The organism is Nonomuraea sp. GTA35, assembly GCF_041950525.1.
In the GTDB taxonomy this organism is placed as follows: Bacteria; Actinomycetota; Actinomycetes; order Streptosporangiales; family Streptosporangiaceae; genus Nonomuraea.
The window spans coordinates 114,990-224,398 of record NZ_JBGNUV010000017.1; the positions used below are offsets into that span (position 1 = coordinate 114,990).

Consider the following 109,409-nt stretch of genomic DNA (forward strand, 5'->3'; position numbering starts at 1 on the left):
TTCCGCCGAGCCCGCGCCGCCCAGGCGGAGCTGGAGGCCCTGTGGCAGCGCATGGAGCCGGCGGCCCCCGACCACGTGGCCCTGAGCAGGGGCAGGCCGCCCACGAGGGCCCAGCTCGACGCCCTCGTCAGCGTCCCCGACCACGAGGCGGGGGCGAGGGCGCTGCTCGGGTTCCACCTGGGCGAGGGCACCGTGACGGTCCTGGCCCACCGCACCGGCTGGCCCGAGCCCCGCGCCTTCCCCACCACGGTCGGCCACGACCTGCTGACCGGCTTCCGCCGCACCGTCAACGGCCGCCGGCCCGGCCTCCTCGACATCGAGGCCCGCCGCCACCGCGCGGACCTCTGGCGCCGCCTGGCCGACCTGCTGCTCGCCGACGCGCTCGACGCCCTCGGCACCGGCATCGACCTGCTCCACCTGATCCCGCACCCCGCGCTCCGCCAGATCCCCCTGCACGCCCTGTCACCGTCGGGCCGCCTGCTCATCGAGCGTTTCCCCGTGGCCTACGCCCCCTCCGCCGCCGCGCTGACCCGCCTGGAGCGCCGCCCCCGTACCCCGGCCGCCGGCTCGCTGGTGCTCGGCTTCAGCACCGATCAGGCCGCCCGCCCCGCCGTCGAGGCAGAGGCGGGGGAGGCGGCCACCCTGCTCGGCGCCGAGCCCCACCTGGCCCGCGAAGCCACCTCGCGCCTCCTCCCGGGCTCCTGGGACGTGCTCCACCTGGCCTGCCCGGCCGTCTACGACCACGCCGACCCGTTCAGCTCGGGCATCCGCCTGGCCGACGGCCTTCTCACGGCCCGCCGCCTCATGTCCATGAACGTGACCGCGGACGTGGCCCTCATCACCGGCCACGAGCATCCGCTCCCGCCCGGCCCCGAAGCCCCGCCCGCCCCCGGCGCTTCGCCCGTTCCCGACACGTCGGCCGCGAGCACCGGCGCCCCGCCGGTCCCGGGCGCGTCGGCCGCGCCCGCTGGGGACGGCATGGCCGCGCTCTCCTCCGCGCTGCTGCACGCGGGCGTCCGCTCCGCGCTGCTCACGCTCTGGCCGGTCTCACCCGAGATCACCGGCGTCCTGGCCCGGGACATCCACACCCGCCTCAGAGCAGGCGCCACCTCGGCGACCGCCTTCCGCGCCGCCGTGCTGGCCCTGCGCGACCTCTACGGCTCCACCGAGCCGGACCTCTGGGCCTCGTACGCGCCGGTCGGCCTCTTGACCGACTCGCCGGCCCACGGAGAGTCGGGCACCAGCGTCACCAGCACCAGATAGCCGAAGAACCCCACGGCCAGCCCCACGGCATACCCGCCGAACACCTCGGGCAGCTCCAGCAGCGCCGTCACCAGCCCGCCGCCGACCGCGGCCAGCACGGCCGCCAGCTCCGTCAGCCCGGCGCCCGACCGCCGGTGCCGCAGTGTCCCGTACGTGATCCAGCCGATCACCAGCCCGAAGCAGATCGCGCCGATCACCGCCATCGCCAGAACCTCCAAGCTCATCGGGCCACCCGCTCGCCGGCCGGCGGAAGGATCGCCGTTCACGATCGCACGCGGGAGCCCCGGCTGGCTAGAACCCGGCGCGATGCGGGGCTAGAGGTAGGACTTGGTCGCGCTCACCAGCTCGGCCGCCGCGTCCCGCGTGTCCACGTAGAGGGCCGTGTCGGGGGTGCGCTCGCGTACGTCCTGGTCGCGGATGGCGAACACGGCGGGCGCCGCCCCCACGTCGCCGTAGCGGCCCGTCAGGGCGGCCCCGATCGCGCGGCGCACGTCGCCGACCACCCCGCGGGTGGTGTGCCCGGCGCCGGAGGCGGCGAGGTAGCCGAGCATCCCGGCGAAGCGCAGCTCGCCCTCGGCCGCGGGGCGCTGCTCGGGCAGCACGGGCCGGTCCAGCCAGAACACCTTGCCCGCCAGGAAGGCCTCGTAGCCGGCGCCCTCGCGGCCGAGCACGCGGGCCGTCTCGGTGAGCAGCTCCCCGAACTCGGCCAGCTCCGCCTCCGGCGGCAGGTCCGTGGTGACGAACAAGGGCACGATCAGCGAGTCGAGCATGGTGACTATCCCTCCGTGAGGAGCCTCATCGTAGGGTGCCGCACCGACAAACTCCCGTGACGCCGCTGAGATCGTGCGCAGGAAGCTCCGCCGATCACCGGCGCCGCGGGCGCTGGGCTAGCGTTCGGTCCACTCGTCCTCGATCGCGGAGTGCACGATCGAGTCCCGCCAGCCGTTCGGCGTGTGCAGGTGGTGCCGGATGCGGCCCTCCTCGACCATCCCCGCGGTCAGCATCGCGAGCTGGGCGGGCAGGTTGGCGGGTGAGCGGGCGCCCCAGATGCGGTGCAGCCCGAGCTGCTTGAACCCGAAGGACAGCAGCAGCCGTACGAGATCCGTGCCGATGCCCCGCCCCCACTGATCGGGGTGCAGCCCGAACCCGATCTCCGCGCTGTGCGGCAGCTCGGCCTCGATCCGCAGCCTGGCCACGCCGATCACGTCGCGGCGGTCGGCGTCGACCACGGCCAGGACGTACAGGCGGCGCGGCTCGGCGGAGGCCGCCTCCATGGCCTCCTCGACGAGCCCGGCGACCTCCTGCGGGCTGCGCGGGGCGAAGGGGGCGTGCTGGACGGCGGCGGGGTGGCTGTAGACGGTGTGCAGGGCGCCCGCGTCGGCCTCCGTGACGTCACGGAGGCCGAGTCGCTCGCCATTGCAGAGCACACGGCGCATGCGGAGAAGGTAACGCGAGTCCTGTGATCTTTACAAGCCCTTGTCAAGTGGCGAGTTGACTCCCGTAAGCTCGCGCGACAAGTTCGGCGACGGCGCTGTGCGAGCCGAGCGGCGCCGCGTGGCCGGCGTCGATCGACGCGGCGGCCTGCTCGACGATGCCGGCGGAGGCCTCGTGGCCGATCAGGCAGGGCGCGATGGCCAGCCGCTCGGCGCCCGCGGCGCGCAGCCGCTGGGCGGCGACGTCGACGCCGGGCTCGCTGTCCAGCGAGGCGGCGACCACCGGCAGCGTGAGCCGCGAGGCCAGGAGCACCGCGGTGGCCTGTACGGCGTGCACCGCGCGGCCCCCGCCCACCGTGGCGAGGATGACGGCGTCGACGGGGCTGGAGACGTTCAGCAGGCGGACGCGGTCGGCCCTGGCCAGGCCGCGCTCGGCCAGCCGGATGTGCAGGGCCTCGGCCAGCAGCGGGTGCGGCCCGAGCGCCTCGGTCACCACGGCGCCGGAGCCGCTGGCCGCCACGGCCTTGCCGATCTCCGCCATGATGACGGGATCGTCCCACGTGAGCAGGGGCACGACGACGGCGTCACGGCCTGCGGGCAGGGAGTCTGCCAGGTCGGTGACGCTCGTCAGGCGCACCTCGATCTGGGGGTTGTCGACGCGTACCACGGACGCGATCTCCTCGGCCACGCCGGCGGTCCCACCAGGGGTGGCGAGCACGAGCACGGGGGCGTCGGACGGCAAGGACGTGGGCACGGGACGGCGGTGGCGACCGCCGCCCGGCCGAGGGGAACGTTCTCGTACAGGCAGGCTCACAGGCGCGCAGTTTATGCCGTTTCGCGGCTGCTTGTTCTGGGAATCGATGGCGATTCCGTCACAACACCTACCTGGAAGGAATGACGACCGACTGTGGGTTGCCGGGCGCGTACACCGTGATGCCCTGGGGCAGTGACCTGAGCTTCTCGATCTCGGCGCAGGCGGGGCACTTGTCGTAGCCGTCCTGCCTGGCCCGGTTCGCCTCCGCCTCGGCCTTGGCCTGGGCGACCTTCGCCTCGGCCTCGGAGACGGCGGCGGAGGCCGACAGCGACCTGTCCACGGCCTTCTGCACGTCGGCGGGCAGCGTCACCCTCGCCAGCGTGAACCGCAGCCCGGTGAGGAAGTTCCCGCCGAGCGTGACGGGCAGGTCGCGGGCCAGCGAGGCGTTGACCGCGTTCTGGACCTTGGTGATGGTGGCGTTGCTGTCCTGCGGCTGCAGCGCGGAGCTCTTCAGCAGGGAGCACGAGGGCACCAGCTCGGCGCAGCGCATGGCGCCGATCTGGCCGCGCAGCGCGTTGTCGATCACGGGCCGGACTGCCTGGCCGAAGAACGCGGCCCAGCCGTCGTCGCCGTCCCAGGGGTGCAGCGAGGTGTCGCCCTGGGTGCGGAAGGTCCGGGTGCCGTACTTGTCGTCGAACGTCTTCAGCGTCTCGTGGTCCAGGTTGAGCGTGAAGTAGAGGGTGCCCTCGATGCCCAGGTTCACGCCGTCGCTGCTGGGCACCGTCACCACGTCCACGCCGAGCGTGGTGGCCCGCTTGGCGTCGGCGGTGATCGTGTAGAAGCGCTGCTGCGCCGGATACAGGTGGACGGAGGACCACATGCCGGTCCAGGTCAGGCCCGAGCCGGGGTCGATGACCTGGCGGACCTGGTTGTCGTCGAGCGGGCCGCCGTCACGGACGACGGCCACCTCGCCGCCGCCGGTGCTCTCCAGACCCCCCAGGCCCCCGATGAGCAGGGGAATCGCGAGGAGCGCGGCGGCGATGGCCAGAGCTGTTCTCATGCGGACCCTTTCCGCGCGGGCGGCGTCGGCAGCCGCCGCCCGCGCCTTTCGCGGCGATCCGAGGTCAGGCGTACGGCCCCACCTGAGGGGTCCTGGCCTTGGGCGGCTCGGCCAGGTCGAGGTCGCGGGTCTCGGGCGCGATGGCCAGGCCCAGGGCCGTGACGGCCAGGGCGATGACCACGTAGATCGAGACCGCGATCGTGGACTGGTAGGCATGGAAGAGCTGCAGCGCGATGATCGGGGCCAGCGCGCCGCCGACGATGCCGGCGACCTGGTACCCCATGGACGCGCCGCTGTAGCGCAGCCGCGTGCTGAACAGCTCGGCGATGAACGCGGCCTGCGGGCCGTACATGGCGGCGTGGGTGACCAGCGCCACCACGGCGGCCAGCGCGATGAGCGGGAACGACTTGGTGTCCAGCAGCGGGAAGAACGCGAACACCCACACCGCCGCCGCGACCACCCCGGCGAAGTAGACCGGGCGGCGGCCGTACCGGTCGGACAGCGCACCGGCCAGCGGGATCAGCGCGAGTTGCAGCGCCGAGCCGATGAGCACGGCGTTCAGCGCGTACGAGCGCGGCAGGCCCAGCTCGCCGGTGATGTACACGATGATGTAGGCGGTGAAGGTGTAGAAGGCCACGTCCACCCCGATCCGCGCGGTGAAGGCCGACAGCAGCGCGCGCGGATGCGTGCGCAGCACCTCCACCAGCGGCATCCTCGCCTTGGCGCCGCGCTGCTCGACCTCGGCGAACAGCGGCGACTCGGTGATCCTCAGCCGCACCCACAGGCCCACGAACACCAGCGCCCCGGACAGCAGGAACGGCACCCGCCATCCCCACGACAGGAACGCCGCGTCCGACAGCGTGAAGGACAGGATCGTCAGCAGGCCGGTGGCCAGCACGTAGCCGGCGGGCACGCCGACCTGCGGCCAGCTCGCGTTGAAGCCGCGCCGGCGGCCGTCGCCGTGCTCCAGCGACATGATCACCGCGCCGCCCCACTCGCCGCCGAGCCCCAGCCCCTGGACGAACCGCAGCAAGGCGAGCAGGATCGGGGCCATGACGCCCACCGCGGCGTAGCCGGGCAGCACCCCGATGAGGAACGTCGAGATGCCCATCACCAGCAGCGTCACGACCAGCACGGTCTTGCGGCCCACCCGGTCGCCGAAGTGCCCGAACACCACGCCGCCGAGCGGCCTGGCCACGAACGCCACGGCGTTGGTGGTCAGCGACGCCAGGGTCGCGTTGAACGGGTCGAGCGACGGGAAGAACAGCGCGGGGAAGACCAGGGTCGCCGCGGTGGTGTACAGGAAGAAGTCGTACCACTCCAGCGAAGTGCCGATCAGGCTGGCGAGGATCACCCGCCGGGTCTGTTGGGGGGAGCCTGACATCCGATCGCTCCTTGAGTCGAGGGGGGATACATCTCAACGTATGGATCGTTGAACAATTCGACAAGAGTTTTGCTCCATGATTTCCTGTGGAATGTGGACAACGTGGTCGCTGGTCTCTCCCAGGACCGCCCCCGGCTGGGTCGCAGCAGCACGGCGGAGCGGGTGGCCGACATCCTGCGCGACCGCATCAGCGAGGGGTTCTTCCAGCCCGGCCAGCGGCTGTCGGAGGAGTCGATCTCGGAAGGGCTCGGCGTGTCGCGCAACACGCTGCGCGAGGCGTTCCGGCTGCTCGGCCACGAGGGCCTGCTCGACCACCGGCTCAACAGGGGCGTGTTCGTCCGCCTGCCGTCCGTCGAGGACGTGCTCGACCTCTACCGCGTACGCCGCGTGCTGGAGGGTGCGGCCGTGCGGCGCAAGCCGTCCGAGGAGGCGCTGGCCGTGATCAAGGAGGCGGTGGCCGACGCCCGGCGGGCCGCCGCCAAGGACGACTGGCAGGGCGTCGGCACCGCCAACATCCGCTTCCACCAGGCGCTCGTCTCGCTGAACGAGAGCCCGAGGATCGACGAGGCCATGCGCCAGCTCCTGGCCGAGCTGCGCCTGGTCTTCCACGTCATGGAGAACCCGCGGGCCTTCCACGAGCCGTTCGTCGAGCGCAACCTCACGCTGGTCGGGCTGATCGAGTCGGGGCGGATCGAGGAGGCCGCCGCCTATCTCGACGACTACCTCGACCATGCCGAGCGGCTGCTCATCCACGCCTACGAGCCGAACCGCTAACGTGGCCCCATGGAGCGGATCTTCACCCTCGACGAGGCCCGCGCGCTGCTCCCCGCCGTCATCAGGGAGGCCGCGGAGCTGATCGCGGCCCGTGCCGACCTGGCCGAGATCGACTTCCAGCGGCGCGCCGGCGGCCGGTCCGAGCTGGGCGGCCTGCCCGAGCTGAAGGGGCTGCAGGCCAGGATCGAGGAGATCCTGAGCGGGTGGAGCGAGCAGGGCATCGAGGTCAAGGGCATCGCCCCGGTGCTCGTCGACTTCCCGTCGCTGCTCGACGGGGCCTCCGTGCGCTTGTGCTGGATCGAGGGGGAGCGCGAGCTGGGCTGGTATCACCGTACGGAGCTGGGCTTCGCCGGCCGCCGCCCGCTCTGAACCACCGCCGTGTCCCGGCCGCGACGCCGTCATCCGCGCCGGCGGTCCGCCGCCCTGCTCCTGTGATCGACCGGCCACCAGGACGCCCCTGCCACGTTCGTCGTCACGGCCCGCGGCGGCCGGACGGCTTCGGCATACGCTGCATGGGTGAAGGTGCACTCGACGAAGGCGATGGCCGTGCGGGCCGTGGAGCTGTGCGTGGAGTTGCTGTACGAGCGGCCGTCCGCCGCGTCGGTGACGAGGGTCCTGCGCGCGCACGGCGAGACTGACGAGCTGGACCTGGGCGAGGACGACGTGACCGCGATGCGCGCCGCGGCGTCGCGCCTGTGCGAGGTGCTGGGCGCGGCCACCACCGGCGAGGCGGCGGCGCTGCTCAACCGGCTCCTCGCGGAGTCCGCCCGGGCTCCCCGGCTGACCAGCCATGAGGGGACGTCGAGCTGGCACCTGCACGTCGACAGCGGGGACGACGCTCCGTGGGGGGAGTGGTTCCTGACGTCGTCGGCGATGGCGCTGGCGGTGCTGCTCGCCGATCACCAGCGGGTTCCCGGCGGGTTGTGCGCGTCCGGGAGCTGCGGGCGTCCGTACCTGGACGTGGGCGGTGGCAGCCCGCGCCGCTACTGCAGCAGCCGCTGCGCCACCAGGGAACGCGTCGCCGCCCACCGCTCCCGCACCTCGCCCGCCGCAGGTGGCCGGCCGCCGGTGTGACGTGCGGCTCATCCGTCGCTGGAGGGCCGCCGCCTGACGATGCTGGAGGGCCTCGCCTGACGTCGCCGGAGGCCCGGCGCGTGACGACGCTGGAGGGTCACCGCCTGACGAGGAGCACCGCGACGGCCACCGCCTGCAGCGCCGCGCCGGCCAACAGAGCGAGGCTCACCGCGTACGCGGCCAGCGGCCCGGCCACCGCGGACCCGATCGCGAACGAGGTGATCTTCAAGCTGGCACCCGTGGTGAACACCTGGCCGCGCAGCCGGGCGGGCGCTTCGCGATGGCGTACCGCGAAGAGCGCGGTGAGCTGCGGCCCCTCGCCCGCCCCCGCCACGGCGGCCCCCACCACGGCCATCCAGTACGTCTGCGAGCAGGCCATCACCACCACCCCGGCCCCCAGCACCGCCGTCCCGACCGCCTGCACCGCCGTCCCGGCCACCGGCATCGCCGTTCCGGCCGTCTGTGCCCCCGCCCATCGCGAGGTGCCGCTCAGGGCCGCGTTGGCCACCAGCCCGCCGGCGGCGACGACGGCCAGCAGCAACGCGCCATGCCCGCTCTCCCCGCTCAGCCGGGCACCGAGCACCGGGGCCGACACGACCACCATGGCCAGCCCGCAACACGACACCATGGACGCCACGGTCGCCCGCCGCAGCACCCCGTTCGACACGATCGCCCGGAACCCCGCCCGCACCTCCTCCCGGACGGCCCGCCACCCGGGCGCCCCGCCTTCCTCACCACCCGCCGGACGAGGGCCGGCCGGGGGCAGCCCACGGGCGGCGGGCAGCGCGGCGACCAGCATCCCGACGCTCACCAGCACCGCCATGACGCCACCACCCGCCGACGCGACCACCCCGACGAGCGCGGGCCCCGCCAGCCCCGCCACGTTGTAACTCATCGAGTCGAACGCCGTCGCCCTCGCCAACCTCCCGGGCCCGGCCACCAAGGGGAGCTGCGCCGTCCATCCACCCGTGAGCGCCGGCCCCAGCAGCCCCGTCACCACCGCGACGGCCACCAGAACGGCCCCGGGCACCTGCCCCGCCATCCCGCCGGCCACCATCAGGAGCCCGCCCGCGTACCCGGCGAGGCACCACCCCAGCACCCTGCCCGGCCGCCGCGCCCGATCGAGCAGCACCCCCAGCAGCGGCCCTCCGACGGCGGCCGAGACGGTCAGCCCCGCCAGCACCGACGAGGCCAGCAGGGGGGACCCGGTGACGGCCAGCCCCGTGACGAGCAGGGCGGGCCCGGACATCTCATCACCGGTGCGGGCCATCACGGCGCCCGCCATGTAACGGGTTAACACACTTGAGACGTTACACGAGCGTACGCCGCCGCGTACGTTAGGCCGGCGTCCCGGAGGGAATGAGTATCCGGAACCAGGCCCCTGAGCTGGGGATTCGCCCATGCTGGGGAGGGTCGGCCTGCACGAACTGCGTGCGTGCAGGCCGACCGCCGGCCCCGCACCCGAGGCCGGGACGGGCCGCCCCGACCTCAAGCGGACCGGCCATCACCGCCCACCCGCCTGAGCGGTGATGGGCCGGTGACCAGTGACCATGGCTCAGGCGGAGCTGGTGATCACCGCGAACCGTGCGCCGAAGGGATCGTCGAGGAAGGCCAGCCGCCCGACCCCCTCGGTGGTCATCACCGGAGCCCGCGTCGTCGCGCCGAGCTGCTGCCCCAGAGCCACCGTGGCATCGCAGTCGGGCACCTCGAAGTACGGCAGCCAGTGCGGCCGATCACCGGCCTGGAGCTGGGCGATGCCGGCCACCGCCGAGGACTCGTCGCCCTCCGCGGGCGAGATCACGGGATACGACGTCTCGCCCATCGGCAGGTCCTCGACACGCCAGCCGAACACCGACTGGTAGAAGGCGCGGATGCCGACGGGATCGGGTGTGTGCAGCTCGGCCCACCCCAGCGAGCCCGCGTCCGTCACCAGCCCGAGCCCCTTGGTCGCGCCGGGCTGCCAGACGGCGAACGACGCCCCGGCCGGATCGGCGAACATCGCCATCCGCCCCTGCCCCTCGATGTCGAACGGCGCGGCCAGGACCGTGCCGCCCGCCTGCTCGATCGTCTTCGCGATGGTGTCGGCGTCAGGCGCCTGGAAGTAGATCAGCCATGCCGCGCCCCCTCTCGCCGGGGCGTCAGGGCTGATACCGGCGACCGTCCGGCCGCCGACCTGGCAGAAGCGGTACTGCCTGTGCTCGGGCCCCAGCGAGATGGAATCCCAGCCGAACAGCCGGGTGTAGAACGAGATCGACGTCTCCACGTCGGGGCTGCTGACGTCGACCCAGCAGGGGGATCCGGGGAGGTAGTGCGTGGTGAGCATGGCCTGCTCCTTCGCGTGACGAAGCGATGGGTGGCCTCTGCACCTCCGGTGCGGGCCGAGGGGCGACGCCACTCATATCCGGTGCCCACCAGCGTCGCACGACCTGTCGATCGAATAGGCCGCTTCCCTGAAATCGAATGAGTGTTTGAAGTATGGCATAGACTCGGCACCATGACAGCCGCGTTCCAAGCATCTTTGCTCGCTCTCGACGAGGAGCTCGGCATCGGGCCTCTCGGCGACACCGTCCGCCGCACTCACCTCGACCGCGGCGCCTGGATCGACCTGCGCCCCGGCTGGCTGACGGGCGCCGACACGCTCTTCGAGCGCCTCGCGGAGAACGTGCCGTGGCGGGCCGAACGGCGGCGCATGTACGACAGGGTCGTGGACGTCCCGCGGCTGCTGAAGTTCTACGACGAGGACGAGCGCCTGCCCGACCCGCTCCTCGACGACGCCAGACGCGCCCTCGACGGTCACTACGGCAAGGAACTGGGCGAGCCGTTCCGCACGGCGGGTCTGTGCTACTACCGCGACGGCCGCGACAGCGTGGCCTGGCACGGCGACACGATCGGGCGCGGCAGCACGGAGGACACCATGGTCGCCATCATCTCGGTCGGCAGCCCGCGCTCCCTGCTGCTCCGCCCGCGGGGCGGCGGGCCCTCGATCCGTCACGACCTGGGGCACGGGGATCTGATCGTGATGGGCGGAAGCTGCCAGCGCACCTGGGAACACGCCATCCCGAAGACCACCCGCCCCTCGGGCCCGCGCATCAGCATCCAATTCCGCCCCATCGGCGTCCGCTGACCCCCCGCCCCACCACGGCGTCCCCGCGCCGCGCACGTCCCCGCGCCGTGCCGTGCCGGGCGGCGGATCCGGCTTCGGGCAGGGAGCGCGTGCGGCCGGCGCGGGTCGGTTACTTGAGGGTGAGCCTGGCGAGGCGGCCCTGCTCGCCCGAAGCCCAGCACGAGCGGTCCCGGGTGCAGGCGACCGTGTCGAAGGACCCGCTGTCGAAGGTCTGCCACGTCCGGCCGCCCGAGTACGTCACATCGCTGCCCGACGGCCCCACGGCGACAGCCGCGAAGGGAAGGTGGGGAAGCCAGGCGACACCTGACCGGTAGGCGGGCGGGGGAGCCGAGGAGGGGCGCCAGGACGCGCCGCCGTCGCGGCTGGTCGCGCTCGCGCTGGGGGACTGCTGCTCGGGACGGTAGTCGCCGCCGACCGCGATTCCCCGGTGACGGTCGCGGAAGGCGAGGCCGAAGACGCCGCGGGCCGGGTCGCCGCCCGGGATCGGCGCGTCGGCGACCGTCCAGGTGCGGCCGCGGTCGCGGGAGTGGAACACCCGGGCCCGCTCGGCCCCGCCGCTGGCCAGCCAGACGTCCCGGCCGCCCGACGCGGCCAGGCACTGCCCGCTCGCCGCGAACCCCGCCTCGCCCGGCAGCGCCTCGGGCATCCCGTCCGGCGGCAGCACCTGCCAGCTCCGCCCGCCGTCCTCCGTGGCCAGGATCCGGAAGCGGCCGTTCACCGGGTCGCTCATGGCCAGCCCGTGGTGCCGGTCGAAGAAGGCCATGCAGTCGTAGAACGCCTGCGGCTCGTCGTTCCTGAACGTCTCCGCCCAGGTACGGCCGCCGTCCTCCGTGCGGTAGACGCGCGAGTCCGTGCCCGCTCCGATGGACAACGCCACGGCCCGGTACGCGTCGAACGCCTCGATGTCGCGGAACTGGAGCGCGGCCGTGTCGGGCGGGGAGACGTTCTGCCATGTCCGTCCCCCGTCGACGGTCCGCAGCACGGTCCCGCCCGAGCCCGAGGCCCACACCACGTGCCGGCTGACGGGTGACAGGCCGCGCAGGCGCGCGGTCACCCCCGTCTCCTTGAGCTCCCATCCGAGCTGGGGCGTGGTGGCGGCCTGGGCGGGGAGCGGGGCGGCGAGCACGAGGGCCGCTGACAGCGCACCTAACGCGATTCGAAGCTTCATGTCGGGCAAACTAGCCCAAGAGATCAACGCGGTCCATGGCCGCCGCTCCACGGCAGCCGCCGCCGATCCTGCGGGAGCCTCCGGCGATCCGGCGATCCGGCGATCCGGCGATTCGGTGGTCCGGTGGTCCGGTGGTCCGGCGATCCGGCGGGGTGCGGCGGGGCCCGGTGGTCCGGCGTCCAGCGGTCCAGTCGTCCGATCGCCCGGCCGTCCGATGGACTGGCGGTCAGGCGGTCAGGCGGTCAGGCGGACTGGCGGGCGGAGCCCCAGGAGAGCAGCGCCTCGGCGGTGCTGAAGCGGCGGCTGGAGACCGACTCGTCCAGCAGGACGCCGACCAGCACGCGCCCGTCCGACTCGCCCGCGAACGCCAGGCAGTACCCGGCGGCCCGCGTGAAGCCCGTCTTCAGCCCGATCGCGCCCGGCGTGCCGAGCAGGCGGTTGGTGTTGCGCCAGCTGTAGGAGCGGTGCTCGCCGGTGGCGTCGAGGTCGTGCCAGCGGGTGCCGGCCACTTCCTTGATGAGCGGCACCCGCAGGGCGTGGGCCGCCAGCACGGCCTGGTCCCTGGCGGTGGAGTAGCCGTCGCCGTCCGGGGTGGGCAGGCCGTCGGCGTTGACGTACCGGGTGTCGTTCATGCCGAGCGAGCGCGCCGTGGCGTTCATCCTGGCCACGAAGCCCTCGACGCCGGGCCCGTACGTGCGGGCCAGCGCGTGGGCGGCGTCGGCGCCGGAGGGCAGCATGAGGCCGTACAGCAGCTCGCCCACCGTGAGGCGGTCGCCGGCGCGGAGGTCGGCGGTGGTGCCGCCGCCGTCCTCGGCGTACGCGACGTCCTCCCGCTTGATCCGCACCACGTCGGTGGGCTTGGCGACCTGCAGCACCAGGTACGCGGTCATGGTCTTGGTCAGGCTGGCGACCGGCAGACGTTCGCCGCCGTCCTTGTCGAACAGGACCTCGCCGGAGGAAGCGTCCATCAAATAGGCGGCGCGGCCGTACACGGCGGGCGCGTCGCGTTCCACGGAAACGACGGCCGGAGTGGTGGTCACGCTGGCATGCGCGGGCGCGGTCAGCCCTGTGACCAGGGCAAGAGCGCCTGCCATGGCGGCCAGAAACGCCTTCCGATTACGCATACGGCACAGAATGCCGCCCGCCTTGGGGTGCCCTTGACGAAAAGAGCGAAATATCGTGACTAAGCTGTTCGAAAGCCCTTATGTGGCAGGGAAGGCGGGAAAGGTAAATCTTTTTCTGGACATGGCACCAAAGCGGCGAGGGGTGTGTGGTCGGCGGCCGTGCCAGAAGTGGTCGGTGACGCGCTCGCCCGCCGCCAGCTCCGAGAACAGGTCCTCCCACAACGGCATCACCTGCTCGGGCCCGTAGGCCTGCGACGTCCTGCGCGCCGCCCGCCCCATCCGCAGCCGCAGGTCCCGGTCGGCGATGACCCGGTTGAGCGCGGCGGCCGGCGCGTCCACGTCCCTCGGCGGCACCAGCAGCCCGTCCACCCCGTCGGTCAGCACGTCCTTCGGCCCGGTCGGGCAGTCGAAGGCGACCACGGGCAGCGTGCGTCATGGCCTCGATCATCACCATGGGCAGGCCCTCGAACCGGGAGCTCAGCGCGTACACGGAGGCGTCGGTCAGCTCCCGCTCCAGCCGGTCGGTACGCCCGGGCAACGCCACGTGCCCGCCCAGCCCGAGCTGCTCGACCAGCCCGGCGAGCCGCCCCTTGCGCGGCTCGGTGCCGAAGATGCGCAGCCGCCACTCCGGATGCTCCGGCACCACCTGCGCGAACGCCTTGATCAGCAGGTCGAACCCCTTCTGCGGCACCAGCCGCCCGGCCGCGATCACGACGGGGGCGACCTGCCGGGAACGTTCCTGCTCGACCTTGTGCACCGCGTTCGGGATCTGCACGACCGGGGTGCCGGGCAGCAGCCGCTGGTACTCCAGGCGGTTCGTGCGGGTCAGCACGGTGATCGCGTCGAAGCGGTCGTAGTAGCGGGCGATTCCCTGGGAGAGGCCATCCCGGCCGGTGCGCCGCCGAGCCGTGAAACCGGGATCTCGCCGCCCCGCCACGGCGGTCCGGGAGACCGGCGCGCCGATCCGGCCCGCCCGCCGGGCCGGTGATCAACTAGCCTGGCTGGTGACGAGGCGAGCGCGAGGCGAGGGGTTGGGCATGGACGGCGTACGGCCGGCGGACGAGGCGGTTCTGGGCATGGTCGCCGAGCACCTGAGCGCGGCCACGGAGCAGCCCTGGGAGGTCCGCGACGGCATGGCGAAGGGCCCGGGCACGCTGGCCGTGCGGCTCGGCGCCGACCACACCGGCAGCCCCGCCCACCTCGACCTCGACTTCGTGCTCAACGTCGAGCGCCCGCAGGACACCACGGTCTCCGACTGCGTGACCGGGTACGGCGCCACCGTCGAGGAGTCCGTGGACCGCGCGATCCAGATGTGGCTCGGCACGACCGGCGGCGCCCTGCTCGAGCTCCTCGTCCAGGACGGTTCCCGCGCCGCCCACTTCGCCCCGGACGACCCCGACGGCTTCCCCGGCTGGCACGCCATCCACGGCGGCATCGTCGGCTGGGGCACGGGCGGCGAGCACGACGCCGTCCAGCGGTGGGCGGTCCAGCACGTCCTGCTGCCGCACCTGGCCCCGGCGCTCAAGGGCACGCTCGAACGGGGGCACCTGGTGGGGGTCAGGGCGTTCTTCGGCGGCGGTGACGGCACGGAGACCGCCGAGGTCCGGGTCAACGGCGCCCGGCACGAGGCGGGCTCGCGGGCACTGGCGGAGCTCGACTGGCCGCGCCCGGCCGGCGGGGTCTCCTACGCGCGCACCTTCGTGCTGCTCGTCCACCAGGAGTGACCCCGCGGCCGGCGAGCGCACCAGGAGTGACCCGCGGCCGGGGCGACTCAGCGGCGCGGCTCAGCGGGGCGGCTCAGCGGGGCGGCTCAGCGGGGCGGCCGGACCTCGCGCCGCCTGACGGCCCCGGCTCCGCCCAGCTCGTCGAGCAGCTCGGCGAGCAGCGCCCGGCACTCCTCGACCCGCTCCGGCCCCACCCGCTCCGCCAGCCGATTCTCCTGTGCCGCCCGTGCCCGCCGCGCCGCCGCCACGGCCGCGCGCCCGCGCCCCGTCAGCCGTACCCTCCTGATGCGGGCGTCACGCGGATCGGGCACCCGCTCGACGTAGCCGAGCCCTTCCAGCTCGGCCACCACCTTGGACGCCGCCTGCTGCGTGACCTCCATCCGCACGGCCAGCTCCCCGATCGTCCTGGCCTCCTCGACGAGGTGCTGGAAGACGTACCCGTGTGAGACCCGCAGCCCGGTGAACCCCTGAGCCGCCATCTCCTCCTGCACGGCAGAGGCGGCGGCCGAGCCGACGAAGAGGGCGAGGGTGCCGAGGTCGAGGTCGCGCGGATCCACGGGCATGCCCCCATCCTGCCCTTGACAACCACGGTTGTACAACTACGGTTGCATACATGCACCCCCACATCGACCTCGCCATCCGCTACCACCAGGCGGTCTCCGACGGCGCGAGCACCGAGCCGTACCTCCACCCCGACGTGGTCCACCACGAGCTGCCCAACCTGCTCTTCCCCGACGGTGTCGTCCGCGACCTCGACGGCCTGCGCGCGGCGGCGGAGCGCGGCGCCAAGACGATCAGCGAGCAGCGTTTCGAGGTGCTCAACGCGATCGCGTCAGGCGACCGGGCCGCCCTGGAGGTCCTGTGGACCGGCACCCTCGCCGTCCCCCTGGGCGACCTCCCCGCGGGCCACGTGCTCCGCGCCCACCTCGGGGTCTTCCTGGAGTTCCGCGACGGCCGCATCGTGGCCCAGCGCAACTACGACTGCTACGAACGCCTGACTCCCGCACGATGACGACCCTCACCCGGGACGGCCTGGCCACGCGCCCCCGAGGCGGTCGCCGCCGCATGCCGCGGCCTCGCCGGCGACGACCTCCCCGCGGAAGCCACCAGGCCTCACTGACCGGCCAGCCCGGTGTGCGCCACCCCCTTGACGATCTGCCGCTGGAACATCACGAACACGACCAGCAGCGGCAGCCCGGCCAGCACCACCGACGCCATGATCTGCGCGTACCGCAGCCCGAACGTCCCCTGCACCACGTTCGCCAGCCCCACGGGCAGCGTCATCGTGTTCGGGTCGGTGGAGACCAGGAACGGCCACAGGAAGTTGTTCCAGGTGTTGATGAACGTGAAGATCGACACGGCGGCGAGCACCGGCCGCGACAGCGGCAGCACGATGGTGAAGAAGACCCGCCACCGCCCGGCCCCGTCCACGAAGGCGGCCTGCTCCAGCTCCGCCGGCACGTCCTGGAAGAACTTGACCAGGATGTAGACGATCAGCGGGGCCGCCACCTGCGGCAGGATGATGGCCCACCAGGTGTCCACCAGCCCGAGCGTGACCATCTCGGCGAACAGCGGCGCGATCAGCACCTGCGGCGGCACCATGATCCCGGCCAGGATCAGCGCCAGCAGCACCCGCTGGCCCCTGAACTGGGTGCGGGCGAACCCGTACGCCGCCATCGCCGAGAACAGCACGGTCAGGAACGTGACGATCACGGCGGTGACGGTCGAGTTGATCGCCCACTTGACGATGCCGCCGGTGCCCAGGACCAGCGCGTACGAGTCGAATGTGATCTCGCTGCCGAACCACTCCAGCGGCAGCTTGGTGGTCTCGTCCTCGGGCTTGAGCGAGGTGGCCACCGCCCACAGGACGGGGGCGAGCCAGACGGCCGCCAGTACCAGGGCGATGACGAGCAGGATGAGCTGGCTCCAGCCGAACCGCTTGGTCACGACGCGACCTCCTCGCGCTTGCGGAACAGCCGGAGCTGCGCCAGGGAGACGATGACGATCAGGGCGAACAGGATGTACGACACGGCCGAGGCGTAGCCGGTGCGGTAACCGGTGAAGCCGACGTCGTAGGCGTACTCGATGATCGGCCTGGTGGAGTCCTGCGGGCCGCCGCCGGTCATCAGGTAGATCTGGTCGAACACCTTCAGCGAGGCCACCAGTTGCAGCACCACGATCAGCGCGGTGGTCCGGCCGAGCAGCGGCAGGGTGATGGAGCGCAGCTTGTCCCAGGCGGAGGCGCCGTCGATGGCGGCGGCCTCGTACAGGTGCTGCGGGATGGACTGCAGGGCGGCCAGGTAGAGCAGGAAGTTGAAGCCGACCGTCCACCAGACGGTGGTCAGCACGACCGACCACATGGCCATGGACGGGTCGCCCAGCCACAGCACGTCGATGCCGAGCGTGCCGTTGATCAGGCCGTAGTCGGGCGGGTAGATCATCTGCAGCCACAGGATCGACACGACCGCCGACGGCAGCAGGAACGGCCCGAAGAACGACAGCCGCCACAGCCACTGCATGAAGCGCAGGTTGTGCACCAGCAGCGCGAACACCAGCCCGAGGAACACCAGCGGGATCGTGCTGAGCACGGTGAAGACCACCGTGTTCCACAGCGAGCGCCACATGCGCGGGTCGCCGAACGCCTCAAGGTAGTTGTCGAGGCCGACGAAGTTGTTGTTGCGGCCGGCGATGTTCACGCTCGACAGGCTCATCTGGAAGCCGAGCAGGGTCGGCCAGACGAGGAAGGCCACGTAGACCAGCAGGAACGGCGTCACGAACACCATCCCGTGCTGGGTCCAGCCGCGCCGGACCTTGGGCGTGGCGACGGGGGCGGCGGTCGGCGGAGCCGCGACGGTCGTGGTCATGAGCCCTCCTTCGTCGGTCTCATGACCGAGGTGCTGTGTTCATCGACGACCTCGACAAGCTCGGTCATGGGCGCTCCTCGTCGGGGAAGGGGTTCGGGGCGGCCATCAGCCGGGCCAGCGCGGCCTTGGCGGCGGCCAGGCCCTCCTCCGGCGTGCGCGTGCCGCCGATGACGGGGGAGAACGCCTCGCCGAACTCGATCCACATCCGCGAGGCGGACCCGGCGAACCACACCTGCGGGTCGAGCGCGACCTCGGTGATGACGGAGCGGTACTCCGACTGCGGCTGCAGCGCGAGGTATTCGGGCTCCTCCAGCGCGGGCAGGTACGCGGGCACGTGCCCGGCCACCGCCCAGTCGGCGCTGTTCTTGACGAGGTAGGCGATGAACCGGTACGTGGCCCGCTCCACCTCGGGGTCCCGGTTGCGCTGGTGGGGCAGCACGAACGCGTGGCAGTCGGCCTGCGCGGAGCCGGTGCCGAAGACGGCGGGGAAGCGCGTCATGCTGAACGGCGTCTTGCGTTCCTTGAGCCCGGTGGTCTCCCAGTCGCCGTTCCACAGGAACGCGGCCTCGCCGTTGGTGAACTTGGCGACGGAGGCGCCGTAGTCCGTACGCCAGTCGCACAGCCCTTCCTTGCCGAGCCGCTGCATGAGCCGCAGCGCCTCCAGGGCCTTGGCGTCGTCGATGGTGATCTTCGTGCCGTCGTCCGACAGCAGGGTGCCGCCGCTCTGCGGGTAGAGCGACCACCACACCCGCCACGGGCCCACGGTGCCGAGGCCGAGCGCGTCGAAGGCCAGCGGCGGCTTGCCGCCCATCACCTCCTTGGCCTTGGTGAGCTGGGCGATGAGCTCGTCCACGCCCTTGGTGGGCAACAGCTTGCCGTCGGGGCCGAGCAGCCCGGCCTTCCCGCAGATGTCGGTGTTGTAGTACTGCACCATCGGGTGGGCGTCGAACGGGATCGCGTACAGCACGCCGTCGAGATGGGCACGCTCCCAGATGGGCGGGCTGAAATCGGCGGCCCGCAGGCCGACCTCCTCCAGTAGCTTGACGTCGAACGGGTCGAGCAGGGCGCCCGCGCCGATGCCCGCCAGCCGGGCCAGGTGGAACGTGGCCAGATCGGGCGAGCGCCCGCCCGAGCCGGCCATCGCGATCTTGGTGTAGTACGGCTCGCCCCAGGCGAGCACGTTCTCCTCGACGAAGACGTCGGGGGTGGCCTTGGCGAACGCCTGGACCATCTGGTTCATGATGATGCCGTCGCTGGCGCCGAGGAAGTGCCAGTACTGCACGCGGGTCTGGGACGAGCCGAGCCCCACGGGGATCGCGCATCCCGTGGCGGCGGCGCCGAGCAGTGCGAGGCTGCCGCCGAGAAGGTGCCGGCGGGTGATATCGGGGGGACCGTGCACTGGGGCCTCTTCCTTCACCGAGCCATCGCCCGGCCATGTTCTCGCTAACATTCAGGAGGTCAGGGCAGCCGTGGACAGGCCTCTCGCGCTGGGCGCGAAGGCGGTGGGGCGAGCCGTCCGGGTCGCGGAGGCTGCCGCGCGGACCCCGTTGTTCCGGCGGGGTTACCCGAGTGTTAGCGGTAACAAGCAGCGTGTCAAGGGCCCGCCCGCAACCGGTTGCGGCGGCACTCACCCTCTTGACCCGGCTCAGTGATAACGCTAACAATCGGGACCACGTAACGCCCGAGAAACAGGGAGCCCCCTCCGTGCATCAGGCCAAACTCACCCTGGATCCCGCCTTCAAGGTCGCCCCGGTGCGCCGGCGCACCTTCGGCACGTTCGTGGAGCACCTCGGGCGCTGCGTCTACACCGGCATCTACGAGCCCGGCCACCCCACGGCCGACGAGGACGGCTTCCGCCGCGACGTGCTCGACCTGACCAGGGAGCTGGGCGTGTCCACCGTCCGCTACCCCGGCGGCAACTTCGTCTCCGGCTACCGCTGGGAGGACGGCATCGGCCCGGTCGACCGGCGCCCGCGCCGGCTCGACCTGGCCTGGCACAGCACCGAGACGAACGAGGTCGGCGTCGACGAGTTCGTCCGCTGGTGCCGCAAGGCGGGCGTGGAGCCCATGATGGCCGTCAACCTCGGCACCCGCGGCATCGCCGAGGCCCTCGACCTGCTCGAGTACGCCAACCACCCGTCGGGCACCACGCTGTCCGACCTGCGCATCGCCAACGGCGCCAAGGAGCCGCACGACATCAGGATGTGGTGCCTGGGCAACGAGATGGACGGCCCCTGGCAGACCGGCCACAAGACGGCCCGCGAGTACGGCCGGCTGGCCGCCGAGACCGCCCGCGCCATGCGCATGGTGGACCCGAAGCTGGAGCTGGTCGCGTGCGGCAGCTCCAGCTCCAGCATGCCGACGTTCGGCTCGTGGGAGGCCGAGGTGCTGGAGGAGACCTACGACCTGGTCGACTACATCTCCTGCCACGCCTACTACGAGGAGCGGGACGGCGACCTCGGCAGCTTCCTGGCCAGCTCGACCGACATGGAGTACTTCATCTCCTCCGTCGTGGCCACCGCCGACCACGTCGGGGCGCGGCTCAAGTCCCGCAAGAAGATCAACATCTCCTTCGACGAGTGGAACGTCTGGTACCTCTCCCGCTTCCACGACGCCGGCGCCCCGCAGGACTGGCCGGTCGCCCCGCCCCTGCTGGAGGACCACTACAACCTCGCCGACGCGGTGACGTTCGGCGGGCTGCTGATCACGCTGCTGCGCAACAGCGATCGCGTCACCGCCGCATCCCTGGCCCAGCTCGTGAACGTGATCGCGCCCATCATGACCGAGCCCGGCGGGCGGGCCTGGCGGCAGACCACGTTCCACCCCTTCGCGCAGGCCTCCCGCCACGCTGCCGGGGACGTGCTGCGCGTGGAGCCGGACTCGCCGTCGTACGAGACGAAGGCGCACGGCGAGGTGCCGCTGCTGCACGCGGTGGCCACCCACTCCTCCTCGGAGGGCACGACGCTGTTCGCCGTCAACCGGTCGACGGACGGGCCGCTGTCGCTGGAGATCGACGCCCGGGCGCTCGGCGGCGTCCGCATCGTCGAGGCCACCACGCTGACCGACCCGGACGTCTACGCCCGTAACACGGCCGACGACCCCACGCGGATCACGCCCCGCCCGAACCCGGACGTCGAGCCCGACCCGCTGCGGGTCCTGCTGCCCCCGGTGTCGTGGAACGTGATCCGGCTGGCTTAGCGCGCGGACGGCCGGCTTGGCGCGCGGACGGCCGGCTTGGCGCGCGGGCGGCCGGTTCAGCGCGCGGGCGCGGCGCCGGTGCTCTCGCGGACGACGAGCTCGGGCTCGACCAGCCGCCGCGCCTCCGGCTCGGCCCCCGCCATCCGGTCCAGCAGCATGTGGAACGCGTGCCGCCCGACCTCGCCGAAGTCCTGCCGCACGGTCGTCAGCGGCGGCCAGAAGTACGCGGACTCCGGGATGTCGTCGAACCCCGCCACGCTCACGTCCTCGGGCACCCGCCGCCCCGCCTCGCGCAGCGCGCGCAGCACGCCGAGCGCCATCTGGTCGTTGGCCACGAACACGGCGCTGACCTCGGGGTCGGCGGCGAGGCGGCGGCCGAGCTGGTAGCCGGAGCGGGCGCTCCAGTCGCCGCGCAGCACCTCGGGCACCGGCCGGCCCGCCGACTCCAGCACGCCGCGCCAGCCCTCGATGCGGCCGTTGGCGTCGAGCCAGTCGGCGGGCCCCGCCACGTGCCACACGCTGCGGTGGCCGAGGCTGAGCAGGTGGCGCGTGACGCGGGCGGCGCCGGCCTGCTGGTCCACCTTGGCCACGGGCACCGGGATGTCGTCGCCGGCGTCCACCGCGACCACCGGCATCTCCGGCGGCAGGTGGCGCAGCCCGTCGGCGGCCGACTCGTGCGGCGCGACGATGATCACCCCGTCCACGGACTGGGTGCGCAGCCGCTGCACGCCCTCCTCCATCGACCTGCGGTTGAGCGAGCTGAGGCTGGCGATGCTGACGTTGTAGCCGGCGTGCCTGGCGGCCTGCTCGATGCAGTAGAGCGTGGAGGCCGGGCCGTACAGGGTGGTGTCGATGCTGACCACGCCGAGCACGCCGGAGCGGCCGGTGACGAGCTGGCGGGCGGCCTGGTTGGGCCGGTAGTCCAGCTCGCGCACGGCGGCCAGCACGCGGGCCCTGGTCTCGGCGCGTACGAGATCGGGCGTGTTCAGCACGCGCGAGACGGTCATGGTGGAGACTCCGGCGAGCACGGCGACGTCCATGAGCACCGCAGGCCTGCCCGGTTTGGCTTTCACCGCGGCTCACCCCCTCAGCGGTAACGCTAACAGGCGGAAGGGGCGAACGCGCGATCATATGGGGCGGGTCGCCGGCCGGCGCGGACCGGGGTGTTCGGCGGGTTGCCGGCCGGCGTGGATCGGGGGTGTTCGGCGGGTTGCGGGCAGGCGCGGACCGAGGTGTGGGGCAGGTTGTCAGGCGGGCCGGATGGACCACTGCTGGCAGGCGTTGTTCAGCCAGCTCCACTGCCGTACGTCGGTGCCGTCCGCCGTGCCGCAGTCGGCCACGTCGGCGACCTTGCCGGTGGCGGCGTTGACGATCCGCACCCAGCCGCCCGAGGCCGTGTAGACGAGGCGGAAGCGCTGGCAGGTGTTGTCGAGCCAGCTCCACTGCCGGATGTCGGTGCCGTCGGCGGCGGCGCAGTCGGCGACGTCGGCGACCTTGCCGGTGGCCACGTTCACCAGGCGGCTGGTGTCGTCGGCCTGGTCCTCGATGCGCCAGCGCTGGTTGCCGCCGCCGTTGCAGGCCCACTGCTGGATGTTCGCGCCGTCCGCGCCGGAGCCGCCGGAGACCTCCAGGCACTTGCCGCTGTTGCGGTTGACCAGCGTGTACGCCGCCGGCGTGGCCGCGGTCTCCCCGGCGGGCGCGGGCAGCGAGACGCCGGTGGCGACCGGGGTGCCGAAGTTCGGCGTGCCGTCGGAGTTCCAGGTGAATCTCTGCGCGCGGGTGGTGCGGTTGTTGTCGCAGCCGCCGCCGCTGGAGCTGTTGGCGTGGTAGACGATCCAGCTCTCGGTGCCGTCGGGCGAGGTGAAGAAGCCGTTGTGGCCGGGGCCGTACACGTTGCCCGAGCGCTGGAACACCGGCGTCGACCTCTTCACCCAGCTCGACGCGCTGAGCGGGTTGCCGCCGTTGTAGGTGAGCTGCCCGAGCTTGTAGTCGGGCCCCCAGCAGGCGCTGGCCGAGTAGATCACGAACGTCTGCCCGCCGCGCTGCAGCGCCTCCGGCCCCTCGTTCACCGTCCCGCCCTGCGTCTCCCAGCTGTGGGTGGGGCTGGAGATCCGGCTGAAGGTGCTGGAGCTCAGCGTGTACGGGTTGCTCATCGGCGCGATCACCAGGCTCTGCTGGCTGCCGGCGATGAAGCCGCTGCCGAGCAGGTACAGGGAGCCGTTCAGGCTCATCGGGCTGGCGTCGATCAGCCAGCCGCCCGGGGTGAGGTTGGCGCCGCTCAGCATGCTCCGGTACGTGTACGGCCCGAGGGGGTCGCTGCCCGCGCTCTCCAGCACGTGGGTGCGCTGGCTGTCGCAGCAGGCCGTGCCAACCGCGCCGGCCGAGTAGTAGATGTACCAGCGGCCGTTGAACTGGTGCAGCTCGGGGGCCCAGAAGTTGGTGCCGCGGGAGGACGTGGTGTCCTGCCAGACCTGGATGCCGGGGGCGGTGTTCAGGCCGCCGAGGGTGGGGGAGCGGCGGACGACCAGCGTGTTCGTGAAGCTGGTGGTGATCAGGTAGTAGTTGCCGTCGTACCACGTCAGCCAGGGGTCGGCGCCCTTCTGCGACTTGACGGGGTTGGTGTAGGAGGTGGCCGCCTGGGCCGGGCCGGGGCCGGGGACCACCAGGGCTAACAGGAGGAGCGACAGGGCCGCCAGGATTCTGCGGAGCATCGGGGGACTCCTTGGTAGCGCTAACATTTTGCGGCGATTTTGCGGAGGTGCCGTGATTGTTAGCGCTCACGTCCAGGGTGTCAACGGGCGACTGAAACTTTCAACCCTGGGGGAAACTCGGCCGAACCGGGGTTCACGGCTGCTGCTTCTGCCGATGAGACGTGCGCCTGCGGCTCCCCGGGCGCGGCCTCCAGGAACTGCCCCCATGTCTTCCCCGGCAGGCGCCGGGACACAACGCCGCAAGGGACAGGCAACAGCAGAAAGCCCCAGCGCGCGCGCTGGGGCTTCTACCGGATGGTGGACGATACTGGGATTGAACCAGTGACCTCTTCCGTGTCAGGGAAGCGCTCTCCCGCTGAGCTAATCGTCCTTGGAGGTGGCGACGGGATTTGAACCCGTGTGGACGGCTTTGCAGGCCGCTGCCTCGCCTCTCGGCCACGCCACCGAGTCAAACCCTCTCCGAGCGGAAGACGGGATTCGAACCCGCGACCCTCACCTTGGCAAGGTGATGCTCTACCACTGAGCCACTTCCGCGCCGCATTCAGTTGCTGCGTGGTTAACAATAGCGCGTTTCTCGACCGGATGCTTACTCGTGCGCCCCGCCCGGTGCCTGCCGGCCCTCCTTGCGCAGCTGGCGTGCCACGCTGCGCTCGGTGGCGGGGAGGCTGAGGAAGATCTCCAGAATCCTCGTGAGGCGGTGGACCTCGATGCGGTGGAAGGCGGGGCCCTCCGAGCGGGCCAGCAGGAGCGACAGGGCCAGCGGCGGGAGCGGGGCGTGGATGAGGTGAAGGCCGCCGTCCCGGGTCAGGGCCGTGGGACGGGACGGCACCTCCTCCGGGACGACCAGGCCCTGAGGGGCGCGCCAGCTCGCGTAGACGACGCGGCGCTCGGCCGCGATGGCGGCCCAGTCGGCGCTGAACAGGACGGGCAGGGAGTCGATGAGCGTGGTCAGCGCCCGGTCGCCCGCGGTGGTGATGTACTTGAGGATCTCCAGCTCGGGGTAGGTGCCCGGCGCCTCGCGCGTGGTCCAGATGCCTTCGACCGTCACGCCTTCCACGCTCTGCAGGCTCTTGAGCAGGGCCTGCCTCGGCGTGCTGTCGGGGCAGAAGACGGTGATGTCGTCGACGGCCCGGCCCGCGCCCCGGTCGAGCACGGTCACCTGCGTGATGTCGGCGCCCGCCACGCCCAGGACCTTGGTGACCTGGGCCAGGGAGCCCGGTCTGTCGGGCAGCGCCAACCGCACTCGAAGAAGCATCCATCCCCCTCAACCCGAAGATGCCGATCAACAGACTATCCGCGAATACCGGTTGCGGCTTGACCTGCGCTACAACTGTTCGAGTGAAGATTGGGCCGATTGAGGCGTGGCCGCCCGTGGTGCTCGCGCCGATGGCGGGCATCACGAACGCGCCGTTCCGGGTGCTCTGCCGCGAGCAGGGCGCGGGGCTGTTCGTCTGCGAGATGATCACGACCAGGGGTCTCGTCGAGCGCAATCCCAAGACGATGCGGATGATCAGGTTCGAGGAGTCGGAGCGGCCCAGGAGCATCCAGCTCTACGGGGTGGACCCCGTGATCGTGGGCAGGGCGGTGCGGATGATCGCCGAGGAGGACCTCGCTGATCACGTCGATCTCAACTTCGGCTGCCCCGTGCCCAAGGTGACCAGGCGTGGGGGCGGGTCGGCGCTGCCGTACAAGCGGAACCTGCTGCGCCGCATCCTGCGCGAGGCGGTGGCGAACGCCGGGCCGCTGCCCGTGACGATGAAGATGCGCAAGGGCATCGACGACGACCACCTGACCTACCTCGACGCCGGCCGGATCGCCGCCGAGGAGGGCGTCGCCGCGATCGCGCTGCACGCCCGCACCGCCAAGCAGCACTACGGCGGCGTCGCCGACTGGGAGGCCGTCGCCAGGCTCAAGGAGGCCGTGCCCGAGATCCCCGTGCTGGGCAACGGCGACATCTGGTGCGCCGACGACGCGCTCAGGATGGTGGCGCGCACCGGCTGCGACGGGGTCGTCGTCGGGCGCGGGTGCCTGGGCCGGCCGTGGTTGTTCAAGGACCTGGAGAACGCGTTCAACGGCAGCCCCGAGCGGGCCCGGCCGACCCTCGGCGAGGTCGCCGAGGTGATGGCCAGGCACGCCGAGGGGCTGACCCGGTGCTTCGACATCGAGCGGTACGCCGTGGCCGACTTCCGCAAGCACGTCGGCTGGTACCTGAAGGGGTTCACGGTCGGCAGCGAGCTGCGGCGCGAGCTGGCCACGGCCGAGTCGCTCGACGGGCTGCGGGCGGGCCTGGCCAAGCTGGAGCACGACCAGCCGTGGCCGCCGAACACCGACACGCCGCGGGGCAAGTCGGGGGAGCGGTCCAAGGTGCTCCTGCCTGACGGGTGGCTGGACGACCCCTGGGACTGCCCCGTCCCCGACGGCGACGCCGAGTCGGACATCTCCGGGGGCTAGTGCGGGCCGCTGGTGATCTCCGTGCCGCAGGGGCCGCCGCCGACCGCCGGTTCGAGGCGTACGGGCTCGCCTGACATGGTGAGCGTCGGGTAGTACTCCGCGATCCGCTCCGCCGAGCGGCCCACGTAGTGGCAGATGAAGCTGCGGCGGAAGCGGTCATCGGTGCTGTTCGGCTCCGAGCCGTGCACGAGGCTGCCGTTGAAGAAGAGCACGTCGCCGGGGTTCATGTCCACGGGGACCTTCTCCAGGCCGGGCGGCGGCGGCACGTACTCGCGGGTGAACGAGACGCCCTCGTCGGCCTCCTCCGGGCAGAACAGGTCCATGAGGTGGGTGCCGGGCACGACCTCGAGGCCGCCGTTGGCCCGGTCCACCCGGTCGAGCGCCACCCAGGCGGCCACGCAGGTGCCCGGCTCGACCCGGAGGTAGAAGTTGTCCTGGTGCAGCGCCTGGCCCCTGGCCCCCGGCGGCTTGAAGTAGAACATGCTCTGGGCTGCTATCGGCTCCTCGCCCAGCAGGTCGCGCAGTATCGCGCCGATGCGCCTGTCGAGCAGGTAGCGCAGGGCCACGTCGTTCACCTGGTGGGGGTGCATGATCCGGGGGTAGTCGCGCAGGATGTCGTACGGCTGCCCCGGCACCTGCGGCTGCGGCGCGAAGTGGCCGGGGATCGGCCCCCGGGCGTGCAGCGCCATGAACTCGTCGCGCAGCTCGGCCACCTCTTCCGGCGCGAGGAGACCGGGCACCAGCGTGTACCCCTGATCGTGGAAGTCGTTGAGCCTCATGACTCTCACGCTAGGCAGCGCCGTCGTGCAACGGTATGCCCATGACCGCTGAGGACCTGTCTGTTCCTGCTGCCGAGCTGATGATCTTGGGCCACTACGACAAGGGGGCCGGGTATGCCACGCGCCGCCCGGGCGGGTCGCCGAGCTGGCTGCTGTTGTGGACGGAGTCGGGAGCCGGGCTCGTCGAGCAGGGTGGGGTGTCGTTCCACGTGGAGGCGGGGGACCTGGCCGTGCTGGGGTCGGGGGTGGCCCAGCACTACCGGGTGCGGCCGGGGGCGGCGCGGTGGCGGTTCTGGTGGGTGCACTTCCAGCCGCGTGCCGCCTGGGCGGCCTGGCTGGGGCCCCATGCCGTGGGTGGCGGCTGCCATGTGGTGGCGGGGGTGCCGGAAGGGGTGCACGAGCGGATCGGGCTGGCATTTCTGAGGGCGCGTCAGGACGCCCGCTGGACGCCCGACGCGCCGCTCCCGGTGATGCCCTGGGCTCCGCAGGGAGCGGCGGGCGGTGGCCGGCCGGCCGGAGGCCGCGAAGGACGGGGCGGCGGTGAGGCGGTCGGAGGTCGCGACGGACGGGGCGGCGAGGCGCGGGTGCCGGCCGTCGTGTCCGGCGGGGCGGCGCGGGAGCTGGTGATGGGGGCCGTGGAGGAGGTGCTGGTACTGGCCACCGCGACAGTGCGGCCCGGCGGGCGGCCCGAGGGCAGGGGCGAGGAGGGGGACGAGCGGGTCCGCCGCGCTCTGGCGATCATCGCGGCCGAGCCGGGCGCGCCGCACTCGGTCGCCTCGCTCGCCCGCGCGGTCGCGCTCTCGCCCTCCCGCTTCGCCCACCTGTTCGCCGACGTGACGGGCCAGCCGCCGATGCAGGCCGTCCGCAGGGCCCGGGTACGGCACGCGGCGAGCCTGCTGGAGGTGACCGACATGGACATCGGGCAGGTGGCGGCGGCCTCGGGCTTCGTCAGCCCGTTCCACTTCAGCCGGGCCTTCAGGAAGGAGTACGGCCTGCCGCCCCGCGACTACCGCGCCCGCCTGCGCCCGGTCACCGGGTGACCGGCAGCGGGCCGGAAGGGGGCGCCCCTCCCGCTGCCGCTCGCCACCGGCTTCACGGGCTTCCTGGGCTCGGGACGAAGCTTCACCTGCTGTTCAACGAGCCGTATCGCCGCGCACTCTCTCCGCAGGAAGCCGCAGGCCAGGCTGTCGCCGAAGGCAACGCCACCGTCACGTAAGGACCCCCATGATCACCCGGCGTTCACTTCTCGCCGGGGGCCTCGGCCTGGGCCTGTCCGCGGCACCGGGGGTCTCCCCGGTGCGCGCGGCCGCCCGGCGCGCCCCTCTGTCCGACCCCTTCCAGCTCGGCGTCGCCTCGGGCGAGCCCACGCATGACGGTGTGGTGCTCTGGACCCGCCTGGCCATGGACCCGATCGCGCTCGACGGCCTCGGCGGCATGCCGGACCGCGCGATCTCCGTCCACTGGCAGCTCGCCAAAGACGAAAATTTCCGACATGTCGTACGTCGCGGCTCAGAGGTCGCCCGCCGCGACGAGGCCCACAGCGTGCACGTCGAGCTCGACGGGCTGGACCCCGGCGCCGAGTACTTCTACCGCTTCAAGGCCGGCGGCGAGCTCAGCCCCACCGGCCGTACCCTCACCGCGCCCGCCCCCGGCACCCGCGGCAGGCCGCTGAACCTGTCGTTCGCCTCCTGCGCCGACTACCAGTCCGGCTGGTTCACCCCGTACCGCAGGATGGCCGAGGACCAGCCCGACCTGATCGCCTTCCTCGGCGACTACGTCTACGAGTACGGCGACTACAAGTACCCCGTACGCGACCAGGCCGGCGGCGAATGCCTCGACCTCGCCGGATACCGGCTGCGCCACGCCCAGCACAAGGCCGACCCGGAGTCACAGCTCGCGCACGCCGTCGCCCCCTGGGTCGTGGTCTGGGACGACCACGACGTCGACAACGCCTGGGCCGGTGACGTGCCCGAGCAGCCCGGCCCGCCCTTTCTCCAGCGCCGGGCCGCGGCCTTCCAGACCTACTACGAGAACATGCCGCTGCGCCGCGCCCAGAGACCGGACGGGGCGGCGCTCAAGCTGTACCGCAGCATCCGCTGGGGCGCGGTCGCCAACCTGCACCTGCTCGACACCCGCCAGTACCGCGACCTGTACGCCTGCACCGGCAGCAGCGGCACGGTCGGCCCCGGCTGCGCGCAGCGCTTCGAGCCCGGCCGCACCATGCTCGGCCGGGAGCAGGAGGCCTGGCTGGACGACCGGCTCAAGCGCTCGCACGCCACCTGGGACCTGCTCGGCCAGCAGGTCTTCCTCATGGAGATGGACTGGGCCAACGGCGAGGGCAAGGGCTACTCCAACGAGGGCTGGGACGGCTACGTCGCCTCCCGCGACCGGCTGACCGCCGCCATCGACGCGTACCGGCGCAACGCGGTCGTGCTCACCGGCGACGTGCACTCCCACTGGGCGGGCGAGGTCAAGCGCGACCACCGCGACCCCGGGTCGAAGTCCGTGGCCGTCGAGCTGGTCACCACCTCGGTCACCAGCGCGGGCAACGGACTGGACGAGTACCCCGACACGCGGATCCTGCTGGCGGAGAACCCGCACGTGAAGTTCTTCAACGGCCGCCGCGGCTACGTGCGCACCCGGATCACCGAGCGGGAGATGCAGGTCGACTTCCGCTCGGTGGCCCGCGTCACCGAGCCCCACGCCCCCGCCTACACCTCCGGCTCGTTCGTCATCGAGCCGGGCCGCCCCACCCTGAACCCCGCCTGACAGGACCCAGTGGCGGACCGGCCTCGACGCCTGACCCAACGACCTCCGCTGGATCCCGCTAGATCTCCACGGGCCCGCCGCTGCGCCAGTAGACGTTGCCCTCCCGCGACAGCAGTTCCTCGTCCACCAGGTAGCGGCGCAGCGCCGCGTAGTCGTCGTGGAAGGCCCGCAGTGCCACGTTCACGTCCTTCTCCGGATAACGCACGCCGGGCTCGAAGACCCGCGCGATGTAGCGCAGCACGACGAGCCGCTTGTCGCGCTTCATCGCCGTCGTGGTCAGCCGCCCGTCCACCAGGAACGTGCGCAGCACCCGCTCCTCGGGGCTCAGCGCCTGCGGGGGCTCGGCGTGCGCCCGCAGCAGGTCGCGGAAGCGCTCGGGCGTGGCCCGCCACGCACCGCTCTCGTCGCGGGCCGCCAGACCGCCGTTCTCCAGTTTCCGCAGCGCCTTGGGGGACAGCTCGCCGGTGGCGCCGAGCACGAGGGAGGCGAAGGTCTGCAACGTGTCGTCCTGGTAGAGCAGGCCCAGGACGCGTCTGATCTCTTCGTCGTTCACTCATACCATTTTGACCCATGATCGCAGCACTGATGCTGGCGGCCACGGTCGCCATCCCGAACAACTTCCTCCTGTACGAGAAGGAAGCCGCCAAGAAGGACGACAACCCGGAGACGAGCTGGACGGCCACCGGCAAGAGGACCGCCCCGCTGGTCGTGAACCCGTGCCAGAAGGCCGCACTCGGCCGGACGGGGCGGGCCCAGGCCAGGACGCTGACGTACACGGCCGTGCCCGACTACTCCAAGTCGGAGCAGGTGGTGCTCTACTCCTCGCCGGCCGCCGCCGGGAAGGCGCTGCGGGACCTGGAGGCCGCCGTACGCGCCTGCGGCAGCGCCGCCTACCGCTACTCCGCCACCGCGATCGCCCTGGGTGACAAGGGGCTGATGGTGACCGGGCAGGCCTACCAGGGCGGGAAGCCGGCCGTCGGCGGCGAGCGGGCCATCGTCACCCGCCGCGCGAACGCCCTGATCCTCTACACCGTCGCGGGCGAGTGGGGCAAGCCCGCCAAGGCCGACTTCAAGCGCCAGACCAGTGACACCAAGCGCATGCTCGCCAAGATCTGCACCATCGCCGACTGCTGAACGCAAGGAATGTCTCGATCTTGGGACATTGTCATGACACGACCCCGACGTTTTCCGAAGGAAACTGAATCGACAGGCCTGTGCCGGGACGCCCTTGCCAGTCCGTTCCGGCACACGGCTTGTCGTTTCTCTACAGCCGGTTGAGCCCCTGCACGTGCAGGACGGCCCGGCCCTCCTCGTCGGAGGCGGCCAGATCCACCTGGGCGTCGATGCCCCAGTCACCGTCGCCGGCCGGATCCTTGATCGTCTGCCGCACCTTCCACAGGCCGCTCTCCTCCTCGATCCGCAGCAGCGCGGGGCCGCGCGCGTCGGCGTCGGTGAAGATCTCCTCGTGGTCGGCGTAGTACGCGTCGAGCGCCGCGCCCCAGTCGACGTCGGGAGCCAGCTCCTCCAGCTCCTCCTCCTTCTCCAGCGCGCACAGCTCCACCAGCCGGAACATCGCGTTGCGCACCAGCACGCGGAAGGCCCGCACGTTCGCGGTGACCGGGCGCACCTTGACGTCGAGCTGCTCCTGCTGCTCCAGCGCCGCCTCCGGGTTGGTGAGCTTCTCCCACTCGTCGATCAGCGAGGAGTCGACCTGGCGGACCAGCTCGCCCAGCCACTCGATGAGGTCGACCAGGTCGTCGGTCTTGAGGTGCTCGGGCACCGTACGCGACAGCGTGCGGTAGGCGTCGGCCAGGTACCGCAGCACCGTGCCCTCGGACCTGGCCAGCTCGTAGAACTGGATGTACTCGCTGAACGTCATCGCGCGCTCGAACATGTCGCGCACCACCGACTTCGGGCTGACCGTGTAGTCGCCCACCCACGGGTGCCCGCGCCGGTAGGTCTCGTACGCCCCGAGCAGCAGGTCCTCCAGCGGCATCGGGTACATGACCTCGGCGAGCTGCTCCATGCGCTCCTCGTACTCGACGCCGTCGGCCTTCATCTGCGCGACGGCCTCGCCCCTGGCCTTCTTGAGCTGGGCGGACAGGATCTGGCGCGGGTCGTCGAGGATGGACTCCACGATCGAGACCATGTCGAGCGCGTAGGCCGGCGACTCGCGGTCGAGCAGGTCGAAGGCGGCCAGCGCGAACGTGGACAGCGCCTGGTTGAGCGCGAAGTCCTCCTGCAGCTCGATCGTCAGCCGGGCCCGGCGGCCCTGCTCGTCGGGCTCGCGGAACTGCTCGACGATGCCGCCCGCCAGCAGCGACCGGTAGATGGCGATGGCCTGGCTGATGTGCCGGCGCTGCCACTTGCGGTCCTCGTGGTTGTCGGTCAGCAGGTGCTTCATCGCCTGGAAGCAGTCGCCAGGACGGTTGATCACCGCGAGCAGCATGGCGTTGCTGACCTTGAAACGGGAGTTCAGCGGCTCGGGCTCGGCCTCCTGGAGCTTGGTGAAGGTGTCCTCGCTCCAGCCGACGAAGCCCTCCGGCGGCTTCTTGCGGGCGTAGCCGCGGCGCCGCTTGGGGTCGTCGCCGATCTTGGCCAGGGCCTTGGCGTTCTCGATGTCGTGCTCGGGGGCCTGGCAGGCGACGTAGCCGATGGTGTCGAAGCCGGCGCGGCCCGCCCGGCCGGCGATCTGGTGGAACTCGCGGGCCCGCAGCCGCCGCACCTTGTTGCCGTCGTACTTCGACAGCGCCGTGAACAGCACCGTGCGGATCGGCACGTTGACGCCGACGCCCAGCGTGTCGGTGCCGCAGATGACCTTCAGCAGGCCCGCCTGGGCCAGCCGCTCCACCAGGCGGCGGTACTTCGGCAGCATGCCCGCGTGGTGCACGCCGATGCCGTGGCGGACCAGGCGCGACAGCGCCCGCCCGAACCGCGTGGTGAACCGGAACCCGCCGATCATGGTGGCGATGGCCTCCTTCTCGGCCTTGGTCGCCATGTTGATCGACATCAGCGCCTGCGCCCGCTCCATCGCCGCGGCCTGCGTGAAGTGCACGACGTAGACCGGCGCCTGGCCGGTGGAGAGCATCTCCTCCAGCGTCTCGTGCAGCGGGGTCATCCGGTAGGAGTACACCAGCGGCACCGGCCGCTCGGCGTGCTTGACCACCGCGGTCTCCCGGCCGGTGCGCCTGGTCAGGTCGTCCTTGAACATCGAGACGTCGCCGAGCGTCGCCGACATCAGGATGAACTGCACCTTCGGCAGCTCCAGCAGCGGCACCTGCCACGCCCAGCCGCGGTCGGGCTCGGCGTAGAAGTGGAACTCGTCCATGACGACCTGGCCGATGTCGGCCGCCGCGCCGTCGCGCAGCGCCACGTTGGCCAGGATCTCGGCCGTGCAGCAGATGATCGGCGCGCCGGGGTTGACGCTGGCGTCGCCCGTCATCATGCCGACGTTCTCCGTGCCGAAGACGGCGCACAGGTCGAAGAACTTCTCCGACACCAGCGCCTTGATCGGGGCGGTGTAGAACGTGCGCACGTCGCGGGTCAGCGCCGCGAAGTGGGCGCCCGCCGCCACCAGCGACTTGCCCGAGCCGGTGGGGGTGGCCAGGATCAGGTTGTTGCCGGAGACCACCTCGATGAGGGCCTCCTCCTGGGCGGGATAGAGAGTGAGCCCCCGCTCGGCGTTCCAGGCGACGAACGCGTCGAAGATGGCGTCGGGATCGGCGTCGATCTCTTCGGGCAGGCGGTCAACGAGTAGGCTCACACTCCTATCCTGCCGAAGTTTGCCGGATGGTCGAACCGGGGGCGGCCAACTCGGTCAAGAGCATCGGCTCGCGGCGGGTGCCGGGCGCCGCCCGCGGGCCGGTCAGCGCAGGTCGAGCTGCATCAGCACCGTGTCGATCCAGCGGCCGTGCTTGAAGCCGACCGACTTCAGCCGCCCCACCGTCTCGAAGCCGAACTTCTCGTGCAGCCGGGCCGAGGACGGGTCGCCCGAGTCGGCGATCACCGCGACGAGCTGGCGCGCCTCGGTCCGGCCGGCCGCCGCGACCAGCTCGCCCAGCAGCAGCCGCCCGAGCCCGCGCCCCGTACGCCCCGGCGCCAGGTAGATCGTGTCCTCCAGCGTGTGCCGGTAGGCGGGCTTGGGGCGGTACTGGGCCACGTAGGCGTACCCCGCGACCTCCCCGTCCACCTCCGCCACCAGGAACGGCAGCCCCGCCCCCGTGATGCCGCCGGCCTTGGCGCGCCAGTCGTCCGCCGTGAGCGGCGTCTCGTCGAACGTGGCCACCGTGGTGGTCACGTAATGGGCGTAGATGCCGGCGACGGCGGGCAGGTCGGTCTCGGTCAGGGCACGCACCTTCGTCATGAACACATTCTGCTCACGGGCGGATGACGGCGGTGTTTCCGGATCCTCACGCCACCCGACGGGCCGGCCCGTGCTCACGAGCTACACGCGGGCCCGGGGCGCCGTCAGCAGCAGCCCGCCGAGCAGCGCGAGCACCGCCAGGAACGGCCCGACCCCGGGCGCGAACCCGCCGACCGTCAGCGTCAGCACGCCGCCGCCGACCAGCCCGGCCGCCGCGAGCATGCCGCGCCAGCCCGCCGTCCCGTACGGCAGCGACGGCGGCGTCTCGAACCGGGCGAACCCCTTCAGCAGCGGCCACATGACCAGGCACAGCAGCCCGAACCAGACCGGCCAGCCGGCGAACCACAGGATGCTGCCGGGCCGCGGCGTGTCCACGCCCAGCAGGACCACGACCACCCCGGTCACCGCGAACAGGGCCGGCATGTGCCACAGGTACATGGTCATGATCCGCGGCCCCGCCCAGGCCAGCAGGCGGCGCGTGGGCAGCCGCACCAGCGCGGGGCGCAGCGCCACGGCCAGGCCGACCTGGCCCAGGCCGACGGCGAGCATGGCCAGCGTGGGCGGGGCCATGTTGGACATCTCCGCGCCCGGCAGGCCGATCATGCTGCCCGGGTAGGGGCCGTAGGCCACCAGCAGCGCCGCCGCGCCGAACCCGCCGATCGCCAGCGCCCAGGCCGCCCGCAGCCTGCCCTCGGCGTAGAAGAGGCCGAGCTGGTGCACGGCCATCCAGACGAACACCACGTTCAGGTAGCCCATGGCGTCCAGGCCGGTCGAGAACCTGGCCACGTCCGTCAGCACCGCCCCGGCCGCCAGCGCCACGGGGACCCGCCAGCCGTACCGCTCGTGCAGGCGCAGCGCGTACGGGGTGGCCGTGACGGCGATCAGGTACACGGCCAGGAACCACAACAGCTGGCCCGTCAGCTTCGCCCCCACCTCCAGCGGCTGCGCCGGCACGCCCAGGGACAGCAGGATGTGCGGCAGCGGGATCCACACCGCGGCCAGCGGCAGCAGCGGCCAGGCCAGCCGCCGCAGCCGCACGGCCAGCCACGACGGCGCGGGCTCCGCCGAGCGGCGGAAGCTGATCGCGTTGGCCGCGCCGCCCGCGAAGAACACCAGCGGCATCACCTGGCTCAGCCACGTCACCACCCACACGCCGGGCGTGGACAGCGCGTTGCCCGTCGTCAGCCGGTCGCCGTCGTAGCCGAGCACCGGGATCGTCCAGTGCTGGAACACGATGAGCACCATGCCCACCACCCGCAGCAGGTCGATGAACGGATCGCGCCCAGTCGCCACGCGGGCGGCCGGCGCGGGGGCCGGCGCGGCGGGACGGTCCAGCAGGACGGTCATGGGGAGCCTCGATTCAGGGGGGAGCGGACGCACTCAAGGCTTTCGCCGCAGGCGCCGCCGCGCATTGCCGCGAGCCACCGTCCCGGGGTCGCGGCCCCATGACCGGCCACGGTAGGGCTGGCCCTACCCCCGCACACCGGCGCACCGGCTCGTACCGGCCGCGGCGGCGCTCTACCGTTGGGGCCATGCGCTCCCTGACGAGGCGGGTCCTCCTTGACTCCCGATACACGCTGGTCGGCTTCCCCACGACGCTGATCGGCTTCGTGCTCATGGTCGCGGGCTTCGCCGCAGGGCTCGGCACCGCGGTGGTGTGGATCGGCGTGCCGCTGCTGGCGGGCACGCTCATGATCGCGCGGGGTTTCGCCGACGCGGAGCGCGGCTGGCTGTCCGACGTGCTGCGGCGCCCGCCCGTACGGCCCCGCTACAAGCCCGTACCGCAGGGCGCCGGCCGGTTCCGCCGGCTGATCAACCCGCTGACGAGCGGCCAGTCCTGGCTCGACCTGCTGCACGGCGTCATCAACCTGCCGTTCGCGATCATCGGGTTCGTGCTCACCGTCGTCTTCTGGGCGATCCCGCTGGGCGGCCTGACCTACCCGCTGTACGGCATCATCACCTCGAACATCCCCGGCAACGTCGAGCTGCCCGAGCTGCTCGGCCTGGGTGACGGCTACCTGGTCAACACCGTCTTCTACGTCTCGCTCGGCCTGGTCTTCACCCTGATCATGCCGTTCGGCGTCCGCGGCGCCGCGCTGGTGCGGGCCGGGCTCGGCAGGGCCCTGCTGACCGGCGTGGCCGAGCTGCAGGAGCGCATCGACGACCTGGCAGAGGGCCGCGCCGCCGCCGTCTCCGCCGAGGCCAACGCGCTGCGCAAGCTGGAGCGCGACATCCACGACGGGCCGCAGCAGCGGCTGGTCTCGCTGGCCATGGAGCTGTCCAGGGCGCAGCGGCAGCTGGCCAAGGACCCGGAGGCGGCGCAGGCCACGATCAAGTCCGCGATCACCGCCACCCGCGAGACGCTCGACGAGCTGCGTGCGCTCTCGCGCGGCATCGCCCCGCCCATCCTGTCCGACCGCGGCCTCGCGCCGGCCCTGGCCGCCCTGGCGGGCCGCTGCACCGTCCCCGTCGATCTGGACGTGCAGACCGTCGAGCGCTTCCAGGCCGCCGTCGAGAACGCGATCTACTTCGTCTGCGCGGAGACCCTCACCAACGTGGCCAAACACAGCCGCGCCACCGTGTGCACCGTCCAGCTCACCCGGGTCGGTAACTACCTGATGCTCACGATCGGGGATGATGGGGTCGGCGGCGCGCACGTCGCCAAGGGACACGGGCTCGCCGGGCTGGCCGACCGGCTCCGCGCAGTCGACGGGGAGCTGACCGTGCAGTCGCCCGACGGCGGGCCCACATTGATCGTGGCGGAGGTGCCGTGCGGGTAGTCGTGGCCGATGACGCGGTTCTGATCAGGGAGGGCCTGGTCAGGTTGCTCGAGGAGTTCGGCTGCGAGGTGGTGGCGACCGTCGGCGACGGCGACGCCCTCGTGGAGGCGATCGCCGAGCACAAGCCCGACGTGTCGGTGGTGGACGTGCGCATGCCGCCGTCCTTCACCGACGAGGGGCTCAGGGCGGCCGTGGAGGCCCGGCGCAGGGTGCCGGGGGCGCCCGTGCTCATCCTCTCCCAGTACGTCGAGGTCTCCTACGCCGACGACCTGCTCGCCGACGCCAGGGGCGCGGTGGGATACCTGCTGAAGGACCGGGTCGTCGACGTCGACGAGTTCCTCGAGGGCCTGCGGCGGGTGGCCGCGGGCGGCACCGTGTTCGACCCCCAGGTGGTGTCCCAGTTGATGGTGCGCAGGCGCAAGGACGACCCGCTCGCACAGCTCACGCCGCGCGAGCGCGAGGTGCTGGGGCTGATGGCCGAAGGGAAGTCCAATCCGGCCATCGGGCGGCAGCTCGTGATCAGTGACGGAGCCGTGGAGAAGCACATCAGGAGCATCTTCAACAAGCTCGGCCTCTACGCGGAGGACAGCGACCAGCATCGCCGGGTGCTCGCCGTGCTGACCTACCTGCGTTCCTGATCCTCGTACTGGGGGTTCTGACCCCTCGGGCTGGCCCGCCGTCGAGCGGAGCGGCTCCGCTCGCCGGTCCCTCCTGGCCAGTGAGGGGTCGCTGGCCGGTCCGCGCGGCACTCCGCGCGGACCTGGCCGCTCGGGGGTTTAGCCGAGCGCGTCGACCAGCTTCTTGCGCTGCTGGGCGCCCAGGCCGCCGAGGCGGCGCTTCTCGTCGACGCCCGCCTCCTCCATCAGCGCGGTGGCCTTGGCCGGCCCGACGCCCTTGACGGCGCGCAGCGCCTGGGACACCTTGATCTTCTTGGCGATGTCGTCATCGCGCTCCAGCAGCTGAGCGAACGTCAGCTCGCCCGCCTTGACCTTGGCCAGCAGGGCCGTGCGGGCGGCACGGGCCTCGGCCGCCTTGGCCAGAGCGGCTTGACGCTGCTCGGGGGTGAGAGTGGGAAGTGCCATCTCTGTTCTCTCCTCGGGGAGTTAACGTTCGGGTTCTGTTACCCGTGGTGCAGTGGCTAATCATGGCGGATACCAGCGGTTCGTGTTGCGGAAAGCGCCCGCTCAGCGTGCGCCCCACACCGATGCGGCCGCTTCCGCGCACGCCACGTCCTGCGCGATCGTGCCTCCGCTGACCCCTACGCCGCCGACCACGCGTTCTCCCTCACCGTAACCGGACCACAGCGGAACGCCACCGCCGAAGCACACCAAGCCGGCCCCCGCCAGGCCCGCCAGCTCCCCTCCTGGAACAGTCAGCGCGGGCAGCTCGGAGGTGGGCCTGCGCAGGGCGACCGAGGTGTACGCCTTGCCTTGCGCGAGGACCGGCCCGGAGATCTCCGCACCCTCCATACGCTGGAAGGACACCAGATTCCCGCCCTCGTCCACGACCGCGACGGAGACCGCCGCGCCCTCCCTGAACGCCTGCTTCAGAGCCGCTTCCGTCATGCGGAGCGCGAGTTCGAGATTCACGCGATCTTCCCTCGGATCATGATGGTGCAGCGCCTTGGACCCTTCCATCCGTACAGTCCTCCGGCGGGCCCCCGCAAGATCACCTAGGTGACCGCGGAAGGGAGGCGTTATGGCGCGCTATCCCCGTCCAGGGTGGAATGCGTCACACTTTGCCGGTCGGGCGTGTCGCGAGCCTGGTCAGGGTGGTTTTTGCGCCAGGCTTCAAGACCTCCGGTCGTGAGGAAGGCGTCGAAGACCGACTCCATGGCGCCCAGGAGCGAGCCCCGCCAGCCGAGGGCCGAGCCCTCGATCCTCGGCGGGTGGTCGCGGCGGATCGCCATCAGGCCGGGCTCGCAGGCCGCCAGAAGGGCCTCACCGGCCCGCTCGCGCAGCTCCACGCCGTGTCCGGACAGCGTCACCACCTCGGGGTCGTGGGCGTTCACGAGGGCCGCTATGCCGCTTCCCAGGGCCTTCGCGGTCGCCGTGACCGCCTCCTCGCTCGTGGCGAGCACCCGCTCGGCCTGCTCCCTGCCCCTGCCGCCGCCGTAGGCCAGGCCGACGTGGCGCAGCAGGGCGTTCGCGCCGACGTCCATGCCCCAGCAGCCGATCGCGCCGCACGGGCAGCGGCGCTCGCCGCCGCCGATGCGCATGTGGCCGAACTCGGCGCCGGCGCCGCTCGCCCCGGCGACCGCGTGGCCGTCCAGGACCAGCACGCCGCCGAGGTCGAAGTCCACGTGCAGGTGCACGCCGACCCGGACGCCGCGCAGCTTGCCCCTGCGGGCCTCGGCCAGGGCGGCCAGGACCGTGTCGTTGCCGACGAAGAGCGGTGCCCCGAGGCTCCCGAGCAGGGCGGGGACGTCGACCGAGCGCCAGCCGAGGTGGGCGATGTCCACCAGGCCGCCGTGGCGGATCGGCCCGGCGAGCGCCACCCCGACGCCGGCCACGCGGCGGGCGAGCCGGCGGCCGTGCTCGGCGATGGCCTCGCCCAGCGGTCCCAGCGTGCCCTCCGGCGTGCCGTCGTGGGGCCGTACGGCCAGCACCGTGACGCGCCCGCCCAGCTCGCACGCCGCCAGTTCCCAGGCGTCCTCGCGCACGTCCACGGCCAGCGCGACGGGCCCGTGCGGATGCGGGCCCGGCACCTGCGTCGGCCGGCCGCGCGTGTGCTCGGGGGCCGGCTCCTCGTGCAGCAGCCCGTCCTCGGCCAGCCCCGCGACGAGCACGGAGGCCGTGCCCCTGGCCAGGCCGAGCTCCCGGGTGAGCTGGGACCTGGTGCGGGTGGCCCCGCAGTCGTGTACGGCGCGCAGCAGCCTGACCCGGTTGTGCGCGCGAAGCTCCCCGCTGGTTGTGGCTCCATTCACGTTTCACAGTTTATGCTCTAGCCGTGAACAAAACCCCCGTTGAGGCAAAACGCGCTCGTGTCGGTGTTTTCGGATTCTTCTTCCTGGCCGGTTTCGTCATGGGGCTGTGGGCCGCGGGCCTGCCGTCGCTGAACGACCGCCTCGAACTCGGCCCCGCCCGGCTCGGCAGCGTCCTGCTGCTGATCTCGGGCGGCGCGCTGGTGTCCATGCTGGCGGCGGGGCCGCTGGTGGACCGGTGGTCCAGCCGGCGGGTGTGCTGGTTCGCCGGGCCGTTCTCCGGCGTGGTGCTGCTCGGGCCCGCGCTGGCGCCCTCGTACTGGTCGCTGGCGGCGCTGGCGGTGCTGTTCGGCATCGGGCTGGGGGTGACCGAGGTCGCCATGAACGCCCACTCCGTCGAGGTCGAGCGGGTCTACAAGCGGCCGATCATCTCGGCCTTCCACGGCGTGTGGAGCCTGGGCGGGGCCGCCGGCGGCGGGCTCACCTCGCTGGCGCTGCAGGGCGGGGTGGACGCGCAGTGGCTGCTGATCGCGGCGGCGGTCGTGGTGCCGTTCCTGTACCTGCCGGCGGCGTACCTGCTGCTGCCGGAACCGCCCGCGCACGAGTCCGCCTCGCCGTCCGGCGGGTCCGCATCGGACGGGTCCTCGCTGCGCTGGGGGCTGATCGCGCTGCTGGGGCTGGCGGCGTTCGCGGGGCACCTGAGCGAGGGGGCGGCCATCGACTGGGCCGCGCTGCACGCGCGCTGGGTGCTGGAGACCGATCCGGCCATGGCGCCGCTGGCGTACACGATCTTCTCCGTGGCCATGACGACCTTCCGGCTCCTGGGGGACCCGATCAGGGGACGGCTCGGCTCCGTGCGCACGATCCGGCTCGCCGGCGTCTTCGCCACGCTCGGGTACGCCCTGGTGCTGGCGTCGCCGTTCGTGGGGGAGTCGCTGCGGGTGGTGTGCGCGTGGACCGGCTGGGCGCTGGCCGGGGTGGGGCTGGCGACGGTCGTGCCGGTGCTGTTCAGCGCCGTGGGGGCCGCCGGTGGGCGGGTCGGGCGGGCGCTGGCGATGGTGACGGCGTTCGGGTACAGCGGGCTGCTGCTGGGGCCCGCGGTGCTCGGGTTCGTGGCCGAGCACGCGTCGCTGCCGGTCGCGCTCGTCATCCCGGCGGTGATGGCCGCCGTGGTCACGCTCACGGGCTCGCCCGCCATCCGCTCCCTGCTGCGGCTGTCCACCGCCCCGGCGCCGGCCGCGGTCCCCTCCGGGGTCCGCTCCGGCGACGAGCCCGTCCCTGACGGCGAGCCCCAGCCCGCACGCGACTGAGCGGCCCGGCGCGCCCGCGCCTCGCGACCAGGCGCGCCGGAATTTGCGTTCATAGCCTCTGACCTGGTGTTATGCGATCGTGACTTGACCCGCAAGTTACATCCATGTTTCATGTCCCCAATCCGTAAACGTTTACAGCCATCGTCCCGTAAACGTTTACCTCCAGTTGGAAGGACAGCCTTGGCCGACGGACCCACGATCAACACGATCGCCGAGCGCGCGGGCGTCTCGATTGCCTCCGTCTCGCGGGTGCTGAACGGCCTGCCGACCAGGCAGGAGACCGTGCGCAAGGTGATGGCCGCCGCCGACGAGCTCGGCTACGTGCGCAACGCCGTGGCCAGGTCGCTCAAGTCGCGCCGCACCCACCAGGTCGCCTTCGCCATGGCGGACGTCGGCAACCCCGCCTACCTGGCCATGCTGCGCCAGATCCAGCCCGTGCTGAAGGCCGCCGGCTACCGGCTCGTGCTGCACTCGACCGACGCCGTCGTGGCGGACGAGATCGACGTGCTGCACAGCCTGGGCGAGCGGTACGTGGACGGGCTGATCATGAGCCCCCTGCGCGTCACCGAGGCCCACCTGGAGATGCTGGCGACGGCCAGGGCCCCCGTCGTGATCATCGGCTCGGTGCCCGAGGGCACGCGGGTGGACAACGTACGCGCCGACTCGCGCACCGGCGTGCGGCTGGCGGTAGACCACCTCTACGCGCTCGGCCGCCGCCGCATCGCGATGATCAACGGCCCGCTCGACACCGTCCCCGGCGCCGCCCGCGGGGCCGCGTACCGGGAGGCGCTGGAGGACCTCGGCCTGCCGTACGACGAGAACCTCGTGCAGATCGGCGACTTCTACCGCCCGGAAGGGGCGCAGGCCGTGGCCGCGCTGCTCGACCGGGAACCCGGCGTGGACGCGCTGATGTGCGCCAACGACCTGATCGCGCTCGGCGCCCTCGACGTGCTGCGCGCGGCGGGCAAGCGGGTGCCCGAGGACGTGGCCGTGGTCGGCATGGACGACACCGACCTGGCCGCGGCCTCGTGGCCGTCGCTGACCAGCGTCTCGCTCGGCTCGGCCGAGCGCGGCAAGGCCGCCGCCGAGCTGCTGCTGGAGCGGCTGCGGGGCGTCGAAGGCGAGCCCAGGGTGGTCACCGTGCCCCCGCGCCTGGCCGTGCGCGCCTCCACCGCGGGCCCCGGCTACGAGAGAGAGGAGGGCGGACGGTGACGGCGACCGTGACACGACCGGCACCGCCGCGAGGACCGCGGGCCAGACGCCGCGGCATCTCCCGCCAGACGCGGGAGATGTGGGTGCTGATGCTGCCGGCCCTGGTGCCGGTGCTGCTGTTCAGCGTGGGCCCGCTGCTGTACGGCATCGGCCTGGCGTTCACCGACGCCCGCAACACCCGCGTCCACCAGACCGAGTTCGTGGGCCTGGAGAACTTCACCCGCCTGCTGACCGACGACGAGTTCTGGTCGTCGTTCCAGATCGGCGCCATCTGGGCCGTCTCCGTGACCGTGCTGCAGTTCCTGGCCGCGCTCGGCCTGGCGCTGCTGCTGAACGAGAAGCTGCGCTTCAGCGGCCTGGCCAGGGTGCTGTCGGTGGTGCCGTGGGCGATGCCGCCGGTGGTCATCGGCCTGATGTGGAAGCTCGTCTACCACCCCGACGCGGGCGTGCTGAACGACCTGCTCGGCACCGACGTCAACTGGCTGGCCGACTTCTCGCTCGCGCTGCCCGCGATCATCGTGGTCGGCATCTGGGCCGGCATGCCGCAGACCACGGTCGTGCTGCTGGCCGGCCTGCAGAACATCCCCAAGGAGCTGTACGAGGCCGGCGAGATGGACGGCGCGGGCACCTGGCGGCGCTTCTGGAACATCACGCTGCCGCAGCTCAGGCCGGTGATCGTGGCGATCACCTCGCTCGACTTCGTGTGGAACATCAACCAGTTCGGCCTGGTGTACGTGCTCACCCAGGGCGGCCCCGGCGGCCGCACGCGGCTGCCGATGCTGTTCGCCTACGAGGAGGCGTTCAGGTACCGCATGGCCGGTTACGCCTCGATGCTCGGCCTCGCCATGGCGATCGTCGTGCTCGCGGTGCTCGGGCTGTACCTGTGGCGGCAGATGAGGGAGGCCAAGTGAGACGCGCATCGCAGTACGTCGCGCTGGTGGCGTACGTCGTCTTCCTGGCGTTCCCGCTGGTGTGGCTGCTGTCCACGGCGCTGAAGACGCCCCAGGAGATGGCGCTGACCGAGCCGACGTGGATCCCGCGCGAGCCGACGCTGGCCAACTTCGGCGACGCGTTCGGCGAGCAGGATCTGGTCGGCGCGTCGCTGCGCAGCCTGGTCGTGGCGCTGTTCGCGAGCGTGATCACGGTGCTGATCTCGCTGCCCGCCGCCTACGCCATGGCGCGCTACCGCGGCCTGATCAACAAGATCGCGATCGGGTGGGTGCTGGTCAGCCAGGTGTTCCCGTTCATCCTGATCATCATCCCGCTCTTCATGATCCTGCGCGACCTCGACCTGATCAACACGCTGCCGGGGCTGGTCGTCGTGCACGTGACGTTCACGCTGCCGTTCGCGCTGTGGATGTTGCAGGGGTACGTGCGTGCGGTGCCGCGCGAGCTGGAGGAGGCGGCGGCCGTGGACGGCGCGAGCCGGCTGCGCTCGATCGCGAGCGTGGTCGCCCCGCTGCTCGCGCCCGGCGTGGTGGCCACGCTGCTGTTCTCGTTCATCTCGTCGTGGAACGAGTTCATGTTCGCGCTGGTGATCCTGCAGAACCCCGACGTCATGACGCTCCCGCTCACGCTGGTGAGGTTCACCGGCCCCGAGGGGGTGGCCAGGCTCGGCCCGCTGGCCGCGGCGTCGCTCATGGCGACGATCCCGAGCCTGATCTTCTTCGCAATCATTCAGCGGCGGCTGAAGTCCGGCCTGATGGCCGGCGCCGTCAAGGGCTAGGAGGCTCATATGCGAATCACGTCCGCTCTGGCGGCTGCGGCGGTCCTCACGCTCGCCGCCGCGTGCAGCGGGGGAGGTGGCGGCAGCGAGTCGTCGTCGTCCCCCAACGAGCCGGTGAAGATCGATTTCCTCAGCCTGGCGTGGCAGAAGGAGTCCGTCGCCGCGAACAAGCAGCTCGTGGACGAGTGGAACAAGGCCAACCCCACCATCCAGGTCACCTACGTCCAGGGCAGCTGGGACAACGTCAACGACCAGCTCGTCACCCAGTTCGCCGGCGGCACCGCGCCCGACGTCATCCACAACGACTCGCCCGCGCTGTCCGGCTTCGCCTCCGACGGCTACCTGCTGGACCTGAAGGACAAGCTGCCGGCCGAGCTCAAGAGCGACATCCCGCAGACCGCCTGGGACACCGTCACCTTCGGCGACGGCAAGGGCGGCCAGGGCGTGTACGGCGTGCCGTTCCTGCAGGAGTCGCAGGTCATCATCGCCAACAAGAAGCTGCTGGACGAGGCCAAGGTGCGCATCCCCACCGCGGACAACCCGTGGACCTGGGACGAGTTCTCCGAGGCCGCCAAGAAGATGACCAAGGGCGAGTCGTACGGCGTGGCCTGGGCCATGAAGTCGCCCGTCAACAAGACCCTCAACCTGGCGCTCAACTTCGGCGGCACCTTCTTCCAGACCGGCGCCGACGGCAAGACCACCGTCAAGGTCGGCCCGGAGGAGCGCGAGGTGCTCCAGCGCATCCACGACCAGCTCCACAAGGACAAGTCCGCCGACCCCGACGCGCTCGGCCAGGGCACCGCCGACCCGCTGCCCGCCTTCTACAAGGGCAAGTTCGCGCTGCTGCCCGCCGGCGTCTACCTGCGCCAGCAGGTCGTCGAGCAGGCGCCCGACGGGTTCGAGTGGGTCACGCTGCCCGCGCCCAAGGGCACCAGCGCCCAGCAGGGCGCCGTCTCGCAGACGCTGTCGATCGCGCAGGAGAGCGAGCACCCGGACGAGGCCATGAAGTTCATCTCGTTCTTCCTGAACGGCGCCAACCAGGCCAAGCTCGCCAAGGGCGACTGGCTCCTGCCCACCTCCCAGAAGGCGGCCGCCGACCCGGCCATGACCACCGAGGAGAACGGCTGGGACGTGGCCACGGCCTCCGCCAAGAACCTGGTGGTGGCGCCGTTCCTGAAGGTGAACGGGTTCGACGAGTGGAAGAGCAAGGTGGCGACCCCCGCCCTGCAGGAGTACTTCGCCAATAAGATCACCATCGACCAGGTGGCGGCGAAGCTGGTCGAGGACGGGAACAAGGTGTTGGAGCGTTACCAGCGGTGATTGTCGTGCGGGAGAGGGCCCGGGGGTGCCTGCTCGGCCTGGCGGCCGGCGACGCCCTCGGCGCCCCGGCCGAGAACCTCACGCCGCAGGAGATCCGGCGGCGCTGGGGGCGGCTCACCGAGATCGAGGGCGGGGGGACCGATGACACGGAGTACGCCATCTTCGCCGCCTCCCTGCTCGTCCGCCACGGCCACACGCTCACCCCGGCGGACGTGGCCGCCGCCTACCGCTCGCAGATCATCCCTCGCGTGACGGGCCCGATGCGCGGCGCCGGCTTCTCCGAGCTCGGCACCATCGAGGCCCTCCGCCGCGGCCTCCAGCCCCCGCTGACGGGCCTGGCCCACTCGCACGGCTGGTCGGACGGCCTGGCCATGCGCGCCGCCCCCTACGGCGTCTTCTGCCCGGGGGACCCGGCGGAGGCGGCCCGGCTCGTGGAGCAGGACGGGCTGGTCAGCGGCTCCGGCGAGGGCATCCTGGGCGGCCGAGCGGTCGCCGGCGCGGTGGCCGCCGCCATGGGCGGCGCCTCGCCCCGCGAGGTGGTGCTCGCCGCCCTGTCGGTCATCCCGGCCGACTCGTGGACGGCCAGGAACGTGGTGCGGGCCTGCGAGGTGCTGGGGTGGTCCCCCGCCGCGTCCGATGGGGCGCGTTCCGGTGCCGCGTCCGGTGGGGCGCGTTCCGGCGCCGGTGCGGTGGACGTGGCGGCGGAGGTCGTCGAAGCCCTGCACCGGGCCGTGGTCGTCCAGCACTACCCCTGGACCGACGTCGCCCCGGAGGCCGTCGCCCTCGCCATGGCCGCGTTCCTGGCCGGGGACGGCGACGTCGAGGCGGCCGTGACGTTCGGGGTGAGCCTGGGCAGGGACGCCGACACGATCGGCGCCATCGCCGGGGCCATCGCCGGGGCGAGCCGGGGCGAGCGGGGCGTCCCGGCCCGATGGGCCGCCAGGATAGGCCCCGTGACGGGCAAGTGCCTGCCCGTCGTGGCCGGAAGACACGTGCTGGACGTCGCCGACGAGCTGGCGGAAGGACTGTAGATCACCATGTCGGGGGACAGAATCAGGGGGGCCTTCATCGGCCTCGCCATCGGTGACGCCGTGGGCTGGCCGGCGGCCAGGCACCGCGCGGCCCTGCACGCGCCCTGGAGCCGCCGCCTGCACCGCGAGCTGGACGCGTTCGCCGAGGAGCACCACGTCACCACGCTCCCGGTGCCGTTCGCGCTGAACCAGCCCACCGCGCCGCTCCGGGTGGGCCCGTCCGACGACGCCGAGTGGCTGGCGTGGACGATGCTGACGATCGACCGTCCGCGCGCCGAGGCGTTCAGGGAGCTCACCGCGAGCGATGACGCCGGCGCAGGCGGCGGGGCGGGCACCGCTGCGGGTAACGGCGCAGGCGGCGGCCGGACCGGCGGCGGCCCGCGCGTCAGGGCCCGCATCTCCGTGGCGACCGCGCTCGACAACCTGGCCAAGGGCGTCGAGCCGCCCGCCTCCGGCCACGACAACCCGCACCACTTCGACGACGCCGCCGCCATCCGGGCCGTCGCGTACGGGGTCCTGGGGAGGGACCCGACGCGGGACGCCCAGGTGACGAACGCCGGCGACGGCGTGCTGGCCGCCCAGGCCGTGGCCGCCGCGATCGAGGAGGCCGTGGCCTCGGGCCGGCCGGGCGCGGCGGTGGAGGCGGCGCTCGCCGTCCTGCCGGAGGACACCGCCATCGGCCACAACGCCCGCCTGGCCCTGGAGGTCGCCAGGAAGGCGGGCGACCCGTTCGGCGCGATCCCCGCGCTGGACGCCGCGCTGCTCGACCACGTCTACAGCTACGGCGTGGGCGCCGCGCAGACCGTCCCGGTGGCGCTCGCGCTGGCCGAGGCCGCCGCCGGCGACCTCACCAGGGCCGTCCCGGCGGCGGCCTGCCTGGCCCCGCTGGCCGACTCGGCTCCCGCGCTCACCGGAGCGCTGGCCGGGGCGTGCGGCGGGTACGAGGCGATCCCGGAGGGGTGGACCGCCTCGGCCCGCACGCTGGCCGGCTGCTGCCTGCCTGACCTGGCGGGCCGTGATCTGATCGAACTACTGGAGGGAATCGCATGACGCCGCTTGAGGACAGAGCCACTGGCTGCGTGGCGGGGGCGGCGGTCGGTGACGCGCTGGGCGGCGCCACCGAGGGCTGGACTCCCGAGCAGATCGTGGAGCGGTACGGGGGCCGCGTCGAGGGCATCGTGCCGCCGTTCAACGAGGACTGGCGCAACGCCCGCCCCATCGCCCCGTACCACAAGGGCGACGGCCACATCACCGACGACACGCTGATGACGCACGCCCTGATCCGCGTGTACGAGAAGACCGGCGGCCACCTGGACGCGTACGCGATGGCCGAGCACCTGGTGCCCGAGCTGATGGGCGAGCGGCGCTGGATCCCCGAGCTGGAGGCCGAGGCGCTGCCCCTGCAGCGCATCTTCCTGGCCGAGAAGTGGATCGTGGCCCGGCTGCACTACGGGCACGCCGACCCCCGCGAGGCCGGCGTCGGCAACATCGTGAACTGCGGCGCCGCCATGTACGTGGCTCCCGTCGGCATCGTGAACGCCGCCGACCCCGACGCCGCCTACGCCGAGGCCATCGAGCTGACCGGGGCGCACCAGTCCAGCTACGGCCGCGAGGCCGCCGGCGTGATGGCCGCCGCCGTGGCCGAGGCCATGCGGCCGGGCGCCACCGCCGACTCCGTGGTGGGCGCCTGCCTGCGCCTGGCCAAGGACGGCACGAGGGCCGCCATCGAGGCCGTCTGCGAGACCGCCGCCGGGCTGGGGCACTGGGACGGCTCGTTCGAGGCGCTGCGCGCCGCCGTGCGGCCGTACGACACCGTCGCCGACACCTACCGCGACCAGGGGCTGGGCGCGCGCAGGCCGAGCCGGGTGCACAGCATCGAGGAGCTGCCGCTGGCGCTCGGGTTCCTGCTGATCGCCAAGGGCGACTTCCGCGACACCGTGCTGGGCGGGGTGAACTACGGGCGCGACGCCGACTCGATCGCCTCCATGGGCGGGGCCATCGCGGGCGCGCTCGGCGGCCTGTCCTGCGTGCCGCAGGAGTGGGTGGCGCAGGTGGGGGCGGCCAGCCGTACGGACCTGGTGGCTCCCGGGCTGGCCATCGCGGAGGTGGCGCGCCGCGTGCACGCCGGCGACCTGGCACGGCGCCGCGCCCACGAGTCAGCCTTCGCCGAGCTCGAGCGCGCATGATCAGGCTCACCTGGGTCCAGCCGGAGGACCTCGTCGGGCACGAGCTGCGCCAGGCAGCCGAGGACGGCCGCGACGTCCGGAAGCTCGCGGCCCGCTGGCACGCGGCAGGCGGGCACGACGCGCCGCCGCGCGCGGGCGCCTCGGAACCGGGCGCGGCGCGGCTGCGCGGGCTGGCGGAGGAGCTGCTGGACGAGCTGGCGGCCATCCCGTCACCGCTGCCCGAGCCGTCGGACCTGCCGGGCATCATCGCCGCCTGCCCCGCCTGGCCCGCTCCACGGCAGGGGGGTGTGGCAGTGGATCCGGCGCGGGTCCTCGGTGCGTGGCTGGGGCGGGCGGCCGGGTGCGTGCTGGGCAAGCCCGTGGAGAAGATCCCCAGGCAGGGCATCAGGGAGATCGCCGAAGCCACCGGCAACTGGCCGATCCGCGGCTGGTTCACCGCCGAGGGCCTGCCGGGCGACGTCGCCCGCCGCTGGCCGTGGAACCGCCGCAGCGCCGTCAACTCCCTCGCCGAGAACATCGACGGCATCCCCGAGGACGACGACCTCAACTACCCGCTGCTCGCCCTGTCCCTTCTGGAGCGCCACGGCCGCGGCTTCACCACCGAGGACGTGGCCAGGCTGTGGCTCGACGAGCTGCCCGCTGGCCGGACGTTCACCGCCGAGCGCGTCGCGTACCGCAACCTCCTGGACGGCGTCGAGCCCCCGGCCACGGCCACCTACCGCAACCCGTTCAGGGAGTGGATCGGCGCGCTGATCAGGGCGGACGTGTACGGCTGGGTGAACCCGGGCGACCCGGCGGCGGCGGCCGAGCACGCCTGGCGCGACGCCCGGCTCACGCACACCGCGAACGGGATCTACGGGGCGATGTTCGCGGCCGCGATGTGCGCCGCCTCGATGGTGGCCGGCTCCGCGGAGGAGGTCGTGCGGGCGGGGCTGTCGGTGGTGCCCGAGGGGTCGCGGCTGCACGAGGCCGTCCGCCTGGCGGTCGCGGACGCCGCGGGCGAGGACGACTTCGAACGGGTCGTCGACCGGCTCCACGAGCGCCACGGCGCCCTGCACTGGGTGCACACGATCAACAACGCCGCCCTGGTGGCGGCCACGCTGATCCACGGCAGGGGCGACTTCACCGCCACGATCGCCGGAGCGGTCGCCGGGGGCTGGGACACCGACTCCGCCGGAGCGACGGCCGGGGCCGTCGCGGGCGCGCTGAACGGCGGCGTGCCGGAGCGGTGGCGCATGCGTGACAGCCTGGCCAGCAGCCTGACAGGCTTCGACGGGGTGGGTCTTGCCGAGCTGGCCGCCCGTACTCAGGAGATGATGACGTCATGATCTCGGTTTTCGGCAGCGCCAACATGGACCTCGTCGCGTACGTCTCGAAAGCCCCGAAGCTGGGTGAGACGGTCACCGGTCACCGGTTCCGTACCGTGCCGGGCGGGAAGGGCGCCAACCAGGCGATCGCCGCCGCGCGGGCGGGTGGCGAGGTGGCGTTCCTGGGGGCGGTGGGCGACGACGGGTTCGGGGCGGAGATGCGCTCCACGCTGGCGGAGGCCGGGATCGACGTGCGCGGCCTGCGCCAGGTGCCGGGCCCCAGCGGCATCGCCCACATCATGGTGGACGACGACGGCGCGAACTCGATCATCGTCGTCCCCGGCGCGAACGGCACCATCACCGGCCCCTCCGGCGAGGACCTGGCGGCGATCGCCTCCTCCAGCGTGCTGCTGCTCCAGCTCGAGCTGCCCATGGCGGCGGTCGTGGCGGCGGCGCAGGCCGGCAACGTGGCCGGCGTGCCGGTCTTCCTCACCCCCGCCCCCGCCCAGCCGCTGCCCGCCGAGCTGCTGGAGGCGGTCACGACCATCGTGCCGAACGAGCACGAGGCCGCGGCCATCACCGGCGTCCAGGGGGCGGAGGCCGCCCTGGAGGCGCTGCTGGAGCTGGTGGAGGAGGCCGTGATCACGCTGGGCTCCGACGGGGCGCTGTACGGGTCGAGGTCGGGGGAGCGGCTGCGGGTGCCCGCCGTGAAGGTGGACGCGGTGGACACGACGGCGGCCGGTGACACGTTCGTGGGGGCGCTGGCGGTGGCGCGCACCGAGCGGATGCCCGTGGCCGACGCGCTGAGCTTCGCCGCCACGGCGGCGGCGCTGTCGGTGCAGCGGGAGGGCGCCAGCACCTCGATGCCGACCCGCCGCGAGATCGAGGACGCGCTCGGCTGACCGGCGCCCCGCTTGCCCGTGCGGCAGGCAGCGCCTGACCGGCGTCCCGCTGTCCGCCGAACCCTGACGGGTGTCGCTACTCGTGCAGCCAGCCGAGCCTGACTGGCGCGCCGGGCCGTTCTCCGGCGAGCAGGGCGGGCACGAGGCCGGCCAGGCGGGGCGGGAAGACGCGCTCCCGCGTGGCAGCCAGCTCGGCGGCGCTACACCAGCGGTGGCCCAGCTCCCACTCCGCCAGCTCGTAGTCCTCCAGAGCGGCGGGGGCGACGGCCGGGGTCTGGACGCGGGCGAAGAAGTACAGGTGCACCGAGTAGAAGTGGCGGCCCTGGTTGGACCACGCGCCCTCGTTCGTGGCCACGGGATCGCCGAGCTCGGCGGGGTCCAGCACGTGACCGGTCTCCTCGTACGCCTCGCGCGCCGCCGCCTGCGCGGGTGTCTCGCCCGCCTCGATGCCGCCGCCGGGCAGGTGCCAGGCGGGCTCCTTCGGCCACGGGTCAGGCGGGATGAACCGGAACAGCAGCACCCGGTCGTCCGGGTCGGCCAGGATGATGCGGGCGGTCGGGCGCTGCGTGCGGGAGATCACCCCCGGGACCCTAGCAAGGCTGGTTCGGGCAGTGCCGTCAGGGCAGGTGAGAGGCTATGAGCCAGACATCCGATGAGCTGCCGGAAGCCGTGGGCGGGGTGAGCGGGGAGAGCGACGTGGTCGCCGAGCGCTCGGGCTGCGACACGCCCACGTCGCGCCGCCCGGTGCCCGCCGACCTGCCCGACGAGCAGGACGAGCCGGAGCCTGAGGAGGAGCCCGGCGACGAGGACGACGAGATCCGGCCTGACGTGGGCCCCACGGGCTGAGGCCGGGGCGGGTGCGGCCGGGCTCCCAGGCGGCGGAACCGGGCGGTCAGGGGTTCCGGCGGTGGAGCAGGGCCAGGGTCTGCTCCAGCTCCGCCCGCAGGATCTCCTCGGCCGCGTCACCGTCGCCCCGCCGGATGGCCGCCACCAGCGCGGCGTGCGTGCCGTGCCCGGTGTTGGGGTCGTGCTTGCGCAGCTCCAGCATCTCCACCAGGTCGATCAGCCGCTCCCGCAGCGCGGGCGCGAACTCGGCGAACAGGTCCGACAGCACCGGGTTGCGCGCCGCCGCCACGACCGCCGCGTGCAGCGTGATGTCGGCGTCCACGAAGGCCGCGTCGTCACCGGCCGCCGCCCGCTCGCGCCCTTGCAGCGCCGACTCCAGTGCCGCCACGTCCTCGTCGGTACGCCGCCCCGCCGCCAGCCGTGCCGCCTGGGTCTCGACGATCATGCGGACCTCGTACACGTCGGTGATGGCGGCCCGCCGCAGCCGGGCCGGCCAGTCCTCCGCCGGCTCCGTCGCGATCACGAACACCCCCGACCCCTGCCGGGCCTGCACCAGCCCCGCCCCGGCCAGCGCCCGCAGCGCCTCCCGCACCGTCGAGCGGCCCACCCCGAGCGTCCTGGCCAGCGTGTTCTCCCCGGGCAGGCGGGTGCCCACCGGCCACTCGCCCTGCGTGATCTGCTCGCGCAGGTGCTCGGTGGCCTGCTCGACCAGAGGGCTGGGGCGGAGTGAGCCGAGCGGCATGGCAGCGAACCTCTCAGGTTGTCTGAGGACCTGTGTTGTGGTTAGTCTACCCCTCATGACGTCGTACGGTCGCCTCCTTCTTGGCCGCCGCGGCGGGGCCTGACCGGACCGGCACCCCGCCGCGGTGGTTCGGGTGCCTGCCGGTCTCTCCGTCACGACCGAGAGGGAAGAAACACGTGTACGACTGGAACCGGCAGCGCCCCAGCAGCATGCCGTACCACCGCTACCGGCCCGCCCACGAGCGCGTCGAGGTGCCGCTGACCGGCCGCGCCTGGCCGGCGCGGCGCATCACCGAGGCCCCGCTGTGGGTGCCCGTCGACCTGCGCGACGGCAACCAGGCCCTGGCCGAGCCGATGGACCCCGAGCGCAAGCGCCGCATGTTCGAGCTGCTCACCGGCATGGGCTTCAAGGAGATCGAGGTCGGCTACCCCTCCTCCAGCCAGCTCGACTTCGACTTCATCCGCCACCTGGCCACGCCGGGCGCCGTGCCCGAGGACGTCAGCGTGGTGGTGTTCACGCCCGCCAGGCACGACCTGATCGAGCGCACCTTCGCCTCGATCGAAGGCATGTCCCGCGTGGTCGTGCACCTCTACACGCCCACCGCGCCCACCTGGCGCGACGTGGTGCTCGGCCACGACAGGCCCGCGCTGCGCGCGCTGATCAGGGACGCCGCCGGGCACATCGCCCGCCTCGCGGGCGACCGCGACATCCGCTTCCAGTTCTCGCCCGAGGTGTTCAACCTCACCGAGCCGGACTTCGTGCTGGAGGTCTGCAACGACCTGACCGCCCTGTGGGACGCCTCGCCCGACCGTCCCGTGACCCACAACCTGCCCGCGACGGTCGAGGTGGCCACGCCCAACGTGTACGCCGACCAGATCGAGTACATGCACCGCCACCTCGACCGCAGGGACGCCGTGATCCTGTCCGTGCACCCGCACAACGACCGCGGCACCGGCGTGGCCTGCGCCGAGCTGGCCGTGCTGGCGGGGGCCCAGCGGGTGGAGGGCTGCCTGTTCGGCAACGGCGAGCGCACCGGCAACGTGGACCTGGTGACGCTGGCGCTGAACCTGCACGCCCAGGGCGTCGATCCGATGATCGACCTGTCCGACATCGACGAGGTGCGCAGGGTCGTCGAGCACTGCAACCGCCTGCCGGTGCCCGAGCGCCACCCGTACGCGGGCGACCTGGTCTACACCGCCTTCTCCGGCACCCACCAGGACGCCATCAACAAGGGCATGGCCCACCACGCCAAGCGCGCCGCCGACCTGGGCGTGCCGCCGGAGCAGGCGCCGTGGGAGGTGCCGTACCTGCCGATCGACCCGGCCGACGTGGGGCGCGGCTACCAGGCGGTCATCCGCGTCAACAGCCAGTCGGGCAAGGGCGGCATCGCGTACCTGCTGCACACCCGCTACGGCCTGGAGCTGCCCCGGCGGCTGCAGATCGACTTCTCGTCGGTCGTCCAGCAGGCCACCGACGGCAGCGGCGAGGAGATCACCGCCGAGCAGCTCTGGGAGCTCTTCCACGCCACCTACCTGGCGCCGGGGGAGATCGGCGCGCTTGCGGACTGGAGCACGGTGGAGACCGGGCCCGGCGCGCACGAGTTCACCGGGACGCTGCGCAACGGCCGCCGGCTGAGCGGCACCGGCAACGGCCCGCTGTCCGCGCTGACCGCCGCGCTCGCCGGCGACGGGATCGACGTGGACATCCTGCACTACGCCGAGCACGCCCTGGACCCCGGCAGGGGCAGCCGGGCCATCGCCTACGTCGAGGCCAAGGTGAACGGCACCACCTGCTGGGGCGCGGCCCAGGACACCTCGGTGCTGACCGCCTCCGTGCACGCGGTGCTGGCCGCCGTCCACCGGGCCGGCTGACCTGGGATCGTCGTCATGTTCGAAGCGAGCGCCGTGCTGGACGTGCTGGAGACGCTCAGGAAGGCGGGCTGCCAGGTCTGGGTGGCCGGCGGCTGGGGCATCGACGCGCTCGTCGGCCGGATCACCAGGAAGCACAGTGACCTCGACCTGCTGCACCGCGTGGAGCAGGAGCCGGCCGTGATCGCCGCCCTGGAGAGCCTGGGGTACGCCGAGCGCGCGGAAGGCGTCGTGCCGGGACGGCCCGCCCGCTTCGTCATGACGGGCCCCGGCGGGCGCGAGGTGGACCTGCATCCGCTGCACCTCCGGCCCGACGGCTCCGCGCTCCAGCGGCTCGACGACGAGGGCGGCACCCTCGCCTACCCGGCCGGCGCCCTCGTCACCGGCGAGATCGCAGGCGTGGCCGTGCCGTGCCTGTCAGTGGCCCAGCAGGTGCACTTCCACCAGGGGTACACCCCCAGGGAGCGCGACCTGCTGGACATGGCGAGCCTGCGCGAGGCGTACGGGATCGCCACTCACTTCTGAGCGGGGGCGCCGGCCGCGAGGTGGGCGGCGCACTCGTCGCGGTAGTGCAGCGTACGGGTGCGCACCAGCTTCGGGTCGGCCAGCACGGCCCGCGACACCGACGGCACGACGGCGTGGCGCACGGACCCGAACAGCCGCGCCACGTCGGCCGGGGTGGCCCCCTGCGCGCCCAGCCCGGGCGCCAGGACGGGCCCGTTGAGGTCGTCCAGCGAGTGCTCCAGCGCGGGCAGCGTGGCGCCCATCACGACGCCGACGGGCCCGAAGGGCGCGTGCCCCGCGTTCGCCGCGGCGGCCCCGGCCAGCACCTGGCCGGCCACGAGCCGCTGCAGCCCGGCCGCCTCCGGGTTGGACGTGCGGGCCAGCACGAACACGCCCGCGTCGTTGGCCATCGCCGAGGTGATCGCGCCCTCCAGCGACCCGAACCCCAGGTAGGGGCTGAGCGTCACGGCGTCGGCGGCCAGCGGGCTGCCCTTGTCGAGGTACGCCTCGGCGTAGGCGGCCATCGTGCTGTCGATGTCGCCCCGCTTGACGTCGAGCAGCACCAGCGTGCCCGCCTCGCGCAGGTCGGCGATGGTGCGCTCCAGGACGGCGATGCCGCGGCTGCCCCAGCGCTCGAAGAAGGCCGACTGCGGTTTGACCACGGCGGCCACGTCGGCCACCGCCTCGACCACCGTGCGGCAGAAGCGCTCCAGCGCCGCGGGGGAGTCGTCGAGCCCCCAGGTGTGGAGCAGGGCGGGGCTCGGGTCGATGCCCACGCAGAGCGGCCCGCACGCGTCGAGTCTGGCTCGCAGGCGGCTCCCGAACGACTCGTTCATCTCAGCGCTCCCGTGGGCGAATGGTCCTCCGGCGACGATATGGTACGCGGGCCGCCGATGCCTAACTGGTGCCTCGCCGAGTCTTCCACGAGTGGCCCGGGGGGTAGATGAGCAGACATGTACGAGATCGCCCACCGCGTGCTGGAGCTGCGCACCGATCCGCCACGGGACGTCGTGGTCACGGTCGGCGTGCCCTACGAGGAACCGACGGGCGAGTGGTCGTGCCCGTACCGGATCGACGGGCTCGACGGATGGGAGCACGAGCGGAAGGTCTCCGGGCTCGACTCGCTGGAGGCGATCGAGCTGGCGATGATCACGGTCAGGGCGGCGGTGACCGGCTCGCACGAGGCCAGGGAGGGCCTGCTGGCCTGGGACGAGGAGCAGGCGGGGCAGCGGCCGCGGACGGTGTACGTGAGCGTGGACAGCGCGCGGAACCTGGCCTACATCGCGATGAAGCACGAGATCGTGCCGGGCGAGGCCAGGCGCCAGGTCGTGGCGGAGAACATCGTCCTCGACTACGGCGACGCCGGGCAGCTCCTGGGCCTGGAGCTCACGGACGCGGCCACGCTGCTCCCCGCGGAACTGCGCATCTGACCGGTCCTCAGCTCTGGGCGGCCCTCAGCTCTGGGCGGTCTGGGCTCTGACGGCGCTCAGCGCGACAGCAGCCACCGCCAGCGCGGCAGCTCCATCACCACCGTCACCACGGCCAGCACGGAGACCAGCGCGGCGGCGAACGCGTGCCAGGCCACCCACGCCGCCGCCACGGCGGCCACCACGTGCAGGGCGACCAGCAGGATCGTCACGACGCCCGGTACGGCGACGATCACGTTCCGCTTGTCGCCAGGGGTGGAGAAGACCGTGGGCAGCCCGATCAGCACGATCACCGACAGCACGGCCAGCGGCACGGAGTACGAGGCCAGCGCCCACGGCGTCGCGACCCACGCGACCAGCTCGGTGGCGAACCGGAAGGCGGAGGCGACCCGGTCGTCCGGGCGAGGGGTGGAGAGCACGCGCGTACCCTACCGCCCACCTCCCGGGTGATTCATCCGGATAAGTCGCAATAATCGCTGCCGTGAGCATCGGAACCTTCCCCCGGATCGTGGCCACCGACCTCGACGGCACTCTCCTCACCACCGCGGGCACCGTCACCGCACGTACCAGGCAGGCACTCCAGGCGGCCCGCGCGGCCGGCGCCGAGATCGTCTTCGTCACCGCCAGGGCGCCGCGCGGCGTCGTCGAGATCGCCCGGCAGGCCGGCGTGACCGGCACCGCCATCTGCAGCAACGGCGCCATCGTGTACGACGTCGCGACCGACGAGATCACCGCCAGCAGCCCCCTCGACCCCGGGACGGCCCGCAAGGTCATCGAGGCGCTGACCCTGGCGCTGCCCGGCGTCGGCCTGGCCGTCGAGACCGGCAGGAACGTGCTGGCCGAGGCCGCCTACACCAGGCGGGTCGAGCACGACCTGGCGTCCTACCTGGAGGTGGAGTCGGTCTTCGACGGGGGCCGGCCGATCGTCAAGCTGCTGGCCCTGTCGCCCGCGCACACGGCCGACGAGATGTACGCGGCCGTGGCGGGGGCGATCGGCGACCTGGCCGAGGTCACGTACTCGGGGGTGGAGGGGATCCTGGAGATCAGTGCCGCCGGGGTGACCAAGGCCGTCACGCTGGACCGGCTCTGCGCGGAGCGGGGCCTGGCGGCCGCGGACGTGGTGGCGTTCGGCGACATGCCCAACGACCTGGCGGTGCTGCTCTACGCGGGAGCCGGGTACGCGATGGCCAACGCCCACCCGATGGTGCTGTCGGCGGCCGGGCGCCGGACGCTGTCCAACGACGAGGACGGCGTGGCCGTGGTGCTGGAGGACCTCCTGGCCGGCGGCTGAACCGGCCCGGGTGCCCGCCCACCCCCGCGGGCGGGCACGTACGGGCTCACGCGTCGTCGTCCGACACGCGGGAGGTGCCCTCGCAGGTGGCGGGCGACTTGCTGAGCAGCGGGACCACGCCGCCACAGGTGCTCAACGGCAGCGAGACGGGCTCGACGATCTCGTCATTGAAGATGATCACATCGCCGATCAGCGGCGCCGGGCCCGGCTTCGCGCCGCCGCCGGCGTCGTCCTCGGCGTACGCGCCGGTGCAGCAGAGCAGGGCCAGGGCGGCGGCCCCGAGCCCGGCGGCCGCGGCGCTCCTCACCCCCATCCGGGCCTCCGCCCGTGACACCGCCCCGCGCCCCCGGACCGCCCGCCTAGGCGGCCATCCGCTCCGGCTGCAGCTGCCCGGGCCGCTCCGCACCGCCCGTGCCGTGCTGGGGGCGGCCACCCTCCATGATGCGATCGATCGCGGCAAGCGCCAGCGCCGAGACGACGAAGGTCAGGTGGATCAGGGTTTTCCATATCAGCTCTCTGTCGGTGATGGTGGGCCTGGCCGCGTTGATGAAGATCTGGAGCAGGTGGATGGAGGAGATGCCGATGATCGCCATGGCCAGCTTGACCTTCAGCACGTTCGCGTTCACGTGGGAGAGCCACTGCGGCTGGTCGGGATGGCCCTCGATGCGCAGCCGCGAGACGAACGTCTCGTAGCCGCCGATGATGACCATGATGAGCAGGTTGGAGATCATCACCACGTCGACGAGCCCGAGGACGATCAGCATGACGGTCGTCTCCGGCGGGTGCCCGCCGAAGCCCAGGTGCGCCAGGTGCAGCAGCTCCGCCAGGAACCGCCACACGTACACGACCTGAGCGACGATCAGCCCCAGATACAGCGGCACCTGGATCCAGCGGCTGAGGAACATGACATAGCCGACGCGCCCCAGCATCGTCCGTGGCCCGGCCGGCGAGTCGGCCACGGACAGCTGCGCGAGTCGCACTACGACGTCAGAAGGTTCACGTGCTGGACCATGGTCTCGACGTTGAGGAGCGGCGGACCGCCCGAGCCGAGACTGTCGAGCTGGAGTGGTGGCGCGCCGCCGGCCAACGCCAGGGCGGCGACGGCTGTCAGGACTCGGACCTTCAACGGAACTCCTTGCTGCTGCTCTTCGGTTGCTGGGACGGGGCGGCGCGATGATCGCGCCGCCCGCACCGGTGGTTCCGGTCGTCGAGGGGTGGTCCTACGCCGGTGGCCTCTCCCCGGCGGTCAGGGAGCCAGGCAGTTCACCGCGGGAACCTCGGCCGGCACGCCGGGGGCGGACGGGTCGACGAGATGGGTCACCTCGCCGACGGAGCCGGTGAGGCACTCGGTGATCATCATCGGATCGACGACGGCGTGCGCGGCGGGCGCGGCGAGCAGGACCAGGCCGCCCGCGATGACGGCGGCGCCGGCGATCCTGCGGGGAGTGAAGAGCATGGAACCTCCTGGGTGACGGTAATGAACAACCCTCGACTAGCTACCCAGGGTAGTGATTCGGTAACACTCGGTTTAAGTAAAGTGTTGCGTGTGCTTGACGGTCACGGCGCGGGCTCGTGGCGGTCCTGGGCGGCCATGACCTCGTCCGCGTGGTGGAACGCCCACTCGCCGAACGCCTCGATCGGGCCCAGCAGCGAGCGGCCCAGGTCGGTCAGCTCGTACTCGACCCTGGGCGGCGCCTCGGCGTAGACGCGGCGCGCGACCAGGCCGTTGAACTCCAGGCGGCGCAGCGTCTCGGTCAGCACCTTGGTGCTGATGCCGCCGATCTCCTCGCGCAGCCGCCCGGGGCGGCGCGGGCCGTGGCGCAGCGACCAGACGACGACCGCGTTCCAGGTGTTGGCCATCAGGTCGAAGGCGAGTCTGGCCTGGCAGTCGGCAAGGAACAACGGGAGCCCTCCGTTAGGCACCGGATGGTGTGTGTCGGGACTTCTAGAGTCCACGTGTTCCAGTAAAGCCCTTCCACGATGGAGGACGGACATGAGGATCGGGATCCTGGGCGCGGGCGGCATGGCCGACGCGCTGGGCACGCAGTGGGCGCGGGCCGGCCACGAGGTGATGGTGAGCGGGCGCGACCCGGGCCGCGGCGCGGCGCAGGCCGCCCGGATGACCACCCGGGCGGGTGCGGAGGTGCGGGCCGGGAGCTTCGCGGAGGCGGCCGGGTTCGGGGAGGTCGTGGTGGTCGCGGTCAGGGAGGCGGGGCTGCTCGACACGCTGCAGGCGGCCGGGGCGGCGCTGCGCGGGAAGGCGCTCGTCGACGTGACCAACGCCAACCCCAAGGAGTACGACGTCACGCGCTCCCTCGCCCGGCTGATCGGCGACGTCACCGGCGGTCACGTGGTCAAGGCGTTCAACCTGTGCCACGTGGACGTGTGGCGGATGACGCCGCCGGTCTTCGACGGCAGGCCGCTGGCGGTGCCGCTGTGCGGTGACGACCCCGGGGCGCTGGCGGCCGCCCGCACGCTCGTCGCCGACCTGGGCTGCACCCCCGTGGACGGTGGCGGCCTGGGACGGGCGGCGCTGCTGGAGGCGACGGCGGCGTTCATGATCGGGCTGTGGTTCGGCGGCGCCGACGCCCAGGCCGTCCTCCCGCCCCTGGCCTCCTCGGGCGCCCACCGACCCGCCTGACCGGGAAGGGGGTGGTCAGGACGGGTGGCGGGCCAGGTGGTCGGCGCGGCGGACGGGCTCGGGGAGGCGGTAGCGCGGGGTCAGGCGCAGGACCTGGTCCGTGGCGACGTCCAGCGCGATGCGGTGCCCCTGCGAGACGTACACGGGCTTGATCTCCCGCTGCGTGCGCAGGGCGCGGCCAACCGTGACGCCGTCGTGGACGATCGGCGTCCAGGCCCCCCGCTCGGGCCCGGGCGGCTCGTGCGTGCCGACGAACGGCGTCTTGCCCACCCCCAGCGCGGGCAGCCCGGTCAGCACGCCCAGGTGGCAGGCCAGGCCGAAGCCGCGCGGGTGCGCCAGCCCGTACCCGTCGCAGACCAGCAGGTCGGGCGTCACCGTGAGCCGTTCGAGCGCCGCCACCAGCGCGGGCAGCTCGCGGAAGGCGAACAGGCCCGGCACGTACGGGAAGGCCGCCTCCCCGTGCGCCACCACCTCCTCCACCGGCTCCAGCGTGGCGGCGTCGAGCACGACCACCGCGGCCGTCAGCTCGTCGTCGCCGTGGTAATGCACATCCAGCCCGGCCACCAGCGCGAACGTGTCCGGTCCTGTCAGCTCGACCTCCCCGCGGAGCCGGTCCTGGATGGACTCCGCCTCGGCGACGCTGGAGGGCCACGGGTGAAGCTGCTTCACATGCACCCGGCCTAAGGTATCCCCATGTGCGATGTCCTGGTGATCGTCGGTCCTGGGGTGGCGGTGGACGCCGGGCTGCTCGGCGAGATCGCCCGCCGCGAGTTCGCCGCGCTGGGGGTGCGGGGGAGGCTCGTCCACGCCCGGGACGCCGCCCACCTGAGGTCCCTCGTGCGCGAGGAGGCCGTGGTCGTCGTCGTGCCCGCGCCGGCCCGGGAGGCATCGACCCTGATCAGCCAGCCGCCCGGGACCGGGGTGGTGGTGCCGGTGGACCTCGACCGGGTCGAGGGCGCCCCGCACATCAACGGACGCGGGATCGCCGGGCTCGCCTGGGGCATCCGGCACGCCGTTCACCGGGCCCGCCACCCGGGCGTGCGGCGGATCGCCTACGGGCCGTCCCCGGAGCAGTGGGGCGATCTCTACCTTCCGGAGAGCGGGGCGGAGGCGGTGCCGGTCGTGGCGCTGATCCACGGCGGGTACTGGCGGTCGATCTGGGCGGCCGACCTCATGGAGGCGCTCTGCGCGGACCTGGCCGGGCGCGGGTTCGCGGTCTGGAACCTGGAGTACCGCCGCCCCGACCGGCACGGCTGGGCCGCGACCAGGCACGACATCGCCGCCGGCCTGGCCGCCCTCGCAGGGGTCGGCCCCGCCCCGGCGTCGGGACCGGTCATCGCGTCCGGTCTGGCCGCCCGCCACGGCAGCGACCCCGCCCCGGCGCCGGGACCGGCCGCCGCGGCCGGTCAGGCCACCCCGCGGCGGCCGGCGCTCGACCTGGGCCGGGTCGCCGTGGCCGGGCACTCGGCGGGCGCCCAGCTCGCCCTGCGCGCCGTGGCCGACGGGGCGCGCGTCACCCTGGCGGTGTCGCTGGCGGGCGTGCTGGACCTGGTCGAGGCCGACCGCCGCTGGCTCAGCCACGGCGCGGTCGCCGCCGCCCTGGGTGACGGCGACGCCTCGGGTGACGGCGACGCCTCGGGTGACGGCGACGCCTCGGGTGACGGCGACGGCGATCCGGCCGTGCCCGCCCCCGGGGACGGCCACGCCCTGCCGGCCGGCGAGTTGCACGCCTCCTCCCCCCTGCTCCGCCTCCCCCTGGGCGTCCCCCAGGTCGTCGTCCAGGGCAGGGGCGACGACGTGAACCTGGTCGACTTCGCCCGCCGCTACGCCGCAGCCGCCCGGCAGGCGGGCGACGACGTGACCTACCTGGAGCTGCCCGGCGACCACCAGGACGTCATCACCCCCGGCACCCCGATCTGGCAGGCCACGGCACGCGCCATCACCGCGGCCCTCGCCTAGACAACCCCCCGCCCCTCGCCGTACGAAGGAGGAATGGAGGTCTCGATCGTCGGCGCCGGGCTGGTCGGCTGCCTGCTCGCCTGCTACCTGGCCCGCCGCGGCCACCACGTCACCCTGTACGAACGCCGCCCCGACCCCCGCGAGCGCGGCCCCGACCGCGGCAGGTCGATCAACCTGGCCATCTCGCAGCGCGGGATCGACGCCCTGCGCCGCCTCGGCCTCGACGGCAAGGTCCTGCACGCGGCGCTGCCCATGGCCGGCCGGATGATGCACGCCCCCGACGGCGCCCTCGCCTTCCAGCCGTACAGCGCCGACCGGTCGCAGGCGATCAACTCCATCGGCCGCGCCGACCTCAACAGGGAGCTGCTGGAGGCGGCGACCGCGCAGCCGGGCGTGGAGGTGCGGTTCGGGTGCCGGCTGACCGGGCTGGACGAGCGTACGGGGCGGCTGCGGTTCGAGTCGGGCGAGCAGGCCGCGGCCAGGGTGGTGATCGGCGCGGACGGGGCGTACAGCGCCGTCCGGGCCAGGCTGCAGCAGCTTCCCGGCGTGAGCTTCAGCCAGGAGTACCTGGACTACGGCTACAAGGAGCTGTCGATCCCGGCCAGGAACGGCGAGTTCGTCATGGATCCCGGCGCGCTGCACATCTGGCCGCGCGGCCGCTCGATGATGATCGCCCTGCCGAACCCGGACCGCTCGTTCACCTGCACCCTGTTCTGGCCGCACCAGGCGCTCGCCGCCCTCGACTCGCCGCAGCGGATCAGGGCGTACTTCGCCGAGCACTATCCCGACGCGTTCGGGCTGATGCCCGACCTGGTCGCCGACTACCGCGCGAATCCGGTCGGCCACCTGGCCACGATGCGCTGCTCGCCGTGGCACGTCAGCGTCGGGGACACCGTGGTCGGGCTGGTCGGCGACGCCGCGCACGCCATCGTGCCCTTCTACGGGCAGGGCGCCAACTGCGGCTTCGAGGACTGCGTCGAGCTGGACCGCTGCCTGGACGAGGCGGGCGACGACTTCCCCAGGGCGCTGGAGCTGTTCGAGCGGCGCAAGGCCGACACCGACGTGATCGCCAGGCTGGCGCTGGACAACTTCGTGGAGATGCGCGACAAGGTCGGCTCCCGGCTGTTCCTGGCGGGCAAGCGGCTGGAGCACGCGCTGGAGCGGGTGCTGCCCGGCTACGTCTCGCGCTACGAGCTGGTGTCGTTCTCGACGACCCCGTACTCCCGGGTGGAGCGGCGCGTGACGCGGCAGCGGCGGATCGTGGCGGCGGCGGCGGGCGCGGCGCTCGTGGCGCTCGCGTTCGCGGCGCGTCGCGGCCGGGGTCTGGTGCGCGAGCCGGAGGCCGACTGACACTGTGGTCATGCTGTCGTACTCCAGCGCCACCGCCGGCACCCCGCTCCTCGGCGAGACCATCGGCGAGAACCTCGAACGCACCGTGGCCCGCTTCGGCGACCGGGAAGCCCTCGTGGACGTTCCCGCGGGCCGCAGGTGGACCTACACGCAGCTCAACGCCGACGTCGACGACCTGGCCAGAGCCCTGCTGGCCAGGGGCGTCGCGAAGGGCGACAGGGTGGGCATCTGGGCGCCCAACAGGGCCGAGTGGGTGATCGTCCAGTACGCCACCGCCAAGATCGGCGCGATCCTGGTCAACGTCAACCCGGCCTACCGCACCCACGAGCTGCGGTACGTGGTCGAGCAGTCGGGCATGCGGCTGCTGATCAGCGCCCTGTCGCACAAGGGCAGCGACTACCGGGCCATGGTCGAGGAGATCGGCTTCACGGACGCCGTCTACCTGGACGACCCGAGCTGGGACGCCCTGACCGCGGCCAAGGCGGACCCGGCCGCGCTGGCGGCCCGCGGGGCCGAGCTGGCCTTCGACGACCCGATCAACATCCAGTACACCTCCGGCACCACCGGCTTCCCCAAGGGCGCGACGCTGTCGCACCACAACATCCTCAACAACGGCTTCTTCGTCGGCGAGCTGATCCACTACACCGAGAAGGACCGGGTGTGCCTGCCGGTGCCCTTCTACCACTGCTTCGGCATGGTCATGGGCAACCTGGGCGCCACCTCGCACGGCTCCTGCATCGTCATCCCGTCGCCGGGCTTCGACCCCGAGGCCACGCTGCGCGCGGTGGAGGAGGAGCGGTGCACGTCCCTGTACGGGGTGCCGACGATGTTCATCGCCGAGCTGGCGCTGGCCGCCAAGTTCGACCTGTCGTCGCTGCGCACGGGCATCATGGCCGGCTCGCCCTGCCCCGTGGAGGTGATGAAGCGGGTCGTCGGCGAGATGAACATGCGCGAGGTCGCCATCTGCTACGGCATGACCGAGACCTCCCCGGTGTCCACGATGACCAGGTCCGACGACGACCTGGCCCGCAGGACCGAGACGGTCGGCCGGGTGATGCCGCACGTCGAGGTGAAGATCGTGCACCCGGAGACCCGGCTCACCGTGCCCAGGGGCGAGCCGGGCGAGCTGTGCACGCGGGGCTACTCGGTGATGCTCGGCTACTGGGACGAGCCGGAGAAGACGGCCGAGGCCGTCGACGCGGCGCGGTGGATGCGTACCGGGGACCTGGCCACCATGGACGACGACGGCTACGTGAACGTGGTCGGCCGGATCAAGGACCTGATCATCAGGGGCGGCGAGAACGTCTATCCGCGCGAGATCGAGGAGTTCCTGTACGGGCATCCCGACATCGCCGACGTCCAGGTCATCGGGGTGCCCGACGAGCGGTACGGCGAGGAGGTCATGGCCTGGGTGATCATGCGGCCGGGCGCGGAGCCGCTGACGGCCGAGCGGGTCAGGGAGTACTGCGCCGGGCGGCTGGCCCACTTCAAGATCCCCCGGTACGTGCGCGTGGTGGAGGAGTTCCCGCTCACGGTGACCGGGAAGATCAGGAAGGTGGAGATGCGGGAGCGGTCGGTCGAGCTGCTCGGCCTCCAGGACGCGGCCGCCGTACGGAACGCCTGATCGCTCAGGCGGCGCCGCTCGCCTCGGCGGGCGAGCCGTCACCGGCGGCCACCCGCGCGGCGGCGACGGCGGCGACGAGGGCGGCGAAGCGGCCGGTCACCGTGCGCCAGACCGGCGTGGAGACCGGCTCGTCCGCCACCGCCCGCGCGTACACCTCGTCGGGGTCGAACCCCTCCACCCGCCACTCCCGGATGCGCGCGGGCAGCACCTCCGGATGGAACTGCACGCCCCACGCCCGCTCGCCCACCCGGAACGCCTGGTACGGGCAGCTCGCGGTCTCGGCCAGGTGCACGGCCCCGCCGGGCAGGCGGGTGACGGCGTCCTTGTGGTGCTCGATCGCGGGCACCACCGGCGGCAGGCCGTGGAAGAGCGGGTCGGTGGCGGCCTCGCGCCTGATCGTGACCGGCAGGCTGCCGTTCTCCGGCGCGCCGACGTCACCGCGCACCTCACCGCCGGCCACCTGCGCGAGCATCTGCCCGCCCAGGCAGATGCCGAACACCGGCACCCCTTCGGCCAGCGCCTGCCCCATCAGCCGCCGCGCGTCACGCAGCCACGGGGCCCGCTCGTCGTCGCCGGGCAGGTAACCGCCGCCGAGCATGATCATGGCGTCGTGGCCGAGGCGGCCGGGCAGCGGCGCGCCCGCGTGGGCGGGCACGACGTCGAGCGTCAGCCCTGCCTCCGCCAGCCAGCCGGCCATGCGGCCGAGGCCGCCGCTCGTGCTGTTCTGGACGACGAGGACGTCAGCCATCGTAGGCCTCCTCCATGAGATCGAGCAGGTGTTCGTCCACGTCCTCGACGCGGGTGAGCTTGAAGAAGTGCCAGACGTGACCGTCGGGCATGGGCAGCGCCCTGGAGACCAGCGCGTGCTCGGCCCGCCGGGGGAGCACCAGCGCCAGCGACAGGCTGCGGGCCTTCGGGCGGATCTCGGCGAACTTGCGCTCGCGCTTGAGGAACACCCCGACCCGCACCGCGTCCTCGTGGACCGGGCCGAGCCCGCCGACCAGCCGGTCGTAGATCTCCCGGTAGACCGGCGGGTGCGGCGCGAACGTCTCCTCCACCGTGCAGCCCGGCACGCACACGTGCGACTGCCGGGTGCGGGCGAACTCCCGGTCGCACCCGGGGCAGACCCAGCGGGTCACGGCAGGTTCGCCGCCCTGGCGGTGTGGCGGAGCAGCAGGGCGGTGGTGACCGGGCCGACGCCGCCCGGCACCGGGGTGAGCGCGCCCGCCACCCCCGAGACCGCCTCGAAGTCGACGTCGCCGGTCAGCCCGCCGTCGTCGGTCGGGTTGGTGCCCACGTCGATCACCACCGCGCCCGCCGCCACGTGCGCGGCCCCGATCAGCCCGGCCCGCCCGGCCGCCGCGACCAGCACCTCGGCCTGCGAGGTGACGGCCGCCAGGTCGCGGGTGCGGGAGTGGCAGACGGTGACCGTGGCGTGCCGGTCGAGCAGCAGGTGCGCCAGCGGCTTGCCCACCACCGTCGAGCGGCCGACCACCACGGCCCGCCGCCCCGCCAGCTCCACCTCGTGGTGGTCGAGCAGCGCCAGCACGGCCGCCGCCGTGGCGGGCGGGAACGCGGGCAGCCCCGCCGCCAGCCGGCCGAGCGAGAGCGGGTTGGCGCCGTCGACGTCCTTGCGCGGGTCGATGGCCGCGGCCAGCTCCTGCGCCGAGGCGTCGGGGGGCAGCGGGGTCTGCAGCATGAGGCCGTGGACCTGGGGGTCGGCCGACAGCCTGGCCAGCGTCTCGCCGATGTGGTCGGGGGCGGCCTCGGGGCCCAGGTCCACCACGTCGCAGGCGATGCCGGCCGCGGCCGCCGCCTTGGCGATCGAGCGGACGTACCACAGGCTCGCCTCGTCGGCCGTGGCCACGACCACGGCCAGCCGCGGCTGCACGCCCGCCGCGGCCTCGGCCTGCGTCTGAGCCCTGATCGCGGCGGCCAGGTCCTTGCCGGTCAGCGTCTTCAAGAGATCTCCTCGCGTACCTCGGCGGTCACCCAGTCTGCCTTGGCGACGGCCGCCTCCACGCCCGAGACGCGGATGTTCAGCTCCTCGCGTACCCGCTCGTCCTTGATGCCGTGTAGGTTGACTTCGACGTTCACCCTGGCCGTGGTGAGGGCGGCGCGGGCGGCCTCGGCGGCGGCGGCCACGTCGGTGACGACGTTGCGGTTGCCGATCGGCAGCAGCAGCTCGCACAGCTCGACCAGGCGCGTGGCGGTCTCGATCACCCTGGCGGGCGGTTCGGCCGCGCCCTTCAGCGCCCTGGCGATGGCGGCGCTGCGTTCCTCGCCCTTGGGCAGCCGGTAGGCGTCGGTGACGGCGGTGAAGGCCGCCGCGTCCTCCTCGGCCAGCCGCAGCGACCGCGCCCGCAAGGTGTCGGTCTCGGCGATCACGGCGACGACGGTCTCGGCGTGGCCGGCGTACTTCTCGCCGGTGGTGTAGCGGGCCACCATGCCGAGCAGCGCGGCGGCCTGCGCCGCGTGCAGGGCCGCCGTGGCGCCGCCCCCGGGCGCGGGCACCCGGTCGGCGAGCTGGTCGAGGAAGTCGACGATCTTCAAGTCGCGCATGGCCGCATTCTGCCAGGCCACGCGCGGCTCACTCGCGGTACATCGGCCGGGTGGCGTCCTCGGGGCCGTGGTGCGGCGGCAGGTACGGCGACTGCGGCGACGCCGAACCCCACGACGACTCGTACTCGCCGGGCTCGGCCAGGCCACGCGCCGAGCCCCGCCAGCGCGACGGGAACAGCGACGCCACCAGCAGCGTCACGCCGACCACGACCAGCAGCCCCGAGTAGGCCGAGGTGGTGAAGCCGTTCCTGAACGCGCCCGGGAGCAGGTCCACGGGCAGCAGCCGTACCCCGGTGAACATCTCCACGAACGGCATGACCCCGAGGGCGGTGAAGGCCAGGCCGCCGAGCAGCGAGGCCACGGGCGACAGGCGGGAGCCGGCCAGGAAGGCCAGGACGATCGCCGTGGCGGCGAGCACGCCGACCGCGACCCAGGAGATCCGCAGGGACTGCTGCGCCTGCAGCGTGAGGTCGCCGACGCCGTACCACAGACCGGCGGCGACGAGGGGCGGGAGGAGCAGCCCCGCGACCACTCCCAGAGCGTGACGGGCACCGTTTGACATGATTAACCCCGTTTGTTCGGCTCTGCCCCAACCTACTCTCTGGGGTTCGTCAGCGCGGCGTGGTCTTCGAGTCCAGCCACGTGTTGATGAGTTTCGTGAAGTTCCGGCCCGTGTGCTGGTTGATCCACTTCACGAACGCGGCCCTGTCCTGGGTGGTGTTGCGGTGCTCCTGGGGCCAGGCCCTGGTCATGGTCCAGAACCTCCGGTCGCCGAGCCGCTCCCTGATCTCGTGCAGCATGATCGCGGGGCTGTAGTAGACGTTGCTCTGGCCGAACGCGTCGCGCCGGTAGTCGCCGGGCGGGCCGTTCTCCCTGCGCAGCTCGGCGTCGTACGTCCGGATGTTGCTGATGAACTCGTCGATCGTGCCGTCCTCGTGGTCGGCGTACCACTGCATCTCGAAGTACATCGCGAAGCCCTCGTTCAGCCACATGTCACGCCAGGTGCGCGGCGTGACCGTGTCGCCGAACCAGTGGTGCGCCAGCTCGTGCGCCACCACCGACGGCTCCATGTAACGGGGGCCGAGCGCGATCATCTGCTGGGTCTCCATGCCGGAGTCGCTGGTGGCCACCAGCCCGGCACTCGGGAACGGGTAAGGGCCGAGCTTCTTCTCCAGCCACCGCATGATCGACGGCATCCGCCGCGCCACCGGCAACTGTTTGGGCACGTCCCGAGGGCGGATCCAGTACGTGATCGGGATCCCGCGCGGCCCCTTGTCCTTGAACATCCGGAACTTGTCGGCCGCGAACACCGTCAGGTAGCTGGCCACCGGATCGGTGGACTGCCACCGGAACGTGCTGGACCTCCCCTCGGTGGTCTTCCCTTGGTACGTCCCGTGCGCGACCCCCGACCACCCCTTCGGCACGGTGATCGCCACGTCGTAGAGCGCCTCGTCCGACGGATGGTCGTTGACCGGGAACCAGGTGAACGCCCCGAACGGCTCCTGCAACGCCCACGCCCTGCCCCCGCTCCCTATCCGGAAGCCGAGCATGGAGATGTCCTTGCGCCGCTGCTTGGAGTCCACGGGCTTGGGCCGGCCGTGGTACCGCACGGTCACGACCGTGCCCTCGTCGGCCCCGAGCGGCTCGGCCAGCGGGATGGTCAGGTCGTCGTACTTGCGGGTCGCCCTGACCCGCGTGCCGTCCACCGTGACCTCGTCCACCTTGAGCGCGCGCCCGAAGTCCAGCTTGACCCGGCTGATGGGCCTGGCCGCGCGCACCGTGAGCCGCGCCGTGCCGGTCAGCGTGCGGGTGCCGGGCTTCCAGTCCAGCGCCAGGTCGTAGTGGAGCACGTCGATCGACGGGTTGCCGTAGGCCGGGTAGACGGGGTCGGCGACGGGACGCGACCGGCCCAGCTCGTACGCGCCCAGGTCGACGGCGGGCCGCCGCTCGGCTGGGCTGGCGGCGGGGCTCGCGGGACCGGCGGCCGGGCTTCCGGGAGCGGCGGGACCGGCCGACGTGGCCGCGGGCGGCGCGGGCCGGGGAGCGCTGCAGGCCGACGCGGCCAGCGTGACGGTCACCAGGGACAAGGCAGTCAACAGGGATAAAGGGGGCCTCCGCATTCGCGTCAAGCTAGTGACGGCCGCAGCGCTCCCACAACGCGTTTTCCCGTTCCGTGATCAGGAACGCACGGCTTCCGAAAGATCCCGCCTGGTCCGGACCGTTGCTGAAAGGTCCCTGTGAAGCCGCCCATGGGGCTATGCCGCGGCCGGTCACTTGGGCATCGTGGGCCGCATGAGATCCGCGATCCTGAAGACCGCACTCGGCAGTGCCTTGATCGTCGTCCTGCTCGGCGGCGTGCCGGTCCAGGCGGCGACGAAGCCCGACACGTTCCCGCTGCCCAACGGGTTCCAGCCGGAGGGCATCGCGATCGGGGGCCACTACGCCTACTTCGGCTCACGCGCGACCGGTGACATCTACCGGGCCGACCTGCGTACCGGGGAGGGAGGCGTGATCAGCAAGGGGCCGGGCACGCAGTCGCTCGGGCTCAAGACCGACGGGCGCGGCCGGCTGTTCGTGGCGGGAGGCAACGCCGGGAACGCGCGGGTGATCGACCTGCGCACCGGGGCGGTCGTCAAGTCGTACCAGCTGGCCACCGGCACGTCGTTCGTCAACGACGTGATCCTCTTCCGCGGCGCCGCGTACTACACCGACTCGGCCAACCCCGTGCTCTACAAGCTGGAGCTCGGCCGGGGCGGCGCGCTGCCCGGCGAGGCCGTCAAGATCCCGCTCAGCGGCGCCATCCAGTACACGACCGGCAACAACGCCAACGGGATCGCCCCCAGCCCCGACGGCAGGTCGCTGCTGATCGTCCAGTCCAACACCGGCAAGCTGTTCGAGGTGGACCCGTCGTCCGGCGTCACCACGGAGGTGGACCTGGGCGGCGAGACGCTGGTCAACGGCGACGGCCTGCTGCTGGCCGGCCGCACCCTGTACGCCGTCCAGAACCGCCTGAACACGGTCGCCGCGATCGGCCTGGCCCGCGACGGCGCCTCCGGCAAGCTCATCAGGCGGCTGACCGACGACAGGTTCGACGTCCCCACGACCGTCGCCGCCTACGGCCGCCGCCTCTACCTGCCCAACGCCCGCTTCACCACCACCCCGACCCCCGAGACCACCTACGACGTGGTCGCCATCAAGCCCTGACGCCCGCTGGAGCGTCCCGGGCTCCCCGGGGCGCTCGCTGGTCTCCCGGCCCGCACCGCCGCCTCCCGGGCGTCGAGGAGCGCGTTCAGGCACGTCACCTCGCTCCCGTCCTGCGCCGGCGGCCCGGCCTCACTCCGCCGGGCGCAGCGCCGCGAGCTGCTGCTCGAACGGCACGACCTCCTCCTCTGCCGGCTCAGGCCGCCGGGGAGCCCGGTGCGGCAGCAGGTCGGCCAGCTCCTGCGCGGCGCGGGCGATGCGCTCGCCGAGCCCGTCGGTGAACGCGTCCCGGCCGCCGCCCCAGTCCTCCGCGGCCGCGTACACGGCGGTCGGGACGACCACCGCACGCAGGTACGCGAACAGCGGCCGCAGCGCGTGCTCCAGCGCCAGCGAGTGCCGGGCCGTGCCCCCGGTGGCCGCGATCAGCACGGGCTTGCCCGCCAGCGCGGTGTTGTCGATCACGTCGAAGAACGACTTGAACAGGCCGCTGTAGGAGCCGCTGAAGATCGGCGTGACCACGACGAGCCCATCGGCCTGCGTGACGGCCTCGACCACTTCGCGCAGGCGGGTGTTCGGGAAGCCGGTGACGAAGTTGTTCGCGATGTCCACGGCCAGGTCGCGCAGCTCGACCACGCGGACCTCCACCTCCGCCCGCTGCGCCACCGCCTCGGTCAGGCGGTCGGCCAGCAGGCGGGTGGAGGAGGGCTGCGTCAGCCCCGCCGTGACGACGACGAGCTTCATGGTTCTCCTTCGGGGGTACGTACGGCCTTCAGGCGCCGACCGGGGCTTGGGACGCGTCAGCGTTCGTGGCGTTCCCGGCACCCTGGGCGTTCCCGGCACCCTGGGCGTTCTGGGCGTTCTGGGCGTTCTTGGCGGCGAGCAGGGAGGCGTGGGTGGGCGCGCCGGGGACCTCGGCCGGGCGGTCCTTGGCGAACTCCTTGCGCAGCACCGGCACCACCTCCTCGCCGAGGAGGTCGAGCTGCTCCAGCACGGTCTTCAGCGGCAGGCCCGCGTGGTCCATGAGGAAGAGCTGGCGCTGGTAGTCGCCGAAGAACTCCCTGAACTCCAGCGTCCTGTCGATGACCTGCTGCGGGCTGCCCACGGTCAGCGGCGTCTCGGCCATGAACTCCTCCAGCGACGGCCCGTGGCCGTACACGGGGGCGACGTCGAAGTAGGGGCGGAACTCGCGTACCGCGTCCTGGGAGTTCTTGCGCATGAACACCTGCCCGCCCAGGCCCACCACCGCCTGCTCCGGGGTGCCGTGGCCGTAGTGCGCGTACCGCTGGCGGTAGAGGTTGATCAGGCGCATGAAGTGCTCCTTCGGCCAGAAGATGTTGTTGGCGAAGAAGCCGTCGCCGTAGTAGGCGGCCTGCTCGGCGATCTCGGGGCTGCGGATCGAGCCGTGCCAGACGAACGGCGGCACCCCGTCGAGCGGGCGCGGCGTGCTGGTGAAGCCCTGCAGCGGCGTACGGAAGCGGCCCTCCCAGTCCACGACGTCCTCGCGCCACAGCCTGTGCAGCAGCGCGTAGTTCTCGATGGCCAGCGGGATGCCCTGGCGGATGTCCTGCCCGAACCACGGGTACACCGGCCCGGTGTTGCCGCGGCCCAGCATGAGGTCCACCCGGCCGTCGGCCAGGTGCTGCAGCATGGCGAAGTCCTCGGCGATCTTCACCGGGTCGTTCGTCGTGATCAACGTCGTGGCGGTCGACAGCTGCAGCCGCTCGGTCCTGGCCGCGATGTAGCCGAGCATCGTGGTGGGGGAGGACGGCACGAACGGCGGGTTGTGGTGCTCGCCGGTCGCGAAGACGTCCAGCCCGACCTCCTCCGCCTTGAGCGCGATCGCCACCATCGCCTTGATCCGCTCGTGCTCGGTCGGGGTCCTGCCGGTGGTGGGGTCCGCGGTGACGTCGCCCACACTGAAGATTCCGAACTGCACCTTAGTCACCAACCCTGACTGTTGAATCTTTGACGGCTACGGTAGCGTCCGCACCCCCTCAGATATTCCACCATGCGTTCAGCCGTGCCGGCGGGCACGGAAGGCCGCCGCCTTGGCCCGGTTGCCGCAACCGCGCATGTCGCACCAGCGGCGCGTACGCCGGTGCGAGGCGTCGACGTAGAGTCGCGTGCACGGGGCCGCCTCGCACTCCCTGATCAGCCCGGCCTCCGGGCCGCCGAGCAGCTCGGCCGCCGCCCGCGCCGTGCTGGACAGCGCCGCGCGCAGATCGCCGCCGCGTTCCACCCCCCGCTCGCCGAGCAGCACGCCCGCGGGCGCGTGCCGGGCCGCGGCGTTGAGCGTGGCGCGGTCGGCGGGGTCCAGGGCACTTCCGGTACGGGCCGCGGACGCCAGCCGGTAGATCGCCTCGCGCAACGCCCTCGCCTCCGCCAGGTCGCCGTCGCTCACCGAAGGGTGGACGTCGAGCAGCCCGGCCGCCACCGTCCAGCGGGCCAGGTCGCCGGGTGTCGCCAGCAGGTCGATGCGCTCGCCGCGCCGCTGCCCGACGGTGCCGGCCAGGTCGAGCCCGAGGTTCCCGCTGATGAAGGTGAAGTCCATGGCTTCGATAGTAACCACGTTGACAAGTTACTTTTAGGGCTGCCAGGGTGAGTAACCGCTAAATCCGGTTATTTCATGAAGGGCGGATTCGATGACGGCTGCGGGCGTTCGGCGGGATCGGCGCGCGTACGGGCCGCGGCACCGCTGGGTCGTACTGGCCGTGGGCGTCGGGGCGCAGGCCGCCTTCGCGGCGATGTTCTCCGGCATCCCCCTCACCGGGGTGTCGATGCGGGCCGGTTACCACCTGTCCACGGAGGCGCTCGGCCTGGTGCTGGCCTGCCTGGGGCTCGGGGTCGCGGCCTCCGACATCGCGTGGGGGCTGCTGACCGACCGCCTCGGGGACCGGCGCGTCCTGCTCACGGGGCTGACCGCGACGGGCGCGCTGCTGGTGGTGATGGCCGCCGCCGTGACGCCGCCGGACGGGGCGGGCGTGGCGCTGCTGGCCCTCTGCCTGACGGTCGCGGGCGCGCTGGGCGGCAGCGTCAACGGGGCCTCGGGACGGGCGGTCATGACGTGGTTCGGGGAGGGGGAGCGGGGCTTCGCGATGAGCATCCGCCAGACGGCCATCCCGGTCGGCGGAGCGGCCGGGGTGGCGCTGCTGCCGTGGCTCGCGAGCGCGTACGGCTTCCGCGCCGCCTACGCCGTTCCTGCCGCCTTCTGCCTCGCCGCGGCGGCGGCCACCTGGCGCTGGCTCCACGAGCCGCCCCCATCCGCCGGCCCCACCCCCGCCACCGGTGCGGACCCGCGCCCGGGCCTGAAGGCTCGCTCCCCACTCAGGCGCTGGGACGTGTGGCGCCTGGCCCTCGCCGGCGCCCTCCTCACCGTCCCCCAGTTCGCCGTGCTCTCCTTCACCGCGATCTTCCTGCACGACGTCAAGGGCGAGGGCGCCACCCTGGCCGGCCTGACGGTCGTCATCGCCCAGCTGGGCGGCGGCGCGGCCCGCATCTGGACCGGCCGCCGCACCGACCGCACGGGCACCCGCCGCACCCACATCAGGGCCATCGGCGCCCTGGCCGGCCTCGCCATGGCAGGCGCCGCGGTGCTCACCGACGCCCCCACCCCGCTCACCGTCACCGCCCTGGCCCTCGGCGGCCTCCTGGCCAACTCCTGGCACGGCGTCGCCTACACCGAGATCGCCGCCATGGCGGGCGCGTCCAGGGCCGGCACCGCCCTGGGACTCCTGGGCACCACCCTGTTCGCGATGGGCTTCCTGACCCCGCTGCTCATCCCCGTGGTCATCGCCCACACCTCCTGGGCGGCGGTCTGGGGCCTGGCCGCCGCGGCCTCGCTCCTCGCCGTCCCGCTCGTGCCGGGCGAGGCGAGAGCACGCCGCCGAGGTCACAGCACGCCGCCACGGTCATTGCGCGCCGATGACGTGAGAGCGCGGCGCTGAAGTGAAAGCGCGCCGATGACGTGGGAGCGCGGCGTCCACGTGGGAGGGCGGCGTCGACGTCAGAGCGCGTTGATGTCGGCGGGCCCGAGGATCCGCTTCGCCGCTCCCCGCTCCGCCACCGCGATCATCGCCCGCCCGACCTGCTCGGTCGTGGTCACCCCGCCCCCGACCAGCCGCCGCAACACGGGGAAGAGCGGCCGGGTGATGACGTACGCCGCCTGGTAGAGCCGCGTACGGGAGCGCACGCCGTGCATGGGCTGCACATACCCCGGCCGGAACATGTACGCCTCCAGCGGCAGCGCGAGCAGCGCGTTCTCGGTCTCCCCCTTCACCCTGGCCCACATGGCCCGCCCCCGGGCGTCGGCCCCGGCGCCGGACACGTACACGAACGTCGAGCCGGGGCTGAGCCGCGCCAGCGTCTCACCCACCGACAGCGTGAAGTCGTAGGTGATCCGCCGGTAGTCCCGCTCCCGCATCCCGGCCGACGAGACTCCCAGGCAGAAGAAGCACGCGTCGTACCCGCCGAGCTCCCCCTCGACAGGCGCCGGCTCCAGCAGGTCGTCGTGCAGGATCTCGCGCAGCTTCCCGTGCGTGACGCCGGTCGAGGCCCGCCCGACCGCCAGCACGGCCGTGACCCGGTCGTCGAGCAGGCACTCCCTGAGCACCCCCCGCCCGATCATGCCGGTCGCCCCGAACAGGATCACCCTCATTCCACGCTCGCCCCTATCGTCTCCGCCAGCTCGTCAGGAACCGGATACGGCCGCTCGGCCGGCAGCAGCGCACGGGCGTCCGCCCCGCCGCGTACCGCCGCATGCACCTCCCGTACCCGGTCCGTGACGTCCCTGATCCCCAGCGTCCACTCATCCACGTAGCGCCGCACCGCCTCCCCGGCCAGCCCCACCTGGATCGACCGGTACGGCAGCGCCTCGTGCCGCAACCCGCGCTCGGGGTCCCACTGGATCCGCACCGGGCTGCGGCGCACCCGCCGCGCCCACTCCGGCCGCCGGTCGTCGTGGCTGAGGCAGGAGTGTGCCAGCGCCCACTCGAAGCCCTCCCGGCTGAGCTCGATCGCCAGCACCCGCTCCTGGCCGGGCTTGGTCGCGTAGCCGCACCGGTACATCATCCACAGGAACGACGGCTTGATCCACGTCATCCGCTCCCGCTTGAAAGGCGGGACGAAGCGCTGCGCGGCGACGGCGGGCGCGGCGATGGCCGCGTCGTAGGCCTGGTAGACGGTGATCGACCGATCGGTGTAAAGGGCCCGGATCTGCCGGTAGGGCACGTTCATGGCGTACAAGCCTGGCCAGAACGGCGAGCGGAAGGCAACGCATTAACCCAGGTCCTGTACGGCCTGCGCCAGCCGGATGCGGGCGATCTGCGGGATGGACAGCCCGCGGGCCGAGATGCCGATGGCCCAGTCCGTGCCCGGCACCACCGCCCCCGCGCACGCCACCTGCTCCCTGAACTGCCCGTGCTCCTCCACCACCTCCCCCGGCCGTAACGCCGACAGCTCCTCCTCGACGTCCTCCACGCTGACCGGGGTGGAGGAGGTGAAGCGGCGCATGCCGTACCCGGTCAGGACGCCGCGCCGGGTGCGGGACGGCAGCGAGAGCAGCAGCGCCTTGCCCAGCGCCGTCGCGTGCGGCGCCGTCTCCAGCCCCGCCTGCAGATCCTCCAGGTACGGCGAGTGCGGCCCCTCGGCCACGTCCACCACGACCAGCCGCCCTTCGGACAGCTGCGCCAGGTAGGCGGTGTGCCCGGTGACGGCGGCCAGGTGCCGCAGCACGGCGGCGGCGTGGGGCGGCCGCTCGAACGCGTCCAGCATCTCGTGGAACCGCTCGGCCACCTGCGAGCCGAGCATGTAGTCGCCGTCGGGCCGGCGGTACAGGTACCCCTCGTAGCACAGGGTACGGACCAGGTGGTAGGAGGTGGACAGGTTCAGGCCGCAGCGGCGGGCGATGACCTTGACCGGCAGCGGCCGGTCGGCGCGCGAGACCTCCTCCAGCACGCGGAGCGCACGGGAGACGCTGCGGATCAGATCGCTGGGTTGTTCGCCGGTCATCCACCAAGCATCTGCGCTATCTGAAATCGGGACGCCTACCCCGACGGGCACACCCGTCCGACGATGAGGTCATGCCGGAGATACCGCAGTGGGCCAATGAGGCGCTGTCCGGGGTCTACGACCCGTGCTGCAGGGAGAAGGGCATCTCCGTCGTGGAGATGGGCCTGGTCAGATCGGTCGAGGTGGACGGCGGCCGGGCCCGCGTCGAGCTGCTGCTGACCTCGGGCTGGTGCCCGTTCGCCGCCAGGGTGCTGACCGAGGTGCGGGATCGCATCGAGGAGCAGCCCGGCATCAGCGAGGCGGAGGTCGAGGTGGTGTGGGACGAGGTGTGGACGACGGACCGGCTCTCCCCGCGGGCCGCCCGGCTGCTGCGCTTCCTGCCCGCGCCCGCGCAGGTGCCCGACAAGGCGGCCTACATAGGGAGGGAACTACGATGATCGACGACTTCTTCGTGTTCGACAGCGTGGCCCACGTGTTCAACTTCGAGGCCAAGAACGCGTTCGGCCCCGCGGGCCAGATGTTCTCCAACCACCTGTACGCCTTCCACACCACGCTCACCCCGGAGGGCGAGACCAAGCTGCCGCCCGAGGAGTTCCTGCGGCAGTGGACGATCGATGACATCCGCCGCATGGTGTTCGAGGAGTCGGACACCGACATGCTGGTGGCCATGCCGCTGCCGCTCACCGACCTCTACCATGACGGCCTGTCGCCGTGGCAGGAGTGCGCGGAGCTGGCCGCCCGCGACCCGGACCGGACCGTCTTCTGGGGCTCGGTCAACCCCCTGGAGGGCCGCAAGGCGCTCGACCTGATGGAGCGGCAGGTGGGGGAGTACAACGCGCGGGCGTTCAAGCTGTACAACGTGCGCTACGACTACGGCTCGCCGTACCCGTGGCGCATGGACGACCCCAGGGTGGCCTTCCCGATCTTCGAGAAGGCGCAGGAGCTGGGCGTCAACCTGATCGGCGTGCACAAGGGCGTCCCGCTGGGCCCGCAGCCGATCGAGCACACGCAGACGTGGGACATGGACGGCGCCGCCGCGAACTTCCCCGACGTCAACTTCGTCATCTTCCACGTCGGCCTGCCGTTCCTGGACGAGACCTGCTGGCAGCTGATCCGCTACCCCAACCTGTACGCCGACCTGGCGGCGACGATCAACTTCATCGTCAGGGCGCCCCGGATGTTCGCCGAGATCATCGGCAAGCTGCTCTTCTGGTGCGGCGAAGACAAGATCATCTACGGTTCGGAGGCGCCGATCTTCCATCCGCAGTGGGCGCTCAGGGCGTTCAGGGACTTCACGATCCCGCAGGACCTGTGCGACGGGTACGGCTACCCGCAGCTCACCGACCAGGCCAAGCGCAAGATCCTGGGCGAGAACCTGCTACGCCTGCATGGGCTTGCTCCGGTGAACCGCCTGTAGCAGCCCGACGGCCACCAGCCCGGCGACCGTGGCGGAGCCGCCGTACGAGACGAACGGCAGCGGCACCCCCACGACCGGCATGAGCCCCACGGTCATCCCCACGTTCAGGAACGTCTGGAACCCCAGCCACGACACCAGCCCGCCCGCCAGCACCGTCCCGTACAGCGAGCCGGCCTGCCGGGCGATCGACAGCCCGCGCCACAGCAGCGCGAACACGGCCAGCACGATGAGCGCGGCCCCGGCGAAGCCGAGCTCCTCGCCCGCGACCGTGAAGATGAAGTCGGTGTGCTGCTCGGGCACGAAGTGGCCGGCGGTCTGCTCGCCGTTGAAAAGGCCCTTGCCCGACAGGCCGCCGGAGCCGATAGCGATGCGGGCCTGGGCGGCGTTGTAGCCGACGCCGCCCGGATCGGCTCCCGGCCGTACCAGCACGAGTAGCCGTTCGAGCTGGTACGGCCGGACCAGCCCGAGCTGCCACGCCGCCGCGCCCGCCCCCGCCGCGCCCCCGGCGAGCACCAGCAGCCACCGCCTGGGCGCCCCCGAAACCAGCAGCGCCCCCGCCACCATGGCCGCGAACACCAGCATCGTGCCCAGGTCCGGCTGCAACGCGATGAGCCCGATCGGCACCGCGGCCAGCACCAGCGCCAGCAGCACCCCGCCGAACCCGGGCCGGCGCCGCCCGTCGCGCAGCTCGCCCAGCGGCACCGCGAGCGCCAGGGCCAGCGCCACCTTGGCCAGCTCCGACGGCTGGAACTGCACCCCGGGGGCGAGCACGATCCACGAGTGCGCCCCGTTCACCCGCACGCCCAGCGGGCTCAGCACCCCGGCCAGCGACAGCACGGCCAGCGCGTACGCCACCGGCACGTACGCCCGCAGCACCCGCAGGTCCACCCGCGACACCAGCCACATCAGCACCAGCCCCACGCCGGCGGAGACGGCCTGCCGCACCAGCAGGGCATGGTCGCCCGACATCCGCGTGGCCGACCACACCAGCAGCAGCCCCACGGCGGACAGGGCCGGCGCCAGCAGCGTCAGCAGCCGGTCGGGCGGGCCCAGCGACGGCGCCCACACGAGGCGCCTCCTCCCGGCAACCGCGATCATCGCCGCTCCCTGAGCCCGAGGATGCCCTCCCAGATGGCGCGGGCCGCCGGAGCCGCGCCCTCGGCGCCCCTGCCGCCCTCCGACAGCACGACGACCACGGTGTAGGCGGGATCGGGCGCGAAGGAGGCGAACCAGGAGGTGTCCCGCCGCCCGAACGACTCCGCCGTCCCCGTCTTCCCTGCTACCGCGATCTTCCCGAACGGGAACCCGTCGAAGGCGCCTTGCGCCGTCCCGGTCCTGGGCACCTGGGCGAGGGCCTGCCTGATGAAGCGCAGCGTCCCGGCCGAGGCGGGCAGCCGCCCCGACACGGGCGGCGTGATCGTCCGCACCGTCGTGCCGTCCGGGCGCACCACCTTCAGGCCGGCGCGCGGGCTGTGCAGGGTGCCGCCGTTGGCGACGGCCGCGTACGCCCGCGCCAGCTGCAGCGGCGTCACCAGCACGCCGCCCTGCCCGATGGAGAGGTTCGCCGCGTCGCCGCCCCGCCACACGCCGCCGCCCTGGCAGTTCTCCCGCGCGATGGCCGTCAGGTACGCCGCCCGCGCCCGGTCGGCCAGCTCCGGATAACCCTCGCCGGCCCGCCGGCAGCTCTCGGCGCGGGTGGCCCGCCACTGGGCCCGCTTCGAGGCCGCGTCGGGCACCGCCCCGGCCGCCTCTCCCGGCAGGTCCACGCCGGTCGGCCGGCCGAACCCGAACCCGCGGGCGGTGCGCTGCAGGGCGTCGGAGCCGCGCTGCCAGAGCTGGTCGGCCAGCCGGTAGAAGATCGTGTCGCACGACTGCACCAGCGCCCCGTGCATGGTCATCACGCCCAGGTCGGCACCGGCGAAGTTGCGGAACACCCGGTTGCCGACGGTGTAGCCGGGCGGGCAGTCGTAGGTGGCGCCGAGCCCGTACCCGGCCGAGGCCGCTGCCGCCGCCGAGGTGACCTTCCACGTCGAGCCGGGCGCCCACTCGCCCTGCACGGCCTGCGACAGCAGCGGCAGCGCCGCGTACTCGCGGGCCGTCACGCCGTCCGTCCAGACCGACGGGTCGTAGGCGGGCCGTCCGGCCAGCGCCACCACCCGGCCCGTCCCCGACTCCAGCACCACGGCCGCGCCCGCCGAGCCGCCGCTGCCGGCCGGCGCCCGGCCGAGCGCCCGCTCGGCGATGGTCTGGACGCGGGAGTCGATGCTGGTCACGAGCGTGTTGCCGGGCACGGGCGGGTCCTGGCGGAGCGTTCTGGTGACCCGGCCCGTGTGGTCCACGGCCACGTCCTTGCGCCCGGGCCGCCCGGCCAGCTCGCGGTCGTAGGCGGCTTCGAGGCCGTCGCGGCCCCGGGCGCCCTGGACGTACCCGAGGGTGTGCGCCGCCGCCGCGCCGTACGGGTACACGCGGACCGGGCGCAGCTCCGTGCGGACGCCGGGGAAGTCCTGCTGCCGCTCGCTGATCTGCAGCGCCACCGGCACGCTCACGTCCCGCGCGACGGGGATCGGCTCGTACGGCGAGCCCTGCCAGCACGGCTGCGCCACCCCCGCCCCGCACAGCCGCACCTTCTCGGCGATCTGCCGGTACGGCTGCCCCAACGCCTCGCCCAGCCGGGTCAGCACCGCCCGGCCGCCGTCCGGCTGGTGGGCCAGCGCCACGGCGTCCACGGTCACGACGGGACGGGTGTTGTTGGTCACCAGGGGACGCCCGGCCACGTCGAGGATCTGCCCCCGGGTGGGCGGCAGCGCCACGCTCCTGATCCGCACGTCGGCGGCGGCCCGCACGTACGCGTCGCCGTTGACCACCTGCAGGAACCACAGCCGTCCGAGCAGCGTGACCAGCATGGCCACGGCGACCAGCCGCAGCACGAGCAGCCTGGCCCTAGACACGGCGCGCTCCCGCCCGGCGCACCCCTGCCCGGTGCACCCCCGCCCGGCGCGCTCCCGCCCGGTACACCCCCGCCTGGGACGGCTCCGCTCGGAACGGGCCCGCTCGGAAGAGGTACGCCTGGGACGGCGCCGTCTGGGACGGTCCCTTCCACGCCGAGCGCCGCCGGGCGAGCATGCCGCCGGCAACCCCGAGCGCCACCGTCCACGCCAGCGTTAGCGCCGCCCCCGACCACCACGGCGCGCCTTCGAAGCCCGGAGGCGGCCCGCCCAGCGCCGACCGCAACGGCGCGTCCCCGAGCGCTACCGTCGCGATGACCTGCAGCACCGGTCCCAGCACCGCGCCCACGGCAGCCGCCACCACCGGCTTGCCACCCACCGGGCCGGCCGCACGGGGCCATCCCGCCGGTCCTGCCTCGCGCGACCGCGCGGAGCGCCCGGCCCATCGCCCCACCAGCAGCCCCGTCACCGACAGGACCAGCGCGGTGCGCCCCACGGTGCCGTCGGCGGGCGGCGTCACGTCGGCGGCCAGCCCGGTCACCAGCCCCGCCACGCAGCCCCAGACAGGCCCCCTGGCCAGCGCTAGCCACACCACCGCCAGCGCCACCAGATCGGGCCCGCCCCACGGCGACCGGTTGACCACCAGCACCTGCACCAGCGGCGCCCCAAGCGCCATCAGCACGAGCCCCACCACGCTCACCGCCCCGGCTCCACGGTGCTCACCGCTCCGACTCCACGGCGCTCACCGCTCCGGCTCCGGCTCCACAGCGCTCCCGCTCCCGCTTCACGGCGCTCACCGCTCCGGCTGCGGCACGATCACCGCGACCAGCCCGAGCGCCGACAGCCGTGCGGCGGGCCGCACCAGCGCCGTACGGGTGGCCGCCCCCGGCGCGCCCTCCAGCGCGGCGACCGTCCCGATGGGCACCCCGGCGACGTACGGCCGCCCGCCCGCCGACCCGAGCGTCACCACCCGGTCGCCCACCGCCAGCGGCGCGTCCGGGTCGAACAGGCTCAGCCGCAGCCCCTCACCCGGCACCCCCGTCACCACGCCCAGCTCGCCCGAGCCCGCCATGCGCGCCCCGATGGACGAGCCCGCGTCGGTGATCAGCGACACGGACGCCGTCGAGGGCCCCGCCCAGGTGACCTTGCCGACCAGGCCGTCGGCGTTCAGCACGGTCACGTCGCGCGCGACGCCCGAGGAGGACCCGGCGTCGATGGCGACGCTCTGGCCCCGGCCGAACCCGACCACGTGCGCCGCCACCCCCTGGTGCCCGGCAGGCACGTCCAGCCGTGCCACGGACCGCGTGCCGGACGACAGCAGCCGGGCACGCAGGGCCGCGTTCTCCCGCTCCAGCTCCCGCAGCCGCTCCTCGCCGCCGAACGCCCTGGCCACCGCGGCCACCGCGCCCTGCACCGCGCCCTGGACCGCGCCGTACACGCTCGCGCCCGCCTCCCGCAGGGGGGCCAGCGGCGTCAGCGTACGGTCGATCACGACGAGGAGGGCGGAGGCGGACAGCACGAGCAGGACGAGCGCCCGCCTCACCGCCGGGACCCATCGGGCAGCAGCACGTCGCGCATGGCCTGGAAGCGCTCCACGCAGCGGCCCGCGCCCAGCGCCACCGAGTACAGGGGCTTGTCCACCAGCCGGATGGGCATGCCGGTGGCCTCGCCCATCCGCTCGGGCAGGCCCCGTAACAGGGCGCCGCCGCCGGTGAGCACGATGCCGTTGTCCAGCAGGTCGCCCGCCAGCTCGGCCGGGCACTGGTCGAGCGTCGTCTGCACCGCGTCGATGATGGCCTGCACCTGGTCCTCGATGGCCTCGCTGATCTGCTCGGCGGTGATCGTGGCGGTCTTGGGCAGGCCGCTGACGAGGTCGCGCCCGCGTACCGGGGCGAAGGTCCTCGGCTCGATGGTGCGCGGCGCGGCGGCCGGAGCCGCGCTCCCGGGCTTCGGCCTCGACCGGAACGGGTTCCAGCCGCGCGGGGCGGGCGGCCCGGAGGGCTCGTCGTCCGCCGGGCCGAGCGGCCCGTCCTGCGCGGGCACGGTGAGGCCGGCGCGGTGCCGTCCCACGGGGTCGGCGTCGGGCACGGCGGCCCTGACCACGCCGAGGTCGATCTTCAGGCGTTCGGCGGTGCGCTCGCCGAGCAGCAGCGCGTGCTCCTTCTTGATGTGGGTGATGATGGCCTCGTCCAGCTCGTCGCCGCCGACCCGGACCGACTTGGCCACCACGACGCCGCTCAACGAGACGATGGCCACCTCCGTGGTGCCGCCGCCGATGTCGACGACCATGTTGCCGGTGGCCTCGCCCACCTTCAGCCCCGCGCCGATCGCGGCGGCCATGGGCTCCTCGATGATGTGCACCCGCCGCGCGCCCGCCTCGTACGCGGCCTCCTTGACCGCCCGCTGCTCGATCGAGGTGGTGCCGCTCGGGACCGCCACGACGATGCGCGGCCTGGCCAGGAACCGGCTCGGGTGCGCCTTCTGGATGAACAGCCGCAACATGCGCTCCGCCGCGTCCAGGTCCGCGATCACGCCGTCCTTCAGCGGCCTGATCGTGGCGATGTGCGGGGGAGTGCGGCCCAGCATGCGCTTGGCCGCCTTGCCGACGGCCACGACGGTGTTCTTGTGCACGTTGATCGCGATGACGGAGGGCTCGTTCAGCACGATGCCCTTCCTGCGAACGTAGACGAGGGTGTTCGCCGTACCGAGATCGACGGCTATGTCATGACCGAGAAGAGCCCATGCGAATGCCATCGCCGCACAGCCTTTCCGACCGGGAAGGGCAGGGGGACACTGCCCGCACTGGCGTTGCCCGCAAGGCGGCTGGCCGCAAACGCGATATGTCTGTAGCCGTGGTCGTTTGTGCAGGTCAGCCCGGGTCGTACGAGCAGCGCAGCCCGGTCCGCACTGTCGCCCGCAGCTCCTCGCCGATGACGGGATCGGCTATCGCGACACGATCCACGGCCCGCCTGATGGCCTTGCCGACCGCCGTGCGGGCCCGCTCCTCGCCGCAGCCGAACGCGCGCGGCCGGCCGGCCAGCCCCGTCGCCGAGGCCAGCTCCGCCACCAGCCAGTCACGCTCGGCCCGCCGCTCCTGCGCCTGCCGGGGCTGGTGGTTCGCCTCCAGCTCCGCGATCTCGGCGTCGAGCTGCGCCAGCCGGTTCCGGTACGCCCGGCCCGCCGGCCCGTCCAGCACCCGCTGCGCCGACGCCTGCGCAGGAACGGAGTCCGGCGATCCGGCTGCCAGCTCCGCGGCCGGGATCTCCCTGCCGGGGTTGGCCAGCAACGCCGCCAGGTGCAGCATGCCCACGCAGTGGTCCACGAGCGCGGTCCGCGCGCCCAGCTCCACCCGCCACCGCGGGCCCGCCTGGCGGCAGGTGACGCGCTCGGCCACGTGACGGGGCACGTGCATGCCGAGCGTCCCGGCCTCCTGGGCGGCGAGCGCGAGCTGCCTGCGCGCCCTCTCGTCCCTGGGGCCGTCGCGCAGCGCCAGCGCCTGGCCCAGCCGCGAGCGTGACAGCGTGACCGCGGGCCAGTGCCCCAGCGCCAGGTTCTCGTGGACGGCCCTGCGCAGGTGCGCGACCGCCAGGTCGAGCTCGCCCGTGGTGATCGCGGCCACGCCCAGGCTGTGCCGGGCCGAGCCGAAGCAGACGATGCCCGGGCTGGTCATGACGGGCAGGGCCGCGTACGGGACCAGCAGCGCCGCCGCCCTGCCGGCGAGATCGGCGTCGTCCAGCAGGTCGGCCGCCTCCACGATCGCGTACATCGACATCAGCCAGGTGCTCGTGCGCGGCCGGTCGGCCAGGACGCCGCGGCGCAGCCTGGCCAGCATGCCCTCGGCCAGCCGCCGGTCACCGGCCACCGCGGCGGCCACCGCCAGGCCCGCGTACGGGGAGTCGTCCAGGGCGGGGAGCATGGGCGAGTTCAGCAGGTCGGTCAGCAGGGGGACGAGCTCGCCGATCCGGCCCTGGTACCAGCGGATGGCGGCGAGCTGGCGGACGTACCAGCCTGGCGCGTCGTGGTCGCCGGCCGCCAGGCCCCGCTCGTAGCAGGCGGCGGCGCGCTCCTCGGCGTGCTCGAACCGGCCGCCGCGGGTGCTCAGCATCACCTCGATCGCGCCGGCCACGTACTCGATCGCCTGCTGCCCCTCGCCGTCCAGCGCGCTCCGCAGCTCGCCCAGGGCCCGCTCGGCGTGCGGGTCGGCCTCCAGGAGCAGGTCCGCGGCGCGCCACAGCAGGCCGATGAGCAGGTCCGAGCGGCGGCCCGTACGGGAGGCCACCCCGATCAGCTCCCTGGCCAGCTCCATCCGCCGGGCCCCGTCGTCCGGGCCGGGGACGCAGTGATGCGCCAGGCTCAGCGCCTCGGCCAGCGCCACCGGGTCACCCGCGGCCCTGGCCTCGGACACCAGCGCCATGATCGCGTCCTGGCGGCCCGTGCGGTAGTCGTCCTCGGCCGCCAGCCTGATCCGCAACCGCAGGGCCAGCGGCGAGCCCGCGTCGAGCTGCGACAGCGCGTCCCGCTGGCGCACGCGTACCGTCGCCGCCGCCGCGGCCGTGCGGTGCTCGTGCACCCACATCCCGCCCAGGCCGAGCGCCGCCCTGGCGAGCGCGTCCGCCTCGCCTCGCTGCGCTGCCTGCGCGTAGGCGCTGTCGAACCTTTCGCGTGCCCGTCGCATGTCCCCCTTGACGAGCAGCGCGTGCTCCCCGTCGAGAAGAGTCCACTCCAGCGTTTCGATCACTGGCCTTACCCCCCGTGGCAAGCCGGAATACCTGGCGCACCCATGGGTGGCGGGCCTCCCACCGCTCCGCTTCCCCGGCCGATGAACTCTCGGGTGAACAAGCATGGAGACGGCTCCCGACCGTCGTCCGGTTCAATTCCACCTCAAACCGGAAACTTTCGGAACCGAATTAGCGGGGAGATGTCCGGTATTTCAGCACACAGTGCGCCAGGTCTGCTCCTCCACCAGCTCGGTACTGCGCCAGCCGTCGGGGGTACGGCGCATGCGGTGATGGTAGTAGCCGCCGCCGTGCAGGAAGCCCTCGGTCCGGGCGGCCACCATCTCCCGCGTGGGGGCCAGGGTGTCGGTGAAGGGCGCGCTCACGCGGGCCTCGCCGTCGTGGAAGTCGATCCGGGCGGCGCCGATCAGGTGCAGCCTGGCCGGCCAGTGCACCAGCACCTCGGCCAGCCACGCCTTGACCTCGTCCCGGGTGCCCGTGATGCCGCCGGAGGAGCTGTAGTCGATCACCGCGTCCTGGCGGAACACCTCGTCGAGCAGGTCCCACTGCCCCGAGTCGATGGCGTACGTGTACCGCGCCAGCAGGCCGGTGATCTCCAGTCGGTCGGCGATCTCCTGAGTGTCCATGCGCTGATCGTCGCGCCAAGAACGCCGGATGACCAGGCCGCTCGCCCGCCCCGGTACGTCGGTGCCCCTGGTCGGCCACGGGTACCGCCGCCGGCACACCCGGGTGGAAACACGAAGGCCCTGGCTGATCAGCCAGGGCCGTGAAGTGTGGTGGACGATACTGGGATTGAACCAGTGACCTCTTCCGTGTCAGGGAAGCGCTCTCCCGCTGAGCTAATCGTCCTCGCGAGGTGGCGACGGGATTTGAACCCGTGTGGACGGCTTTGCAGGCCGCTGCCTCGCCTCTCGGCCACGCCACCGAGCCGGAAGCTCCGAGCGGAAGACGGGATTCGAACCCGCGACCCTCACCTTGGCAAGGTGATGCTCTACCACTGAGCCACTTCCGCATCCGCCCCGTGAGTCTTCACTCCGGGGCGACGAGAGAACTCTAGCGAATCCTGGCCCAGTCCCCAAACTGGAATACGCCCGCCCAGGTCACGTGTGCCCGCCGTTGACGGTGACGCGCTGGCCGGTGACGAACGCGCCGCCCTCCGAGGCGAGGTACGACACCGCGGCCGCCACGTCCTCCGGCATGCCCATCCGCCCCAGCGGCACCTCCTCCCGGTACGCGCTCTCGTCCAGCCCCTCGTGCCGCTCCACCGGGATCCAGCCGGGCGCGACCACGTTCACCGTGATGCCGTACGGGCCCAGCTCCCTGGCCCACACCTCGGTGAGGGCGTGCTGGGCGGCCTTGGCGGCGGTGTAGGCGGAGGTGGCGGGCAGCTTGCGGTCCACGATGTCGGAGCCGATCTGGATGACGCGGCCGCCGCCCCGTTCCCGCATGCCCGGCAGCACCGCCTGCACGAGCAGCGTCGGGCTCTTGACGAAGAACGTGAGCTGGTCGAGGTGCGCCTGCCAGGTGAGGTCCTCGACACCGGCGGTCGGCTGCGGGCCTGTCGCGTTGGCCACCATCACCCCCACCGGGCCGAGCCGGTCGGCGACGGCGGCGACCAGGCCCTCGACGGCGGCCTCGTCCGTGATGTCGGCGGCGAACGCCTCGGCGACGCCGCCCGCCGTACGGATGGAATCGGCCACCTGTTCGGCGCCGGCCCGGTCGGAGCGGTAGTTGACGGCCACGGCCAGGCCGTCGGCGGCCAGCCTGCGGGCGATGGCGGCCCCGAGACCACGCGAGGCGCCGGTGACGAGCGCGACAGTTGTCATGGGGCCAGACTCTAACCCGGGGACGGTCAGCTGCTGAGCTGCAGGCCCGCCGGATGCGGCCCCTCCGTCTCCAGGCGGTACTCGCGGCCGGAGATCGCCCGGTTGTCGTCGATGACGCGCTCCGACGCCGGCTTCTCGCCGCCCATCACGGCCTCCTGCATCCGGGTGAAGCGCTCGTGCGCCTCCCGGACGTACCCGGTGCCCAGCGTGGTGCAGTCGATCTGGGTGGCGAGCAGGTCGCGGATGTACCCCTTGTTCGGCTCGAACGTCACCGGCGGCGGCAGCGCGGGGGCGAGCACCTGGTCGGGATCGCGCCCGTCGAACCGCTTGAACAACTCCGCGGCCAGCCGCAGGTGCTCCAGCTCCATGTTGAGGTGCAGCTCCCAGATGTTCTTCACCTTCGGGTCGGACTCGGTCTCCATGAACGAGTAGTAGAGGTAGCACTCGTTGTACTCGTGGTTGAGCAACTGCTCCCACAGGCTCTCGCCGGGGTCCACCAGCGACTCGTAGTGGGTGACGTGCTCCTCCTCCACCATCCCGATCTCCTGGTAGAGCTGCCGGGCTATCGGCTCCATGTACATCGGCCCGACGTTCATGTAGAAGTTCATCGTCTGCTGCTCGGCCGACATGATCGTCAGTGCGTGCAGCCGGGACAGCGGCTCGGTGACGCTGCGGACGTAGGGCCGGCGCACGTTGTCGAACGGGTCGCGGTGGTGCAGGTACGTGGGGCGGCCCGGCATGACCTCGGTCAGGTTGTCGACGATCTTCTCGGCCTTGCGGTGCTCGATCATCTCGTACAGGTTGGCGTACCGGTAGAGGTGGTCGAAGTCCTCCAGCACGCCGAACTGGTAGGCCTGCCGCAGGTACGGATCGGGCTCCATGCGCGCCACCCAGGCGGTCAGGTCCACCGCCACCTGCTCGTAGGCGATCGTCGTCTCCAGCACCGACGACGCTCCCGGCAGCAGCCAGTTGACCGTCTTCTGCTGCTGCGCCTCGATGTAGCGCACCCTGGCGAGCTGCTGCTTGATCTCCAGGTCGGGGCAGTGGCGGGCGAGTTGGTGGCTGAACAGGATGGCCTCCACCTCGATCCCGTTCATGGTGATGATCCGGCACCGCGTGTACGGGTCGGCGTGGTCCGGGTCGATCGGCGTGACGTTCAGCTCCCGCCAGTCGCGCAGCTGCTCGTCCAGCGGGATGCCCCGCTGCTGGAGTGGGTCGAAGGCCATGTCGCTGCGCGTACCCGCGGCCCATCCCGACAACCTCCGCGTTCCGTCCGCGTTCGGTAAGGCGGCGCGTGCCGGGAGCGGGCCCGGGTACGGGCGCTGACGTGGCTGAACAAGATGTCATCGAGCTCCTGATGGCCCAGCACGGCCAGATCAGGGACCTGTTCGACGAGGTGGAGCAGGCGCCTCCGGACAAGGTGGGGGACGCCTTCGACCGGCTGACGCGCATGTTGTCCGTGCACGAGACGGCCGAGGAGGAGATCGTCCACCCGTACGCGCGCAGGAAGCTCGACAACGGCCACGGCGTGGTCGCCGACCGGCTGACCGAGGAGAACCGGGCCAAGCGCCTCCTGCTCGACCTGCACAGGAGCGGCGTGGACCACCCGCAGTTCTGGGACGGCCTGGCCGCGCTGCGTACCGCCGTGCTCGCGCACGCCCGCAGCGAGGAGCGCTACGAGTTCGCCAGGCTGCGCGCGAACACCTCCGCCGTGGAGCGGCGGGCGATGGCGGCGGCGGTGCGCGCGGCCGAGACGCTCGCGCCGACACGCCCGCATCCCGGCACGGAGTCCGCGACCAGGAACCTGATCATGGGCCCGCCGCTCGTGGTCATGGACCGGGCTCGCGAGCTGATCAGGAAGGCGCTGGGCAAGCGCTGACCCTTCGTTCCACGTCGAAGGGTTCCCGTACTAGCGTCGCAGTCATGGAGCACATCGCCAGGGACGCCGACATCGCCCCCGTCGCCGCGCTGATCGCCGACCCCACCAGGGCCGCCATCCTGACCGCGCTGCTCGGCGGCCGGGCGCTGGCCGCCGGGGAGCTGGCCCGGATGGCCGGGGTGAGCGCGGCCACCGCGAGCGCCCACCTGGCCAAGCTGCTCGACGGCCGGCTCGTGGACGTCGTGCGCCAGGGCCGCCACCGCTACTACCGCCTGGCCGGGCACGAGATCGCCGAGGTGCTGGAGGTGCTGGCCCGGATCAGCGCCCGCCCGCCGGTGCGCTCGCTGCGCCAGTCGCGGCAGGCCAGGATGCTGGAGGAGGCCCGTACGTGCTACGACCACCTGGCCGGCCGGGCCGGGGTGGGGCTGCTCGACCGGCTCAAGGAGGACGGCTACTACGACGGGCAGGACGTGACGGAGACGGGGGAGCGGCTGCTGTCGCGGCTGGGCGTGGACGTGGCGGGAGCGCGCCGGTCGAGGAGGCGCTTCGCGCCCGAGTGCCTCGACTGGACCGAGCGCCGGGCGCACCTCGGCGGGGCACTCGGCGCGGCGATCACGGAGGTGCTGTTCGAACGCGGGTGGTACCGGCGGGGCAGCGTGCCCAGGGCGGTGGTCCTCACCGACGAGGGCAGGGAGGGGCTGGCGGACCTGTTCTCCGGTAAGGGGCTAACATCGGTTACGCCGGTTACCTGAACGAGAGAGACGCACCATGCGCGACAACGGAGTCGTGAACGTCGGTCCGGAGCCGCCGACCTTCGACGACGTCATCAGGGTGGCCCGCCACGGAGCCCCCGTACAGCTCACCGACGATGCCATCGCCGCCATCGCGGCGGCCCGCCAGCGAGTGAACGAGCTGGCCGAGAGTCCCGTGCCCGCGTACGGCATCTCGACCGGGTTCGGCGCGCTGGCCACGCGGCACATCGACCCGGCGCTGCGCGCGCAGCTCCAGCGCTCGCTGGTGCGCTCGCACGCGGCCGGCAGCGGGCCCGAGGTGGAGACCGAGGTGGTGCGCGCGCTCATGCTGCTGCGGCTGAGCACGCTCGCCACCGGCCACACCGGCATCAGGCCGACCACGGCCAAGACCCTGGCCGCACTGATCAGCGCGGGCATCACCCCGATCGTGCACGAGTACGGCAGCCTCGGCTGCTCCGGCGACCTGGCGCCGCTGGCGCACGTGGCGCTCACGCTGATGGGCGAGGGCGTCGTACGGGACGCCTCGGGCACCGTGCTGCCGGCGGCCGAGGCGCTCAAGCAGGCGAGGATCGAGCCGGTGGAGCTGGCCGCCAAGGAGGGCCTGGCGCTGATCAACGGCACGGACGGCATGCTCGGCATGCTGATCCTGGCCATCGACGACCTCACCAGGCTGGTCAGGACCGCCGACGTGAGCGCCGCCATGAGCGTGGAGGCGCTGCTGGGCACCGACCGCGTGTTCGCCCCCGAGCTGCAGGCGCTGCGGCCGCACCCCGGCCAGGCGCTGTCCGCCGCCAACATGACGAAGGTGCTGCGCGACTCGGGCATCATGGCCAGTCACCGCGACCCGGCGGCCTGCACCCGCGTCCAGGACGCCTACTCCCTGCGCTGCGCGCCCCAGGTCGCCGGGGCGGCCCGCGACACGATCGCGCACGCCGCCACCGTGGCCGGGCGGGAGCTGGCCAGCGCCATCGACAACCCGGCCGTGCTGGCCGACGGCCGCGTCGAGTCGAACGGCAACTTCCACGGCGCGCCCCTGGCGTACGTGCTGGACTTCCTCGCCGTCGTGGCCGCCGACCTGGCCTCGATGTCGGAGCGCCGCACCGACCGTTTCCTGGACGTGGCCCGCAACCACGGCCTGCCCGCGTTCCTGGCCGACGACCCCGGCGTGGACTCCGGCCACATGATCGCCCAGTACACCCAGGCGGCCGTGGTCTCCGAGCTGAAGCGCCTGGCCGTGCCCGCCAGCGTGGACTCCATCCCCAGCTCCGCCATGCAGGAGGACCACGTCTCCATGGGCTGGTCGGCGGCCCGCAAGCTGCGCAGGTCCGTGGACGGGCTCACCAGGGTGCTGGCCATCGAGGTGCTCACCGCCGCCCGCGCGCTCGACCTGCGCGCCCCGCTGGAGCCCGCGCCCGCGACGGCGGCCGTGCTCCAGGCGCTGCGCGAGACCGTGCCCGCGCCGGGCCCCGACCGGTTCCTGGCCCCGGAGATCGACTCGGCCGTGCGCCTGGTGGCCGAGGGAGGGGTGGTCGCCGCGGCGGAGTCGGTCACCGGCCCCCTGGACTGACGTGGACTGACGCCGGCTAACGCGGCAGGGCCACGATCAGGTCCACCTCCAGCAGCAGCCCCGGCATGAACAGCTTCGACACCTCGACCGTCGTGCTGGCCGGGGGCGTGCCGGTGATGTACTTCCTGCGCACCCGCCCGTACGCGACCCGGTCCTCCATGTCGGTCAGGTACGTCCTGAGGAACGCGATGTCGGCGAAACTCGCGCCCTGATCGGTGAGGATGCGGGAGATGACCTGGAAGACGTGCTCGGCCTGGGCCTCCATGGAGCCCTCGCCGACGAGGTTCCCGTGCTCGTCGAAGGCGGCCTGCCCGGAGATGTAGAGCATGTCGCCCACGCGCGTGGCGTGCGAGTACATGCCGTTCGTGGCAGGGATCGTCGAGAGGTTGAGCGACACGGCCCGGTGCCCGGGGCCGCCCATGGGTTGCCCGGCGGCGGTGGCCGGGCCGATCGGGCCGGTGGGGCCGGTGGGGCCGGTCAGGCTGTCCGGGCCGCCGCCGACGTGCTCGGCGATCGTGGTCAGATCGTGCTCGCCGAGCCCGGCCGCGCGCGCCTCCTGCAACCTGGCCCGCGCGGCCGTGGCCATCGTCGCGCCCTCCCACGCCCCCAGCTCCAGGTCCTTCGTGGCGTGGGCCAGCGAGTAGCGGGTCTGCGCCGCCGGCACGCGCAACCGCTCGGCCAGTACGCCCAGCGGGGTGCCCGACAGCACGTCGATCAGCGCGCCGCGGTCCACGCCGTGCGCCTCGCCGTACGCGAACGTCTCGGCGAGCAGCACCTGGGCCGGCACGAGCGCGCTCATCACGGCGATCTTCATGGCCGCGCCGGACCCCAGCGGCCCGCACTCGCGCACCGGCCCGAACACCGACAACACCTCGCGGCACCCCTGCACGTCGCCACCGGCCAGCACGGTCAGCGTGCCCTCGGCGGCGGGGCCCACGCTGCCCAGCACCGGCGCGTCCACCAGCCCCACCTCAGGCGGGAGCAGCGCGCGCAGCTCGCGCACCGCCTCGGGGCCGATCGTGGACATCTCCACCACCGTCGCCCCCGGCCGCAGCTCCGGCAGCGCCGCCGCCAGCACCTCGCGCACCGCCGCCGGATCGCTCAGCATCGTGATGACCAGGTCGGCGCCGTCCACCGCCGTGGCCACGGGCACCCCGTCGGAGCGCCGCCACGTCGTCACCTTGTGCCCGGCCGACACGAGCCGCCGGGCCATCGGGGCGCCCATGCGCCCCTGTCCGAGAAATGCAATCACGTGCGTCAGTGAACACCGGTGCGAGGCATTCCACCACCGACTAGATTGCATGGCAGCCATGCACGACACGAATGCCTTCGACACCGGCTCGCTGCGGCTCTTCGACGAGGTCGCCAGGAGCGGCTCGTTCACGGCCGCCGCCGAACTGCTCGGATACACCCAGTCGGCGGTCTCCCGCCGCGTCGCCGCGCTCGAACGCGCCGCGGGCGGCCCGCTGTTCGAACGGCTGGCCCGCGGCGTACGCCTGACACCCGCGGGCGCGGCCCTGCACCGGCACGCCGTCGCCGTGCTCGACCGGCTCGAACGCGCGGGCGAGGACCTGGCCGCCATCCACCGGGGGCACGGGGGCATCCTCCGGGTGGGTTCGTTCGCCACCGCCAACATCGATCTGCTGCCGGGCACGCTCAAGCGCTTCCTGGAGCGGCGTCCCGGCGTCGAGCTGCGGCTGACCGAAGGGCTCAGCGCCCGGCTGATGGACCTGCTGCACGCCGGGGCGCTGGACGTGGCCGTGATCAGCGACTACCCGGCAGGGCTGCCCGGCGAGGGGGCGCGCACGGTGCCGCTGAGGGAGGATCGGCTGCTGGTGGCGCTGCCCGCCGGCCACCGGCTGGCCGGCGAGGCCGAGGTGGACCTGCGTGACCTGGCGGGGGAGTCCTGGATCGAGGCCGCGCCGCGCGGCCAGCCGACGCTGCTGGTGGCGGCGTGCGCGGCGGCCGGGTTCACGCCGCGCGGCGGGCCGCGGGTGGCGGAATGGTCGGGCAAGTTCGGATTCGTCGCCGCGGGGCTCGGGGTGACGCTCGTGCCGGAGCTGGCGGCGCGGGCCGTACCGGCGGATCTGGTGCTCAAACCCCTCAGAGGTACGACACCCGCACGCAAGGTCTACGCGGCCCTCCCCGAGTCGCCACTGCCCGCCGCGCTGGAGCTGGTCGAGATGCTGGGAGAATGGGAGGTGTGTACGACGGATTCGCCCACTTAGGCGGCTTTCTCGCCAGCGGGTTGCGCGATGTGACCTCAGACCTCGCCGCGCTCGACGGGGAGGGCTGGTGGGCCGTCGTGGTCGACTACGAGGGCAAGGTGACGTGCGCCCGGTTCGACCGGGTGCGCAGGTCGCCCCTGCCCGCGCCCGCCGTCCCCTGGCGCGGGCCGCACCCCGGCCAGTGGGTCAGCTCCCTCGACCAGGCCGCGTACGAGCGCGGCGTGCGGGCCATCCGCGACTACATCGAGCAGGGCGAGGTCTACCAGGCGAACCTTTGCCGTATCTTGACCGCTCCCGTGCCGCGTGACGCCGACCCGCTCGCCCTGGCGGCCAGGCTGGCGTCCGGCAACCCGGCCCCGTACGCGGCCGTCATCGACGTCCCCGGCCTGAGCGTGGTGTCGGCCTCGCCCGAGCTCTACCTGTCGCGCGACGGCGACGTCGTCGAGTCCAGGCCGATCAAGGGCACCGGCGCGACCGCGGGCGACCTCCTCGACAAGGACTACGCCGAGAACGTCATGATCGTCGACCTCGTCCGGAACGACCTCGGCAGGATCGCGGCCGTCGGATCGGTCGAGGTGCCCTCGTTGTGCGCGGTCGAGGAGCACCCCGGGCTCGTCCACCTCGTCTCCACCGTGCGTGCCAGGCTCGCGCCCGGCGCGGGCTGGCCGGAGCTGTTCGCGGCGACTTTCCCGCCCGGATCTGTCACGGGTGCTCCGAAATCGTCGGCTCTGCGCATCATCAATGAGCTCGAACCAGCACCGCGCGGCCCGTACTGTGGGGCGGTGGGCTGGGTCGACGCCGACCGAGGCAGGGCGGCGCTGGCCGTAGGCATCAGAACATTCTGGATCTCCGGCAGCGAGATCCGGTTCGGCACGGGAGCGGGCATCACCTGGGGTAGCGATCCCCGGCGCGAGTGGCTCGAGACCGAGCTCAAAGCAGCCAGGCTCATCTCACTGGCATCCACAGGAGGAAACTGAATGAACATCCCTGTCTGGGTCAACGGGGAGCTGATCGACCCCGCTCAGGCCACCGTGTCGGTGTTCGACCACGGGCTCATGGTCGGCGACGGCGTCTTCGAGACCATCAAGATCGTGAACGGCGAGTCGTTCGCGCTCACCCGGCACCTCGACCGGCTCACGCTCTCCGCCCAGCGCATGGACCTGCCCGAACCCGACGTCGAGGCCATCGCCGACGGCATCGCCAAGCTCCTGGAGGTCGCGCCCGCCTGGGCGCTCGGCCGCATCCGCGTCACCTACACCAGCGGCCCCGGCCCCCTCGGGTCCGACCGCGGCGACCAGGGCACCACCTCCGTCGTCATCGTGGACGAGCAGAAGCCGTTCCCCGCCACCGCGAACGTCGCCGTCGTGCCGTGGCCGCGCAACGAGCGCGGCGCGCTGTCGGGCGTCAAGAGCACCTCCTACGGCGACAACGCCAAGGCCCTGCTGCATGCGAAGAAGCGCGGCGGCGGCGAGGCCATCTTCGGCAACCTCGCCGGCAACCTGTGCGAGGGCACCGGCTCCAACATCTTCGTCGTCCGCGACGGCCGCCTGCTCACCCCCACCCTCAAGTCGGGCTGCCTGGCCGGGGTGACCAGGGCGCTGGTGCTCGAATGGTGCGGCGGCGAGGAGACCGACGTGCCGCTGTCGGCGCTGTACGAGGCCGAGGAGGCGTTCCTCACCTCCACCACGCGCGACGTGCAGCCGATCAAGCTGGTCGACGACACCGAGCTCCCGGTCGCCCCCGGCCCGATCACCACCAAGGTCATGCGCGTGTTCGCCGAACGCTCCGCCACCGACCTGAACCCGTGAGCGTGCCCTCCTGATCACGAGTCCTCCCCTGGCCGCGAGGCCGGGGGACGGCGGTACGCCAGTGCCGCCGATTTCAAGAATGGGCGCGATCGTCACGGTGGAGCGCGTTCTGGCCGCCCACGCCCTTTGTCAGATGCCTCTGTGGTTGATTCCGCTGCCGCCCGCGGCGGATTTCCAGCTGACGCTGGAATGGCCGTGGGCCCGCATCGGACCAACGGCCATCACCCTGGACGGCGCCGCCATCTCCAGCGCCGCCCTGCGCTCGGCCTCCTGCCGGTCCGCTCGACCGTTCCGCGACGCCCACGCCACGGCGTCCGCCGCCGCGGCGCTCGGTTCCCAGGCGCTTCGGGTGTCCGGTTGGCCACGCGGATGGTCAAGCTTGCGCGCGTTACGGCGCGGTGGCGGTGAGGCGGAGGAGCGTCTTCCTCGAAGGTCCGCAGCGCGGGGCGGCGGGTGGGGCCAACCTGGCTTTGCCGTAAGGGATGGACCCACCCGGACGCGGTCGGAAAGCGGCGAGCGGTCAGGAGGCGGGGATGGACCCGCTCGAACGCGGGTGGACAGCGGCTAGTAGGACTTCTGGGTTTGCACGTTGAAGTCGTCCATCTTGACCTGCTTGGCCGGGTCGGTCAGCGGGTCGGTGATCTCCAGGACGTCCAGCCCCTCCGTCATGTCGCTGGAGTAGATGTAGCCGTTGTAGTAGTAGGCCGACCAGGAGCCCACGACGCCGCCGCCCTCGTGCGGCCCGCGCTCGAAGTAGCCGATCTCCTTCGGGTTCGCCGAGTCGGTGAAGTCCCAGATCGACACGCCGCCCTGGTACCACGACTGCACCATGATGTCCTTGCCGTCCACCGGGATCAGGGAGCCGTTGTGGGCCACGCAGTTCTCGTTCGGCTGCTGCTCGCGCGGGATCTTGAAGTAGCCGCGCCGCTCCAGCTTGTCGCCGACCACGTCGTAGACGGCGTTCGCGCCCTTGGTGGGGGGCGTGTTGCGGTCGCAGGTGGCCTGGCCGCCGCCACCCAGCTCGTCGCTGAAGACGACCTTCGTGCCGTCGTTGTTGAACGTCGCCGAGTGCCAGATCTGGAAGTTCTCCAGGTCGGTGAGTTGCTGGAGGACCTTCGGCCGCACCGGGTCGGAGATGTCGAGCAGCACGCCGTCGCCGAAGCAGGCGGCCGCGGCGAGCTTCTTCTCCGGGTAGGCGGTGATGTCGTGGCAGCCGGAGGCGAGATCGGAGTGCTGCCGTTCGGGGAAGATGTCCGGCTTCGCCACGACCTTGGCGGACGCCGGGGACTTCGTCGGGATCTCCACGATCGAGATCAGCTCGTGCGGTGCCGGGCAGGTCTGCGAGTCCGGCTCGGGGCCGGGGGAGGAGACGTACACGTACAGCGTCTCACCGGCGGGCACCATCGTGTGCGTGTGCGAGCCGCAGTCGGTCTGGACCGCGCCCACGTACTGCGGGCTCTTCTTGTCGCTGATGTTGAAGATCCGCAGGCCCTCCCAGTTCCGCTCCTCGTCGCCGGAGTCGCACTCCGGGCCGCCGCGCGGTTCGTCGATCGACAGGATCAGCAGATCCTGGTAAACGGTCACGTCATTCTGTTGCGCCGGGCAGGACACCTGGCTGACGAGCTGGGGCTTGGTCGGGTTGCCGATGTCGTAGATCGAGAACCCACCGAAGTTCCCCACGTAGGCGTAGTCGCCCTGGAACGCAAGATCAGTACCGAGATCGCCCTCGCCGTCGAGCGGAGCCGTTCGTGGCATATTGGCGATGTGCTTGACGTTGTCGCTCATCATCACGCCGCCGGGAGGCAACGTGGTGGGAGTGCCGGCCGCGGCGCTGGTCTCCTGCGGAGCGGTCGCGGGTGCCGGCTCTCCGGTGGCGGCCGGCCCCGCGGCGCACGCGGAGGCCAGGAACAACACCGTACACAGCAACACTCCGCGCAACTTGGCAGAGATCAACGCGCATCCCCCTTGTCTAGTAGCTCACTATGGAAGCTATGTCAGCAGGTTATGGGCCGCGTACGGTCTTCATCACAGTTATGACGACATTTGCCCTTACCGCCTGCTCTCAGCCGCCCGCCGAGCCGGCGGGCTCGTCGCCCGTGGGCACGGGTGCGCCGGTCATCGTGCCGGGCAGCCCAGGCGTGCCGGCCCGCACGGCGACGCCGGGGGAGCGGGTCGGTCCGACGCCTTCACCCACGGTGGCGGCTGACGTGCGGTTCGCGGAGGGCATGATCCCGCACCACCGGCAGGCGCTGGAGATGACCTCCATGGTGGAGGCGCGCACGACCACGGCGTCGATCCGCGCGTTCGCCCGCCAGATCGCCGCGGCGCAGACGCCGGAGATCAAGGCCATGACGGCGTGGCTGGCGGAGCTGGACCGCTCGGTGCCGGACGGGCACCAGCACGAGCAGGGGGCGAGCTACGGGATGGCGACGCAGGAGGAGCTGAACGCGCTGCGCGCGGCCAGGGGCACGGCCTTCGACCGCATGTTCCTGCAGCTCATGACCAGGCACCACGAGGGGGCGGTGAAGATGGCGGGGGAGCAGCTGGCCGACGGGCGGGACCAGCGCATGCGGATGATGGCCAAGGACGTGTACTCGGGGCAGAGCATCGAGATCGCCCGGATGCGCCAGGTCCTGGAGTCGCTCCCGGCCTAGCGGCCCCTGTCTTCGGCCGTGGCGATGACAACGGGTCTCCCGGCCGTGGCGATGACGAAGGGGAGGCTCCGCCGCTGGCGGAACCTCCCCTTCGCATAGATGTGTCCGGCCCCCTGAGGATCGCCGGACTACCCCTGCGCGCGCCTGCTTCGGCTAGGACGGCCAGAGCATGTTGGTCAGCTCGGCGTCCAGATCCATGAAGTCGGTCTCCCGCCCGGCGGGCACCTTCTCGTAGGTCCGGTGGAGGAACTCGGTCAGCGGGGCCAGCGGCACTTCGAAGAGCGCCTGCCCGAACGGCGATGTGAGGCTGATGTGCAGGGTGCGTTCGCCGTCGGCGCGCGCGGGCCACACCTGCACGTCGCCGTCGCCGACACGCCTCACGATGCCCACGGTGAGCAACTCGCGGGCAAAGATCCACTCGACCGGCTCGTCGTTCCCTACGTGGAAGGCCATGCGGATGGCGTACGGATCGTCGGCTGTGTAACTCAGTCCGGCGAGCAGGGGGACGGTAGTACGGTCGGGGACCACAAGCCGAAGGCCAAGCTCGGCGGAGACGGTGGTGCTGTTCATCGTCAGCCAAACCTTTTCGTCGTAGGTCCCCTCTTCGGGGCTTTCACTGCTCTGACGGACTTCGTCCTGAGCTATGACGCGGAACGAAGAAACCTGTAGGAAAGATTCCGCCCCCAGGGCCTTCTGTAACGCACATCACAGCTGGACATTTAGGCATCTACCAGGCTAAACGGCATCAATCGGGTCGTATTTACAAGGGTTTTGCGTGCTGTGGAGCCTGCCCCGGACGCCCCGTCCATGAACGTTTCTCGCCGAAAGATCATGGCCGATGCCTTCCGGGACACGACGATGGTATGCCACCCGCCCGCCGTGCCGATGGGCAACCGCCGCGTTTCACCCGAATCCCTCTGACGCGCCACCCCGCCGGCCCCCGGGCCTCCCAAGATCGTCGCGGAGGCCGATCGGTTCGCCGCAGGCGCGGGAGTGCGGTATGGTTTTCCACGTCGGCACCACAAGGGAGCCGGCAAGGGCGGGCGATTAGCTCAGCGGGAGAGCGCTTCGTTCACACCGAAGAGGTCACTGGTTCGATCCCAGTATCGCCCACCAAGGTCAAGGGCCACTTCCCATACATGGGAGTGGCCCTTCTGATCTTCTGGGTGACTATCTGAGTGACTATCCTGCTCCAGTGTCATCACCGGAGAAGATCCGATCCATGACAATCGCACCGTCCCGGGTAACAGGCTTGATCTGGTGAGATTGCCCATTTCGGTGACGTCGGCATGCCCGATCATGCTGCCCGCCGGCATCGATGGCCACCACTCCTGGCGGGCCTTGTCGTACGCGACCACGTGCGAGGGGTGGTCTATAGTCACGCCGCGTGGGGCTAATCTTCAACGCTCTGGCCGGCGAACTCCCGCTGGTGCAACGGGTGTGGTCGGCGAGCTGTGATGCCACCACCAGTTTCAGCTCGGCGGCCAAGGCCTCATCCATGATCGCGTTCGCGCGGGGCGATGCCGGATTGACGGTGCACGTGCGCGGGCCGGAGACGAGGGGCACACCGCTGACTTGCCTGGAGGGCTGGGAGTTCTTCGGGGTGGATCTGCGGCTCGGTGCCTATCTGCCGCTGTACCCGCCCTCCGGTCTGACCGATCTCAGGGATGCGTTGTTGCCGACCCTGCCGGGCGGCCGGATCTTGTTGGACAACCAGGACTGGGAGATGCCGACCGAGCAGAACGTCGACGTCTTCGTCGGCCGGTTGGTGCGCGCAGGTCTGTTGTTCTTCGACCCTCTCGTCGACGAGATCCGGCACGGCGAACGGCCACGCGGCATGTCGGAACGGATCGCGCAGATCCGGTTCCGCCGGGCCGTCGGGATCTCGCACCGCAAGCTCGCCAGCATCGAGCAGGCACGGCACGCCGCGCAACTCCTCGCGGCGGGGAGATCGATCGCCGACGTGGTCACCGCCTGTGGCTATTACGATCAGCCGCAGCTCGCGCGGGCGATGCGGTGGGCGACCGGTCACACCCCCGGCGAGTTGAGGGCAGGCATCCCGTTTCTGGCGTTGTGATGCGGGTTCGGTTCGATACAAGACGGACCGATCAGCCGGATGGTTGACTCCCGGCGTGCGAAAAATGATCGAATACGACCATCTCTCGATAGATGGGCGAATGTCCGGCGATGCCTGGTGGGCCGGGCAGGCGAAGGTCGTCCCCAACGACAACCACTTCGCGTATCAGCTCCGGCTGCTGTCCTCGGCGGTCGGTCTCGTGCTCGGCCGGGTGACCTATGAGAGTTTCGCCCGGACTTGGCCGACCATGACCGGCGAGGTCGCAGACAAGATCAACTCCTTGCCCAAGCGCGTCGCCTCCACCACGCTGACGGGGACCACGTGGAACATCTCCCCGTTCGTGGCTGGATCCGGTGAGTCGCTGCTGTCCGGCATCCGTACTACCGCCATGGACCTGACGAAAGTAACCGAGCTCGGCAACGGCGCAGTGGTGCCGACCTGTGTGCCGAGTCGGTAGACGGCGACGGGAGGAATCGACATGACTCAAGGTGCGTACGCCTCAGTGAACGGCATCGACCTCTACTACGAGGTTCTGGGCGCCGATCATCCCGGTCCGCCGCTCGTCATGCTGCACGGCGGCGCGTACACGTTCCATCTGAGCTTCGACTCGCTGCTGCCGGCGTTGACCGCTGAGCGGAAGGTGATCGGTGTCGAGTTGCAGGGGCACGGGCACACCGCCGACAGCGACCGGCCGTTCTCCATCCGGCAGTGCGCCGAGGACGTGATCGCGCTGCTCGATCATCTCGGCGTCGAGCGGGCCGACTTGTTCGGCTACAGCCTGGGCGGGCTGGTCTCCACTGAGGTCGCCGTCTCGGCCCCGGACCGGGTCGGCCGGGTCGTGCTGGCGGCCTCGCATTTCGGGTCGACCCGACTCGAGGCGTATTACCCCGAGATCACGGCGTTGGAGCTGCATTCGCCTCGGATGCCGACCGAGGAGGAGTCCACGGCGATGAAACGCGCCTACGACGAGGTGGCGCCGAATCCCGAGAACTTCTTCCCGTTCGTGGTGAAGATCCAGCCGGCCGTCCACGATTTCGAGGGGTGGACCGACGAACAGCTGGCCCGGCTGACGATGCCGGTCTTGATCATCATCGGCGACACCGACTTCGTCCGGCTCGAGCACGCCGTCGAGATGAAGCAGCTGCTGCCGAACGCGCAACTGGCGATCCTGCCGGACACGAAGCATTTGCAGGTCATCCGGCCTGACCTGGTGCTGCCGATGGTCACCGCGTTCCTGCGCCAGTGACCGGAGCCAGGCGGATGGGCGCGGCGATGTGCTGACATTTCCGGCCCGCCGGATATTCGGGTGTGCTTCGGCGCGCCTCTCGCTAACGTGGGAGACAGCTTCACGAAGCCCCGGAAAAAGCGCGGGTCGAAGGAGCGTCGGTTATCTTTCTGCAACAAAGATCACGCCCGGCGCCCGACAAACATATCCGCGCTTTCTCCAGGACGAGTGGGCTGGTCAGGTCTGGTGCTGGCACGGGTCGAATCTCGTCGGTCATCGCCTCTCAAGCGGGAGACGCGGGTTCGAATCCCGTCACGGACTTCGGGTTCGTGTGGCTCAGTGGCCCAGAGCGCCTGAACTGCCGGTGGGTCTCCCCTGTCCGTGCCAGTTCCAGGCCTGATCGTTCGGCAGTCCTGCCAGCGGTACGGGTCGAATCCGGTCGGTTATCTCGATTGTGGTTCGAGTAGTCCGGGTTCGAGTCCCGGCAGGCGTGTGCGCGCCTGTGGTGTAAATCGGCAGCACGCTGTAGGCCGGTCGGAAATCCCATATCCGTGCTGCTGGCAAGGCTGCCGAGTGTCAGGCGGGGGAGCGGGTCGAAGTCGTATCGGTTATCGGGAACAGATTGTCGCAGGTTCGAGTCCTGCCCGCCCGGACAACATTTCCGGGTGGTAGCTCAGCTGGGTAGAGCGTCTGTCTAAAACGCCGGTGGACATCACCACATCCGCTCCCCCTGCACACATCCGCCTCCGGGCGGGTCGAACGTAAGGAGCCACCATGGCACGTGACCCCCTCGCCGCGATCTCGACCATCACCACCCCGCAGACCCGGCCGATGCCCGGCCGGAGCGACCAGGTGCAGAACGCCGCCGGCGGCTACGTGTTCGACAAGGACCTGTGGGCCAAGGTGGAGGACTTCCTCGTTCTCGGCACCACGGGCGGCACCTACTACGTCAGCGAGGACAAGCTGACCGCCGGGAACGCCCGCGTGCTGTTCCAGGCGATCGCCGAGGACGGGCCGCGCGTGGTGCGCCTGCTGACGGACATCTCGACGGCTCGCCCGCCGCGGGCGCCGAAGCAGCGCCCGGCCCTGTTCGCGCTCGCCGCCTGCTACGCGGAGGGCGACGCCGACACCCGCCAGGCCGCGAAGGCGGCGCTCGCCAAGGTGGCGCGCACGACCGACCACCTGGCCCAGTTCTTCGGCTACTACAAGAACCTGGGCGGCAAGCCGACCGCTCGGGGCATCGCGCCCACGGCGGGCCGTTCGCTGCGGACCGCGCTCGGCTCCTGGTTCCTGACCGGCAGCGCGGACGACGTGGCGTTCAAGGCGTGCAAGGCGCGCCAGCGCAAGACGCCCCAGGGCGAGGCGTTCGACCTGCGCGACGCGCTGCGCATCGCCCACCCGGTCGCCGATGACGAGCAGCGGAGGACGCTGCTCGGTTGGATCGCCGGGAACGTCACCGACGAGCAGGCGCGCGAGGTCCTGCCCGCCGTGGACCGGTTCCTCACCGCGAAGGCCGTGACCGGCCCGGCGCAGGCCGTCGAGGTGGTGACCACGGCGAAGGTGCCGTGGGAGTTCCTGCCTGATGCGGTGCTGCGCGACCCCGGCGTGTGGGAGGCGCTGATCGAGACGGTCGGCATGACGGCGCTGATCCGGAACCTGGCCCGCATGACCCGGCTGGGCACGCTCAAGCCGAGGGCGGAGGCGACGTCGCGGGCGGTACGGCGGCTGACGGACCGGGAGGCGATCCTGCGCGCCCGGATCCACCCGATGGACGCCTGGCTCGCCCTGCGCGTCTACAGGTCGGGCGTGGCGCAGCCGAACCCGCGCGCCGACCGGCAGACGTGGCATCCGGTCCCGGCCGTGCTGGACGCGCTGGAGGAGACGTACGAGCTCGCCTTCGGCACCGTCGAGCCGTCCGGCAGGAGGCTGCTGGTCGCGGTGGACTCGTCCGGGTCGATGAGCTGGGGCGGCGGTGTCCGGGTGGGAGGTTCGCCGATCGGGTCGCCGTACGAGGTCGGCAACGCCATGGCGGTCATGCTGGCCCGCATCGAACGCGGCAACGCGCACGTCATCGAGGTCGACACGCGGGTGCACGCGTCGAAGGTGACGCCGCGCACCAACCTGCGCGAGATCGCGTCGTGGAAGCCGTCCGGCGGCGGCACCGACCTGTCGCTGCCGTTCACGTGGGCGCGTGAGCAGCGGATGGAGGTGGACGGCATCGTCGTCTTCACCGACAACGAGACCTGGGCGGGCAGGTCCCACCCGACCCAGGCGCTGAACGCCTACCGGCGCACCGTCAACCCGGACGCTCGGGTGGTCGTCGCCGCGATGACGGCCGCCGGGCACTCGATCGGTGACCCGAAGGACGACGGTGTTCTCAACGTGGCCGGGTTGGACGCGTCGCTGCCGCTCGTGGTCAACGGGTTCGTGCGCTGACGTGAGTGAGGGTCGCCTGGGCTAGGGCCGGATGACGATCTCGAGGTACTCCAGCGGCATGAGCAACGTCTCGCCGCCGGTGTTCAGCTCGTGGACGAGCTCGGTCAGGTCGGCGACGAGGGATTCGCGGCCGGACGCGTCCAGGGACGCGAGGGCCATCACCGTGGGGCCGTACGCCGCGCACCAGGCGCGGACGTGCTCCTCGGGGCTGGAGAAGCGCCACCACAGCTCCCGCGTCTCCGCCTCGATGGCCGCGCCGGGGCCGAACAGCTCGCGCAGGCCGTCCGCCGTGCCCCAGCGGCTCTCCGGGCGGGTGCCGGGAGCGGGGGAGACGTACTTGGTGTTGAGGGCGAGCATGCGGCCCATGTAGCCGGACGGTGTCCAGCAGGCCAGCGCGATCCGGCCGCCCGGCCTGGTCACGCGCCGCAGCTCGGCCGCCGCCTGCGCCTGGTCTCGGGCGAACATCACCCCGAACGTCGAGGTGACCAGGTCGTAGGAGGCGTCCGGCACCGGGAGGGCCTCCGCGTCGCCCTGGCGGAAGTCGATCGCCAGGCCCTCCGCCTCGGCGCGGCGCGTGGCGTGGGCCAGCAGGTCGGGCACGAGGTCGATGGCGGTGACGCGGGCGGAGCGGCGGGCGGCGGCCAGGGCCGTGTTGCCGGTGCCGGTGGCGACGTCCAGGTGCTCCTCCCCGGCCCGCAGCCGGGCGGCCTCGCACAGCAGCTCGGCGGCCAGCAGGAACCGGGCGCCGATGGACCTGTAGTCACCGGTCGCCCACGTCCGCTGCTGTTCGTCGTCCCGCTCGCGCGTCTGCGGCTGCTCGCCGTCCCGCCCGTTCGTGCGCTGTCGTACGTGGTCCCGCTCGTCCGTCTCCTGCTCCGACATCGCGTCTCACCCCGATCGACCGGCGGCCAAGATCCAACGTCCTGCCAGTCTGCGGCATGCCGGGCGTGCCTGGCCAGATCAACTTCGCGCCGCCGCCGGGCGATCACGGTTCGCGACGGCGGCCCGCGGCGTCGCCGGAACGTCCGCCGCTGGTCGCACGGCGTTTCTTGACCTTGTCAGAGTGAGTCAGTAATGATCTCCGCCGTAGCCCACCGAAAGGCGATCACGTGCGATTCCTCGCATCGAGAGCCGCGGCCTTAGCCGCCGTCCTGACCACCGCCACCGCCACCCTCGCGGTGCCCCATCCCGCCTCCGCCGCCGCGCAGCTCATCGCGAACGGCACCTTCACCGGCTCGACCACCCCATGGGCCGCCCTCGGGCAGACCGCGATCGCGGCCGAGGACGGCCGCATGCGGGTCGAGGTCAAGAACGTCGTGGCCAACCCCTGGGACGCGATGGTCGCCGCGCCCACCACCGCCGCCCTGAACCCGGGCAAGAGTTACACCCTCTCCTTCGACGCCTACTCCACCGTCGCCTTCACCGCCAAGGCCACGGTGCAGTACACCGCCACCCCGAGCAGCAACCAGTCGCTGGCCACCGACGTGCGGCTGACCTCGTCGAGCAAGCGTTACAGCATCCCGTTCACGGCCGCGCAGGCGTCCGCCACGGCCGCCGAGGTGACGTTCCAGCTCGGCGGGTCGGGGGCGAAGCCGGTCGTCCGCTTCGACAACGTCTCGCTGCTGGAGACGCAGACGACCCGGCCTACCGGCCTGTACGTGAACCCGCAGTCGAACCCCGCCCGGTGGGCCGCCGAGAACGCGAACAACCCCGCCGCCACGCCCATCAGGGACAACATCGGCAACAAGCCGATCTTCGAGTGGTTCGGCGGCTGGTTCACCGACCTGACCAAGGCCGTGGACACCTACATCGGCTCCGCGCAGGCTCAGGACCGGCTGCCGATGCTGGTGGCGTACAACATCCCCAACCGCGACGCGTGCGCGGGGCACTCGGGCGGTGGCGCGGGCGACGCCGCCGGGTACCACGCCTGGATCACCGAGTTCGCCAAGGCGATCGGCAGCCGCCACGCCGTCGTCGTGCTGGAGCCGGACGGGGTCGCCGCCGCCGGGTGCGTGACGAGGATCGGCAAGGACCCCGAGGACCAGTACCGCATGCTGCTGGACGCCACGCAGGTGCTGCGGGCCGAGGCGCCGAACGCGTGGGTGTACCTCGACGCGGGCAACGCCACCTGGATCCCGGCCGCGCAGATGGCGCCGTTGCTGGTGAAGTCGGGCATCGCCAACACGCGCGGCTTCTCGGTGAACGTCTCCAACTACATCACCACCGCGGACAGCCAGGCGTACGCGGTCGCGGTCAACGACCTCCTGCGCACGACGGTGGGCGCGAAGACGTACGTGATCGACACCAGCCGGAACGGCAACGGCCCTCACGTGGACGACACGCCGGACGACAACTGGTGCAACCCGCCGGGGCGCAAGCTCGGCGCCTCGCCGGTCCGCCAGACGTCCGGGGCCGAGTACCTGTTCTGGGTGAAGGTGCCGGGTGACTCCGACGGGCCGTGCGGGATCGGCTCGGACGTGCCGGCGGGCTCGTTCAGCCCCGAGCTGGCCATGGCGCTCATCAACGGCGGCTCGTGACCTGACCCCGCCCCGGCCGGTGCCCGCCGTCTGACGGACGGACGGCCGGCACCGGCCGGTCCAGGTCGTGACCGAGGCCGTCGCGCCGTCGCGCCGTCATGCCGTCCCGCCGTCGCGTCGCCGCGCCGTCGAGCGGCGTGTGCGGGCCCGGTCCGGGCGGCGTCAGGACGGCGGAGCGGAATTCGCCGTGACCGGACGCATTTCCACAGGTCAATCCGTGTCGATCTCGCAACAGGAGGCTGAAGTCCCAGTGTCGAGCCGGAATCTGAAGTTATGCGCAGCGGGCCTGTCCGCCCTCGCGCTCATGGCCGCGAGCCTGATCACCGCCCCGGCGGCCGCGGCCGCGCCCGATGACCCCGCCACCTACTACGTCGACGACATCGGCGGCAACGATGCGAACGAGGGCAAGTCGGCGGCGACCGCGTGGCGGACGCTGACCAAGGCCGGCGCGGCGACCCTGGCCCCCGGTTCCAGGCTGCTGCTGCGCAGGGGCGGTACGTGGGCGGAGCAGCTGGTGATCGCCGAATCCGGCGAGCAGGACAGCCCGATCGTCGTCGACGCCTACGGCACCGGCGCCAGGCCCGTGATCAAGGGGACCGACGCGGTGTCCTGCGTGCTGCTCTCCGGCGATCACATCGAGGTCTACAACCTGCAGGTCGGCGTGGAGGGCGCGGGCCGGTGCGAGTGGTCCGGGTTCTCGATCGAGGGCGACCACAACTTCCTCAACCGGAACTACATCACCGGCGCGTCGGCGGGCGTCTTCATCGACGAGGAGGCCGACTACACCTCGATCAACAACAACGAGTTCGTCAACAACAACGTCATGAGCGTGAACACGGACGCCTCGGAGATGGGCGAGGAGTACGCCAACGACGACTCCGGCGCCTTCGCCATGCTGGTCCACGGCGACGACTCCGAGATCTCCTGGAACGACATCAGAGGCTCGATCGCCCCCAGCTTCGACTACGTCTTCGACGGCGCGGCCGTCGAGATCTTCAAGGGCTCGCGCAACTGGGTGCACCACAACATCTCGGTGGACAACGACACCTTCACCGAGCTCGGCACGCTGACCTCGGCGAACGGCGAGTCGCAGGACCCGGACGGCACCGCGGACAACGTGTTCGAGTACAACGCCGTCCACGGCGAGCGGACCAGGGGCGGGATGGTCACCCGCGGCCCCTACAAGGAGGAGGCGGGCTCGCCGATCGAGCCGAACGGCCCCGTGCTGCGCACGGTCTTCCGCAACAACTCGATCTACCTGCCGAACGAGGACGCCGAGGGCGTGGTCTGCGACGCCAGCTGCACGAACGAGCACCTGACGATGACGCAGAACGCCGTCTACGCCAAGAAGAAGAGCGTCTACGCCCCCGGCGTGACCGCGGCCGCCAACTCCTACAACGTGCTGGACGGCGACCAGTACCAGGCGGGCGACGACGGCACCGGCAACGTCTTCGAGGACCCGCGCTTCGACCCGGCCGACCCGCTGCGGCTCCTCGCCGGCAGCAAGGCGATCGGCCTGGGCAAGGTGAAGTACGGCCAGGTCGATCTGAACGGCGTCGCGATCGGCGCGGACGGCGGCATCGAGGCCGGCGCTTACGAGCATGTCTCCACGCCTTGATTCGAACTTGTGATCGATAAGGGGTGGCCCTTTGTGGCCACCCCTGCATATGATCTTGATCGTTCGTCCGCCGAGAGAACGGGAGATCCGGCCATGAGACGCAAACTGATCGCGTTAGGCATCGGCTTGGGGCTGGTGGGCGCCACCGCCATCGCCACGCCGGCCCAGGCCGACGTCATAGCCTCGGTCCCGCTGCACGGCACCGGGTCCGCCGCACAGCAGACCGCCACGTTCTGGCTCGCCGACGGGGGCGCCAACCTCAGGAACGCCACACCGTACTCCGTGCAGACCTCGGTCTCCGTGACCGCACCGGCCACCACGCCCGTCCCGGACGGCAAGCCCGGCAACACCGCGCCGCTGATCCCGCCCGACGGGCAGGACCCCACGACCTCGGGCAAGGTGTTCTTCGTCGGCGGTGACGGGCAGCCGCACTGGTGCACGGGCACCGCCCTGCAGAGCCAGTACCGCAACCTCGTCGCCACGGCCGGGCACTGCGTGCTGGACATCGAGGACGCCGCCCCCGCGCAGAGCCGGGTGGTGTTCGTGCCCGGTTACGCCGACGGCACGGCGCCCAAGGGCCTGTACGTCGCCAAGCAGGCCTTCGTCCACTATGAGTTCTCCCTCTACGACGACCTGGAGCGCGACTACGCCTTCATGACCGTCTACAACGGCGTCGTCGCCGGCTCCGCCGGCGTGCTGAGCGACACCGGGCGGCTGGGCGACAACGCCGGCGGGCAGGGGTTCGCCTGGAACCAGCCGGCAGACTCCTCGATCAGGGTCTTCGGCTACCCGGCGGGCCCGCACCCCGACGGGACGCTGCCCTACACGGGGGAGCACCTCCATCAGTCCATCGGGGCGGCGTCCTGGATGGCGGCTCCTGAGCTGTCCACCGAGTACCTCGTCGGCGTCGAGTCCCCGTTCACCGGTGAGGGCTCGCTCGGCTCCGCGTGGCTGCTGCGCTACGACGCC

Annotated in this window: 113 protein-coding genes, 7 tRNA genes and 1 pseudogene (2 of these 121 cut by a window edge); 52 read left to right on the top strand and 69 right to left on the bottom strand. The window is 72.2% G+C overall.

All coding sequences use genetic code 11. From position 1 onward, the window contains the following. Positions 1–1,263, top strand: the end of a protein-coding gene (locus ACBJ32_RS49530) for a CHAT domain-containing protein (RefSeq protein ID WP_375132853.1). 4,872 nt of this gene lie to the left of the window's left edge; 1,263 of the gene's 6,135 nt are visible here — the last part of the coding sequence; its start codon lies off the left edge, out of view; it ends in the stop codon at positions 1,261–1,263. Here ACBJ32_RS49530 and ACBJ32_RS49535 read toward each other — a convergent pair. From ACBJ32_RS49535 to ACBJ32_RS49560, 6 genes are all read right to left on the bottom strand, one after another. After that, positions 1,155–1,487: a hypothetical protein gene (locus ACBJ32_RS49535; RefSeq protein ID WP_357876460.1), complete on the bottom strand. Its 333-nt coding sequence runs from the start codon at positions 1,485–1,487 to the stop codon at positions 1,155–1,157. The two genes, ACBJ32_RS49530 and ACBJ32_RS49535, sit on opposite strands and share 109 nt — an antisense overlap. Positions 1,488–1,577: 90 nt before the next feature. Next, positions 1,578–2,033, bottom strand: coding sequence for a hypothetical protein (locus ACBJ32_RS49540; protein WP_375132854.1), 456 nt, complete (start codon positions 2,031–2,033; stop codon positions 1,578–1,580). A 117-nt stretch (positions 2,034–2,150) separates the two neighbouring features. Next, the gene (locus ACBJ32_RS49545) at positions 2,151–2,699 is read right to left on the bottom strand and encodes a GNAT family N-acetyltransferase (protein ID WP_375132855.1); all 549 of its coding nucleotides are present in this window, start codon (positions 2,697–2,699) and stop codon (positions 2,151–2,153) included. 43 nt (positions 2,700–2,742) lie between these two features. Next, a complete protein-coding gene (locus ACBJ32_RS49550; RefSeq protein WP_375132856.1) occupies positions 2,743–3,450 on the bottom strand; it encodes a sirohydrochlorin chelatase in 708 nt (235 codons plus the stop codon). Positions 3,451–3,577: 127 nt separating this feature from the next. Continuing rightward, positions 3,578–4,510, bottom strand: a complete 933-nt coding sequence (locus ACBJ32_RS49555) for an SPFH domain-containing protein (RefSeq protein ID WP_375132857.1) — start codon at positions 4,508–4,510, stop codon at positions 3,578–3,580. A 64-nt stretch (positions 4,511–4,574) separates the two neighbouring features. Next, entirely contained in the window at positions 4,575–5,894 is a 1,320-nt protein-coding gene (locus ACBJ32_RS49560; protein WP_375132858.1) for an MFS transporter, read from the bottom strand. A gap of 102 nt (positions 5,895–5,996) precedes the next feature. On the opposite strand from ACBJ32_RS49560, the gene ACBJ32_RS49565 reads away from it, so the two are divergent. From ACBJ32_RS49565 to ACBJ32_RS49575, 3 genes are all read left to right on the top strand, one after another. Continuing rightward, positions 5,997–6,668 carry a GntR family transcriptional regulator gene (locus tag ACBJ32_RS49565; protein WP_375132859.1) on the top strand — a complete coding sequence of 224 codons (672 nt, stop codon included), beginning with the start codon at positions 5,997–5,999 and terminating at the stop codon, positions 6,666–6,668. Between the two features lie 9 nt (positions 6,669–6,677). Further along, positions 6,678–7,037 (top strand): DUF2203 domain-containing protein, encoded by a 360-nt coding sequence (locus tag ACBJ32_RS49570; protein ID WP_357876447.1) that lies wholly within the window; start codon positions 6,678–6,680, stop codon positions 7,035–7,037. Positions 7,038–7,184: 147 nt separating this feature from the next. Then, on the top strand, positions 7,185–7,742 hold the full coding sequence (locus ACBJ32_RS49575) for a CGNR zinc finger domain-containing protein (RefSeq protein ID WP_375132860.1): 558 nt from the start codon (positions 7,185–7,187) through the stop codon (positions 7,740–7,742). 97 nt (positions 7,743–7,839) lie between these two features. Here the strand turns inward: ACBJ32_RS49575 and ACBJ32_RS49580 are convergent, their stop codons facing one another. Both ACBJ32_RS49580 and ACBJ32_RS49585 read right to left on the bottom strand, forming a co-directional pair. After that, on the bottom strand, positions 7,840–9,042 hold the full coding sequence (locus tag ACBJ32_RS49580) for an MFS transporter (RefSeq protein WP_375132861.1): 1,203 nt from the start codon (positions 9,040–9,042) through the stop codon (positions 7,840–7,842). A 255-nt stretch (positions 9,043–9,297) separates the two neighbouring features. Further along, positions 9,298–10,065 (bottom strand): VOC family protein, encoded by a 768-nt coding sequence (locus ACBJ32_RS49585; RefSeq protein ID WP_375132862.1) that lies wholly within the window; start codon positions 10,063–10,065, stop codon positions 9,298–9,300. Positions 10,066–10,236: 171 nt separating this feature from the next. On the opposite strand from ACBJ32_RS49585, the gene ACBJ32_RS49590 reads away from it, so the two are divergent. After that, positions 10,237–10,866 (top strand): alpha-ketoglutarate-dependent dioxygenase AlkB, encoded by a 630-nt coding sequence (locus ACBJ32_RS49590; protein WP_375132863.1) that lies wholly within the window; start codon positions 10,237–10,239, stop codon positions 10,864–10,866. 109 nt (positions 10,867–10,975) lie between these two features. On the opposite strand, the gene ACBJ32_RS49595 is transcribed toward ACBJ32_RS49590, so the two are convergent. The 4 genes and pseudogenes from ACBJ32_RS49595 to ACBJ32_RS49610 form a co-directional block, all read right to left on the bottom strand. Beyond that, entirely contained in the window at positions 10,976–12,034 is a 1,059-nt protein-coding gene (locus tag ACBJ32_RS49595) for a WD40/YVTN/BNR-like repeat-containing protein (RefSeq protein ID WP_375132864.1), read from the bottom strand. Positions 12,035–12,276: 242 nt separating this feature from the next. Next, positions 12,277–13,158 (bottom strand): D-alanyl-D-alanine carboxypeptidase family protein, encoded by an 882-nt coding sequence (locus ACBJ32_RS49600; RefSeq protein ID WP_375132865.1) that lies wholly within the window; start codon positions 13,156–13,158, stop codon positions 12,277–12,279. Between the two features lie 78 nt (positions 13,159–13,236). Then, positions 13,237–13,578 (bottom strand): glycosyltransferase, encoded by a 342-nt coding sequence (locus ACBJ32_RS49605; protein WP_375132866.1) that lies wholly within the window; start codon positions 13,576–13,578, stop codon positions 13,237–13,239. A 67-nt stretch (positions 13,579–13,645) separates the two neighbouring features. After that, a pseudogene (locus ACBJ32_RS49610) lies at positions 13,646–14,095 on the bottom strand (glycosyltransferase); the annotation flags it as partial. Between the two features lie 100 nt (positions 14,096–14,195). On the opposite strand from ACBJ32_RS49610, the gene ACBJ32_RS49615 reads away from it, so the two are divergent. Next, complete coding sequence (locus ACBJ32_RS49615; RefSeq protein ID WP_375132867.1) at positions 14,196–14,882, top strand: DUF6348 family protein; 687 nt, start codon at positions 14,196–14,198, stop codon at positions 14,880–14,882. 86 nt (positions 14,883–14,968) lie between these two features. On the opposite strand, the gene ACBJ32_RS49620 is transcribed toward ACBJ32_RS49615, so the two are convergent. After that, positions 14,969–15,445, bottom strand: a complete 477-nt coding sequence (locus tag ACBJ32_RS49620; protein WP_375132868.1) for a MarR family winged helix-turn-helix transcriptional regulator — start codon at positions 15,443–15,445, stop codon at positions 14,969–14,971. Positions 15,446–15,495: 50 nt separating this feature from the next. On the opposite strand from ACBJ32_RS49620, the gene ACBJ32_RS49625 reads away from it, so the two are divergent. Beyond that, on the top strand, positions 15,496–15,894 hold the full coding sequence (locus ACBJ32_RS49625) for a nuclear transport factor 2 family protein (protein WP_357876427.1): 399 nt from the start codon (positions 15,496–15,498) through the stop codon (positions 15,892–15,894). A 101-nt stretch (positions 15,895–15,995) separates the two neighbouring features. Here the strand turns inward: ACBJ32_RS49625 and ACBJ32_RS49630 are convergent, their stop codons facing one another. The 3 genes from ACBJ32_RS49630 to ACBJ32_RS49640 form a co-directional block, all read right to left on the bottom strand. Beyond that, positions 15,996–16,829, bottom strand: a complete 834-nt coding sequence (locus ACBJ32_RS49630) for a carbohydrate ABC transporter permease (protein WP_375132869.1) — start codon at positions 16,827–16,829, stop codon at positions 15,996–15,998. Next, positions 16,826–17,746: a sugar ABC transporter permease gene (locus ACBJ32_RS49635; protein ID WP_357876423.1), complete on the bottom strand. Its 921-nt coding sequence runs from the start codon at positions 17,744–17,746 to the stop codon at positions 16,826–16,828. The genes ACBJ32_RS49630 and ACBJ32_RS49635 overlap by 4 nt, the downstream gene beginning before the upstream one ends. Before the next feature lie 64 nt (positions 17,747–17,810). Beyond that, complete coding sequence (locus ACBJ32_RS49640; RefSeq protein WP_375132870.1) at positions 17,811–19,145, bottom strand: extracellular solute-binding protein; 1,335 nt, start codon at positions 19,143–19,145, stop codon at positions 17,811–17,813. Positions 19,146–19,450: 305 nt separating this feature from the next. On the opposite strand from ACBJ32_RS49640, the gene ACBJ32_RS49645 reads away from it, so the two are divergent. Further along, the gene (locus ACBJ32_RS49645; protein ID WP_375132871.1) at positions 19,451–20,944 is read left to right on the top strand and encodes an alpha-N-arabinofuranosidase; all 1,494 of its coding nucleotides are present in this window, start codon (positions 19,451–19,453) and stop codon (positions 20,942–20,944) included. A gap of 56 nt (positions 20,945–21,000) precedes the next feature. Here ACBJ32_RS49645 and ACBJ32_RS49650 read toward each other — a convergent pair whose 3' ends face one another. The 6 genes from ACBJ32_RS49650 to ACBJ32_RS49675 all read right to left on the bottom strand — a co-directional run bounded on the left by ACBJ32_RS49650 (position 21,001) and on the right by ACBJ32_RS49675 (position 24,910). Further along, positions 21,001–21,984 (bottom strand): LacI family DNA-binding transcriptional regulator, encoded by a 984-nt coding sequence (locus tag ACBJ32_RS49650; protein ID WP_375132987.1) that lies wholly within the window; start codon positions 21,982–21,984, stop codon positions 21,001–21,003. Between the two features lie 207 nt (positions 21,985–22,191). After that, positions 22,192–23,655: a family 43 glycosylhydrolase gene (locus ACBJ32_RS49655; protein WP_375132872.1), complete on the bottom strand. Its 1,464-nt coding sequence runs from the start codon at positions 23,653–23,655 to the stop codon at positions 22,192–22,194. A gap of 295 nt (positions 23,656–23,950) precedes the next feature. After that, a tRNA-Val gene (locus ACBJ32_RS49660) sits at positions 23,951–24,025 on the bottom strand. A 1-nt stretch (position 24,026) separates the two neighbouring features. Next, a tRNA-Cys gene (locus ACBJ32_RS49665) sits at positions 24,027–24,100 on the bottom strand. A 17-nt stretch (positions 24,101–24,117) separates the two neighbouring features. Beyond that, a tRNA-Gly gene (locus ACBJ32_RS49670) sits at positions 24,118–24,189 on the bottom strand. A gap of 52 nt (positions 24,190–24,241) precedes the next feature. Then, positions 24,242–24,910: an ACT domain-containing protein gene (locus ACBJ32_RS49675; RefSeq protein ID WP_357876415.1), complete on the bottom strand. Its 669-nt coding sequence runs from the start codon at positions 24,908–24,910 to the stop codon at positions 24,242–24,244. Between the two features lie 83 nt (positions 24,911–24,993). Here ACBJ32_RS49675 and dusB point away from each other — a divergent pair, with 83 nt between their 5' ends. Then, complete coding sequence (gene dusB / locus ACBJ32_RS49680) at positions 24,994–26,106, top strand: tRNA dihydrouridine synthase DusB (protein ID WP_375132873.1); 1,113 nt, start codon at positions 24,994–24,996, stop codon at positions 26,104–26,106. Here dusB and ACBJ32_RS49685 read toward each other — a convergent pair. After that, complete coding sequence (locus ACBJ32_RS49685; RefSeq protein ID WP_375132874.1) at positions 26,103–26,885, bottom strand: phytanoyl-CoA dioxygenase family protein; 783 nt, start codon at positions 26,883–26,885, stop codon at positions 26,103–26,105. The two genes, dusB and ACBJ32_RS49685, sit on opposite strands and share 4 nt — an antisense overlap. Positions 26,886–26,926: 41 nt before the next feature. On the opposite strand from ACBJ32_RS49685, the gene ACBJ32_RS49690 reads away from it, so the two are divergent. Beyond that, complete coding sequence (locus tag ACBJ32_RS49690) at positions 26,927–27,925, top strand: helix-turn-helix domain-containing protein (RefSeq protein ID WP_375132875.1); 999 nt, start codon at positions 26,927–26,929, stop codon at positions 27,923–27,925. Between the two features lie 184 nt (positions 27,926–28,109). Further along, on the top strand, positions 28,110–29,654 hold the full coding sequence (locus ACBJ32_RS49695) for an alkaline phosphatase D family protein (RefSeq protein WP_375132876.1): 1,545 nt from the start codon (positions 28,110–28,112) through the stop codon (positions 29,652–29,654). 58 nt (positions 29,655–29,712) lie between these two features. On the opposite strand, the gene ACBJ32_RS49700 is transcribed toward ACBJ32_RS49695, so the two are convergent. Then, on the bottom strand, positions 29,713–30,207 hold the full coding sequence (locus ACBJ32_RS49700; RefSeq protein WP_375132877.1) for a DUF2087 domain-containing protein: 495 nt from the start codon (positions 30,205–30,207) through the stop codon (positions 29,713–29,715). A 17-nt stretch (positions 30,208–30,224) separates the two neighbouring features. On the opposite strand from ACBJ32_RS49700, the gene ACBJ32_RS49705 reads away from it, so the two are divergent. Beyond that, complete coding sequence (locus ACBJ32_RS49705) at positions 30,225–30,788, top strand: hypothetical protein (RefSeq protein ID WP_375132878.1); 564 nt, start codon at positions 30,225–30,227, stop codon at positions 30,786–30,788. Positions 30,789–30,918: 130 nt separating this feature from the next. On the opposite strand, the gene ACBJ32_RS49710 is transcribed toward ACBJ32_RS49705, so the two are convergent. The 3 genes from ACBJ32_RS49710 to ACBJ32_RS49720 all read right to left on the bottom strand — a co-directional run bounded on the left by ACBJ32_RS49710 (position 30,919) and on the right by ACBJ32_RS49720 (position 35,364). Beyond that, on the bottom strand, positions 30,919–33,417 hold the full coding sequence (locus ACBJ32_RS49710) for a DEAD/DEAH box helicase (protein WP_375132879.1): 2,499 nt from the start codon (positions 33,415–33,417) through the stop codon (positions 30,919–30,921). A 102-nt stretch (positions 33,418–33,519) separates the two neighbouring features. Next, complete coding sequence (locus tag ACBJ32_RS49715) at positions 33,520–34,017, bottom strand: N-acetyltransferase family protein (protein ID WP_357876400.1); 498 nt, start codon at positions 34,015–34,017, stop codon at positions 33,520–33,522. Positions 34,018–34,098: 81 nt separating this feature from the next. Continuing rightward, positions 34,099–35,364, bottom strand: a complete 1,266-nt coding sequence (locus tag ACBJ32_RS49720; protein WP_375132880.1) for an acyltransferase — start codon at positions 35,362–35,364, stop codon at positions 34,099–34,101. Between the two features lie 185 nt (positions 35,365–35,549). On the opposite strand from ACBJ32_RS49720, the gene ACBJ32_RS49725 reads away from it, so the two are divergent. Both ACBJ32_RS49725 and ACBJ32_RS49730 read left to right on the top strand, forming a co-directional pair. Continuing rightward, positions 35,550–36,797, top strand: a complete 1,248-nt coding sequence (locus ACBJ32_RS49725) for a sensor domain-containing protein (RefSeq protein ID WP_357876396.1) — start codon at positions 35,550–35,552, stop codon at positions 36,795–36,797. Then, a complete protein-coding gene (locus tag ACBJ32_RS49730; protein WP_185103121.1) occupies positions 36,788–37,435 on the top strand; it encodes a response regulator transcription factor in 648 nt (215 codons plus the stop codon). Before ACBJ32_RS49725 ends, ACBJ32_RS49730 begins: the two co-directional genes overlap by 10 nt. Before the next feature lie 138 nt (positions 37,436–37,573). Here the strand turns inward: ACBJ32_RS49730 and mihF are convergent, their stop codons facing one another. The 3 genes from mihF to ACBJ32_RS49745 form a co-directional block, all read right to left on the bottom strand. Continuing rightward, positions 37,574–37,879 (bottom strand): integration host factor, actinobacterial type, encoded by a 306-nt coding sequence (mihF, locus tag ACBJ32_RS49735; RefSeq protein ID WP_043641121.1) that lies wholly within the window; start codon positions 37,877–37,879, stop codon positions 37,574–37,576. 102 nt (positions 37,880–37,981) lie between these two features. Further along, the gene (locus ACBJ32_RS49740; RefSeq protein WP_375132881.1) at positions 37,982–38,386 is read right to left on the bottom strand and encodes a heme-binding protein; all 405 of its coding nucleotides are present in this window, start codon (positions 38,384–38,386) and stop codon (positions 37,982–37,984) included. Between the two features lie 107 nt (positions 38,387–38,493). Beyond that, positions 38,494–39,723, bottom strand: coding sequence for an ROK family protein (locus ACBJ32_RS49745; protein ID WP_375132882.1), 1,230 nt, complete (start codon positions 39,721–39,723; stop codon positions 38,494–38,496). A 23-nt stretch (positions 39,724–39,746) separates the two neighbouring features. Here ACBJ32_RS49745 and ACBJ32_RS49750 point away from each other — a divergent pair, with 23 nt between their 5' ends. The 10 genes from ACBJ32_RS49750 (at position 39,747) to rbsK (ending at position 50,714) form a co-directional block, all read left to right on the top strand. Next, complete coding sequence (locus tag ACBJ32_RS49750) at positions 39,747–41,030, top strand: MFS transporter (protein WP_375132883.1); 1,284 nt, start codon at positions 39,747–39,749, stop codon at positions 41,028–41,030. Positions 41,031–41,210: 180 nt separating this feature from the next. After that, the gene (locus ACBJ32_RS49755; protein WP_375132884.1) at positions 41,211–42,242 is read left to right on the top strand and encodes a LacI family DNA-binding transcriptional regulator; all 1,032 of its coding nucleotides are present in this window, start codon (positions 41,211–41,213) and stop codon (positions 42,240–42,242) included. Beyond that, entirely contained in the window at positions 42,239–43,153 is a 915-nt protein-coding gene (locus tag ACBJ32_RS49760) for a sugar ABC transporter permease (RefSeq protein ID WP_357876386.1), read from the top strand. The genes ACBJ32_RS49755 and ACBJ32_RS49760 overlap by 4 nt, the downstream gene beginning before the upstream one ends. After that, on the top strand, positions 43,150–43,968 hold the full coding sequence (locus ACBJ32_RS49765) for a carbohydrate ABC transporter permease (protein ID WP_357876384.1): 819 nt from the start codon (positions 43,150–43,152) through the stop codon (positions 43,966–43,968). Before ACBJ32_RS49760 ends, ACBJ32_RS49765 begins: the two co-directional genes overlap by 4 nt. A 9-nt stretch (positions 43,969–43,977) precedes the next feature. Beyond that, on the top strand, positions 43,978–45,288 hold the full coding sequence (locus ACBJ32_RS49770) for an ABC transporter substrate-binding protein (RefSeq protein ID WP_375132885.1): 1,311 nt from the start codon (positions 43,978–43,980) through the stop codon (positions 45,286–45,288). Positions 45,289–45,293: 5 nt separating this feature from the next. Further along, positions 45,294–46,319, top strand: coding sequence for an ADP-ribosylglycohydrolase family protein (locus tag ACBJ32_RS49775; protein ID WP_375132886.1), 1,026 nt, complete (start codon positions 45,294–45,296; stop codon positions 46,317–46,319). A 6-nt stretch (positions 46,320–46,325) separates the two neighbouring features. Further along, positions 46,326–47,369 carry an ADP-ribosylglycohydrolase family protein gene (locus ACBJ32_RS49780; protein ID WP_375132887.1) on the top strand — a complete coding sequence of 348 codons (1,044 nt, stop codon included), beginning with the start codon at positions 46,326–46,328 and terminating at the stop codon, positions 47,367–47,369. Next, the gene (locus ACBJ32_RS49785; RefSeq protein WP_357876376.1) at positions 47,366–48,505 is read left to right on the top strand and encodes an ADP-ribosylglycohydrolase family protein; all 1,140 of its coding nucleotides are present in this window, start codon (positions 47,366–47,368) and stop codon (positions 48,503–48,505) included. Before ACBJ32_RS49780 ends, ACBJ32_RS49785 begins: the two co-directional genes overlap by 4 nt. Beyond that, positions 48,502–49,833: an ADP-ribosylglycohydrolase family protein gene (locus tag ACBJ32_RS49790; protein ID WP_375132888.1), complete on the top strand. Its 1,332-nt coding sequence runs from the start codon at positions 48,502–48,504 to the stop codon at positions 49,831–49,833. Before ACBJ32_RS49785 ends, ACBJ32_RS49790 begins: the two co-directional genes overlap by 4 nt. Further along, complete coding sequence (gene rbsK, locus ACBJ32_RS49795) at positions 49,830–50,714, top strand: ribokinase (protein WP_375132889.1); 885 nt, start codon at positions 49,830–49,832, stop codon at positions 50,712–50,714. The genes ACBJ32_RS49790 and rbsK overlap by 4 nt, the downstream gene beginning before the upstream one ends. 76 nt (positions 50,715–50,790) lie before the next feature. Here the strand turns inward: rbsK and ACBJ32_RS49800 are convergent, their stop codons facing one another. After that, entirely contained in the window at positions 50,791–51,294 is a 504-nt protein-coding gene (locus ACBJ32_RS49800; protein WP_375132890.1) for an NUDIX hydrolase, read from the bottom strand. 56 nt (positions 51,295–51,350) lie between these two features. On the opposite strand from ACBJ32_RS49800, the gene ACBJ32_RS49805 reads away from it, so the two are divergent. Continuing rightward, positions 51,351–51,560, top strand: coding sequence for a hypothetical protein (locus ACBJ32_RS49805; protein ID WP_375132891.1), 210 nt, complete (start codon positions 51,351–51,353; stop codon positions 51,558–51,560). A gap of 46 nt (positions 51,561–51,606) precedes the next feature. Here ACBJ32_RS49805 and ACBJ32_RS49810 read toward each other — a convergent pair whose 3' ends face one another. After that, positions 51,607–52,302 carry a FadR/GntR family transcriptional regulator gene (locus ACBJ32_RS49810; protein WP_375132892.1) on the bottom strand — a complete coding sequence of 232 codons (696 nt, stop codon included), beginning with the start codon at positions 52,300–52,302 and terminating at the stop codon, positions 51,607–51,609. A gap of 209 nt (positions 52,303–52,511) precedes the next feature. Here ACBJ32_RS49810 and ACBJ32_RS49815 point away from each other — a divergent pair, with 209 nt between their 5' ends. Both ACBJ32_RS49815 and ACBJ32_RS49820 read left to right on the top strand, forming a co-directional pair. After that, positions 52,512–54,173: a 2-isopropylmalate synthase gene (locus tag ACBJ32_RS49815; RefSeq protein WP_375132988.1), complete on the top strand. Its 1,662-nt coding sequence runs from the start codon at positions 52,512–52,514 to the stop codon at positions 54,171–54,173. 15 nt (positions 54,174–54,188) lie between these two features. Then, entirely contained in the window at positions 54,189–54,695 is a 507-nt protein-coding gene (locus ACBJ32_RS49820) for a nucleotidyltransferase domain-containing protein (RefSeq protein ID WP_375132893.1), read from the top strand. Here ACBJ32_RS49820 and pyrF read toward each other — a convergent pair. Further along, positions 54,686–55,510 carry an orotidine-5'-phosphate decarboxylase gene (pyrF, locus tag ACBJ32_RS49825; RefSeq protein ID WP_375132894.1) on the bottom strand — a complete coding sequence of 275 codons (825 nt, stop codon included), beginning with the start codon at positions 55,508–55,510 and terminating at the stop codon, positions 54,686–54,688. The two genes, ACBJ32_RS49820 and pyrF, sit on opposite strands and share 10 nt — an antisense overlap. Before the next feature lie 117 nt (positions 55,511–55,627). Between pyrF and ACBJ32_RS49830 the strand changes: the two genes are divergently transcribed. Beyond that, positions 55,628–56,104 (top strand): DUF6968 family protein, encoded by a 477-nt coding sequence (locus ACBJ32_RS49830; RefSeq protein ID WP_375132895.1) that lies wholly within the window; start codon positions 55,628–55,630, stop codon positions 56,102–56,104. Positions 56,105–56,160: 56 nt separating this feature from the next. Here ACBJ32_RS49830 and ACBJ32_RS49835 read toward each other — a convergent pair whose 3' ends face one another. Further along, positions 56,161–56,520: a hypothetical protein gene (locus ACBJ32_RS49835; protein ID WP_375132896.1), complete on the bottom strand. Its 360-nt coding sequence runs from the start codon at positions 56,518–56,520 to the stop codon at positions 56,161–56,163. Positions 56,521–56,582: 62 nt separating this feature from the next. Between ACBJ32_RS49835 and ACBJ32_RS49840 the strand changes: the two genes are divergently transcribed. After that, the gene (locus ACBJ32_RS49840) at positions 56,583–57,392 is read left to right on the top strand and encodes an HAD family hydrolase (RefSeq protein ID WP_375132897.1); all 810 of its coding nucleotides are present in this window, start codon (positions 56,583–56,585) and stop codon (positions 57,390–57,392) included. A gap of 46 nt (positions 57,393–57,438) precedes the next feature. On the opposite strand, the gene ACBJ32_RS49845 is transcribed toward ACBJ32_RS49840, so the two are convergent. The 5 genes from ACBJ32_RS49845 to ACBJ32_RS49865 form a co-directional block, all read right to left on the bottom strand. Beyond that, entirely contained in the window at positions 57,439–57,705 is a 267-nt protein-coding gene (locus ACBJ32_RS49845; protein ID WP_375132898.1) for a hypothetical protein, read from the bottom strand. 46 nt (positions 57,706–57,751) lie between these two features. Beyond that, positions 57,752–58,372 (bottom strand): TIGR00645 family protein, encoded by a 621-nt coding sequence (locus ACBJ32_RS49850; protein ID WP_357876355.1) that lies wholly within the window; start codon positions 58,370–58,372, stop codon positions 57,752–57,754. After that, positions 58,372–58,518: a hypothetical protein gene (locus ACBJ32_RS49855; protein WP_375132899.1), complete on the bottom strand. Its 147-nt coding sequence runs from the start codon at positions 58,516–58,518 to the stop codon at positions 58,372–58,374. Before ACBJ32_RS49855 ends, ACBJ32_RS49850 begins: the two co-directional genes overlap by 1 nt. Before the next feature lie 120 nt (positions 58,519–58,638). Further along, a complete protein-coding gene (locus tag ACBJ32_RS49860; RefSeq protein ID WP_375132900.1) occupies positions 58,639–58,848 on the bottom strand; it encodes a hypothetical protein in 210 nt (69 codons plus the stop codon). A gap of 101 nt (positions 58,849–58,949) precedes the next feature. Then, positions 58,950–59,294, bottom strand: a complete 345-nt coding sequence (locus tag ACBJ32_RS49865; RefSeq protein WP_357876349.1) for a helix-turn-helix domain-containing protein — start codon at positions 59,292–59,294, stop codon at positions 58,950–58,952. A 91-nt stretch (positions 59,295–59,385) separates the two neighbouring features. Between ACBJ32_RS49865 and ACBJ32_RS49870 the strand changes: the two genes are divergently transcribed. After that, a complete protein-coding gene (locus tag ACBJ32_RS49870; protein WP_375132901.1) occupies positions 59,386–60,033 on the top strand; it encodes an NADPH-dependent F420 reductase in 648 nt (215 codons plus the stop codon). Positions 60,034–60,048: 15 nt separating this feature from the next. Here the strand turns inward: ACBJ32_RS49870 and ACBJ32_RS49875 are convergent, their stop codons facing one another. Beyond that, entirely contained in the window at positions 60,049–60,708 is a 660-nt protein-coding gene (locus ACBJ32_RS49875; RefSeq protein ID WP_375132902.1) for an endonuclease V, read from the bottom strand. Between the two features lie 18 nt (positions 60,709–60,726). Here ACBJ32_RS49875 and ACBJ32_RS49880 point away from each other — a divergent pair, with 18 nt between their 5' ends. From ACBJ32_RS49880 to ACBJ32_RS49890, 3 genes are read left to right on the top strand one after another with little or no spacing between them, the layout of a single operon-like run. Beyond that, positions 60,727–61,992 carry an alpha/beta hydrolase gene (locus ACBJ32_RS49880; protein WP_375132903.1) on the top strand — a complete coding sequence of 422 codons (1,266 nt, stop codon included), beginning with the start codon at positions 60,727–60,729 and terminating at the stop codon, positions 61,990–61,992. A gap of 33 nt (positions 61,993–62,025) precedes the next feature. Further along, on the top strand, positions 62,026–63,342 hold the full coding sequence (locus ACBJ32_RS49885) for an FAD-dependent oxidoreductase (RefSeq protein ID WP_375132904.1): 1,317 nt from the start codon (positions 62,026–62,028) through the stop codon (positions 63,340–63,342). A 10-nt stretch (positions 63,343–63,352) separates the two neighbouring features. After that, positions 63,353–64,966 carry an AMP-binding protein gene (locus tag ACBJ32_RS49890; RefSeq protein ID WP_375132905.1) on the top strand — a complete coding sequence of 538 codons (1,614 nt, stop codon included), beginning with the start codon at positions 63,353–63,355 and terminating at the stop codon, positions 64,964–64,966. Between the two features lie 4 nt (positions 64,967–64,970). Here the strand turns inward: ACBJ32_RS49890 and ACBJ32_RS49895 are convergent, their stop codons facing one another. From ACBJ32_RS49895 to ACBJ32_RS49920, 6 genes are read right to left on the bottom strand one after another with little or no spacing between them, the layout of a single operon-like run. Next, entirely contained in the window at positions 64,971–65,714 is a 744-nt protein-coding gene (locus tag ACBJ32_RS49895) for a type 1 glutamine amidotransferase (protein ID WP_375132906.1), read from the bottom strand. Further along, on the bottom strand, positions 65,707–66,105 hold the full coding sequence (locus ACBJ32_RS49900; RefSeq protein WP_357876335.1) for a DUF5655 domain-containing protein: 399 nt from the start codon (positions 66,103–66,105) through the stop codon (positions 65,707–65,709). Before ACBJ32_RS49900 ends, ACBJ32_RS49895 begins: the two co-directional genes overlap by 8 nt. Further along, the gene (locus ACBJ32_RS49905; protein WP_375132907.1) at positions 66,102–66,929 is read right to left on the bottom strand and encodes a bifunctional 5,10-methylenetetrahydrofolate dehydrogenase/5,10-methenyltetrahydrofolate cyclohydrolase; all 828 of its coding nucleotides are present in this window, start codon (positions 66,927–66,929) and stop codon (positions 66,102–66,104) included. The genes ACBJ32_RS49900 and ACBJ32_RS49905 overlap by 4 nt, the downstream gene beginning before the upstream one ends. Then, the gene (locus tag ACBJ32_RS49910) at positions 66,926–67,528 is read right to left on the bottom strand and encodes a cyclodeaminase/cyclohydrolase family protein (RefSeq protein ID WP_375132908.1); all 603 of its coding nucleotides are present in this window, start codon (positions 67,526–67,528) and stop codon (positions 66,926–66,928) included. The genes ACBJ32_RS49905 and ACBJ32_RS49910 overlap by 4 nt, the downstream gene beginning before the upstream one ends. Before the next feature lie 28 nt (positions 67,529–67,556). After that, entirely contained in the window at positions 67,557–68,090 is a 534-nt protein-coding gene (locus tag ACBJ32_RS49915; protein WP_375132909.1) for a hypothetical protein, read from the bottom strand. A gap of 49 nt (positions 68,091–68,139) precedes the next feature. Next, the gene (locus ACBJ32_RS49920) at positions 68,140–69,606 is read right to left on the bottom strand and encodes a M1 family metallopeptidase (protein ID WP_375132910.1); all 1,467 of its coding nucleotides are present in this window, start codon (positions 69,604–69,606) and stop codon (positions 68,140–68,142) included. A gap of 214 nt (positions 69,607–69,820) precedes the next feature. On the opposite strand from ACBJ32_RS49920, the gene ACBJ32_RS49925 reads away from it, so the two are divergent. After that, positions 69,821–70,732 (top strand): superoxide dismutase, encoded by a 912-nt coding sequence (locus ACBJ32_RS49925; RefSeq protein ID WP_375132911.1) that lies wholly within the window; start codon positions 69,821–69,823, stop codon positions 70,730–70,732. 129 nt (positions 70,733–70,861) lie between these two features. Here ACBJ32_RS49925 and ACBJ32_RS49930 read toward each other — a convergent pair whose 3' ends face one another. The 3 genes from ACBJ32_RS49930 to ACBJ32_RS49940 all read right to left on the bottom strand — a co-directional run bounded on the left by ACBJ32_RS49930 (position 70,862) and on the right by ACBJ32_RS49940 (position 73,280). Then, on the bottom strand, positions 70,862–71,470 hold the full coding sequence (locus tag ACBJ32_RS49930; protein WP_375132912.1) for an FMN reductase: 609 nt from the start codon (positions 71,468–71,470) through the stop codon (positions 70,862–70,864). Positions 71,471–71,498: 28 nt separating this feature from the next. After that, positions 71,499–72,665 (bottom strand): LLM class flavin-dependent oxidoreductase, encoded by a 1,167-nt coding sequence (locus tag ACBJ32_RS49935; protein ID WP_375132913.1) that lies wholly within the window; start codon positions 72,663–72,665, stop codon positions 71,499–71,501. Positions 72,666–72,743: 78 nt separating this feature from the next. Then, the gene (locus tag ACBJ32_RS49940; RefSeq protein WP_375132914.1) at positions 72,744–73,280 is read right to left on the bottom strand and encodes a CGNR zinc finger domain-containing protein; all 537 of its coding nucleotides are present in this window, start codon (positions 73,278–73,280) and stop codon (positions 72,744–72,746) included. 91 nt (positions 73,281–73,371) lie between these two features. Here ACBJ32_RS49940 and ACBJ32_RS49945 point away from each other — a divergent pair, with 91 nt between their 5' ends. Continuing rightward, positions 73,372–74,673 (top strand): MFS transporter, encoded by a 1,302-nt coding sequence (locus tag ACBJ32_RS49945; protein WP_375132915.1) that lies wholly within the window; start codon positions 73,372–73,374, stop codon positions 74,671–74,673. Between the two features lie 59 nt (positions 74,674–74,732). Here the strand turns inward: ACBJ32_RS49945 and ACBJ32_RS49950 are convergent, their stop codons facing one another. From ACBJ32_RS49950 to ACBJ32_RS49960, 3 genes are read right to left on the bottom strand one after another with little or no spacing between them, the layout of a single operon-like run. Continuing rightward, positions 74,733–75,383 (bottom strand): epimerase, encoded by a 651-nt coding sequence (locus ACBJ32_RS49950; RefSeq protein ID WP_375132916.1) that lies wholly within the window; start codon positions 75,381–75,383, stop codon positions 74,733–74,735. Further along, complete coding sequence (locus ACBJ32_RS49955; RefSeq protein WP_375132917.1) at positions 75,380–75,961, bottom strand: DUF4291 domain-containing protein; 582 nt, start codon at positions 75,959–75,961, stop codon at positions 75,380–75,382. Before ACBJ32_RS49955 ends, ACBJ32_RS49950 begins: the two co-directional genes overlap by 4 nt. 42 nt (positions 75,962–76,003) lie before the next feature. Continuing rightward, the gene (locus tag ACBJ32_RS49960; protein WP_375132918.1) at positions 76,004–76,735 is read right to left on the bottom strand and encodes an IclR family transcriptional regulator; all 732 of its coding nucleotides are present in this window, start codon (positions 76,733–76,735) and stop codon (positions 76,004–76,006) included. 71 nt (positions 76,736–76,806) lie between these two features. Between ACBJ32_RS49960 and ACBJ32_RS49965 the strand changes: the two genes are divergently transcribed. Then, on the top strand, positions 76,807–77,172 hold the full coding sequence (locus ACBJ32_RS49965) for a metal-sulfur cluster assembly factor (RefSeq protein WP_375132919.1): 366 nt from the start codon (positions 76,807–76,809) through the stop codon (positions 77,170–77,172). Next, positions 77,169–78,152: an amidohydrolase family protein gene (locus ACBJ32_RS49970; RefSeq protein ID WP_357876308.1), complete on the top strand. Its 984-nt coding sequence runs from the start codon at positions 77,169–77,171 to the stop codon at positions 78,150–78,152. The genes ACBJ32_RS49965 and ACBJ32_RS49970 overlap by 4 nt, the downstream gene beginning before the upstream one ends. On the opposite strand, the gene rodA is transcribed toward ACBJ32_RS49970, so the two are convergent. From rodA to ACBJ32_RS50030, 12 genes are all read right to left on the bottom strand, one after another. Beyond that, positions 78,114–79,250, bottom strand: coding sequence for a rod shape-determining protein RodA (gene rodA / locus ACBJ32_RS49975; RefSeq protein ID WP_375132920.1), 1,137 nt, complete (start codon positions 79,248–79,250; stop codon positions 78,114–78,116). The two genes, ACBJ32_RS49970 and rodA, sit on opposite strands and share 39 nt — an antisense overlap. Next, positions 79,247–81,100 carry a penicillin-binding protein 2 gene (mrdA, locus tag ACBJ32_RS49980; protein WP_375132921.1) on the bottom strand — a complete coding sequence of 618 codons (1,854 nt, stop codon included), beginning with the start codon at positions 81,098–81,100 and terminating at the stop codon, positions 79,247–79,249. The genes rodA and mrdA overlap by 4 nt, the downstream gene beginning before the upstream one ends. After that, a complete protein-coding gene (locus tag ACBJ32_RS49985) occupies positions 81,093–81,797 on the bottom strand; it encodes a hypothetical protein (RefSeq protein WP_375132922.1) in 705 nt (234 codons plus the stop codon). The genes mrdA and ACBJ32_RS49985 overlap by 8 nt, the downstream gene beginning before the upstream one ends. Positions 81,798–81,890: 93 nt before the next feature. Continuing rightward, a complete protein-coding gene (gene mreC / locus ACBJ32_RS49990; protein WP_375132923.1) occupies positions 81,891–82,640 on the bottom strand; it encodes a rod shape-determining protein MreC in 750 nt (249 codons plus the stop codon). Next, complete coding sequence (locus tag ACBJ32_RS49995) at positions 82,637–83,851, bottom strand: rod shape-determining protein (RefSeq protein WP_375132924.1); 1,215 nt, start codon at positions 83,849–83,851, stop codon at positions 82,637–82,639. Before ACBJ32_RS49995 ends, mreC begins: the two co-directional genes overlap by 4 nt. Before the next feature lie 115 nt (positions 83,852–83,966). Then, positions 83,967–85,835 carry a hypothetical protein gene (locus ACBJ32_RS50000; RefSeq protein ID WP_375132925.1) on the bottom strand — a complete coding sequence of 623 codons (1,869 nt, stop codon included), beginning with the start codon at positions 85,833–85,835 and terminating at the stop codon, positions 83,967–83,969. A 192-nt stretch (positions 85,836–86,027) separates the two neighbouring features. Beyond that, entirely contained in the window at positions 86,028–86,459 is a 432-nt protein-coding gene (locus ACBJ32_RS50005; protein ID WP_375132926.1) for a nuclear transport factor 2 family protein, read from the bottom strand. A 148-nt stretch (positions 86,460–86,607) separates the two neighbouring features. Next, a tRNA-Val gene (locus tag ACBJ32_RS50010) sits at positions 86,608–86,682 on the bottom strand. A 5-nt stretch (positions 86,683–86,687) separates the two neighbouring features. Next, positions 86,688–86,758, bottom strand: a tRNA-Cys gene (locus tag ACBJ32_RS50015). 15 nt (positions 86,759–86,773) lie between these two features. Continuing rightward, positions 86,774–86,845, bottom strand: a tRNA-Gly gene (locus ACBJ32_RS50020). Between the two features lie 88 nt (positions 86,846–86,933). Further along, entirely contained in the window at positions 86,934–87,659 is a 726-nt protein-coding gene (locus ACBJ32_RS50025; protein ID WP_375132927.1) for an SDR family NAD(P)-dependent oxidoreductase, read from the bottom strand. 26 nt (positions 87,660–87,685) lie between these two features. Then, a complete protein-coding gene (locus ACBJ32_RS50030) occupies positions 87,686–88,885 on the bottom strand; it encodes a hypothetical protein (protein WP_375132928.1) in 1,200 nt (399 codons plus the stop codon). A gap of 101 nt (positions 88,886–88,986) precedes the next feature. On the opposite strand from ACBJ32_RS50030, the gene ACBJ32_RS50035 reads away from it, so the two are divergent. From ACBJ32_RS50035 to hutH, 3 genes are read left to right on the top strand one after another with little or no spacing between them, the layout of a single operon-like run. Then, the gene (locus ACBJ32_RS50035; protein ID WP_375132929.1) at positions 88,987–89,538 is read left to right on the top strand and encodes a hemerythrin domain-containing protein; all 552 of its coding nucleotides are present in this window, start codon (positions 88,987–88,989) and stop codon (positions 89,536–89,538) included. A 44-nt stretch (positions 89,539–89,582) separates the two neighbouring features. Next, positions 89,583–90,290 (top strand): ArsR/SmtB family transcription factor, encoded by a 708-nt coding sequence (locus ACBJ32_RS50040; RefSeq protein WP_375132930.1) that lies wholly within the window; start codon positions 89,583–89,585, stop codon positions 90,288–90,290. A 16-nt stretch (positions 90,291–90,306) separates the two neighbouring features. Further along, positions 90,307–91,857 (top strand): histidine ammonia-lyase, encoded by a 1,551-nt coding sequence (gene hutH, locus ACBJ32_RS50045; RefSeq protein ID WP_375132931.1) that lies wholly within the window; start codon positions 90,307–90,309, stop codon positions 91,855–91,857. A 16-nt stretch (positions 91,858–91,873) separates the two neighbouring features. On the opposite strand, the gene ACBJ32_RS50050 is transcribed toward hutH, so the two are convergent. Further along, on the bottom strand, positions 91,874–93,109 hold the full coding sequence (locus ACBJ32_RS50050; RefSeq protein WP_375132932.1) for an NAD(P)-binding domain-containing protein: 1,236 nt from the start codon (positions 93,107–93,109) through the stop codon (positions 91,874–91,876). A 58-nt stretch (positions 93,110–93,167) separates the two neighbouring features. Between ACBJ32_RS50050 and ACBJ32_RS50055 the strand changes: the two genes are divergently transcribed. From ACBJ32_RS50055 to ACBJ32_RS50065, 3 genes are read left to right on the top strand one after another with little or no spacing between them, the layout of a single operon-like run. After that, positions 93,168–94,085, top strand: coding sequence for a LysR family transcriptional regulator (locus ACBJ32_RS50055; protein WP_375132933.1), 918 nt, complete (start codon positions 93,168–93,170; stop codon positions 94,083–94,085). 29 nt (positions 94,086–94,114) lie between these two features. After that, positions 94,115–95,062, top strand: a complete 948-nt coding sequence (locus ACBJ32_RS50060; RefSeq protein ID WP_375132934.1) for a chorismate-binding protein — start codon at positions 94,115–94,117, stop codon at positions 95,060–95,062. Beyond that, positions 95,063–95,893 carry an aminotransferase class IV gene (locus tag ACBJ32_RS50065; RefSeq protein WP_375132935.1) on the top strand — a complete coding sequence of 277 codons (831 nt, stop codon included), beginning with the start codon at positions 95,063–95,065 and terminating at the stop codon, positions 95,891–95,893. Positions 95,894–96,457: 564 nt separating this feature from the next. On the opposite strand, the gene ACBJ32_RS50070 is transcribed toward ACBJ32_RS50065, so the two are convergent. Both ACBJ32_RS50070 and ACBJ32_RS50075 read right to left on the bottom strand, forming a co-directional pair. After that, the gene (locus tag ACBJ32_RS50070; RefSeq protein ID WP_375132936.1) at positions 96,458–97,822 is read right to left on the bottom strand and encodes an LVIVD repeat-containing protein; all 1,365 of its coding nucleotides are present in this window, start codon (positions 97,820–97,822) and stop codon (positions 96,458–96,460) included. 133 nt (positions 97,823–97,955) lie between these two features. Further along, the gene (locus tag ACBJ32_RS50075; protein ID WP_357876285.1) at positions 97,956–98,120 is read right to left on the bottom strand and encodes a hypothetical protein; all 165 of its coding nucleotides are present in this window, start codon (positions 98,118–98,120) and stop codon (positions 97,956–97,958) included. Between ACBJ32_RS50075 and ACBJ32_RS50080 the strand changes: the two genes are divergently transcribed. Next, complete coding sequence (locus tag ACBJ32_RS50080) at positions 98,101–98,547, top strand: DUF305 domain-containing protein (RefSeq protein ID WP_375132937.1); 447 nt, start codon at positions 98,101–98,103, stop codon at positions 98,545–98,547. The two genes, ACBJ32_RS50075 and ACBJ32_RS50080, sit on opposite strands and share 20 nt — an antisense overlap. Positions 98,548–98,700: 153 nt before the next feature. Here ACBJ32_RS50080 and ACBJ32_RS50085 read toward each other — a convergent pair whose 3' ends face one another. Continuing rightward, the gene (locus tag ACBJ32_RS50085) at positions 98,701–99,117 is read right to left on the bottom strand and encodes an SsgA family sporulation/cell division regulator (RefSeq protein WP_020547189.1); all 417 of its coding nucleotides are present in this window, start codon (positions 99,115–99,117) and stop codon (positions 98,701–98,703) included. A 471-nt stretch (positions 99,118–99,588) separates the two neighbouring features. Between ACBJ32_RS50085 and ACBJ32_RS50090 the strand changes: the two genes are divergently transcribed. The 5 genes from ACBJ32_RS50090 (at position 99,589) to ACBJ32_RS50110 (ending at position 104,285) form a co-directional block, all read left to right on the top strand. After that, a tRNA-Val gene (locus ACBJ32_RS50090) sits at positions 99,589–99,663 on the top strand. 271 nt (positions 99,664–99,934) lie between these two features. Next, a complete protein-coding gene (locus ACBJ32_RS50095; protein ID WP_375132938.1) occupies positions 99,935–100,624 on the top strand; it encodes a helix-turn-helix domain-containing protein in 690 nt (229 codons plus the stop codon). 64 nt (positions 100,625–100,688) lie between these two features. Continuing rightward, positions 100,689–101,081 carry a hypothetical protein gene (locus ACBJ32_RS50100; RefSeq protein WP_375132939.1) on the top strand — a complete coding sequence of 131 codons (393 nt, stop codon included), beginning with the start codon at positions 100,689–100,691 and terminating at the stop codon, positions 101,079–101,081. 45 nt (positions 101,082–101,126) lie between these two features. After that, positions 101,127–101,870 carry an alpha/beta fold hydrolase gene (locus ACBJ32_RS50105; RefSeq protein ID WP_357876279.1) on the top strand — a complete coding sequence of 248 codons (744 nt, stop codon included), beginning with the start codon at positions 101,127–101,129 and terminating at the stop codon, positions 101,868–101,870. A gap of 753 nt (positions 101,871–102,623) precedes the next feature. Next, positions 102,624–104,285 (top strand): TROVE domain-containing protein, encoded by a 1,662-nt coding sequence (locus ACBJ32_RS50110; RefSeq protein WP_375132940.1) that lies wholly within the window; start codon positions 102,624–102,626, stop codon positions 104,283–104,285. Positions 104,286–104,306: 21 nt separating this feature from the next. On the opposite strand, the gene ACBJ32_RS50115 is transcribed toward ACBJ32_RS50110, so the two are convergent. Continuing rightward, a complete protein-coding gene (locus ACBJ32_RS50115) occupies positions 104,307–105,167 on the bottom strand; it encodes a class I SAM-dependent methyltransferase (RefSeq protein ID WP_375132941.1) in 861 nt (286 codons plus the stop codon). A 227-nt stretch (positions 105,168–105,394) separates the two neighbouring features. Here ACBJ32_RS50115 and ACBJ32_RS50120 point away from each other — a divergent pair, with 227 nt between their 5' ends. From ACBJ32_RS50120 to ACBJ32_RS50130, 3 genes are all read left to right on the top strand, one after another. Then, positions 105,395–106,822, top strand: a complete 1,428-nt coding sequence (locus ACBJ32_RS50120) for a glycoside hydrolase family 6 protein (RefSeq protein ID WP_375132942.1) — start codon at positions 105,395–105,397, stop codon at positions 106,820–106,822. Positions 106,823–107,126: 304 nt separating this feature from the next. Continuing rightward, positions 107,127–108,440 carry a hypothetical protein gene (locus tag ACBJ32_RS50125; protein ID WP_375132943.1) on the top strand — a complete coding sequence of 438 codons (1,314 nt, stop codon included), beginning with the start codon at positions 107,127–107,129 and terminating at the stop codon, positions 108,438–108,440. Positions 108,441–108,533: 93 nt separating this feature from the next. Beyond that, positions 108,534–109,409: the 5' portion of a trypsin-like serine peptidase gene (locus ACBJ32_RS50130; RefSeq protein WP_375132944.1), read on the top strand. The gene runs 156 nt beyond the window's last position; 876 of the gene's 1,032 nt are visible here — the first part of the coding sequence; the start codon lies at positions 108,534–108,536; its stop codon lies off the right edge, out of view.

Bases quoted from the DNA above. Each gene is read 5' to 3' on its own strand.
- ACBJ32_RS49870 (WP_375132901.1), top strand. From the start codon at position 59,386: ATGAGGATCGGGATCCTGGGCGCGGGCGGCATGGCCGACGCGCTGGGC.
- ACBJ32_RS50115 (WP_375132941.1), bottom strand. From the start codon at position 105,167: ATGTCGGAGCAGGAGACGGACGAGCGGGACCACGTACGACAGCGCACG.
- ACBJ32_RS49635 (WP_357876423.1), bottom strand. From the start codon at position 17,746: ATGACCACGACCGTCGCGGCTCCGCCGACCGCCGCCCCCGTCGCCACG.
- ACBJ32_RS49695 (WP_375132876.1), top strand. From the start codon at position 28,110: ATGATCACCCGGCGTTCACTTCTCGCCGGGGGCCTCGGCCTGGGCCTG.
- ACBJ32_RS50085 (WP_020547189.1), bottom strand. From the start codon at position 99,117: ATGAACAGCACCACCGTCTCCGCCGAGCTTGGCCTTCGGCTTGTGGTC.
- ACBJ32_RS49685 (WP_375132874.1), bottom strand. From the start codon at position 26,885: ATGAGGCTCAACGACTTCCACGATCAGGGGTACACGCTGGTGCCCGGT.
- ACBJ32_RS49930 (WP_375132912.1), bottom strand. From the start codon at position 71,470: ATGAAGCTCGTCGTCGTCACGGCGGGGCTGACGCAGCCCTCCTCCACC.
- ACBJ32_RS49555 (WP_375132857.1), bottom strand. From the start codon at position 4,510: ATGAGAACAGCTCTGGCCATCGCCGCCGCGCTCCTCGCGATTCCCCTG.
- ACBJ32_RS50040 (WP_375132930.1), top strand. From the start codon at position 89,583: ATGGAGCACATCGCCAGGGACGCCGACATCGCCCCCGTCGCCGCGCTG.
- ACBJ32_RS49715 (WP_357876400.1), bottom strand. From the start codon at position 34,017: ATGACGAAGGTGCGTGCCCTGACCGAGACCGACCTGCCCGCCGTCGCC.
- ACBJ32_RS49650 (WP_375132987.1), bottom strand. From the start codon at position 21,984: ATGGACGTCGCCGTGCTCGCCGGAGTCTCCACCATGACCGTCTCGCGC.
- ACBJ32_RS49790 (WP_375132888.1), top strand. From the start codon at position 48,502: ATGATCAGGCTCACCTGGGTCCAGCCGGAGGACCTCGTCGGGCACGAG.
- ACBJ32_RS49960 (WP_375132918.1), bottom strand. From the start codon at position 76,735: ATGACCGGCGAACAACCCAGCGATCTGATCCGCAGCGTCTCCCGTGCG.
- ACBJ32_RS49570 (WP_357876447.1), top strand. From the start codon at position 6,678: ATGGAGCGGATCTTCACCCTCGACGAGGCCCGCGCGCTGCTCCCCGCC.
- ACBJ32_RS49860 (WP_375132900.1), bottom strand. From the start codon at position 58,848: ATGCTCTTCACTCCCCGCAGGATCGCCGGCGCCGCCGTCATCGCGGGC.
- ACBJ32_RS49535 (WP_357876460.1), bottom strand. From the start codon at position 1,487: ATGAGCTTGGAGGTTCTGGCGATGGCGGTGATCGGCGCGATCTGCTTC.
- ACBJ32_RS49720 (WP_375132880.1), bottom strand. From the start codon at position 35,364: ATGACCGTCCTGCTGGACCGTCCCGCCGCGCCGGCCCCCGCGCCGGCC.
- ACBJ32_RS49845 (WP_375132898.1), bottom strand. From the start codon at position 57,705: ATGGGGGTGAGGAGCGCCGCGGCCGCCGGGCTCGGGGCCGCCGCCCTG.
- ACBJ32_RS49545 (WP_375132855.1), bottom strand. From the start codon at position 2,699: ATGCGCCGTGTGCTCTGCAATGGCGAGCGACTCGGCCTCCGTGACGTC.
- ACBJ32_RS49600 (WP_375132865.1), bottom strand. From the start codon at position 13,158: ATGCGTAATCGGAAGGCGTTTCTGGCCGCCATGGCAGGCGCTCTTGCC.
- ACBJ32_RS49805 (WP_375132891.1), top strand. From the start codon at position 51,351: ATGAGCCAGACATCCGATGAGCTGCCGGAAGCCGTGGGCGGGGTGAGC.
- ACBJ32_RS49585 (WP_375132862.1), bottom strand. From the start codon at position 10,065: ATGCTCACCACGCACTACCTCCCCGGATCCCCCTGCTGGGTCGACGTC.
- ACBJ32_RS50055 (WP_375132933.1), top strand. From the start codon at position 93,168: ATGCACGACACGAATGCCTTCGACACCGGCTCGCTGCGGCTCTTCGAC.
- ACBJ32_RS49890 (WP_375132905.1), top strand. From the start codon at position 63,353: ATGCTGTCGTACTCCAGCGCCACCGCCGGCACCCCGCTCCTCGGCGAG.
- mihF (WP_043641121.1), bottom strand. From the start codon at position 37,879: ATGGCACTTCCCACTCTCACCCCCGAGCAGCGTCAAGCCGCTCTGGCC.
- ACBJ32_RS49950 (WP_375132916.1), bottom strand. From the start codon at position 75,383: ATGAGGGTGATCCTGTTCGGGGCGACCGGCATGATCGGGCGGGGGGTG.
- ACBJ32_RS49925 (WP_375132911.1), top strand. From the start codon at position 69,821: ATGAGATCCGCGATCCTGAAGACCGCACTCGGCAGTGCCTTGATCGTC.
- ACBJ32_RS49725 (WP_357876396.1), top strand. From the start codon at position 35,550: ATGCGCTCCCTGACGAGGCGGGTCCTCCTTGACTCCCGATACACGCTG.
- ACBJ32_RS49655 (WP_375132872.1), bottom strand. From the start codon at position 23,655: ATGCTCCGCAGAATCCTGGCGGCCCTGTCGCTCCTCCTGTTAGCCCTG.
- rodA (WP_375132920.1), bottom strand. From the start codon at position 79,250: ATGATCGCGGTTGCCGGGAGGAGGCGCCTCGTGTGGGCGCCGTCGCTG.
- ACBJ32_RS49675 (WP_357876415.1), bottom strand. From the start codon at position 24,910: ATGCTTCTTCGAGTGCGGTTGGCGCTGCCCGACAGACCGGGCTCCCTG.
- ACBJ32_RS50125 (WP_375132943.1), top strand. From the start codon at position 107,127: ATGGCCGCGAGCCTGATCACCGCCCCGGCGGCCGCGGCCGCGCCCGAT.
- ACBJ32_RS49945 (WP_375132915.1), top strand. From the start codon at position 73,372: ATGACGGCTGCGGGCGTTCGGCGGGATCGGCGCGCGTACGGGCCGCGG.
- ACBJ32_RS49880 (WP_375132903.1), top strand. From the start codon at position 60,727: ATGTGCGATGTCCTGGTGATCGTCGGTCCTGGGGTGGCGGTGGACGCC.
- ACBJ32_RS49785 (WP_357876376.1), top strand. From the start codon at position 47,366: ATGACGCCGCTTGAGGACAGAGCCACTGGCTGCGTGGCGGGGGCGGCG.
- ACBJ32_RS49560 (WP_375132858.1), bottom strand. From the start codon at position 5,894: ATGTCAGGCTCCCCCCAACAGACCCGGCGGGTGATCCTCGCCAGCCTG.
- ACBJ32_RS49705 (WP_375132878.1), top strand. From the start codon at position 30,225: ATGATCGCAGCACTGATGCTGGCGGCCACGGTCGCCATCCCGAACAAC.
- hutH (WP_375132931.1), top strand. From the start codon at position 90,307: ATGCGCGACAACGGAGTCGTGAACGTCGGTCCGGAGCCGCCGACCTTC.
- ACBJ32_RS49995 (WP_375132924.1), bottom strand. From the start codon at position 83,851: ATGGCATTCGCATGGGCTCTTCTCGGTCATGACATAGCCGTCGATCTC.
- ACBJ32_RS49820 (WP_375132893.1), top strand. From the start codon at position 54,189: ATGTTCGAAGCGAGCGCCGTGCTGGACGTGCTGGAGACGCTCAGGAAG.
- ACBJ32_RS50110 (WP_375132940.1), top strand. From the start codon at position 102,624: ATGGCACGTGACCCCCTCGCCGCGATCTCGACCATCACCACCCCGCAG.
- ACBJ32_RS49590 (WP_375132863.1), top strand. From the start codon at position 10,237: ATGACAGCCGCGTTCCAAGCATCTTTGCTCGCTCTCGACGAGGAGCTC.
- ACBJ32_RS49620 (WP_375132868.1), bottom strand. From the start codon at position 15,445: ATGCCCGTGGATCCGCGCGACCTCGACCTCGGCACCCTCGCCCTCTTC.
- rbsK (WP_375132889.1), top strand. From the start codon at position 49,830: ATGATCTCGGTTTTCGGCAGCGCCAACATGGACCTCGTCGCGTACGTC.
- ACBJ32_RS49690 (WP_375132875.1), top strand. From the start codon at position 26,927: ATGACCGCTGAGGACCTGTCTGTTCCTGCTGCCGAGCTGATGATCTTG.
- ACBJ32_RS49910 (WP_375132908.1), bottom strand. From the start codon at position 67,528: ATGCGCGACTTGAAGATCGTCGACTTCCTCGACCAGCTCGCCGACCGG.
- ACBJ32_RS50075 (WP_357876285.1), bottom strand. From the start codon at position 98,120: ATGCCCTCCGCGAACCGCACGTCAGCCGCCACCGTGGGTGAAGGCGTC.
- ACBJ32_RS50065 (WP_375132935.1), top strand. From the start codon at position 95,063: ATGAACATCCCTGTCTGGGTCAACGGGGAGCTGATCGACCCCGCTCAG.
- ACBJ32_RS49965 (WP_375132919.1), top strand. From the start codon at position 76,807: ATGCCGGAGATACCGCAGTGGGCCAATGAGGCGCTGTCCGGGGTCTAC.
- ACBJ32_RS49540 (WP_375132854.1), bottom strand. From the start codon at position 2,033: ATGCTCGACTCGCTGATCGTGCCCTTGTTCGTCACCACGGACCTGCCG.
- ACBJ32_RS49970 (WP_357876308.1), top strand. From the start codon at position 77,169: ATGATCGACGACTTCTTCGTGTTCGACAGCGTGGCCCACGTGTTCAAC.
- ACBJ32_RS49625 (WP_357876427.1), top strand. From the start codon at position 15,496: ATGCACCCCCACATCGACCTCGCCATCCGCTACCACCAGGCGGTCTCC.
- ACBJ32_RS49815 (WP_375132988.1), top strand. From the start codon at position 52,512: ATGCCGTACCACCGCTACCGGCCCGCCCACGAGCGCGTCGAGGTGCCG.
- ACBJ32_RS50005 (WP_375132926.1), bottom strand. From the start codon at position 86,459: ATGGACACTCAGGAGATCGCCGACCGACTGGAGATCACCGGCCTGCTG.
- ACBJ32_RS50100 (WP_375132939.1), top strand. From the start codon at position 100,689: ATGATCGAATACGACCATCTCTCGATAGATGGGCGAATGTCCGGCGAT.
- ACBJ32_RS49895 (WP_375132906.1), bottom strand. From the start codon at position 65,714: ATGGCTGACGTCCTCGTCGTCCAGAACAGCACGAGCGGCGGCCTCGGC.
- ACBJ32_RS49615 (WP_375132867.1), top strand. From the start codon at position 14,196: ATGGACGGCGTACGGCCGGCGGACGAGGCGGTTCTGGGCATGGTCGCC.
- ACBJ32_RS50025 (WP_375132927.1), bottom strand. From the start codon at position 87,659: ATGACAACTGTCGCGCTCGTCACCGGCGCCTCGCGTGGTCTCGGGGCC.
- ACBJ32_RS49780 (WP_375132887.1), top strand. From the start codon at position 46,326: ATGTCGGGGGACAGAATCAGGGGGGCCTTCATCGGCCTCGCCATCGGT.
- pyrF (WP_375132894.1), bottom strand. From the start codon at position 55,510: ATGAACGAGTCGTTCGGGAGCCGCCTGCGAGCCAGACTCGACGCGTGC.
- ACBJ32_RS49915 (WP_375132909.1), bottom strand. From the start codon at position 68,090: ATGTCAAACGGTGCCCGTCACGCTCTGGGAGTGGTCGCGGGGCTGCTC.
- ACBJ32_RS49810 (WP_375132892.1), bottom strand. From the start codon at position 52,302: ATGCCGCTCGGCTCACTCCGCCCCAGCCCTCTGGTCGAGCAGGCCACC.
- ACBJ32_RS50030 (WP_375132928.1), bottom strand. From the start codon at position 88,885: ATGGCCTTCGACCCACTCCAGCAGCGGGGCATCCCGCTGGACGAGCAG.
- ACBJ32_RS49940 (WP_375132914.1), bottom strand. From the start codon at position 73,280: ATGGACTTCACCTTCATCAGCGGGAACCTCGGGCTCGACCTGGCCGGC.
- ACBJ32_RS49830 (WP_375132895.1), top strand. From the start codon at position 55,628: ATGTACGAGATCGCCCACCGCGTGCTGGAGCTGCGCACCGATCCGCCA.
- ACBJ32_RS49595 (WP_375132864.1), bottom strand. From the start codon at position 12,034: ATGAAGCTTCGAATCGCGTTAGGTGCGCTGTCAGCGGCCCTCGTGCTC.
- ACBJ32_RS49770 (WP_375132885.1), top strand. From the start codon at position 43,978: ATGCGAATCACGTCCGCTCTGGCGGCTGCGGCGGTCCTCACGCTCGCC.
- ACBJ32_RS49955 (WP_375132917.1), bottom strand. From the start codon at position 75,961: ATGAACGTGCCCTACCGGCAGATCCGGGCCCTTTACACCGATCGGTCG.
- ACBJ32_RS49885 (WP_375132904.1), top strand. From the start codon at position 62,026: ATGGAGGTCTCGATCGTCGGCGCCGGGCTGGTCGGCTGCCTGCTCGCC.